The sequence below is a fragment of the Parvibaculum sp. genome (assembly GCF_039973015.1).
In the GTDB taxonomy this organism is placed as follows: domain Bacteria; phylum Pseudomonadota; class Alphaproteobacteria; order Parvibaculales; family Parvibaculaceae; genus Parvibaculum.
Genome location: NZ_JBDWLT010000010.1, coordinates 279,130 through 390,494, shown reverse-complemented (window position 1 = coordinate 390,494; position 111,365 = coordinate 279,130). Strand labels below are relative to the sequence as shown.

Annotated in this window: 109 protein-coding genes (2 of these 109 only partly in view); 52 read left to right on the top strand and 57 right to left on the bottom strand. The window is 61.5% G+C overall.

The features are described from left to right. The 11 genes from ABJO61_RS13140 to cpaB all read right to left on the bottom strand — a co-directional run. On the bottom strand, positions 1 to 915 hold the start of the coding sequence (locus ABJO61_RS13140) for an ATP-binding protein (protein WP_348328759.1). Its footprint begins 1,194 nt before the window's first position; 915 of the gene's 2,109 nt are visible here — the first part of the coding sequence; it begins with the start codon at positions 913 to 915; the stop codon falls past the left edge of the window. Between the two features lie 6 nt (positions 916 to 921). Further along, complete coding sequence (locus tag ABJO61_RS13135) at positions 922 to 1,416, bottom strand: TadE/TadG family type IV pilus assembly protein (RefSeq protein ID WP_348328762.1); 495 nt, start codon at positions 1,414 to 1,416, stop codon at positions 922 to 924. 10 nt (positions 1,417 to 1,426) lie between these two features. Further along, positions 1,427 to 1,588: a Flp family type IVb pilin gene (locus ABJO61_RS13130; protein WP_348328765.1), complete on the bottom strand. Its 162-nt coding sequence runs from the start codon at positions 1,586 to 1,588 to the stop codon at positions 1,427 to 1,429. A 276-nt stretch (positions 1,589 to 1,864) separates the two neighbouring features. Then, a complete protein-coding gene (locus ABJO61_RS13125) occupies positions 1,865 to 2,119 on the bottom strand; it encodes a hypothetical protein (protein WP_348328768.1) in 255 nt (84 codons plus the stop codon). Then, a complete protein-coding gene (locus tag ABJO61_RS13120) occupies positions 2,119 to 2,844 on the bottom strand; it encodes a tetratricopeptide repeat protein (protein ID WP_348328770.1) in 726 nt (241 codons plus the stop codon). Before ABJO61_RS13120 ends, ABJO61_RS13125 begins: the two co-directional genes overlap by 1 nt. Continuing rightward, complete coding sequence (locus ABJO61_RS13115) at positions 2,841 to 3,788, bottom strand: type II secretion system F family protein (protein WP_348328772.1); 948 nt, start codon at positions 3,786 to 3,788, stop codon at positions 2,841 to 2,843. Before ABJO61_RS13115 ends, ABJO61_RS13120 begins: the two co-directional genes overlap by 4 nt. A gap of 11 nt (positions 3,789 to 3,799) precedes the next feature. Further along, positions 3,800 to 4,729 (bottom strand): type II secretion system F family protein, encoded by a 930-nt coding sequence (locus ABJO61_RS13110; protein WP_348328774.1) that lies wholly within the window; start codon positions 4,727 to 4,729, stop codon positions 3,800 to 3,802. 16 nt (positions 4,730 to 4,745) lie between these two features. Continuing rightward, positions 4,746 to 5,972 carry a CpaF family protein gene (locus ABJO61_RS13105; protein WP_348328777.1) on the bottom strand — a complete coding sequence of 409 codons (1,227 nt, stop codon included), beginning with the start codon at positions 5,970 to 5,972 and terminating at the stop codon, positions 4,746 to 4,748. Further along, positions 5,969 to 7,159, bottom strand: a complete 1,191-nt coding sequence (locus ABJO61_RS13100) for a hypothetical protein (protein ID WP_348328780.1) — start codon at positions 7,157 to 7,159, stop codon at positions 5,969 to 5,971. Before ABJO61_RS13100 ends, ABJO61_RS13105 begins: the two co-directional genes overlap by 4 nt. A 6-nt stretch (positions 7,160 to 7,165) precedes the next feature. Further along, a complete protein-coding gene (locus tag ABJO61_RS13095) occupies positions 7,166 to 8,548 on the bottom strand; it encodes a type II and III secretion system protein family protein (protein ID WP_348348369.1) in 1,383 nt (460 codons plus the stop codon). Positions 8,549 to 8,569: 21 nt separating this feature from the next. Next, a complete protein-coding gene (gene cpaB / locus ABJO61_RS13090; protein WP_348328786.1) occupies positions 8,570 to 9,463 on the bottom strand; it encodes a Flp pilus assembly protein CpaB in 894 nt (297 codons plus the stop codon). Between the two features lie 511 nt (positions 9,464 to 9,974). On the opposite strand from cpaB, the gene ABJO61_RS13085 reads away from it, so the two are divergent. Then, complete coding sequence (locus ABJO61_RS13085) at positions 9,975 to 11,651, top strand: ShlB/FhaC/HecB family hemolysin secretion/activation protein (protein ID WP_348328789.1); 1,677 nt, start codon at positions 9,975 to 9,977, stop codon at positions 11,649 to 11,651. A 103-nt stretch (positions 11,652 to 11,754) separates the two neighbouring features. Here ABJO61_RS13085 and ABJO61_RS13080 read toward each other — a convergent pair whose 3' ends face one another. Beyond that, positions 11,755 to 12,804 (bottom strand): hypothetical protein, encoded by a 1,050-nt coding sequence (locus tag ABJO61_RS13080; protein ID WP_348328792.1) that lies wholly within the window; start codon positions 12,802 to 12,804, stop codon positions 11,755 to 11,757. Between the two features lie 269 nt (positions 12,805 to 13,073). Here ABJO61_RS13080 and ABJO61_RS13075 point away from each other — a divergent pair, with 269 nt between their 5' ends. The 10 genes from ABJO61_RS13075 to ABJO61_RS13030 all read left to right on the top strand — a co-directional run bounded on the left by ABJO61_RS13075 (position 13,074) and on the right by ABJO61_RS13030 (position 20,206). After that, on the top strand, positions 13,074 to 14,732 hold the full coding sequence (locus tag ABJO61_RS13075) for a TadG family pilus assembly protein (RefSeq protein WP_348328795.1): 1,659 nt from the start codon (positions 13,074 to 13,076) through the stop codon (positions 14,730 to 14,732). A gap of 93 nt (positions 14,733 to 14,825) precedes the next feature. Continuing rightward, on the top strand, positions 14,826 to 15,206 hold the full coding sequence (locus ABJO61_RS13070) for a response regulator (RefSeq protein WP_348328798.1): 381 nt from the start codon (positions 14,826 to 14,828) through the stop codon (positions 15,204 to 15,206). Between the two features lie 136 nt (positions 15,207 to 15,342). Beyond that, positions 15,343 to 15,717: a response regulator gene (locus tag ABJO61_RS13065; RefSeq protein WP_348328801.1), complete on the top strand. Its 375-nt coding sequence runs from the start codon at positions 15,343 to 15,345 to the stop codon at positions 15,715 to 15,717. An 88-nt stretch (positions 15,718 to 15,805) separates the two neighbouring features. Further along, positions 15,806 to 16,243, top strand: coding sequence for a hypothetical protein (locus ABJO61_RS13060; protein WP_348328804.1), 438 nt, complete (start codon positions 15,806 to 15,808; stop codon positions 16,241 to 16,243). 1,303 nt (positions 16,244 to 17,546) lie between these two features. Next, positions 17,547 to 17,819 carry a hypothetical protein gene (locus tag ABJO61_RS13055; protein ID WP_348328807.1) on the top strand — a complete coding sequence of 91 codons (273 nt, stop codon included), beginning with the start codon at positions 17,547 to 17,549 and terminating at the stop codon, positions 17,817 to 17,819. A gap of 118 nt (positions 17,820 to 17,937) precedes the next feature. Further along, positions 17,938 to 18,432, top strand: coding sequence for an MgtC/SapB family protein (locus ABJO61_RS13050; RefSeq protein WP_348328810.1), 495 nt, complete (start codon positions 17,938 to 17,940; stop codon positions 18,430 to 18,432). A gap of 104 nt (positions 18,433 to 18,536) precedes the next feature. Next, positions 18,537 to 18,674, top strand: coding sequence for an entericidin A/B family lipoprotein (locus tag ABJO61_RS13045; protein WP_348328813.1), 138 nt, complete (start codon positions 18,537 to 18,539; stop codon positions 18,672 to 18,674). Between the two features lie 32 nt (positions 18,675 to 18,706). Then, positions 18,707 to 18,883 carry a DUF1328 domain-containing protein gene (locus ABJO61_RS13040; protein WP_348328816.1) on the top strand — a complete coding sequence of 59 codons (177 nt, stop codon included), beginning with the start codon at positions 18,707 to 18,709 and terminating at the stop codon, positions 18,881 to 18,883. Between the two features lie 45 nt (positions 18,884 to 18,928). Further along, entirely contained in the window at positions 18,929 to 19,126 is a 198-nt protein-coding gene (locus tag ABJO61_RS13035; RefSeq protein ID WP_348328819.1) for a CsbD family protein, read from the top strand. 471 nt (positions 19,127 to 19,597) lie between these two features. After that, positions 19,598 to 20,206 carry a sigma-70 family RNA polymerase sigma factor gene (locus ABJO61_RS13030; RefSeq protein ID WP_348328822.1) on the top strand — a complete coding sequence of 203 codons (609 nt, stop codon included), beginning with the start codon at positions 19,598 to 19,600 and terminating at the stop codon, positions 20,204 to 20,206. A 67-nt stretch (positions 20,207 to 20,273) separates the two neighbouring features. Here the strand turns inward: ABJO61_RS13030 and ABJO61_RS13025 are convergent, their stop codons facing one another. Then, a complete protein-coding gene (locus ABJO61_RS13025; RefSeq protein ID WP_348328825.1) occupies positions 20,274 to 21,071 on the bottom strand; it encodes a response regulator in 798 nt (265 codons plus the stop codon). A gap of 211 nt (positions 21,072 to 21,282) precedes the next feature. Here ABJO61_RS13025 and ABJO61_RS13020 point away from each other — a divergent pair, with 211 nt between their 5' ends. Beyond that, entirely contained in the window at positions 21,283 to 21,495 is a 213-nt protein-coding gene (locus ABJO61_RS13020; protein WP_348328828.1) for a NepR family anti-sigma factor, read from the top strand. 161 nt (positions 21,496 to 21,656) lie between these two features. Next, positions 21,657 to 23,333, top strand: a complete 1,677-nt coding sequence (locus ABJO61_RS13015) for a histidine kinase dimerization/phosphoacceptor domain -containing protein (RefSeq protein WP_348328831.1) — start codon at positions 21,657 to 21,659, stop codon at positions 23,331 to 23,333. Between the two features lie 310 nt (positions 23,334 to 23,643). Here ABJO61_RS13015 and ABJO61_RS13010 read toward each other — a convergent pair whose 3' ends face one another. After that, positions 23,644 to 24,453 carry a PRC-barrel domain-containing protein gene (locus ABJO61_RS13010; RefSeq protein ID WP_348328834.1) on the bottom strand — a complete coding sequence of 270 codons (810 nt, stop codon included), beginning with the start codon at positions 24,451 to 24,453 and terminating at the stop codon, positions 23,644 to 23,646. 201 nt (positions 24,454 to 24,654) lie between these two features. Here ABJO61_RS13010 and ABJO61_RS13005 point away from each other — a divergent pair, with 201 nt between their 5' ends. Together ABJO61_RS13005 and ABJO61_RS13000 are read left to right on the top strand one after the other, a co-directional pair. Beyond that, a complete protein-coding gene (locus ABJO61_RS13005) occupies positions 24,655 to 25,881 on the top strand; it encodes a bifunctional alpha/beta hydrolase/OsmC family protein (protein ID WP_348328837.1) in 1,227 nt (408 codons plus the stop codon). A 319-nt stretch (positions 25,882 to 26,200) separates the two neighbouring features. Beyond that, on the top strand, positions 26,201 to 27,589 hold the full coding sequence (locus tag ABJO61_RS13000; protein WP_348328839.1) for a porin: 1,389 nt from the start codon (positions 26,201 to 26,203) through the stop codon (positions 27,587 to 27,589). 257 nt (positions 27,590 to 27,846) lie between these two features. On the opposite strand, the gene ABJO61_RS12995 is transcribed toward ABJO61_RS13000, so the two are convergent. The 3 genes from ABJO61_RS12995 to ABJO61_RS12985 all read right to left on the bottom strand — a co-directional run bounded on the left by ABJO61_RS12995 (position 27,847) and on the right by ABJO61_RS12985 (position 31,515). Continuing rightward, positions 27,847 to 28,641: a substrate-binding domain-containing protein gene (locus ABJO61_RS12995; RefSeq protein ID WP_333665149.1), complete on the bottom strand. Its 795-nt coding sequence runs from the start codon at positions 28,639 to 28,641 to the stop codon at positions 27,847 to 27,849. Between the two features lie 175 nt (positions 28,642 to 28,816). Then, positions 28,817 to 29,803 carry a zinc-dependent alcohol dehydrogenase family protein gene (locus ABJO61_RS12990; RefSeq protein WP_348328968.1) on the bottom strand — a complete coding sequence of 329 codons (987 nt, stop codon included), beginning with the start codon at positions 29,801 to 29,803 and terminating at the stop codon, positions 28,817 to 28,819. Between the two features lie 377 nt (positions 29,804 to 30,180). Next, positions 30,181 to 31,515 (bottom strand): MFS transporter, encoded by a 1,335-nt coding sequence (locus tag ABJO61_RS12985; protein ID WP_348328843.1) that lies wholly within the window; start codon positions 31,513 to 31,515, stop codon positions 30,181 to 30,183. Between the two features lie 147 nt (positions 31,516 to 31,662). Between ABJO61_RS12985 and ABJO61_RS12980 the strand changes: the two genes are divergently transcribed. From ABJO61_RS12980 to ABJO61_RS12965, 4 genes are all read left to right on the top strand, one after another. After that, positions 31,663 to 33,186, top strand: coding sequence for an AlkA N-terminal domain-containing protein (locus ABJO61_RS12980; RefSeq protein WP_348328846.1), 1,524 nt, complete (start codon positions 31,663 to 31,665; stop codon positions 33,184 to 33,186). Positions 33,187 to 33,197: 11 nt separating this feature from the next. Continuing rightward, positions 33,198 to 33,713 (top strand): methylated-DNA--[protein]-cysteine S-methyltransferase, encoded by a 516-nt coding sequence (locus ABJO61_RS12975; RefSeq protein ID WP_348328849.1) that lies wholly within the window; start codon positions 33,198 to 33,200, stop codon positions 33,711 to 33,713. 149 nt (positions 33,714 to 33,862) lie between these two features. Continuing rightward, the gene (locus ABJO61_RS12970) at positions 33,863 to 34,042 is read left to right on the top strand and encodes a PLDc N-terminal domain-containing protein (protein WP_348328852.1); all 180 of its coding nucleotides are present in this window, start codon (positions 33,863 to 33,865) and stop codon (positions 34,040 to 34,042) included. Positions 34,043 to 34,123: 81 nt separating this feature from the next. Beyond that, positions 34,124 to 34,438 (top strand): DUF4282 domain-containing protein, encoded by a 315-nt coding sequence (locus ABJO61_RS12965; protein ID WP_348328854.1) that lies wholly within the window; start codon positions 34,124 to 34,126, stop codon positions 34,436 to 34,438. Here the strand turns inward: ABJO61_RS12965 and bioD are convergent. From bioD to ABJO61_RS12950, 3 genes are all read right to left on the bottom strand, one after another. Next, positions 34,435 to 35,082, bottom strand: coding sequence for a dethiobiotin synthase (gene bioD, locus ABJO61_RS12960; protein WP_348328857.1), 648 nt, complete (start codon positions 35,080 to 35,082; stop codon positions 34,435 to 34,437). The two genes, ABJO61_RS12965 and bioD, sit on opposite strands and share 4 nt — an antisense overlap. Positions 35,083 to 35,110: 28 nt before the next feature. Further along, positions 35,111 to 36,295 (bottom strand): 8-amino-7-oxononanoate synthase, encoded by a 1,185-nt coding sequence (gene bioF / locus ABJO61_RS12955; RefSeq protein WP_348330576.1) that lies wholly within the window; start codon positions 36,293 to 36,295, stop codon positions 35,111 to 35,113. 130 nt (positions 36,296 to 36,425) lie between these two features. Then, positions 36,426 to 37,238 carry a hypothetical protein gene (locus ABJO61_RS12950; protein WP_348328863.1) on the bottom strand — a complete coding sequence of 271 codons (813 nt, stop codon included), beginning with the start codon at positions 37,236 to 37,238 and terminating at the stop codon, positions 36,426 to 36,428. Here ABJO61_RS12950 and ABJO61_RS12945 point away from each other — a divergent pair. Further along, a complete protein-coding gene (locus ABJO61_RS12945) occupies positions 37,237 to 38,097 on the top strand; it encodes a Fe2+-dependent dioxygenase (RefSeq protein WP_348328866.1) in 861 nt (286 codons plus the stop codon). The genes ABJO61_RS12950 and ABJO61_RS12945 overlap by 2 nt on opposite strands. 165 nt (positions 38,098 to 38,262) lie before the next feature. Here the strand turns inward: ABJO61_RS12945 and ABJO61_RS12940 are convergent, their stop codons facing one another. Next, a complete protein-coding gene (locus ABJO61_RS12940) occupies positions 38,263 to 38,742 on the bottom strand; it encodes an ImmA/IrrE family metallo-endopeptidase (RefSeq protein WP_348328869.1) in 480 nt (159 codons plus the stop codon). Further along, entirely contained in the window at positions 38,739 to 39,173 is a 435-nt protein-coding gene (locus tag ABJO61_RS12935) for a hypothetical protein (RefSeq protein ID WP_348328872.1), read from the bottom strand. Before ABJO61_RS12935 ends, ABJO61_RS12940 begins: the two co-directional genes overlap by 4 nt. A 260-nt stretch (positions 39,174 to 39,433) precedes the next feature. On the opposite strand from ABJO61_RS12935, the gene ABJO61_RS12930 reads away from it, so the two are divergent. After that, positions 39,434 to 39,718 (top strand): DUF3892 domain-containing protein, encoded by a 285-nt coding sequence (locus tag ABJO61_RS12930; protein ID WP_348328875.1) that lies wholly within the window; start codon positions 39,434 to 39,436, stop codon positions 39,716 to 39,718. A gap of 337 nt (positions 39,719 to 40,055) precedes the next feature. Beyond that, positions 40,056 to 41,093, top strand: coding sequence for a biotin synthase BioB (bioB, locus tag ABJO61_RS12925; RefSeq protein WP_348328878.1), 1,038 nt, complete (start codon positions 40,056 to 40,058; stop codon positions 41,091 to 41,093). A gap of 6 nt (positions 41,094 to 41,099) precedes the next feature. On the opposite strand, the gene ABJO61_RS12920 is transcribed toward bioB, so the two are convergent. Both ABJO61_RS12920 and ABJO61_RS12915 read right to left on the bottom strand, forming a co-directional pair. Continuing rightward, positions 41,100 to 41,444 carry a GIY-YIG nuclease family protein gene (locus ABJO61_RS12920; protein WP_348328881.1) on the bottom strand — a complete coding sequence of 115 codons (345 nt, stop codon included), beginning with the start codon at positions 41,442 to 41,444 and terminating at the stop codon, positions 41,100 to 41,102. Then, positions 41,441 to 42,037 (bottom strand): hypothetical protein, encoded by a 597-nt coding sequence (locus ABJO61_RS12915; RefSeq protein ID WP_348328884.1) that lies wholly within the window; start codon positions 42,035 to 42,037, stop codon positions 41,441 to 41,443. The genes ABJO61_RS12920 and ABJO61_RS12915 overlap by 4 nt, the downstream gene beginning before the upstream one ends. A gap of 288 nt (positions 42,038 to 42,325) precedes the next feature. Between ABJO61_RS12915 and ABJO61_RS12910 the strand changes: the two genes are divergently transcribed. The 5 genes from ABJO61_RS12910 to ABJO61_RS12890 all read left to right on the top strand — a co-directional run bounded on the left by ABJO61_RS12910 (position 42,326) and on the right by ABJO61_RS12890 (position 47,698). Continuing rightward, positions 42,326 to 43,627, top strand: a complete 1,302-nt coding sequence (locus tag ABJO61_RS12910) for an adenosylmethionine--8-amino-7-oxononanoate transaminase (protein ID WP_348328887.1) — start codon at positions 42,326 to 42,328, stop codon at positions 43,625 to 43,627. A gap of 271 nt (positions 43,628 to 43,898) precedes the next feature. Beyond that, complete coding sequence (locus ABJO61_RS12905; protein ID WP_348328890.1) at positions 43,899 to 44,606, top strand: ParA family protein; 708 nt, start codon at positions 43,899 to 43,901, stop codon at positions 44,604 to 44,606. Then, positions 44,606 to 45,616 (top strand): SPOR domain-containing protein, encoded by a 1,011-nt coding sequence (locus ABJO61_RS12900; RefSeq protein ID WP_348328893.1) that lies wholly within the window; start codon positions 44,606 to 44,608, stop codon positions 45,614 to 45,616. The genes ABJO61_RS12905 and ABJO61_RS12900 overlap by 1 nt, the downstream gene beginning before the upstream one ends. A gap of 121 nt (positions 45,617 to 45,737) precedes the next feature. Continuing rightward, complete coding sequence (locus ABJO61_RS12895) at positions 45,738 to 46,379, top strand: HAD-IA family hydrolase (protein WP_348328896.1); 642 nt, start codon at positions 45,738 to 45,740, stop codon at positions 46,377 to 46,379. Between the two features lie 68 nt (positions 46,380 to 46,447). Beyond that, positions 46,448 to 47,698, top strand: coding sequence for a cytochrome P450 (locus ABJO61_RS12890; protein ID WP_348328899.1), 1,251 nt, complete (start codon positions 46,448 to 46,450; stop codon positions 47,696 to 47,698). Positions 47,699 to 47,701: 3 nt separating this feature from the next. Here the strand turns inward: ABJO61_RS12890 and ABJO61_RS12885 are convergent, their stop codons facing one another. Together ABJO61_RS12885 and ABJO61_RS12880 are read right to left on the bottom strand one after the other, a co-directional pair. Continuing rightward, the gene (locus ABJO61_RS12885; protein WP_348328901.1) at positions 47,702 to 48,550 is read right to left on the bottom strand and encodes a sterol desaturase family protein; all 849 of its coding nucleotides are present in this window, start codon (positions 48,548 to 48,550) and stop codon (positions 47,702 to 47,704) included. Between the two features lie 132 nt (positions 48,551 to 48,682). Next, positions 48,683 to 51,037 (bottom strand): MMPL family transporter, encoded by a 2,355-nt coding sequence (locus ABJO61_RS12880; protein WP_348328904.1) that lies wholly within the window; start codon positions 51,035 to 51,037, stop codon positions 48,683 to 48,685. Between the two features lie 567 nt (positions 51,038 to 51,604). Between ABJO61_RS12880 and ABJO61_RS12875 the strand changes: the two genes are divergently transcribed. After that, positions 51,605 to 52,738 (top strand): diiron oxygenase, encoded by a 1,134-nt coding sequence (locus ABJO61_RS12875; protein WP_348328907.1) that lies wholly within the window; start codon positions 51,605 to 51,607, stop codon positions 52,736 to 52,738. 162 nt (positions 52,739 to 52,900) lie between these two features. On the opposite strand, the gene ABJO61_RS12870 is transcribed toward ABJO61_RS12875, so the two are convergent. Then, complete coding sequence (locus ABJO61_RS12870; RefSeq protein ID WP_348328910.1) at positions 52,901 to 54,175, bottom strand: cytochrome P450; 1,275 nt, start codon at positions 54,173 to 54,175, stop codon at positions 52,901 to 52,903. A 200-nt stretch (positions 54,176 to 54,375) separates the two neighbouring features. Continuing rightward, the gene (locus ABJO61_RS12865; RefSeq protein WP_348328913.1) at positions 54,376 to 55,689 is read right to left on the bottom strand and encodes an Hsp70 family protein; all 1,314 of its coding nucleotides are present in this window, start codon (positions 55,687 to 55,689) and stop codon (positions 54,376 to 54,378) included. A 309-nt stretch (positions 55,690 to 55,998) separates the two neighbouring features. Between ABJO61_RS12865 and ABJO61_RS12860 the strand changes: the two genes are divergently transcribed. The 4 genes from ABJO61_RS12860 (at position 55,999) to ABJO61_RS12845 (ending at position 59,632) form a co-directional block, all read left to right on the top strand. Continuing rightward, positions 55,999 to 57,123: a ferritin-like domain-containing protein gene (locus ABJO61_RS12860; RefSeq protein WP_348328917.1), complete on the top strand. Its 1,125-nt coding sequence runs from the start codon at positions 55,999 to 56,001 to the stop codon at positions 57,121 to 57,123. Between the two features lie 173 nt (positions 57,124 to 57,296). After that, entirely contained in the window at positions 57,297 to 58,205 is a 909-nt protein-coding gene (locus ABJO61_RS12855) for a phosphotransferase (protein WP_348328920.1), read from the top strand. Next, on the top strand, positions 58,202 to 58,690 hold the full coding sequence (locus ABJO61_RS12850) for an MmcB family DNA repair protein (RefSeq protein WP_348328923.1): 489 nt from the start codon (positions 58,202 to 58,204) through the stop codon (positions 58,688 to 58,690). The genes ABJO61_RS12855 and ABJO61_RS12850 overlap by 4 nt, the downstream gene beginning before the upstream one ends. A gap of 75 nt (positions 58,691 to 58,765) precedes the next feature. Continuing rightward, positions 58,766 to 59,632, top strand: coding sequence for a class I SAM-dependent methyltransferase (locus ABJO61_RS12845; RefSeq protein ID WP_348328926.1), 867 nt, complete (start codon positions 58,766 to 58,768; stop codon positions 59,630 to 59,632). A gap of 83 nt (positions 59,633 to 59,715) precedes the next feature. Here ABJO61_RS12845 and ABJO61_RS12840 read toward each other — a convergent pair whose 3' ends face one another. The 4 genes from ABJO61_RS12840 to ABJO61_RS12825 form a co-directional block, all read right to left on the bottom strand. Further along, on the bottom strand, positions 59,716 to 60,288 hold the full coding sequence (locus ABJO61_RS12840; protein ID WP_348328929.1) for an ActR/PrrA/RegA family redox response regulator transcription factor: 573 nt from the start codon (positions 60,286 to 60,288) through the stop codon (positions 59,716 to 59,718). A gap of 72 nt (positions 60,289 to 60,360) precedes the next feature. Continuing rightward, positions 60,361 to 61,767, bottom strand: a complete 1,407-nt coding sequence (locus ABJO61_RS12835) for an ActS/PrrB/RegB family redox-sensitive histidine kinase (protein ID WP_348328932.1) — start codon at positions 61,765 to 61,767, stop codon at positions 60,361 to 60,363. A gap of 91 nt (positions 61,768 to 61,858) precedes the next feature. Then, positions 61,859 to 62,941, bottom strand: a complete 1,083-nt coding sequence (locus ABJO61_RS12830; RefSeq protein WP_348328935.1) for an MBL fold metallo-hydrolase — start codon at positions 62,939 to 62,941, stop codon at positions 61,859 to 61,861. Positions 62,942 to 63,026: 85 nt separating this feature from the next. After that, positions 63,027 to 63,611 (bottom strand): ankyrin repeat domain-containing protein, encoded by a 585-nt coding sequence (locus ABJO61_RS12825; RefSeq protein WP_348328938.1) that lies wholly within the window; start codon positions 63,609 to 63,611, stop codon positions 63,027 to 63,029. A gap of 223 nt (positions 63,612 to 63,834) precedes the next feature. Between ABJO61_RS12825 and ABJO61_RS12820 the strand changes: the two genes are divergently transcribed. From ABJO61_RS12820 to phaZ, 3 genes are all read left to right on the top strand, one after another. Further along, positions 63,835 to 64,443, top strand: coding sequence for an SCO family protein (locus ABJO61_RS12820; protein ID WP_348328941.1), 609 nt, complete (start codon positions 63,835 to 63,837; stop codon positions 64,441 to 64,443). Positions 64,444 to 64,754: 311 nt separating this feature from the next. Beyond that, on the top strand, positions 64,755 to 66,446 hold the full coding sequence (gene leuA / locus ABJO61_RS12815) for a 2-isopropylmalate synthase (protein ID WP_348328944.1): 1,692 nt from the start codon (positions 64,755 to 64,757) through the stop codon (positions 66,444 to 66,446). A gap of 246 nt (positions 66,447 to 66,692) precedes the next feature. After that, positions 66,693 to 67,931 carry a polyhydroxyalkanoate depolymerase gene (phaZ, locus tag ABJO61_RS12810; RefSeq protein WP_348328947.1) on the top strand — a complete coding sequence of 413 codons (1,239 nt, stop codon included), beginning with the start codon at positions 66,693 to 66,695 and terminating at the stop codon, positions 67,929 to 67,931. 126 nt (positions 67,932 to 68,057) lie between these two features. On the opposite strand, the gene ABJO61_RS12805 is transcribed toward phaZ, so the two are convergent. Then, on the bottom strand, positions 68,058 to 68,510 hold the full coding sequence (locus tag ABJO61_RS12805) for a VOC family protein (RefSeq protein WP_348328950.1): 453 nt from the start codon (positions 68,508 to 68,510) through the stop codon (positions 68,058 to 68,060). Positions 68,511 to 68,614: 104 nt separating this feature from the next. Here ABJO61_RS12805 and ABJO61_RS12800 point away from each other — a divergent pair, with 104 nt between their 5' ends. Together ABJO61_RS12800 and ABJO61_RS12795 are read left to right on the top strand one after the other, a co-directional pair. Continuing rightward, positions 68,615 to 69,427, top strand: a complete 813-nt coding sequence (locus ABJO61_RS12800) for a SprT family zinc-dependent metalloprotease (RefSeq protein WP_348328953.1) — start codon at positions 68,615 to 68,617, stop codon at positions 69,425 to 69,427. Continuing rightward, a complete protein-coding gene (locus ABJO61_RS12795; protein WP_348330574.1) occupies positions 69,424 to 70,605 on the top strand; it encodes a multidrug effflux MFS transporter in 1,182 nt (393 codons plus the stop codon). Before ABJO61_RS12800 ends, ABJO61_RS12795 begins: the two co-directional genes overlap by 4 nt. Positions 70,606 to 70,769: 164 nt before the next feature. On the opposite strand, the gene ABJO61_RS12790 is transcribed toward ABJO61_RS12795, so the two are convergent. The 11 genes from ABJO61_RS12790 to mutM form a co-directional block, all read right to left on the bottom strand. After that, positions 70,770 to 73,196: a PBP1A family penicillin-binding protein gene (locus tag ABJO61_RS12790; RefSeq protein ID WP_348325811.1), complete on the bottom strand. Its 2,427-nt coding sequence runs from the start codon at positions 73,194 to 73,196 to the stop codon at positions 70,770 to 70,772. 117 nt (positions 73,197 to 73,313) lie between these two features. Beyond that, positions 73,314 to 75,758 carry a DNA topoisomerase (ATP-hydrolyzing) subunit B gene (gene gyrB / locus ABJO61_RS12785; RefSeq protein WP_348325809.1) on the bottom strand — a complete coding sequence of 815 codons (2,445 nt, stop codon included), beginning with the start codon at positions 75,756 to 75,758 and terminating at the stop codon, positions 73,314 to 73,316. Between the two features lie 35 nt (positions 75,759 to 75,793). Further along, positions 75,794 to 76,426 carry an ATP-dependent Clp protease proteolytic subunit gene (locus tag ABJO61_RS12780; RefSeq protein WP_348325807.1) on the bottom strand — a complete coding sequence of 211 codons (633 nt, stop codon included), beginning with the start codon at positions 76,424 to 76,426 and terminating at the stop codon, positions 75,794 to 75,796. A gap of 29 nt (positions 76,427 to 76,455) precedes the next feature. Further along, positions 76,456 to 77,622 (bottom strand): DNA replication/repair protein RecF, encoded by a 1,167-nt coding sequence (gene recF / locus ABJO61_RS12775; RefSeq protein WP_348325813.1) that lies wholly within the window; start codon positions 77,620 to 77,622, stop codon positions 76,456 to 76,458. A gap of 80 nt (positions 77,623 to 77,702) precedes the next feature. Then, complete coding sequence (gene dnaN, locus ABJO61_RS12770) at positions 77,703 to 78,821, bottom strand: DNA polymerase III subunit beta (protein ID WP_348330571.1); 1,119 nt, start codon at positions 78,819 to 78,821, stop codon at positions 77,703 to 77,705. A gap of 448 nt (positions 78,822 to 79,269) precedes the next feature. Next, complete coding sequence (dnaA, locus tag ABJO61_RS12765; RefSeq protein WP_348324984.1) at positions 79,270 to 80,724, bottom strand: chromosomal replication initiator protein DnaA; 1,455 nt, start codon at positions 80,722 to 80,724, stop codon at positions 79,270 to 79,272. 291 nt (positions 80,725 to 81,015) lie between these two features. Further along, the gene (locus ABJO61_RS12760; protein ID WP_348324986.1) at positions 81,016 to 81,492 is read right to left on the bottom strand and encodes a rhodanese-like domain-containing protein; all 477 of its coding nucleotides are present in this window, start codon (positions 81,490 to 81,492) and stop codon (positions 81,016 to 81,018) included. Positions 81,493 to 82,034: 542 nt separating this feature from the next. Continuing rightward, entirely contained in the window at positions 82,035 to 82,298 is a 264-nt protein-coding gene (gene rpsT, locus ABJO61_RS12755; protein WP_348324988.1) for a 30S ribosomal protein S20, read from the bottom strand. A gap of 232 nt (positions 82,299 to 82,530) precedes the next feature. Continuing rightward, positions 82,531 to 83,307: an enoyl-CoA hydratase gene (locus ABJO61_RS12750; protein WP_348324990.1), complete on the bottom strand. Its 777-nt coding sequence runs from the start codon at positions 83,305 to 83,307 to the stop codon at positions 82,531 to 82,533. Positions 83,308 to 83,387: 80 nt separating this feature from the next. Next, positions 83,388 to 83,792 (bottom strand): hypothetical protein, encoded by a 405-nt coding sequence (locus ABJO61_RS12745; RefSeq protein WP_348324991.1) that lies wholly within the window; start codon positions 83,790 to 83,792, stop codon positions 83,388 to 83,390. 55 nt (positions 83,793 to 83,847) lie between these two features. Beyond that, positions 83,848 to 84,732, bottom strand: a complete 885-nt coding sequence (gene mutM / locus ABJO61_RS12740) for a bifunctional DNA-formamidopyrimidine glycosylase/DNA-(apurinic or apyrimidinic site) lyase (protein ID WP_348324993.1) — start codon at positions 84,730 to 84,732, stop codon at positions 83,848 to 83,850. 154 nt (positions 84,733 to 84,886) lie between these two features. On the opposite strand from mutM, the gene ubiE reads away from it, so the two are divergent. The 6 genes from ubiE to cysK all read left to right on the top strand — a co-directional run bounded on the left by ubiE (position 84,887) and on the right by cysK (position 90,628). Further along, positions 84,887 to 85,687 (top strand): bifunctional demethylmenaquinone methyltransferase/2-methoxy-6-polyprenyl-1,4-benzoquinol methylase UbiE, encoded by an 801-nt coding sequence (gene ubiE, locus ABJO61_RS12735; RefSeq protein ID WP_348325313.1) that lies wholly within the window; start codon positions 84,887 to 84,889, stop codon positions 85,685 to 85,687. Between the two features lies 1 nt (position 85,688). After that, entirely contained in the window at positions 85,689 to 87,317 is a 1,629-nt protein-coding gene (gene ubiB / locus ABJO61_RS12730) for a 2-polyprenylphenol 6-hydroxylase (protein WP_348330568.1), read from the top strand. Positions 87,318 to 87,453: 136 nt separating this feature from the next. Continuing rightward, on the top strand, positions 87,454 to 88,698 hold the full coding sequence (gene coaBC, locus ABJO61_RS12725; RefSeq protein WP_348324997.1) for a bifunctional phosphopantothenoylcysteine decarboxylase/phosphopantothenate--cysteine ligase CoaBC: 1,245 nt from the start codon (positions 87,454 to 87,456) through the stop codon (positions 88,696 to 88,698). Beyond that, complete coding sequence (gene dut, locus ABJO61_RS12720) at positions 88,695 to 89,159, top strand: dUTP diphosphatase (RefSeq protein WP_348324999.1); 465 nt, start codon at positions 88,695 to 88,697, stop codon at positions 89,157 to 89,159. Before coaBC ends, dut begins: the two co-directional genes overlap by 4 nt. Positions 89,160 to 89,166: 7 nt before the next feature. Then, positions 89,167 to 89,616, top strand: a complete 450-nt coding sequence (locus ABJO61_RS12715; protein ID WP_348325001.1) for an Rrf2 family transcriptional regulator — start codon at positions 89,167 to 89,169, stop codon at positions 89,614 to 89,616. A gap of 55 nt (positions 89,617 to 89,671) precedes the next feature. Continuing rightward, positions 89,672 to 90,628, top strand: coding sequence for a cysteine synthase A (gene cysK, locus ABJO61_RS12710; RefSeq protein WP_348325003.1), 957 nt, complete (start codon positions 89,672 to 89,674; stop codon positions 90,626 to 90,628). 4 nt (positions 90,629 to 90,632) lie between these two features. On the opposite strand, the gene ABJO61_RS12705 is transcribed toward cysK, so the two are convergent. Further along, entirely contained in the window at positions 90,633 to 91,121 is a 489-nt protein-coding gene (locus tag ABJO61_RS12705; protein ID WP_348325005.1) for a helix-turn-helix domain-containing protein, read from the bottom strand. Positions 91,122 to 91,239: 118 nt separating this feature from the next. On the opposite strand from ABJO61_RS12705, the gene ABJO61_RS12700 reads away from it, so the two are divergent. The 4 genes from ABJO61_RS12700 to ABJO61_RS12685 all read left to right on the top strand — a co-directional run bounded on the left by ABJO61_RS12700 (position 91,240) and on the right by ABJO61_RS12685 (position 94,323). Further along, positions 91,240 to 91,968 (top strand): SDR family oxidoreductase, encoded by a 729-nt coding sequence (locus tag ABJO61_RS12700; RefSeq protein ID WP_348325007.1) that lies wholly within the window; start codon positions 91,240 to 91,242, stop codon positions 91,966 to 91,968. A 20-nt stretch (positions 91,969 to 91,988) separates the two neighbouring features. Next, the gene (locus ABJO61_RS12695; RefSeq protein ID WP_348325009.1) at positions 91,989 to 92,591 is read left to right on the top strand and encodes a 2-hydroxychromene-2-carboxylate isomerase; all 603 of its coding nucleotides are present in this window, start codon (positions 91,989 to 91,991) and stop codon (positions 92,589 to 92,591) included. Between the two features lie 22 nt (positions 92,592 to 92,613). After that, the gene (locus tag ABJO61_RS12690; protein ID WP_348325011.1) at positions 92,614 to 93,411 is read left to right on the top strand and encodes a thioesterase family protein; all 798 of its coding nucleotides are present in this window, start codon (positions 92,614 to 92,616) and stop codon (positions 93,409 to 93,411) included. An 81-nt stretch (positions 93,412 to 93,492) separates the two neighbouring features. Then, on the top strand, positions 93,493 to 94,323 hold the full coding sequence (locus tag ABJO61_RS12685) for an acyl-CoA thioesterase domain-containing protein (RefSeq protein WP_348325013.1): 831 nt from the start codon (positions 93,493 to 93,495) through the stop codon (positions 94,321 to 94,323). Between the two features lie 54 nt (positions 94,324 to 94,377). Here ABJO61_RS12685 and ABJO61_RS12680 read toward each other — a convergent pair whose 3' ends face one another. After that, positions 94,378 to 94,677, bottom strand: coding sequence for a phasin family protein (locus ABJO61_RS12680; RefSeq protein WP_348325015.1), 300 nt, complete (start codon positions 94,675 to 94,677; stop codon positions 94,378 to 94,380). A 225-nt stretch (positions 94,678 to 94,902) separates the two neighbouring features. Here ABJO61_RS12680 and ABJO61_RS12675 point away from each other — a divergent pair, with 225 nt between their 5' ends. Then, on the top strand, positions 94,903 to 95,709 hold the full coding sequence (locus ABJO61_RS12675; protein WP_348325017.1) for a HesA/MoeB/ThiF family protein: 807 nt from the start codon (positions 94,903 to 94,905) through the stop codon (positions 95,707 to 95,709). 70 nt (positions 95,710 to 95,779) lie between these two features. On the opposite strand, the gene ABJO61_RS12670 is transcribed toward ABJO61_RS12675, so the two are convergent. Then, positions 95,780 to 96,772, bottom strand: a complete 993-nt coding sequence (locus ABJO61_RS12670; protein WP_348325019.1) for a D-glycerate dehydrogenase — start codon at positions 96,770 to 96,772, stop codon at positions 95,780 to 95,782. A 309-nt stretch (positions 96,773 to 97,081) separates the two neighbouring features. On the opposite strand from ABJO61_RS12670, the gene ABJO61_RS12665 reads away from it, so the two are divergent. Further along, complete coding sequence (locus tag ABJO61_RS12665) at positions 97,082 to 97,603, top strand: SH3 domain-containing protein (protein WP_348325021.1); 522 nt, start codon at positions 97,082 to 97,084, stop codon at positions 97,601 to 97,603. Between the two features lie 4 nt (positions 97,604 to 97,607). Here ABJO61_RS12665 and ABJO61_RS12660 read toward each other — a convergent pair whose 3' ends face one another. From ABJO61_RS12660 to irrA, 4 genes are all read right to left on the bottom strand, one after another. Continuing rightward, positions 97,608 to 98,192 carry a DUF3501 family protein gene (locus ABJO61_RS12660; RefSeq protein WP_348325023.1) on the bottom strand — a complete coding sequence of 195 codons (585 nt, stop codon included), beginning with the start codon at positions 98,190 to 98,192 and terminating at the stop codon, positions 97,608 to 97,610. A 46-nt stretch (positions 98,193 to 98,238) separates the two neighbouring features. Beyond that, positions 98,239 to 99,627, bottom strand: a complete 1,389-nt coding sequence (locus ABJO61_RS12655) for a heterodisulfide reductase-related iron-sulfur binding cluster (RefSeq protein WP_348325025.1) — start codon at positions 99,625 to 99,627, stop codon at positions 98,239 to 98,241. A gap of 80 nt (positions 99,628 to 99,707) precedes the next feature. Further along, the gene (locus ABJO61_RS12650; protein ID WP_348325027.1) at positions 99,708 to 100,130 is read right to left on the bottom strand and encodes a rubrerythrin family protein; all 423 of its coding nucleotides are present in this window, start codon (positions 100,128 to 100,130) and stop codon (positions 99,708 to 99,710) included. A gap of 276 nt (positions 100,131 to 100,406) precedes the next feature. Next, the gene (gene irrA, locus ABJO61_RS12645) at positions 100,407 to 100,832 is read right to left on the bottom strand and encodes an iron response transcriptional regulator IrrA (protein ID WP_348325029.1); all 426 of its coding nucleotides are present in this window, start codon (positions 100,830 to 100,832) and stop codon (positions 100,407 to 100,409) included. A gap of 317 nt (positions 100,833 to 101,149) precedes the next feature. Here irrA and fabA point away from each other — a divergent pair, with 317 nt between their 5' ends. The 3 genes from fabA (at position 101,150) to fabI (ending at position 103,883) form a co-directional block, all read left to right on the top strand. Next, entirely contained in the window at positions 101,150 to 101,671 is a 522-nt protein-coding gene (gene fabA, locus ABJO61_RS12640; protein ID WP_348325031.1) for a 3-hydroxyacyl-[acyl-carrier-protein] dehydratase FabA, read from the top strand. A gap of 50 nt (positions 101,672 to 101,721) precedes the next feature. Next, complete coding sequence (gene fabB, locus ABJO61_RS12635) at positions 101,722 to 102,948, top strand: beta-ketoacyl-ACP synthase I (RefSeq protein WP_348325033.1); 1,227 nt, start codon at positions 101,722 to 101,724, stop codon at positions 102,946 to 102,948. A 65-nt stretch (positions 102,949 to 103,013) separates the two neighbouring features. Continuing rightward, positions 103,014 to 103,883, top strand: a complete 870-nt coding sequence (fabI, locus tag ABJO61_RS12630) for an enoyl-ACP reductase FabI (protein ID WP_348325035.1) — start codon at positions 103,014 to 103,016, stop codon at positions 103,881 to 103,883. A 9-nt stretch (positions 103,884 to 103,892) separates the two neighbouring features. Here the strand turns inward: fabI and ABJO61_RS12625 are convergent, their stop codons facing one another. The 6 genes from ABJO61_RS12625 to infB all read right to left on the bottom strand — a co-directional run. Then, a complete protein-coding gene (locus tag ABJO61_RS12625; RefSeq protein WP_348325037.1) occupies positions 103,893 to 104,504 on the bottom strand; it encodes a DUF4893 domain-containing protein in 612 nt (203 codons plus the stop codon). A gap of 76 nt (positions 104,505 to 104,580) precedes the next feature. Further along, positions 104,581 to 106,770 carry a polyribonucleotide nucleotidyltransferase gene (pnp, locus tag ABJO61_RS12620; RefSeq protein ID WP_348325039.1) on the bottom strand — a complete coding sequence of 730 codons (2,190 nt, stop codon included), beginning with the start codon at positions 106,768 to 106,770 and terminating at the stop codon, positions 104,581 to 104,583. Positions 106,771 to 107,088: 318 nt separating this feature from the next. Next, positions 107,089 to 107,358: a 30S ribosomal protein S15 gene (gene rpsO, locus ABJO61_RS12615; protein ID WP_293337263.1), complete on the bottom strand. Its 270-nt coding sequence runs from the start codon at positions 107,356 to 107,358 to the stop codon at positions 107,089 to 107,091. 11 nt (positions 107,359 to 107,369) lie between these two features. Continuing rightward, entirely contained in the window at positions 107,370 to 108,293 is a 924-nt protein-coding gene (gene truB, locus ABJO61_RS12610) for a tRNA pseudouridine(55) synthase TruB (protein ID WP_348325041.1), read from the bottom strand. 5 nt (positions 108,294 to 108,298) lie between these two features. Then, the gene (gene rbfA / locus ABJO61_RS12605; protein ID WP_348325043.1) at positions 108,299 to 108,733 is read right to left on the bottom strand and encodes a 30S ribosome-binding factor RbfA; all 435 of its coding nucleotides are present in this window, start codon (positions 108,731 to 108,733) and stop codon (positions 108,299 to 108,301) included. 79 nt (positions 108,734 to 108,812) lie between these two features. Continuing rightward, positions 108,813 to 111,365: the 3' portion of a translation initiation factor IF-2 gene (gene infB / locus ABJO61_RS12600; protein WP_348325045.1), read on the bottom strand. The gene runs 93 nt beyond the window's last position; 2,553 of the gene's 2,646 nt are visible here — the last part of the coding sequence; its start codon lies off the right edge, out of view — the gene reads right to left on this strand; it ends in the stop codon at positions 108,813 to 108,815.

The following is a 111,365-nucleotide window of genomic DNA, read 5'->3' as shown; positions in this document are numbered from 1 at the left end:
CTCTTCACGAATGCGCGCGCCACGCATTTGCACCATCATTGCGGCCGCTTCGCGCGTATAGCGTTGTGCGTTCCCCTCGTCGACCGAGACAAAAGCTCCCATACAGCTCTTCCCTTCGCTCATACGCGCCGCGGCAAAGAGAAGCTTGTGGCCGGAGGATCGGTCGTCGATTTCGACTTCCAGATGTCGAACACCTCCCCGTTCCCGGAGAATGTCGAGAAAGGTTTGATCGTCACTCGTTTTCAGGGAGGCAAGCTGCCGACCATCGACGAGAGACCCAAGGTCCCTCCGTCCGTTCATGACCCGTCGGACCTTGATGATGCCATCTTCGCCTGCCTCCCAAAGAAGATCTGCTTCCAGCCCGAGCCAGGATTGCGTTTCTTCCAAGAGACTATCCAGTCGGCGGCGTTCCAACGTCGATGCCATCGCGCCGCGAATGCGAATGGAAGCCGCAGATGCCGCATCCGCCAGGCCGTAGCCTGCCGCCACGGCTTCCATCGCGAGGCTGCCCTTGGGAAAGAAAACTGCGATGCGAAGCCCCGTATCACCTGAAAGCCGGCCTTCGGAAAGAAGCCCTTGCCAGGATGCGTGTGAAGAGCCGCTCAGTTCCCCGCTGCGACGACTTGCAAGCGTGTACCAGTCAACAAGGAGCTCTCCTGCATCCACAACAAGACCTCCGTTCCGGGACTGCCAGAGAAGGCGAGGCTCACCGGATGCAGAAAGACCAAGCTCACCCGCCGCAACGGGGCCTGGGGCATGCTCGGACAGAAATGCTGCCGTTTTCTCCAAGGCAACACGCAGCTCCGCTTCCGTCTGCGCACATGCGAAGAGGAGCGAGATTTCCGCGAATGATGAAAGAAGCTCTGCCGGGTCTGGACCCCCGTCTCCGCTGGCGCGGCGATCGCCGACAGACATAGCGAGCTATGCCGACGGATCGGTGACGACGAAGGTCGTCTCCACCCGGATCGTCTCTTCGGGAGTAGGAATGAACGGCAAGAAGGAGAAACGGGAATCCGTATAGTCGATGCCGATAGAAAGGCGGTTGCCACCCGCGTCTGCCGTTTCCTCGAAGTCGAGTGTCGCCGAAGCCGGATCTACGACGGGCGCATAGGCATTCAGTGCATTGTTGATGGCATTCGTTGCGTAAAGCTCGCGCTGGTTTGCATCAAGGCCTGCCACCGCTGCGCGCCCGCCTTCCGTTACCGCATAGGAAAGGGCGATGCGGGTTGCGAACTGGAAACCATAGGACATGATGGCGAACAGGATCGTCAGAAAGACTGCGGCAACGAAAGCGAACTCGATGGCGACAGAACCTCGCTTGTCGCCGAGAAAATGCGATGGAGCAACCGCCCCCCCTTGCGGAAGGGCGGTGCCCAGACCTTCACACTTTCCTTGCGAACCAGCACATCGACGCATGGCTGTTCGTTTACTCCGCAGCCGTCGCGAGATCGGTCTGCACATCACCAAGGACGGCCTGCAAGCTGGTGCCGATACCCGTGTCGCCACCGACGATCGCCCAGAGACCAACAGCAATACCAGCCGCGAGCAATCCATACTCCACGGCGGAAATTCCACTTTCGTCCTTCATGAATCGGCGCATAAACGCCCTGGTGTTCTCAGACATTGAACCCTCCAACATTAATAACGGCCGTTTCCGGCACCCACTTCACCAGGCCCCCCAAGCCTGGCTCCTCCACTCTTTACTGCCGCATATCCATAATATTCTAGCAGATTTAGAGCATCGATTTCAGGCAAGTTTGCATCAGCAATTGCTAATTATGACTAAAACCACGATCCGATTATGGTCTTGACCTTACCCCGCATAACAAAACAACGCTTTCACTTTAGCGCACACAAGATCTCATCATCTTGATTTTCCGGGATCTGACGCCTTCTCTTTTGATTTCTTGCCAATACCCTCGAGATAGGCATCGTATATCCTATCCGCTTCGGCCGACTGCATTGGCGGTTGACGGCCTTCGGCAGCATATTGTGCGTCGAGAACCGCCTCTGCGCGCGAGCCAGGAGGCTCGATTGATGCATTGTTCTGACTGGTGCAAGCGGCGAGCGAAAGAACCGCTAAAATACTCACCAAGGCCTTGCGAGAGAGCCGCTTCATTACATCTCCTCCTTCGCCGTATCACCGGCATGCATACGTTGCTTCAGCCATGTGGCGGCGAATGCCTGAACCTCTTCCCTCTCGCGACTGGACGTAATTCCAGAGAGAAGGCGCCGGGCCTGATCGTCCTTGCCGACCATCATGAGCGCGATGACGAGATTGTTACGGATTGATGTCGAGCCGGGATCGAGTTCCTGCGCCTGGCGCAAGTTGAACTCCGCAGCAGGCACGGCCTCTCCGCCGACACAGAGCTGCGCGTAACCCAGGTTGTTGAGAAATTCGGCGCTCGACGGGCGCACATTCACCGCCCGCTGAAAATAGTCAACTGCCGCCGCCCAATCACCCTGGGCCGCCTTTACACGTCCAACACCATTAAAACCGTCCGGTTCCAGATCCGTTCTCTCCAGATCGGAAAATGCCGACGTCGCCTTTTCATATTGCTCCGTGCCCAGCAAGGCTTCCCCATGCAGTTGCTGGAAATAAGGTGTCTTGCGCTCCTGTACCGCATATTGATCGAGATAGGCGAGCGCTGCCCGGTATCGCCCCTGTTCGATCAGCCCGTTGACGACGCTCAGATAGAGCCGTGAGGTCGAAGCGTCATCGAGCGGCTTGACTGTGTTCGGCGCGGCAGAAATCGTGGCCACCGGGTCGAAGCCATAATCAGCACACCCCGCAAGGGAAAGAAATGTCGCAAAGAGCATCAACTTTTTATTGCCCGGCTTCATTTCGAGGACCTCGTCTTCGTCATTTGCTCGCCTGCGTTCTGCAGCGCCCCTTTCAGTTCCACCACGGCGGGGCCGGCCAGAACCACGAGCAGGACCGGCATAAAAAAGAGGATCATTACAAGCGTAAGATGCGGTGCTTTCCGGCCCACTTGTTCGCGTGCCGTCGCCATTCTTTTTTCGGACATATCGGCGGAGAAACGCCGAAGTGTAGTGCCGAGTTCGCCTCCCTGAAAGAGGGCCTGCTTGATCGTCGACGCCAAGTCCTGCCCTTCATCAAGACCGAGACGTTGTCCGAGCCTGTCGAGTGCCGCATCATAGGGCATGCCGCCGTCAATATCGGCTACGTGTCGACGAAGTACCTCACTGGTCACGGGCGCCGTGCGTCCGGCGACACTTGCGACATAACGCATGCACTGGTCGATACTCACCCCGGCATCGAGCGCCATCAGCATGATGTCGAGTACGGGGGGCAACTCCCGGCGAATGACATTCGCGCGGCGATCCGCGTAAAGCTTCAGCGCAATCAGCACATAGCGATAGAACAAATAGCCGAAGAACAATCCGAGGATGATGTCGATCAGATGCAGACCCTGCGGACCGATGCGCGCCACGATGACCAGAAACCCGACAGTGAAACCCGCAACATATCTCAGGGCCGCAAAAATGTAGAAGGCGGAGGGCTGAAAAAACCCTGCGCGTAACACGAGCGATTTCAGCTCTTGGTTCACCTTCGCGCCTTCGATGCTGCGGCCCGCCTTTTCAAGTCCCTGTAGAACGATTTCGACAAGAGTGCCGTGGGAGCGGTCCAGCGCAAAAAGCCCGGAGAGGCGCGTCGCTGCTTCATGCCGGCGAAGAAGGACTGGACCAAAAGTGACAATGACAAAAGCTCCCGCCGTCGCAGCGAGCATTGCCACCATCCATGTCAGAGTTTCCAGCACCCGCATCGCGCCTTTCTTCAGTATGACGTTGTCTTGATGACCGCTCGCATTACAAATGCGCCGAGCACTTGCGATACCGCGCAATAAATCAACAATGTCGGCCCGGAGGGATTTTCGATAAACCAGCGGACGTAATCCGGACTTTGCAAAAAGACCACCGAAGCGACGAGCATTGGCAACAGACCCAGCACCCATGCGCTCGCGCGAATTTGTGATGTGCTTACCCGTACTTCGCGCATCACCGACGCCCGGCGGCGAATGTTTTCGATCAAGTTGGCGAGGATCGCTGTCAAAGAGCCGCCAAATCGCAAATTCGTTTCGACAGCTGCCCCGAAGAGGCGGAGTTCATAGAGATCGAGTTCGTCGGCCAGCTGGTTCACGCTATCCGTCACTCCGGCGCCATTCGCGATGCGCCGCATCGTCGGAGAAAAGAACTCCACAACAACAGGCGGCGAAGATTGTGTCGCGCGGGAGAGTGCGACGGAGAGGCTGTTGCCGACTACCAGCAACTGCCTTACGCGATCGAAATAGCCGAGCATTGCGTCCGAAAGGGCGTTCATCCTCTGTCTTGCGCGGTAATCGACAATCGCGACGACAACAAGAATTGCACTCAGCACGACCAGTGTCGAAACAAAGAATCCGAGGATCAATATCCCGGTGATCCAGGTACAAAGGGTGAAGAAGCAAAGAGCCGTCAAACGATCGGCGGTCAGTTCGATGCCTGCCTGATACAGACGTGCTCGCGCGAACTCGGGAAGGTAGAAGGTCGAGTCCGGCCAGGCGACGAAAGACGAACTAACGCGAGACGTGGAGGATGAACGCTCGACAAGCCTGTCGAGGCGTTCCCTCACTTCGCTGTCACGCCGGTTTCGCCACAGCAGGAACAGGGCGCAGGCCCCCAGGCCGAGGCAGAGCAATGCTACAATTGCGGTCGAAAATTCGGTCATACTCGCCCTTGTGCCCCTATACGACCCGTCTCTTCTCCGTCTCCTCGTCGGAGAATATTTCTCTCAGTGAGTAGGTCGGCCCTTCCATGCCCACTATCCTGCAGATCGAAACCACCTTGCGCTTCCCATCGGCACGCCGCGCCGTATGCACAACGGTATGAACGGCACCCGAAATGAACCGCCGAACAGCCTGAAGGTCTGTTGAAAAGCCGTGCAGACCGATGAGCATTTCGAGACGCTCCAACGCATCGCGCGGGGCATTCGCGTGAAGTGTCGCCATCGATCCGTCATGTCCCGTTCCCATGGCCTGAAGCATTTCTATTGCCTCACTGGAACGAACTTCACCGAGAATGATCCGGTCAGGGCGCATGCGCAGGACGTTACGCAAGAGATCGCGCGCCGTGACTTCCGTCGCGCCGTCTGGCGAAGAGGGTCGTGTTTCCAGGCGAACGACGTGGGACTGCTGCAGCTGCAATTCCGCTGCGTCCTCGATTGTCACCAGGCGCTCCTTCGCACCGATATAGGAGCTCAACACGTTGAGCAGCGTCGTCTTTCCCGATCCCGTCCCCCCACAGATCAGGATGTTCTCCTTGTCGCGGACCGCGCTTGAAAGATAGGTGAGCATATCGGGCGTCATGCTGCCGTTTCGGACAAGATCTTCGCCGGTCAGTGGAATGTGTTTGAACTTGCGGATGGAAAGGATGGGGCCGTCGAGCGCGACGGGCGGAATGATGACGTTGACACGCGAACCGTCCGGAAGGCGTCCGTCGACATATGGCGTTCCTTCATCGACACGCCTGCCTATCGGACTCACAATTCGCTGAATGACATTCATCAAATGAGTCGTATCGCGGAAGCGCGTCTGTACCGGCTCAAGCTCCCCGTGACGCTCAACGAATATGTTTCCCGGCCCGTTGACGATAATGTCGTCGACCCCCGGGTCGCGAAGAAGCGGCTCCAGAGGGCCGAAGCCGACAATCTCGTTTTGTACATCCTCGATAAGCTGCGCTCGTTCGCGCATGTTGAGTGCGATGCCACGCGACATCAGGACGACAGCAATTGCGCGCGCAATCTCATCCTGAAGCGCCGCCGCCGGAATGCTATCGCCCTCGAGTCCCTGCTGATCCAGATATTCGAGTGTCAGATCGAACACGCGAAACTTGATTTCCTGATAACGGTCGGAAATGCCGATTTCGCTTGGCGCATCGCCTTCGCCGAGCAGATAGGGCTGCATTGTTTTCATGAGAACACCCCAAACTTGCGTGCCCAGCTTTTCAAAGGCTGCATCCGGTCCTGTTCAACGCCACGGTCGGGAATGAGGTTGAGCGTCCGCAAATGCCGAGTGAGGCATTGAGCGTAGGAGGTCGAGGGGTCAAGGGAGAGCGGTTCACCCCGGTTCACGCTTTCGGCCAGTTCCTGCCAGCGCACAGGAAGTTCGATTGTCCGCGCGGCACCGACCGCGTTGCCAATCCCGGCTGTGTCAGGTGCCATGCCGGAGGCAAATTCATGGACGACAAGCACCGGCTCCTCACCCTGGGGACGGAACTGGCGCATCATGCGCAAGAGTTCCGCGGCGCCCTTGATCGAGGTGAAGCGCTGATTGCAAGGCAGAAGAAACAGCGCGCCTTCTTCCGGCAAGCTCAAAAGTTCTTCCTGGCGAGAGAAAGGTCCGCAGGAGACGATCACCACGTCATAGAGCGCTTGGCAGATTTCGAGCAGCGCACGGAGGTCATGCACGTTGACTGCCCACTCTGCATCGCCATGAATGGCCAAAGGCATGACGTAGAGACCCGAACGCGGGCAGCGGGCGAGGGCGGAATCAAGCAGTGCGCGATCCAGCCGGGACATTTCCTTCACAGCCTCCTTCACACGGAAAGAAAGTTCAACACCGAGAGAAATCGCTGCGTTGCTCGCCGGCAGCGCGAGATCGACGAGAAGAACGCCATCGTCGGGACGCGCCGACGCGACGGCCGCACCGAGGTTCACGGCAAGGTCGCTATCCTCCTCACACGAATAGCCCGTGAGCACCGTAACGATACGGGAGGCCGCTGTGCTGCGCGGCCTTTCGGTCAGCGCATGGCGCGCAACGACGTCACGAATATCATCCTCGGCAGCGTCGCGATCGATGAAATCCTGCGCCCCCGCGCGCATGGCGGTCAAAATAAGCTGGGCACCCGATTCATTGCCGATGACAATCATCGGCAGGCCCGGGAACCAGTCCCTTACAGTCGCCAGACGTTCAAAAGCGGTTCGAGCGCCAAGCCGTATATCGCTGTCGACCAACACACCTTCGGGACGAAACTGCGCGGCTACTTCCTCAACACTGTCGACGGCCGGATCGGCGGACAAAATCGTGGCAACAGATTCCAGTGCCAGCTTGATCCGAGCCGCAAGTTCCTTGTCACCGGAAACCAGAAGAAAACGATGCATGCCGCGTTACCTCATAAGGCCGTGCTTGACGACATGATCGCCCAGGGTATCAACATTCAACAGAATGTCGCCCAGGCCCGGGTCGTAGAGCTGGCCCTCGCCGGGCAACAGTGGCACCTCTCCCGCTTCCATTGGGGAAACGAGGCGAGGCGTCGCCACGATGATCAATTCCTGGCGCTCGCGGGAATTCTGCGTGCGCTTGAAAAAACTGCCAATAATCGGCAGCTCTCCGATGCCTGGCACCCGGTCCTCGACGTTGCCCGAAGAGGAATACATCAACCCGGCAAGCACAAAACTCTGACCATCTCCAAGTTCGATAGTGGTGCGCGTCGAACGTGTACGCAGAGCGGGAACGCGGAAGCCCTCAACGACCACTGCGTTCGCATAGTCGAGTTCACTTACTTCCGGCCTTACCTTGAGGACGATACGGTTGTTTTCGAGAACGGTAGCCGCCACATCGAGTTGTACACCGAACTTTTTGTATTCGATCGTGATCGTATTGCTCGACCCGCCTTGTGGCACAGGAACCGGCACCTCGCCTCCCGCGAGGAACTCGGCATCCTCACCGCTGCGCACCAGAAGCGTGGGCTCAGCCAGAAGCTGGGCAAGATTGGCGTTGCTCAATGCGCTTATGACACCAAGGATATTGGATCCCGGCCACGCCATCAGAAGATTGAACGCTTGGCCAATGGGCAGATCTTCATTCGGTGCGAGGCCGACGCCTGGCGTGTATCCGAAACCCGTGTTCGAGCTCGGTCCCAGTGCCGCGATCTGCAGATTATTGTCGAGACTCTGGAAATTGAGCCCAAGTGCCTTGAGCGTACTCGTCGAAACGGCGGCAAACCGAACCTCAACCGCTACCATACGGCGGTCGGCTACGGTGGTCATATCCCTTACGTCTTCGCCGAGATAGGAACGCGCAAGCGACCTTGCCCTTTGCTGGTCCTCAAGACTGTAGACCTGCCCCTTGAGAATAACGCCGCGGCCCGTACCGACCGCCTTGACGCCGGAGAGCGCGGAATCCCGGCTGAACTCGGACTGCAGGCCCTTCAGATCGGCACCGACGACGATATGATAGGAAAGGGAGGTTTCGGAACCGGCAAACCAGATGGTCAGGTCCGTCGTCCCCTCCTTTTGCCCAAGAACGCGCAGCTCGCGCGACGAGACGACTTTCACGTCGACCGTCCCCGGGTCAGCGATGGCGATGCGATCGATAGTCCGATCAAGCTTCAGCACCCGTTGCCCGCCAACGGCGATATCAAGCGAGCGCGTTGCCGCAAACGATTGATCCGGTGCAAGGAGAAGCGCCAGGAAAACGACAATTCCACACGCTATCGATACTGCGCTCTGCCTTCCCGACAACGCCGCCCCTCCCTCTTTCATGTGCATCATCCCCACCGACGCCTTTCGTTATCTCGGTGCTGTAACCGTCGTCTGGTTCGCACCCGAATAGATCGTAATGCGATGACCCGCCGCCCCTGCGGCGTCCACCTCCCGCGCGGGGTCGACAGAAGAAGATCCCGGCCTCAAATCCTCAAGCGCAACGAGTTCTGCCGGTGCGATTTCGCGATCACCCGGGTTCCTTATCGCCAATGTGATGTGACCGAGCCGTCCGGCGAGCGCAAGCTTTGCAAGCGCTTCGGGCGGCGCAGCGACGGTTACCGTGCGCGCCCCGGCGTTCACGTCCCGATTATCACCTGAAAGAACCGCACCGACGGCAAGAACCTGCATGTCCTGCAGAAGAAGCGTGCTTTTGCTCTGATCCTCCTTCGCCTGTCCAATGCCGGACTGCTGGCCATAGACCGCGCCAGGAAAGGTTGCGAATACGTCGACCCTGTCGCCCGCCTGAAGAAATCCGCCGACAATATCCTCCTCTGCGACCCGTACTGCGAACGCGCGCTGTCCTTCTGGAACCAGGGCAGCAAGCCCGGCAGCCGCAGGGTCCGTGCTGAGACTGCTGCCAAAGACGATCTGGGAGACACGAATATCCGCTGTGGCGACACGGCCGACAATGGACGCGGGGTCACCGAAACTCCCTTCGGGCGCCGGACCTTCCATTTTCCGGCGCGTAAGATCCTCAGTGCTCAACGCTTCGCCGCGCACGACATTGCGGGCAGCAACGATCACGCTGACAGCACCTTCCGCAGCCAGGCCCTCGGCTTCCTGCTGAGTGGCAGGTTTCGTCGTTGTGGCCGTCCGCGATGAAAGATTGAGCCAGATGAGAGCCAGGGCGGCCAAAATCAAAGCCACTCCCAAACCGAGAAGCAGTATCGGGTTTCCCTGAATCCGCTGAGCGAGATTCATGCTGTCGTCCCTCCTCTTGCAACCGCTCCCCAACGGCCACGCGTCTTATGGAATAAAAATCACATATCAACGTTACGCATTGTACGAATCAAACCCGTCAATAGAGTCCTAACTCTAAACATACATTTCAATCCCATGTTCGCGTTTCATTGCTGCAGACATAGCGAAACCAGATAACCGCACACGAGATATGGATATAAGGCCGACGGGTGTTTCACCGCTATTCCGTTCACCGCAATAAAACGGCCCTTTGAAAATTCAAACACACTCACACGCGCATTGGTTCCGTCCGATGTGCGGTATTTTACTGAAACAGGCCATGTGTGACGCGATATATCGCGGGATTTGGTAGGACAAACGCAACACAGAAGTCGAAGGAGAACGACAAATACCGACAAGCCGTGCACGGACGGTTCCGTGTTACTCAAATTAAAGACAGTACTCTTCTTTATTGTCTCCGGCCGCTCAGTACCATTGCAACGAGGGAAGCACGTATCGCGGCGGAGGAAACATGATGCGAAATACAGGAAAACTTCTGGTGGCCGTTTCGGGTTTGGCGCTTATGTGCAATCCCGCTTTTGCCCAGAGCACAACACCGCTCAACGCCCCGTCGCCAGGAACGGTACTAACGCCGCCGCCCCCTGCCCCCGATCTGAGAAAACGCGAGGTGCCCGAACTGCGCGAAGAACTCGGGCTTCCTGACGGCTCCCAGAAAGTTCTGAACTTCCGTATTTCACAGGTCCGGATCGTCGGGGCGACAGTCATAGAAGAAGACAAGATCGCAGCGCAGTTCGCAGGACTTCTCGATCGGGCAATTACTGCGGCGGAACTACGCGCTTCCCTTGACCAGGCCAATCAGCTCTACACGGATGCCGGCTACGCACTGGGCCGTGCCTACATTCCCGTGCAGGTGATACAGAGGGGTACACTGATTGTGCGGGTAGTCGAAGGTTTCGTAGGTGAAATAAATATTACCGCGGAAGACCCCGCCGTTCGCCATATGGTTGAGGAATTCAGCAAGCAGATCGTATCGGAGAAGCCTCTTCGCAGTGCAACGCTCGAGCGCTATCTCCTGCTCATCAACGATATTCCCGGCGTAACGCTGGGCGGCAAATTGACCGGCATGAATGTTTACACCGGCGCCGCGACGCTCGCCCTTACGACAGACAGTGAAAAGGTATCGGTTTCGACGGCAGTCGATAACCGCGCGAATCTCGAAAACTCGCCCTTCGCCGCCTATCTCACGGGGTCGCTAAACAATATTTTCGGAATGGGGGACCAGGTCTCCGTTACCGCCCTCGCGAGCCCGGAGATGGACACGCAGCAATATTTTCGCGGCACTTTCTCCACCTTTATCGGGGCGGATGGACTACGCGCAACGCTTGGCGCGGCTTATGCAAAGTCCGAAACGCCGGACCTTCCGCCCGGTTTTGAACTCGTGAGCACAAGTACCCAGGTCGATTTTCTGCTGAGTTATCCGATCATCCGGGCGACCAAGGAGACCCTGACGAGTTTTTTTGGCGCCTATATGACCAACGCCAGCAACGAGCTCAATGGGTTCAAGTTCAGCGAAGATGCCATTCGCGCCGTTCACGTCGGCGGAACCTATGCTTCGCAAATAAGCGAAGATGTTTCTCTTGGCGGCAATTTTCGCCTGACGCAAGGCTTGTCCATCGGTGGGGCCGGCCCGGACAACACGCTGCATTCGCGGCTGGGCGCAACACCGAACTTCACGAAAGTGCAAACCGGCTTCTCGGTAAACTATGCGGCGACAGACCGGCTCCTTCTCAGCTTTCGAACGGATGGGCAGTACAGCCCCGACTCGCTCTACAGCTCGGAAGAGATCAGTTTTGGCGGCGCGCGCTTTGCCCGCGGCTACAACAACTCCGAGATTAGCGGAGATAGCGGCCTCGGCGCCTCGGTTCAAGCAAGCTACCGTTTCGACGTGGAAACTCTGGGCGGGTGGGCCGTGACGCCCTACACCTTCCTGGACCATTCGAAAGTCTGGAATACCGATGTGGACGGACAAGGCAATCACCGTCTCCTCTCCACCGGCATTGGCGTGACTTTCTCGAACCGCCGCTGGCTTTCGGTAGGTCTGGAGCTGGACAAGCCGATCAACCGGACGCCGAGTTCCCAGGACAACAAGGATCCAAGGCTCTTCGTTTCCTTCGAGGTCCGGTTCTGACGGACTTCTCCCGAACGAACACAACAAGAAAGGCCCGGCTTCCTGCCGGGCCTTTCCGTTTGAGGGCTACATAAATACTGAGCCCCCGGGGGGTTCGCGAATATCAGCGACCGCCGAGCAGTCCGCCTACGAGGCCCGTGACCGGCGCAAGTACACCTGACACAGGGTTCTGTGTTGCTGTTGAGGGAACCGTCTGTTGCTGCTGTGCCGTGGAGGGTTGTCCGCCCGCCAGATCGCCGACAACCGGAACACCGCCCAATGCGCCGGTCACAGGCGCCGCGACCTGCCCGACAACGCTGCCACCGGTACCGAGAATGTTCTCGATCACGGGCACGGCGGGAGCCAGCACACTCGTCGCGGGGGACGGCTCATTGCCAGCCACGACATTCAACAGTCCATTTACGGTGTCGCCAACGAAGCCGAGCGGCGGCTCGCCAGAAGGCACTACGTTTCCAAGCTGGCCCTCACTACCACCACCAAGCGGGGTATTCGCGCCAGCCAGATTCCCCAGGACATCGGTACCCGTGAGGTCCGCAAGCAGGCCATCGCCACCCGTTACACCAAGGGCCGGAATTTGTGCCAGCGCTTCATTCAGAACGCCCGTCGGAATTGCGGCCGCCAGCGGCTCCATAACCGGCGCAAGCGGCGGGCTTGCCACCTTGTCATTCAACAATGCGCCAAGAAGACCATCGTTACCGCCAGCGATGCTTGCGGTGAGGACGCCGCCCGTATCGAGTGAGCCGCCCAGGAGATCGGTGCCGGCGAGATCGGCAATAAGACCGCCTTGACCGAGGAGACCCAGCCCCACGATCTCCGCATCCGAGTCCCCTGCGAGGGCGCCCGCGACCGAAGGTATGAGCCCATCCGATCCTGAACCGAGAATATCGCTCAGTGCATTGCCGTCGCCTACGCCATCGAGCAGACCACCTATGGGATCGATACCGACAACATTGTCCAGAACGCCGCCGCCCCCGGTCACACCGAGACCGGCACTGCCATCTTCTCCGCCGAAACCCGAACTTGAACCCGAGCTCCGGGCGAGAACCGTACTGCTGCTGCCGCCGCCGACTTCGGAGGACAGGGATATCTTGTCGGTCCCGCATCCTGCGAGCCCGATACATACGAGGGAAGCAACAAGAGTTTTTCCAGACACCGCTTTTCCTCCGCGAATGCGAGACGGCCAGGAGCCGATCCGCTTCATTTCCCTGCTCTTTTTCTAGAACGCGGCTTTATGAAAGGGTGTGGCGTTGTGTCTATTTGTGTGCTCTTGCTTGAGTCTTGCCATTTCTTGTCCGCATACACCCTATTGCATTTAATTGTTCGCTAACTTCGAGGCGGGTTAGATAGACTGGTTGGAAGGCCCTCCGGGACTTGCCGCTTTGTCTTGTGCAATCGCGGCGGACGGATGGTGCGGAGGAGATCATGCGGTTTTCGCCGATTGGATTTATGCGGCGCTACATGCGCAACGAAGACGGCGTCATTTCCGTAATGGCCGTCGGTGCACTTGTGCTTGCTTTTGCCGTCGCCATGATTGTCATCGATACCGGCGCTATGTATTCGGCCTATCGCTATCAGCAGTCGGCGACGGACGCGGCGGCCCTCGGCGCTGTGCGTCAGATCGGGGAAGCCCAGAGTGTCGCGGAAACAATCTTCAACCTGAACGAATATTCAACGGAAAACATAACGGCGACACCGCTCTACTATGTTGCAGATCCATCGTTGGCGCCGAATGGCCGGTTTTTTTCGGAGGGGGAGACAGCAAGCGACGGTACGCTTGTCAATGAGGAAAGCTTCAATGCCGTCCGCGTCACGAAACAGGCACAATCACCAACCTATTTTGCGCGGCTGTTCGGTTTCGGGAACAGCATGCAAGTCGAGACGCAGGCGGTTGCCGCCTACACAAAATATGTTTCCTTTTCAGCTGGCACACGTCTCGCTTCGCTCGACGCCGGCATTGCGAACCAGGTGCTGGGCGGGTTGCTGGGTACAACAATCAATCTTTCGCTCATCGACTACAACTCCCTCGTCGATGCGAATATCGATGCCCTCGAATTTCTCGACGCTCTTGCCACAGAGATCGGGCTGGAAGCAGGCACCGACACTTATGGCGATCTTCTGGAGGCGGGGGCGAGCGTGGGCGACATCCTCAACGCCGCCGTCGATGTCCTGACCGGCGACACCTTCGATGGCGACCCATCGGTCGCGACACTCGCTCTTCAAACGGCGCTTTCACCTGTCGGCGGCACGCCGGTCGATCTCGGTGACGTTCTCGACCTGGCCCCGATAGCACAGCGAACAATTGGCTCCGTCGGCTCTTCGTTGAGTGAAGGGGTGCCTTTCAATCTCTTCAATCTCCTATCCGGCACCGCCATGGCGCTCGGCGAGGGACAAGCTGTGGGTTTCGACACGGACGTCAATCTCGGCTCTCTCGCTTCCGTGTCCGGTACGATTACAGTCGGCTCGCCAGTGGCGCATATGGCAATCGGTAAAGTCGGCGACAGCGTAAGAACGTCGCAGGTCGCTGTGCAAATGAACGCTAGCATCGGCGTGCCGCTACTAGGAAGAGTTTTGCAAGTCCCGATCTTCATAGATGCGGGAGACGGCACAGCTGAAGTCAAATCCATCCCCTGTGTTCCGGATGGAACGCAGGTGATTTTGGCTGCAACTACTTCAGGAGGAACCGTTCGTTATGGTACGAGCTCTACTAGCGGTGCGACCATCAGCATCCCTCTGCTTCTCAGTTTTCAACTAAGCGGCTCAGTACCCATAGCGGCGGGTGGACCGAAAGATGTGAGCTTTGAGGAGAATGAGTTTAGTGAAGTGAAGTCCACTTCATCGGACGTGGCTTTGATTTCCGGTCTGAGCGGCTCCACACAGATAACAAACCTGTCAGTTTTGGGAATTCTCAACCTCACTCCTCTCGGGACAATTACATCTTCGTTGCTTTCCTCGATCATCGGCGCACTCGCTGGTCTCGATACCGTGGTGGACTCCTTGCTTGCAGCGCTTGGCATCAAGCTGGGTGCAATGGACATGATCGTTCATGGCACCAAATGTCAGGCACCAACGCTCGTCAGTTAACCGTGCGCAGCGACACTAATCCTCAAAGCAACTCACACAATTACAGCCGAAGCGGCTACAACATAGCGGCGACACCGGTAAAGCAGGCATCTCATGCGGGCATTGATCTACGACGATGACGACGATCTGGCGGTTGAATGCGCCGATGCCTTGCAATCGCGGGGCTTCGAGACGCAGACGCGCAGTGGCCGGACAGACTTCGCGGCGCTCGTTGGCGAGTTCGAGCCGGATCTCATTATGCTCGATGTTCATATGCCGGAATTCAATGGCTTCGAAGCCCTGCTCGCGCTTGCAGAGAACCCGCGTAAAGCCGATATTTCAGTCATCATGATGTCCGGCGCACGTGACAACCTTCTCGATGCAGGCACATCGCTTTGCGGAGCTCATGAGATAAAGCTCCTCGGAACTCTACCCAAACCTTTTGGGCTGCCTGACCTCGACAAGCTTCTCTCGCGCCGTACCGCGGCGCATTGAGGCTCTCTGCAGCTCACAAAAGTCGACAAAAGGCGAGCCGCTTCGAAACGCTCGATTTACCGGCGGTTAAGCCCGACGCGCTTTTATAAGCGTCAACAAGCGGTGCAAGGGGCCCGCGCATGGTTTGGAGTTTTCGATGCGTGCCTGCGTCCTGGTTGCCGATGACGATCCCGTTCAGCTTCAGGAGATGGCTGAGTTTCTCCAGGCGAGTGATCTCGACGTCATTACGGCCAATGACGGTCATGAGGCAATCGAACGCATCGCCAGCGAGCGGCCGCGCATACTCATGCTCGACGTCAACATGCCCGGTTGGGACGGTGTGCGCGTAGCGGAAGCAGCCCGCAATCTCAATCACAAGGTTATTGTAATGCTGATGACCGCCGAGAGCGAAATGTATCATTACGCCAGTCTCGCAGATTGCGGCGCGGTTGCTGTTTTCCAGAAGCCGGTGCAACTGGACAAGATCACCGATTTCCTGCGTTCCGCTTTGGGACAGGCCGACGCAGCCTGAACCGTAAAACTCTTATCCACCAAGCTCGACGCTCTTAACCTGTTGAAAACTGCTAGGTTTAGCCTAACCTCTATTGGCGAGGTCAGGTATGATCAAGTTTGCAGTCAAATCACTGGTAGTGCTGGTTCTGGCAGGCCATGCAATGAAGCTCGCGGAACCTGCGGAGCCGGGTCAGGTCGAGCCACGCTTTATACCAGCCACCTATGCGGAAGGAGCGCCCCTTCCCGAGCGGGATGTTTCGCGCGACCTGTCGGCCCTGACCAATGCGCAGATTGTGGTGTCGCGGACGGCGCGCGATGCAACGGGCTTTTGTGAGCGGGAGCCTTTGGCCTGCCAATCCGGGCGGCAGCTTCTGGTGCAGTTCGCAACGGGCGTCCGCGATATGGCTGCCGGCCTGGCAGGCTGGGCGGAAGAAGGCGAATCCGTGCCTGCTCAGGTAGAGGAAGAATATCGTCCGCTCAAGGAGTACAGCGGAAACTATCCGATACTTCCCGAAGCGCCACCAGCACGCAGCAGCAGCCTCTGAAACTTCTGCAGTTCGGGAAAGTACCGCAGTCCTTGACTAACTGCGGACGCTGCTCGCTGCAAGGTCGCGCAACGATTGCTCGAGCCGATCGGCCATCTCAGGCATTTCACGCCTCAAGGCATCGATCCTGCGCAACATGCTTTTCGCTGTCAGATAGGCAACACTGAAACGGCGGCTTACCTGCGACGCTGTCAGGTTTTGATTGCGAATCTGGGTTGCATAGAAAAGCTTGACCCAAGCCGACACCGGAAGCCGGGACCGGTGCAGCTGTGTACCGGAGGTAACGCTGTACTGGCAGCTCCTGCATGCTTTGCATGTCCACAAACCGGGCCGGGTGGTAAGGCGGCTCGCTGCGCCCTTCGCGCCGCATCGCATGCAAACCGGCCCGTCCGGCCAGCGTGCGTTTTCCAGAAGCCCTCTGCAGAACTCCTCCGATTCCAGCATTTCAGCCACGGAGCGTGAGCGGCCTGCTGCATTCGACGATGCTCCATCCTGACGGGCAGGATATGCGGGCTGTACGTAGTAGGACTCGTGGGACATCGTTCACTCGCTTGCCGTTCCTGAAGAGTATGAATGGAAAGCCCCGGGGCCCGCGTTACATGGGGTTCACTGTTCCGCCGGCCCCGGAAAGGACAACCGGCGTTGGCGGCCGAGAAGATTGGCTTTTTGCATTTCCGATGGACCTTATGTGCAGAGTGGGGGGCTCGTGAGGTCACCGGATATGCAAACGCGCCGCTTTCTTCTCCAATGCCGCCGGGTATTGCCTCCGGCGCCCAATCTGGTTTTCAACAGCCTTCCATTCAACTCAGCTTCCAATTGTCGTGACGCCCTCCGGCAAGTCATGGAGAATTCGGTCGATTTATGTAACCACCGCCCGCGTCGGCTCAGCGCAATGAGCGGAAGCGCGAGATTTCCCTGGGCGCGGATCTCGTGTCGCCTCTGCCATTGGCAGATAGCGCCATGCTTGGGCCACAAGGCTTTGCCTTACAGCGGACCTGATCGGCAGAGGTAAGGGTGTGGCCATCCGCATATGAGCCGCCGGCGCGGCAAGGCTTCCATGCCAGCGCGATCCTTCCAACCCGGCGGGCAGAACCTCAAGCCCTCAAGCCTGTCTGGTTTGCTCGGATAATGAACGTCTGGCTCCATCAGACGTTCCCAGCGTTTCGTGGCATTGGAAGAATGTCCGACATTAAAAAGCCGCCCGTCGGCGTCAAATAATTTCCCGGGCCCTGCAACGGAATCGAGCACACGGCGTTATCGCCATAAGTCTTGCTCTTTCTGTTATTCGATGGGAATTCAAACGATGAGCGCTATCTCCGAGATGACCCAGCACAAATGGGAACGACGTCTTCGCTCTTTCTGGGTCGTCGGCGGCCTTGTCTTCATCGGTAGTATCCTCGTTGCGAGACCATTGACGGAGTCCTTTGAAACGATGCGCTGGTTCATACCGTTCGCAATCGTGTCGCTCTTCTCGGCACTTGCGATGAGCGGATTCATCTGGCTGATGCTGCAGATCGCACTTGCACACCGCGAAAGAGACGAGGCTGTCCGCTCCAGGCCGGTTGGCATCAGGTAGCCGAGAGCCGGCATCCGTTTGCGTTCTTCATGAATTTGTTTGCCGCCCGGGTGCCGAGGATATGTGCGCCGCTCCACCCAGAACCACACGCGAATGCAGGGATTAAATCAAACCTGTGATGGACATCTGGCAAGCCATCGCCTCCAGCAATGCGTTCGACTATGCGTTGCGTCTTGCCGCGGCCGCGCTTATGGGTGGCGTTATTGGTCTCGACCGGGAGGCCCGCGACAGACCGGCGGGTCTTCGCACACATATGATGACTGCCATGGCGGCAGCTATATTCACCGTCCTCACGCTTGATCTCCATGAGACCTTTGCCGCCAGAAATCCAGAAAGCAATGCAGATCCTATCCGTATCATCGAAGCAGTGACGGCAGGTGTCGCCTTTCTGGCCGCCGGCGCCATCATCCAGGCAAGAGGCCGCGTCAAAGGCCTGACAACCGGCGCAGGCATGTGGCTTGCCGGCGCTCTAGGCGTCGCATGCGGCACGGAAAACTATTCCGTGGCCTTTATAGGCCTGGTTCTCGCAACGATCATTCTCGTTGTTCTCCGCCCCATCGAATCGGGCCTTTCCCGAGACGAGGAAAAACCATCCGCGCACGGAGAGGACTAGAACCTGACCGGGAACTTTGTGGAACTTTCCTGCTTCCTAGCGGTTCTATTGACATCAAACAGTGGGCATGCGCTTCGCATGCGCAACCAACAAGGTTCGAAGACATGAGCAAAAATGTTTCTCTCGCGCTCCTCTTCCTGATCGGTATCGGCGTTGCCGCATGCAACACGGTGGCAGGCGCAGGCCAGGACATCGAGAATACCGGCGATGCCATTCAGGACGAAGCCAACGAAGCCCGGTAAGGGCTTACCAACAATAAAAGGGACAATGGATCATGCTTTATTGGGCAGCAGTCTTCTTTGTCATCGCGGTCATCGCAGCCGTCTTCGGCTTCGGCGGTATCGCAGCAGCGTCGGCCGGGGTTGCGAAGATTCTCTTCGTCATCTTCCTCGTACTTTTCCTGGTGAGTCTCGTTTTCGGCTACGCCCGCCGTCCGGGCCCGCCTCGCTAAAAAGAAACTTCGGCACTTCCACAACCACAGTATAGGAGTTCACCCATGAACTGGGATCAGATCGAAGGCAACTGGACGCAAATGAAGGGTCGCGTGAAGGAAGCGTGGGGGGACATCACCGACTCCGACCTTCAGAAGATCGAGGGTAAACGCGACCGCCTTGCCGGCCTTCTTCAGGAGCGTTACGGCAAGGAGAAGGAAGCCGCGGAAGAAGAAATCGACAATTGGCTTTCGCGCCAGTAATTGTCCGCAGCCTGAAAAATACTGGCCCCGGCTTAACAAATGGCCGGGGCCAATTGCGTCTCGAGGGCAGCGATTTCCGCCTACAGAGTATAAAACGCTGCTTCGCAGCACGTCACAATCCCGCCATGAAGGCTTCTATTGTGACGAAGGAGGGATGAAAGACGGCATCCTGCTGGCTTCAGTTACGAGAATTTTTGAACCTTTCGCGGGTTAAGCCGTTGAAATAATGAGCTTACAGTGACGCGATCCCGAGCGCGACCCACAGCAATATGTTTTTTGAGATGATAGATGATAGGGCAAATAACCTGCGAGGAGGCCGAGGCGAGGAATGTCGCCGAGAAACTGCCGCCCGTAGTGCGAGCTTGGGGCGGGAATTACGGTCCCTCTATCGCCATGCCATTCAGGAGCCGGTTCCTCAGGAGTTCACAGAGTTGCTTAACAAGATGAAAGCAGGCGGCGAGAACTGAGCGCATGACACATCAGGTTGAAATAACGGCGGAAGCCGAACCGCTTAGCGATGCCGATTTCAAGAAAGAGCTTGAGGTTCTTATCCCTCACCTGCGTGCTTTCGCGCGGAATCTGTGCGGCAAGCCTGACATGGCGGACGACCTTGCCCAGGATGCTCTTCTCAAGGCCTGGGCAGCGCGCAAGCGCTACAGGGCGGGGACGAATATGCGCGCTTGGGTATTCGTCATTCTCCGCAATCAATTCCTCTCTCAAATGCGCCGGGCGCGCTTCACAGGTGAATGGGATGAGAGCGTCGCCGAGCGAACACTGTCAACGCCGGCGCATCAAGACCATCAGATGCAATTGACCGACTTGCAGCGGGCCCTTATGCGCTTGCCTGCCGCCCAGCGCGAAGCCCTTGTTCTCGTGGGAGCAGGAGGCTTTTCCTATGAAGAAGCTGCCGGTATTTGCGACTGCGCCGTCGGTACGGTGAAAAGCCGGGTCGCACGCGCCAGAGCGGCTCTCGACGAAATGATCGATAGCGGCGTCTTGCCCGCACGCTCCGATAGCGCTCTTGCCGCGGGAGACGCTACGGACGCTATCATGGGCGAAATGGACAAGCTTACCCGTTGAAGGCGGCATTCAATGAAAAGGTGCCACCCGGCCGGGCGGCGCCTTTTCTTTGGTCCGTCAACAGCCTTCAAGCCGCTTCACTTTCCTCACTATCGAAGAACAACGCCTGTCCAATTGCGGCTTTCACCGTGCTTTGCAGGAATGGCTTGGTGATGAGGAAGGTGGGTTCCGGCCTCTCGCCTGTCAGCAATCGTTCGGGATAAGCCGTAATGAAGATGACGGGAACGGAGAAGCGCGCAAAGATATCTTTCACTGCGTCAATGCCGGAGCTTCCATCAGCAAGCTGAATATCGGCCAGAACAAGACCCGGCTTTTTCGCGGCAATTGCATTCACCGCCTCGTCCCGCGTCACCACGGTTGCCATGATGTCGTGACCGAGGTCTCGCACGATTTGCTCCAGGTCCATCGAAATGATGGGCTCATCCTCGATGATGAGGACGCTGGTCGCGATTTGATTGTCAATTTCCTTCAGGGCTGCGTCGATCAGAGCGGAAACCTCGCCTTCTCCCACCTGAAGGACATGAGCTGTTTCACGATTGCTGAAGCCTTCCATGGCCGTCAACAGCAACGCCTGCCGATTGATGGGCGTCATACGGGAGAGCCGCTGGGAAACCACACCCTCTGTTCCCGACACGTCCTCCTCCGGTTGCGCGGCATCGAGATCGGCAGTCGACCAGATCCCGTAAAACGCCTTGTACAGGCCTACGCGGGGATCCAGCGCCCGGTCCACGATGCTGTCATCGGCAATAATCGCTTCAAGCAGGGAACGCACATAGGCGTCCCCGCGTTTCTGATTCCCGGTCAACGCGCGCGCATAGCGACGCAAATGCGGAAGAAGAGGTGCGATTTGATCTGCGAGCGACATTCCTGATTCATCTCCGTATAAGCATAATCATACCCCGCCTTAGCCGGGTTGCGAGTCTCATGTCCACGAACTAAATTCGCAAAAAAGTCCTAGAATTAGGGAACCCTTGGAAAACAAAAGAGTTTCATCCTCTGTATAAATATTTTCTTCGCCTTCAATGTTTGCCGGGCCGTAAACATGTTGAAGTCGACGCCAATGGCGCGGTGAAAAAGTGGCAGACGAGAACGACAAGCAGATTCAACCGTCCAAAGATGGCAAATCTGCGGAAACCCGAGACAAAGTCGAGCAAAGCGCGCGACGAGAGGCGCTGGGAACGGGCTTGAGGCGCGCCTATCAAAAGGTGCTCAATGAACCTGTTCCAGATGATTTTTCATCACTTCTGAGCCGTTTATCGGACGCCGAAACGGACAAGAACGGCGAATAGAATTGCGCGGAGCAGGGTTTCCGAGGAACGGCTGATGGCCGTTACCCGTGGACCATATCAGGGGCTGATGCTTGCCAACGGAGTCAAAACCCAGACGGGCTTGGACGGCGCGCTTCGCGAGCATGCGAGATGCCAGGCCGGGACTAAGATCCCGGATCGCATTGCGCCTGGCCGTTGCGCTCCTTCCTTTATGTCTTGCCGCCGAGATCGCTCAATATGTGAATGCGGTCCATCATCGTGATTTGCGGGAAAGGGCCCTTGTTGCCCGCGGGGAGGCGGTTCTGGGGCGTCAGAGCACAGCCCTACAGGAACTGCACATCCTTCTGGAGACTATCTCCGCCCTGCCGCTCGGTGATCCTGCCAATGGCCAAATCTGCGATGACACGTTCAGGCGCATCGTATTGCAGAATTCGAACATTTCCTCTCTTCATCTGATCGGCGTCGAGGGGAAATCGCTATGCAGCGCCCCGGCTCCCTTGAGTTTGCAGGAAGAAGCGTCCGCACCCCCGCGCTGGCTCGACCAATCGATGGAGTCGCAGCAGTTCTCCATCTGGGCCCAAAAGAACGAGCTGCCCTTTGCCAAAGACAGTGATGCCGCGAAAGCGCGGCTCATCGCCACCCTGCCAATCTACGATGCGGATCGGCAGGCCATTGGCGTACTCGCGGCAACGATTCCCTTTGGATCGCTGACCCTCACCATGCAGGAAGCGGCTCTACCCGATGTCTCCGCGCTGGCTCTACTTGATGCCAACTACCGGATTCTTGCTCAACGGACCAAAGACGAACAGATCGACCAATGGTTGCCGAGCACGTTTGTCGCGGGATCAGGACTGGACCTCATGTCCGGATCCTTTGCACAGGAAGGCCGAGACGGGGTCGTCCGCACCTATGTAGTGGCCGCGTTGCCTGGAAATATCTTCGGGCTATACGCCCAGGATGCGGAGGAGCTTTCCCCGGCGGTGCGCGCGCTCCTTTACTTTGTGATCGCTTTTCCCCTTCTCGTCTGGATCGCAGCAAGTTTTCTCGCAGGCCGTGCCACGGAACAGATTATCATCGAACCTCTCAACAAGGTTCGGCAGGCGATCCGCCGCTACATCGCAGGCGACAATAGTGCCCGAGTCGAATTCGACGCGCGGGCGACAGAGGAGGTTCAGGCTGTCGCGACCAAGTTCAACACCATGGCGGACACCATTCATGCGCGCGACGTTGCCCTCCGGGCGGCGCTCGACCATCAAAAAGCCCTCGTGCGCGAGGTTAACCACCGGGTGCGCAACAATCTCCAGGTCATGAACAGCTTGCTGAACCTGCAGAGTCGTCGCGCCAAAACGCCCGAGCAGGCGGCGATCTTCCTGGATGTGCAACGGCGTCTCAACGCCCTCGGCATCGTCCATTCCGCTCTTTATCAGGGCGACGATTTTCGGGCAGTCGATCTCGGTGTGCTGCTCAAGGATCTCTGCCTTTCCACGGAGCGGCATCTCTCTACAGAGTGGGGGCGCCCGGTTCTTTCAATGCATTGCCCGGAGCCCGTATTCGCCCTGCCGGATGCGGCGCTTACTCTCGCCTTCCTCGTTACCGAACTCGTGGCCGAGGCAACCTCGCATCTTTCCCCAGAGGGACATCCCGCAACGCAGATCGACTTCGACCTGGCAAAACGTCCGGGCGGCGGCTCTACCCTCACCATGAAGGTGGACCAGCCGGTGCTCGCGGGATTGATGCGGAACAGGCCGGATGAGGGCCACATCAACCTTTTCCGGGGGCTGATACGCCAGCTACGTGCCCATATGGATGTAGATGAACCCGGCTGTGTCGTAACGGTCAACCTTCCGATCCTCGTCTGATACCGCCCCCAAAAATCTTCGATCTTTTTCCGGTTTCTTCCGGAACCATCCGCACGCACGACGCGTTCTTCCAGTGCTATTGCGAGGTTACGTCTTCCGAGACACAGGAACCTTTGCAGGCCCCCCGATCCAGTATCATCCCCGCCCCCCAAGCCCCACTGGATCGGGGGCATTTGTGCCTCCCCGTTTTCACACCATCCGTAAAAGTCCTGGCGCACGTCGGCAGGCAGAAGATGGTGTACGCTTATGGCGGACAGCAAAAAGCCCGGCCGGAAAACCGGCCGGGCCATCGCATTCCGCCTTGACGGAATTACATTTCGCCGTCCTTTGGCGTCTCTTCCTCGCTGTAGAAGAAGCTCGGCTGCTCACGCAACTGGTCAAGCGTCATTGCGAGGTTCAGCGGCTCGCCGGCCGGGGCAGGCTTAAAGCTGTTGAGATCGATCGCGACGCGGTTTTCGTTCATTTCGAGCATGCCGCCATACTCGACCACCGCATATTTGGCCGTGCCGTTCCGATCAAGAATGAGGTCGGAGAGCTCACCCGTACCGTCATCCTCTGTGGCGAGAGCGACATCGCGTCCGATATAGGAAGTAGCGAGCTTGCCGCCGGACTCTTCAAGCGGAGCCTTGTCGAACTCGGCAACCTCTTCAAGTGCCTGATCGGTCATGCCTATGCGCACCATGCGTTCGTCGTTCTGATCGCGCGTAATCGAAGCTCCCTCGAAATCGATCGCGACATTCTTGCCGCCGAACCCGAACATCTTGCCGTCGGCAATGATGACCTGATCGATCGACTTGTCCTCGTTGAAGACGAGATCGTCGACCGTACCGATTTCCTTGCCATCCGGTCCGACGACCGCGGCGCCAACAACGTCGGCAGCGCTGATTGCGTTACCGGACATGACGGCGAAGTTGTCCCGCATCGCGAGGACATCATCGTCCGCGGTCGCGGTGGCATCGCTCAGCATCTCGCCAGGCGTTTCAAGCGAGGGCTGCGCATCCTGCTGCTGAGCAGGGGTGACTTCCATCGGGGCGTTCTTTGCATCGTCCTCTGCAGCATAGGCAGCCGTCGCAAAAGCCATAGAGGCCGCAAGCGCAGTGGTGGTGAAGAGCCTTTTCATGGGTTTCTCCTTTTTGCCGTTTCACACCGCGCCGGAGGGCACGGCCATTGCCACCTCAACGGTCTGCACCAGCCGCCGTTCCCAATCTTATTTTCGCTGCATTGATGCCGGATTTGTCTTGTTTGGAGATAACACGGGCGCCCTCTCGAGCCGTTTCTTGTAGGCTCACACGCGGCGCAACGGACGGCGGGAGGTTTATGCATGACGGCGCAAGAAAGGAAAGTTTCCTTCACAGGTTCCACCGGCGATGAATTGTCGGCGCTGCTCGATCTGCCTGCCGGCCCCGTCCGCGCTTATGCGGTTTTTGCGCATTGCTTCACCTGCTCGAAAGACGTATTCGCGGCGGCGCGCATATCCCGTGCACTCGCCGACCTCGGCATCGGCGTTCTGCGCTTCGATTTTACCGGCCTCGGCACGAGCGGCGGCGACTTTGCGAATACCAATTTCTCCTCGAATGTGGCCGATCTTCTGTGCGCTGTGGATTTCATGCGCCAGACCTTCGAGGCTCCGGCCATCCTGATCGGTCACAGTCTCGGTGGCGCGGCAATCCTCGCGGCGGCAAGCAAAGTCTCCGAGGCAAAAGCGGTCGCGACAATCGGTGCTCCCTCGGATGCAGCGCATGTCACCCGGAGCTTCCAGGCGGACCTTTCGCACATCCAGCAGAATGGAGAGGCGGAGGTCACGCTCGCAGGCAGGCAGTTTTCCATCCGCAAACAATTCCTCGACGATCTCGAAGGGCAGAACCTGAAAGAAGGGATCGGCATAATGAGGAAGGCTCTTCTGATTTTTCACGCGCCTCGCGACGAGATTGTCGGCATCGAAAATGCGCAGGAGATTTTCAACGCCGCGAAACATCCGAAAAGCTTTGTTTCACTGGATGATGCCGACCATCTTTTGACGCGCCGAAGCGACGCAAACTATGTCGCCAACGTGCTCTCTGCCTGGGCGGGCCGCTACATCGCTGAGGTCCAACCGGCCGAAGAGCAAAGCGAAACGCAAGCTGTCACCGTGACGGAAACGGGCCAGGGCAGGTTTCAGCAGCGCGTAACCGCCGGTTCGCACCGGCTGCTTGCGGATGAGCCCGTTGAGCATGGCGGTCTCAACACCGGCCCGACGCCCTATGATTTTCTTTCGATCGCACTCGGCACCTGTACGGCAATGACGTTGCGCATGTATGCCGACCGAAAGCGTCTGGAAATCGGTCCCGTCTCGGTGATCGTAGAACATGCGAAGGTTCACGCTCGCGATTGCGCCGCGTGCGCCGAAGGACGCGAGGGCTATATCGACCGCTTCGAAAGGACCATCCGTATCGAGGGCGGCATCGCGCCGGAACTGGCAGAGAAAATTGCCGAAATTGCAGGCAAATGCCCCGTCCACAAGACGCTTGAGGCGGGCTCCGTGGTCGTCACAAAACTAGCCTCCGAATAGCGCCCGCGACACTTCGACCGAAGCCGCCCGCGGTTTCCCAAAGTGCCGTGGCCGGAAAGACGCAGGCGCGCGCACCTTTATTAACCCATTGAAATAAATAAATATTTTAACGATTTTACCGGTACTTGAAAGGGCCTCCTGCGCCCGGTTTCCGGTGCCTTACTGCCACACTCCGGGGGCGTCATTTCACTGTCACAAAAGTGGAGCGGAACCGTCACATAGCTCTGTTACGAGCGGGTTCATGGGGGGTGTTCGCGGTGTTCTGCCGCGGCTGCCGATCCTGCAACAGAAGCTCATCCACAGAACACGGAGACGTCTGATGACGTTGAGAAACATTCTTCTGGCCGGCACGGCAATCGGCGCCGCCGCCTTCCTCGCGGCGCCTGCCTTCGCTGCCAGCAACACCCAGGCCGAACTCGATGCCCTCAAGGCGCAGATCGACGCGCTGCAGCGCAAGATCGACGATGTCGAAATCCAGCACGGCAACGCGATCAAGAGCCTCGAGGAACGCAAGAGCGACGTCGAGGTCTCGCTGAAGAACGGCCGTCCGGTCTTCAAGTCGGCCGACGGCAACTTCACTTTCGGCATCACCGGTCGCGCCCATCTCGACGTCGGCGGCTACGACCAGGACGACGCCAGCAAGGCCAACTTCGGCGGCTTGCGCGGCAACGCCAACTTCCGGCGCCTCCGTGTCGGTCTCAACGGCACGCTCGCCAAGGATTTCGGATACAATATCGAATTCAACTTCGGCGACAGTGGCACGGAATCGAACGCCCGCATCTACGAAGCGGTGTTGGCCTACAAAGGCATCGACGGCCTGCAGATCCTCACCGGTGCGACGAAGCCGCGGATGACGCTCGACGACTCGACGTCTTCGAACGACATTACCTTCATCGAACGCGCCACGGCAGCAAATCTCGCCATCAGCCCGGCGGCGGGCGAAGGGCGCATGCTGCTCGGCGGTATCTACAACACCAGCAATTTCTACAGCAGCGCCTTCTATTCCATGGGCACCGTCGGCAACAACACTTCGGCGGGCAACACGGACTTCGATACGTCGAACGCCGTTGGTCGTCTGGCCTACGCAACCTCACCGAAAGAAGGTGCGAACTTTCACTTTGGCGTTTCGGCTTCGCACTCCTTCAATCTGCCGGGCGACGCGCTTCGCCTCCGCGACCGGCCGGAACTCCGTATTGACCCGACGCGCCTGATCGACGCGAATTTCGGCGCCACGGTCGATACGGTCTCGGTCTATGGTCCGGAACTCGCGTTCAACTACGGCCCGTTCCGCGCTCAGGGCGAATACTACCGTTTCGACGTCAGCGGCCTCAACGCAAACCCCGACGCCGATCTTGACGCCTGGTACCTGCAGGCCTCGTGGATTCTGACGGGCGAATCCTACAACTATGACATCAAGAAGGCTGCCTTCAAGGGTGTGAAGCCTGCCAATCCCTTCGGCTTCGGCAACAAGGGCTCGGGTGCCTGGGAAATCGCGGCGCGCTACAGCCAGGCCGATCTCAACGACGCCAGCGCGGGCATCGCGGGCGGCGAGCAGGACATCATCACGGTGGGCCTCAACTGGTACGTCAACAACAACCTCCGTTTCATGCTCAACTACCTGAACGTGGATGTAGAAGACCGGGGCGGCGTCACCAACTCGAACTTCGGCCACGATGCGGTTGCGCTGCGCACGCAGTTCGCCTTCTGAGCCTACGTCCAGTCCGATCCTCGCAGATCGTCAGACGGCAGACCCCCGGTGGAGAAATCCACCGGGGGTTTTGCCATGGGGATAACCCGGCAAGCGGGGACAAATCGGGGCGACCGTCATCGAACTGTCACCGAACCGTCAAGAACGCGCCTCTTGTCCCCGCTGTGGCGGCACGGCATCGCCGATGCAGAACGGCAACGACAGAAAGGTCACAGCCGGAACGGCAAAAGTCACAGCGGGGATAAAGCCGCGGAACGTCAATCGAGACGAAGCTTCTCCCGCTCTTCCTCCGCGAACACCCAGGGGAGGGAATAAAAGCCCGCGATGACACCGTCACGCTGACCGTCCTGCGAGAGGACGTAGTCGAAGAAGGCAAGACTCACTTCGTTCTTCATGCCTTCGAGATGGACGAAGCGGGCGAGCGGATAGTCGGCACGGTAGGCGCTCGATGCACTGGGAGCGGCGCAGCCGCCGCCATCCGACACTTGCAGCGCCTTGACGCCGTCGCCCCGGTAGCCGGCAGGCGCGTAGCCGATGCCGCCCGGCGTTTCGGCGAGCCTGTCGAGCAGGTCCGAATAGCGCGCGACGCGCACGACGCCGGGGGCGAAGGGCGCACCCGTGAGCGCGGCTTCGGCGAAGAAGTCGCTCTCGCCCGGCTCCGTCTCGCGCGCCATCGCAAGGACCGGCGTGGACGGTCCGCCCGCCATGCTCCACGACGGATTTTCGTCCGTGTAGAGAGTGTGCAGCGCGTCGAGCGGGATGCAGGCGAGCGGGTTCTCCGCGTTGACGAGAACGGCAATCGCCTCGACCGCCGCCCTGATCCTGACACCTCCCTCCGCGCCGCCGGGATGCAGCACGGTTTCCGGCTGCGCCATGCGGAAGCTCTCCGGCCAGAGCAGCAGGAGGCTCGCCGGCGCCGGCGCCCCGGCAACCGACGCCTCGCCCGCGAGGCCGGGACGCGGTTCATAGTCCGGGTAGCGCTCGTCGACCGCATGGGCGGGCGTGAGGGCCGAAAAGGAAAGAAGGGTGGCGAGAAGAAGGTGGCGTTTCATCAATCGGCGAGCCCGGAAAAGAGAACAGCCCAAGCCATGCCCGGCTTTTGCGTCATGCGCGTGACACCGTGGCAGCCCCCGCCCCGAAAAATTCTCTCGAATTTTTCGACCCTCCCCGAGGGGAGGGTGATCTCGAGCGAGAGGCGATCAGATACGGCTATCCTGCGCATGACGCCTATTCCATCACGAGCACGGCGGCGCCGGTGAGGCGGCCGTCGCGGAGACGGGCCAGCGCCTCGTTCGCCTGCTCGAGCGGCAGCGTCTCGACCGTGGTGACGACCGGCACTTTCGGCGCGAGGGCGAGGAACTCCTCGCCATCCGCGCGCGTCAGATTCGCGACCGAATGGAGCGAGCGCTCGCGCCAGAGAATGTCGTAGGGGAAGGAGGGGATGTCCGACATGTGAATGCCGGCGCAGACGACGCGGCCGCCGGGCGCAACGGCGCGGAGCGCGGCAGGGACGAGCGGCCCGGCAGGCGCATAGATGATGGCGGCGTCGAGAAGGTCCGGCGGCGCCTCGTCCGAGTCGCCTGCCCATTCCGCGCCGAGCGAGCGCGCAAACGCCTTCGCGGCTTCGTCGCCGGGTTTCACGAAAGCGAAGAGCCGCCAGCCTTCGTGGCGCGCCACCTGCGCGACGATATGCGCCGCCGCACCGAAGCCGTAGAGCCCGAGCGTCCCGCCCTCGCCCGCCATGCGGAGCGAGCGGTAGCCGATGAGCCCGGCGCAGAGAAGCGGCGCCGCCTCCGCCGCGCCGTAGCCTTCCGCGACGGGAAAACAGTAGCGCGCATCGGCGAGTGTGAACTCGGCATAGCCGCCGTCGCGCGTATAGCCGGTGAAGAGCGCTTTCCCGCAGAGGTTCTCGCGGCCCGCGCGGCAATAGCGGCAGGTGCCGCAGGTCCATCCGAGCCAGGGAATGCCGACACGCGCGCCGGGCGTGAAGCCGGTGACGCCCTCGCCCAGCGCGGCGACGCGGCCGACGATCTCATGGCCCGGCACGAGGGGAAGTTTCGGATCCGGCAATTCGCTATCGACGACATGGAGGTCGGTGCGGCAGACGCCGCAAGCCTCGACCTTGACCACGACCTCGCCGGAACCGGGGCGCGGCACGGGGATCTGCGCGAGGCGGAGCGGGGTGCCGGGTGCATCGAGCAGCATGGCGCGCATGGTGTCTGGAAGGGAGGACATGTCGAGGCTCCTTTGCGGATCATGGTTTCACAAAGGAGCCGCGTGTTCGAGGGGGGAGAGGGAGAAGCGATGTCGCAGGGGGGTGAGCGTTCATGGTTCCCGGTTTTCGCCGGGATGACACCGGGTGTTTGGCGAAGATGGTTTTACACGGAGAGCGCAGAGATGAGGTTCACGCGAAGGCGCGGAGAAGAGCAAGCGCTTGTTTGAGGGCCACCCTCCCCCTGTGGGAGGGTGGTCCCGATGGTGAGCGCGGGGCAAGCGGCCCCTGGATTGCCGCGCCCCGTGCGGGGGCTCGCAATGACGAGGAAAGGAATGGAGCCGGCGGCAGGCACGAAAGCGCGCCGCCGGGAATGCCGTTACTTCAGGCTGTGTGCCTTGGCGCGGGCGAGGTCTTCCTTCAGCGTCTTCGCGCCGAGGACAAAGTGGATACCCGCCCAGGGCCAGACAACCATGACGGTGAGCAGCGCATAGCGCAGCGACTCATCGCCATAGGCCGGGTGATAGAGATCGCTGATGAGGCCGACGGCCTGCGGCCCGAGCCCCATGCCGATCAGGTTCAGGATCAGGAAGAGCACGGCAGAGGCAACGGCGCGCATACGAAGCGTGACGAGGCCCTGCGTCATGGCGAGGCTCGGCCCGATATAGGCCGCGCCCGCGAAAGCCGGGACGAAGAAGAAGGCGAGCGCCCAGTATTTGTCCATCGACAGATACATGCCGACAGCGAAGGGGAAGCAGACCGCCATGACGATGGCGACCACCCAGAGGTTCCAGCGCACATCGCCCTTGCCGTAACGGTCGGCAAGCCAGCTTGTGAGATAGGTGCCCGCACCGCCGACAAAGCCGATGATGAGGGCGAGCCAGGTGCCGATCTCGCCGGGCGACATCTGGAAAGAGCGGATGAGGAAAGCGGGAATCCAGGTGACGCCCGCATAACCGCCAAAGGCCGCGAGGGCGCAACCGAAAGCGATGTGCCGGAAGGATTTCTGCGACCAGAGCAGCTTCCAGACTTCCATGACCTTGGGCGCGGCGGCGCTGGCCTGAGAAGAAATGCCATCGGCATGGCCGCGCTCGGGCTCCTTCAGGGTGAAGCGCACGAGAAGCGCAATGATGAGGCCCGGCGCGCCGACGATGAAGAAAGCCGCGCGCCAGCCATACCACTGGCTGACCCAGCCGCCGACGAGAAAGCCGATCAGGATGCCGATATTGATGCCCAGCGAATAGATGCCCATCGCGGAGGCGCGCTTTTCCGGCGGGAACATGTCGGAGATCATGGAATGGGAAGGCGGGCTCGACCCCGCTTCGCCGATACCGACGCCGATGCGCGCGAGCGCGAGCTGCGCGAAATTCGTGACGAAGCCGCAGACGACCGTCATTGAAGAAAAGATGGTGAGCGCCAGCGCGACGATGTTGCGCCGGTTGGTGCGGTCGGCCCACATGGCAATCGGCACGCCGAGCGTCGCATAGAAGATCGCGAAAGTGATGCCGGAGAGAAAGCCGAGCTGCGTATCGCTGAGCAGCAGGTCTTCCTTGATCGGCTGAAGCAGGATCGCAAGGATCTGCCTGTCCACGTAGTTCGCCGTATAGGCGATCATCAGTATAAAGAGCGCATAGTTGCGATAGGCGGGCGTGAAGCCCTGCGACGGCGCAACGCCGCCAGCGACGCCCGAAGCGGCGTCTGCCCTGTCTGTCATTATTTTCCTCCCCGAATTCCCTCCCGGCCGGTGTCCTCCCCGCCGGAGCGATCTTGTTGTAATTCCAATGCGGGAGAGCGTGAACCAGGGCGCGCGGCAACTCAAGCAGAACCGGGCTCGAAACAATTCATGACGGCGGCGTCATGAATGGACATGTCCGATTTTGGCGAGCGTGACGGCGAGCGCCGCTCTAGACTGCTCCCCATGAACATGACGGCTTCCATATCCGCCCTCGACCCCGAAGCATGCTACCGCGCGATGCAGGCGAAGGATGCGCGCTTCGACGGACGCTTCTTCGTCTGCGTGTCGTCGACAGGCATCTATTGCAGGCCGGTCTGCCCCGCGCGCGTGCCGAAGCGCGAGAACTGCCGCTTCGTGCTTTCCGCAGCGGCGGCGGAGGAAGCGGGCTACCGCTCCTGCCTGCGCTGCCGCCCCGAGACGGCGCCGGGCACACCCGCCTGGAGCGGCACGGCGGCAACCGTTTCACGCGCGCTGCGCCTGATCGAGGAAGGGGCGCTGGATGAAGGCTGCCTTGAAGACCTCGCGGCGCGGCTCGGGCTTGGCGAGCGGCAGCTGAGAAGGCTTTTCCTTGCGCATCTGGGCGCGGGGCCGCAGGCGGTCGCGGCGAACCGGCGGCTCCTGACCGCAAAGCAGCTCATCAGCGATACGGCCATGCCGCTGGCGCAGGTCGCGCATGCGGCGGGCTATCAAAGCCTGCGGCGCTTCAACGATGCGATCCGCACGGCTTACGGCGTTGCGCCGACGGAGATCCGCCGCGCATCGGAAAACCGGGCGGGGAGCACGATCCGCCTGCGGCTCGGCTATCGCCCGCCTTTCGATTTCAGCCGCATTCTCGCCTATCTCAAGGGCCGCGCCATTCCGGGCGTCGAGGCGATCGGCGAGAACAGCTATGCGCGAAGCTTTTCGCTCAGCGGGGCAAGCGGCGTTGTCACCGTGACGCCGGCGGCGGGCGCCAACGCGCTTGAAGCGCGGATCGCCACGCTCGGCAGCACACAAGGCGCGCTGCCCGTTCGCGCCATTTCGGCGCGGCTCCGCCGCCTCTTCGATCTCGACGCGGAACCGGGCGCCATCGCCACGGCGCTCGCGCGCGATCCGCTGATCGGGCCGAGGCTCGAACAGGCGCCGGGGCTTCGCGTGCCGGGCTCCTTTGACGGGTTTGAACTGGCGGTGCGCGCGGTGCTCGGCCAGCAGATTTCGGTGAAGGGCGCGACGACCATTGCGGGCCGCATCGTGTCGAAATTCGGCGAGGCGCTGCCGGGCGGCGGGGCGGAGGGTGTCGACCGGCTTTTTCCCGCGCCGAAGGTGCTGGCGCGGGCGGAGCTTTCCGGGCTCGGGCTGACCGGCGGGCGGATCGCGACGCTGAAGGCGCTTTCGGCTGCGGTGGCGGCGGGCAAGCTCGACTTCACGCCACGCGAAAGCCTTGAAGCGAAGATCGCGGAAATGACCGCGCTGCCCGGCATTGGCGAGTGGACGGCGCATTACGTCGCGCTGCGGGCGCTGGGCGAGCCGGATGCCTTTCCGGCATCCGACCTCGGATTGCGCAAATCGGCGGGCGGCGGCGAACCCGTTTCCACCGCCGAGCTTCAGATGATGTCGCAAGCCTGGCGACCATGGCGCGGCTATGCGGCACTCGCGCTCTGGACGGCATAAAGGAGAAAGCGATGAAACTTCCCGATGACGACAGGCTCGCCACCGCGACGCTCGACACGCCCATCGGCGAACTGAGACTGGCCGCCACGGAGGCGGGACTTGCCGCCGTGCTCTTTCCCAACCAGGAAGACCTCTCATTCCCGAAGCGGGACGGCAGCGCAAAGGCGCGCGCACATCTCGACCGCGCGGCGAAAGCGCTGACGGGCTATTTCCAGGGCAGGCAGACGGATTTTTCCGGGCTCACGCTGGCAGCCGAGGGAACGGCATTCCAGAAAAGCGTGTGGGCGGCGCTGACGCGCATTCCCTATGGCGAGACCAGAAGCTATGCGCAGATTGCGCGCGAGATCGGCAATCCGAAGGGCATGCGCGCGGTGGGGCTTGCGAATGGCCGCAATCCCATTCCCATCATCGTGCCCTGCCACCGCGTCATCGGCGCGAACGGATCGCTGACGGGTTTTGGCGGCGGCTTGCCGACGAAGAAATGGCTGCTCGAATTCGAGGGCATCGCGACGCCCTCTTTCGTTTGAACGGATTGCGCCTTAACCACATGAAACGCACGAAAGCTGCTTTCGTTCGATCACACTAATCCACGAAATATGCCGCATTCGGAACTTACCTCACACCTCAAATCGCGCTACGTTTGAATGTGGGGGAGCGATTGATCTGGAGGCACTGAATGTTTGGCGACGGCTATACCGGAATTCTCGGCATCATCATCCTGATACTGGATATCTATGCGATCATCCGTATCGTGCAGAGCGGCGCGGAACCGCTGTGGAAGGCGATCTGGATTGTCGTCGTTCTCGCCCTGCCGGTTCTCGGCCTCATTCTCTGGTTTCTTTTCGGACCGAAATAAAGGTTCCGTATTTATCCGTATACGCATGAACCGCCCGCGCATATCGCGCGGGCGGACGGCCGTTCCATGTGAGAGGACAGCATGACCTTCAAGGATTTTCTGAATTTCGACAAGCTGATCGCCGCGCAGGCGACAAGGCTTCTCTACTGGCTCGGCATCGCGGCCATCCTGCTTTACATCTTCGGCATGATTACCGGGGCGGTCGGCACGATGAACTACAATGCCGGGCTTGGCGTGCTGCAATTTCTGGTGGCGATTTTCGCGCTGGTTTTCGCCATCGTGTTCTGGCGGGTGATCTGCGAAATGTTCCTCACCCTCCTGTCGATGAATGACAGGCTGAAGGAAATCCGCGACGGGCGGCCGGGCAGCACAACACCGACCCAGGGGCAGATCTAGAAAAGACCGGCGAGGGAGACGGTTTCGCCGCGCGGCAGAGCGCGGACGGGCACATCACCGGCGAAACGCGCAATCGTTTCCGCCGTCTCCTCGACCGGCACGGGGCCGGGCGCGGCCTCGCTCACCACGATGACGCGCGGCACGATGCCTTCGGCCCTCATGACGGCGAGCGTCGTCAATGTGTGGCTGATGGTGCCGAGATAGGCGCCGACGACGAGGACGGGCGCGAGGCCGGTCTTTCCGTTCAACGCCTTCATCCAGTCGAGAACCAGATGCTTGCCGTCGAGCGGGACCATGAGCCCGCCGACGCCCTCGATCAGCAGCGGGTCATGCGCGCGCGCCGCAGCGACGCATTCTTCCACCAGTTCATCGAAGTCGATCACCCGGCCCTCACGCGTCGCGGCCATGTCGGGCGAGAGCGCCGCCTTGAAGCGCCAGCGCGAAACGAGGCCCGCATTCTCATATGTCACCGGCTCGCCCATCGCGGCGAGAAGCTCAGCGGGATCGCTCTCCGGGAATGTTTCCTCATCGAGGCCGCTCACCAGCGGCTTGATCACGCGCGCCTTCAATTCGCGCGTCAGCATGGCGGAGACATAGGTCTTGCCGATCTCGGTGCCGGAGGAGGTGACGAAGATGGGGGGCATGATTACTCTTTTGACTTACTCTTCTGACTTACTCTGCGGCGCGGCGAGGCAGGATACGCTCACGAACAAGGGTCGCGAGGCGCGCAATGTCGGCGTCGTCATGTTCGGCGGTGAAGGTGAAGCGGAGGCGCGCGGTGCCTTGGGGCACGGTCGGCGGGCGGATGCCGGTGACGAGATAGCCTTCCTTCTCCAGCATGGCGGAGGCGGCGAGCGTGACCTCGGCATCGCCAAGGATCAGCGGCACGATGGGGCTTTCGGGATCGGGGAGGCCGAGCGCGCGGGTGAAGCTTCGCGCCTTCTCGACCGGGCGGCGGCAATAATCCGGGTTCGCGCGCATGACATCGAGCGCGGCGATGGCGGCGGCGGCGGTGGCGGGCGGCAGGCCCGTCGAATAGATGAGGGTGCGGGCGCGGGTGCGGACGAGATCGCAGACGGCTTTCGAGGCGCAGAGATAGCCGCCATAAGCGCCGACCGCTTTCGAGAGCGTGCCCATCTGGAGCGGCACGGCGGCTTTCGTTGCGCCCATGAAACTCGACCCGCGGCCTTCATGGCCGACAACGCCGATACCATGCGCATCGTCGGTCATCAGCCAGGCGTCATGGCTTGCGGCGATGTCAGCCATTTCGGCGACGGGCGCGGCGTCGCCATCCATGCTGAAGATGCCATCGGTAACGATGAGGCAATGCTGCGCCGCATTTCTGTGCGCGTCGAGAAGCGCGCGCAAGTGATCCATGTCGTTGTGGCGGAAAATCTCGATCCGCGCGCCCGACAGTTTCGAGCCCGAGAGCAGGCAGGCATGGCTGAGTTCGTCGGCGAGGATCAGGTCGCCCTCGCGCATGAGCGTCGGGATAATGCCCATATTGGCCATGTAGCCGGAGCCGAAGACGACGCAGTCTTCCGCCTGCTTCCAGTCGGCGAGGCGGGTTTCAAGGGTACGAAAGAGCGGGTGGTTGCCGGAGACGAGACGCGAGGCGCCGGAGCCGACGCCATATTTTTCCGTCGCCTCGATGGCGGCGCGCTTGACCGTCTCGTTTTGCGAGAGGTTCAGATAATCGTTGCAGCAGAAGGAGATGAGGCGGCGGCCGTCACGGAAGGCGATCGCGCCCTCTCGGCGGTCGGTCTCGATCAGACGGCGGCGGAGCGCCTGCACCTCAAGGGCGTCGAGCTTCGCCTTCGCGAATTCGTCCAGTGTCTGTGCCGCGGTCTTCACCATCACCCGCTCCTCTCATATGCGAGGAGGTATGGGCCGCGCGGGTCTCCCTACGCAAGCCCTTTCCGGAAAGCTTCTTTTCCGGTCGCGTTTCCGGACGGCGAACCGGCTTCCACTTCGCCTGGAAACGCTCCTAGAAACTGCTTGTTTTCAAGGAGATACGCGAGCTGGCGGCGAGAAGGGAGCCGGTGTCGACAGGGGCTTCTTCGGGCTTTTCGACGCTCGCATAGGCCTTGGCGAAGAGTTCTTCGGCACTGGCGAGTTCTTCGGCGAGGCTCTCATGTTCCCCTTGGAGGGAGGGCTTGAGCGCATCGGCGCGCATTTTCGCGACCTTCCAGAAGCCGTAGCCGTCGATCCAGGCTTCGGTCGAACCATTGGGGCCTACCGCCGTGTCGTATTGCTTCGCGGCGCGGTCAAACATTTCGGCGGCGAGCGCGGCCTCGATGGCGGCTTCGCTCTTGCCGTTTTCGGGGGCCTTTGCAGCGGCCGCATCGAGCGCGGCATAGACCTTCCGGACAGAGGCCTTCACCTCGGCCACCGGCGCATCGGAGAGCGCGAGATCGACGGCTTCCGTCATCTCATCCATGAAGGGGGCCGCGCCTTGCGCCTCGAAGACGGATTCGAGGTCGATATAAACCTCGGAAATCGGATGGGCGAACATGGCGCCGCCCTCGCGGCGGCCGCCTTCGACGTCGAGCATCGCCTCGCCCGCGAGGTAATGGGCGCGGATGATATCGATGGCTGAGAGATAGACGGCCGGGTCTTTCGCGGCGGCAGCCGGGTCGACACCGCCCTCGCCGCCTTCTCCGCCTTCTCCGCCCTCGCCGCCTTCACCTTCACCCTCACCGGCAGACGCCATGAGGAAGCTGCCGGATGCCTGTTTGCCCTGAAGGGCGTCGCCGCGGGAGCCATTGCCCGCGCCTTCACCCGCCGAGGGAGAGGCCATGCCGGCGACCGCGCTCGAAGCCGCGATAAGGGCGGCGGCGCTGATGCTGGTCCAGAGTTTCGTCCGGTATTTCATAAGGGCTCCCAAGAGTTCGGTGGCGGCGACGGCTGCTGGCCGCGATACTGCGGCAAATACTGGCCTCGACCTTTACCGCGAGGCGGACTATTTTGCAAACGCTTTGCATTATCATGGAATTGTCACCTTGTTTATCCAGATCGCCGATGTCCTGACAGGCCCGGAGCTGCGCCTCGCCGACACCGTCTTCAGGCAGACGGACGGGTTCGAGGACGGCGCGCGCACGGCTGGCCGGATCGCGAAGGCCGTGAAGCGGAACGAACAGGCAAAACCCGCCGGGCTCGCGGCTGATTTCACGGCGCTGGTCGAGAAGCGGCTGATGAAAAACGATGTCTTCCGCGCCGCCGCCCGGCCCCGCGAATTCATCCGCATTCTCCTGTCGCGCTACACGAAGGGCATGGAATACGGGCTCCATTCGGACGACGCCTTCATGGACGGCAAGCGCGTGGACCTCTCCTTCACGCTGTTTCTGGCGGAACCGGACACTTATGAAGGCGGCGAGCTCATCATCGAGGAACCGGCAGGGGAACGCTTCGTGAAGCTCAACGCGGGCTCGCTGGTGCTTTACCCCTCGACCACGCTGCACCGGGTGGCGGAGGTGACGAGCGGCGAGCGGCGAGCCGCCGTGGGCTGGGTCCGAAGCCTTGTCAGGGGAGCGGAAGAGCGCGAGACCCTCTTCGATGTCGCGCTGGCGCTGCGTCAGGCGGAGGCAGCGGGAGACCGGGCGCTCACCGACCGGCTGCTCAAGATCCAGGGGTCGCTGCTCAGGCGCTGGGGAGACTAAGGCAATCGGGCAAGCCGATTGCCCTCGTTTTGCACAGCGCTCCTCGTGAGGTACGTAAGGGCGTTCGCACCAACAACATCGAAGTCTTCTAGGTGGTCCTTAAATGCAAGCTTTTCCTCGTCCTTGATCATCTTGGAGAGAAGAAGGTCGAGTTTGTCTATGACGCTACTGCTCGTAAGGAACACCTAGCCGAATAGACATTGAGCTATTTGAAACTTCGAATTTCTTAGCCAGCCCCTCAACGGTACTTAGGCCGTCCTCTGTTGCTTCATTAATCAGGTGCCAAGGCATAAGAATGTCCGCTGCCAACCTATTAGCCTCAAACTCCGTCCGCTGAGGCAGGCCGCTGCGATACATGGCGTCGTCATATACGCCATCTCCAATCTGATCTCTGTGCAGAACGAAATGGGCAATTTCGTGCGCAATAGTGAATCTACGACGGTTTGGGGGATGATTTTTGTTTACAAAAATCGCGTAGCCGCTGTCGCCACCGAGCCTTTCATTGCGCTCAATGCGGCCGGACATATTATCCTGCCAATCCACATAGTAGACCTTGAGACCCAATGCATTAGCGATGGGAATTACCTGAATGGGCGCGGTCATCTGGTGTCGTCGGATCGTAGTTAGTGCTTCTTCGACTCTCATGCCCTGCCTCCATCGCGGTCAAACTCAGTCCCTGCAACGGCCTCATCGGCTCCCTCCACCGGAGGCGTAGCCGCAGGTTGTTTTGTCTCATTGCCGAATCTCTTAATGCCGTCGATTTGCTCTTCAATATTTTTAAGCAGCTCGGTCAGACGACGTTCAGCGATTTCTTCAGCCTCTTTCTTGGCAATCGCAGACGCCAAGCCTCTCAGATAACCGAAGGCAAATATCCCGCCAAAGATTGCAACGACACCGATCATCGCAAGAAGGATCGAAACCATATCCAGGCGACCTAATTCCAGTGCCGCCTGAACGGCGTCCGGATGTCGTAGCGCCTCCGCCATGTGCTCCGGCGGAACCTCTACGGTAAATCCTATATATGGGGCGCAGGCATCCTGGGGACAATAAATGGTCACGCCATCTGGTTCGGCCACACCCACCCCCTAGGTCGAAGCGTTACATTCCATCGTGTAGAGATAGCTAAAAGGCACTACATCTAGACGGCGCGACAGAATCATCCCATTATGGGAATTGAATGCCGTGAGAAAGGCCGGGGCTCCACACCCCGGCCTCATGGCATCCCGCAAAACTTTGGAGCGTCGCGCGGGACCCACAGTCCTCCCGGACACTCTTATAAAGAGGGTGATTTGCCTGTGGTGTCAACGGCACTCCACTTCCACAGATGGAGGTCAAAATGGCTAACAGACAGACTATTCGTTGCATCAACAAAATTGACCGGGACGATCCCTATGACCGGATCAAGAACGTCGGGGGCCTGAATCCCGATGGCCAGCAATGGACGCTGACTCAACCGGAGGCGATTCAACATATCGACGCCGGTTGGGATTTTTTCGTCGGTGAGGGAGCGTTCGAAGTCAAGGTTGTCACAGCGGTTAGCCCTTACGGGAACCGTTACCTCAAGACCGAGGCAGATGGACGGGACGAGAATAACCTTCTGAGTCTCCCGGAATGCCCATGACCGGCTGATACGGCGGCGCGGCTCCAGCGCCTGAGAAAGCTCTCGCTGGCGGCATCGACCTGTCATTAACTTTGGCGGCATTCGGCTCTCTGAGTGTCGCCAAAATCTTGTCCAGCTCTCGCTGACAAAGCTCATTTCTTTAGACCTGCCTGTGCTCATCCCTCAAGTAGTTTAAGGGGAACACTCTTTTTTGCTTAACCCTCAAGCGGCGGGCATTTGCCCTTGTCGTTTTCGGCAAGTGCGATAACCAGCACGCGAATTGTTGCATTGGGGCTCAGGCCGCTTATGCTGCCGGAATTGTAGCCTTTTCGTCGTTATCGCAAGAGAACCGCGGCCCATGAGCATCCAGACCCGTATCGAAGAGTCCGCCAAAACGCAGCCGGGAATCGCGCGGCGCACCAACCCGGACGAGATCCGCCACGACTGGAGCCGCGAGGAATTGCAGGCGCTTTTCGACCTGCCTTTCAACGATCTCCTGTTCGAGGCGCAGCTTGTCCATCGGCGCTGGTTCAAGGCGCATGAAGTGCAGATGTCGACGCTGCTCTCGATCAAGACCGGCGGCTGCCCGGAAGATTGCGGCTATTGCGCCCAGAGCTCCAAATTCGAGACCGGCCTCAAGGCCTCCAAGCTGATGGAAGTCGAGAAGGTGCTGGCGGAAGCGCGCAAGGCGAAGGAAGCGGGCGCGACGCGCTATTGCATGGGTGCGGCCTGGCGCGAGCCGAAGGACCGCGACATGGACATGATCTGCGCCATGATCGAGGGCGTGAAGGAAATGGGCATGGAAACCTGCATGACGCTCGGCATGCTGTCCGGCCAGCAGGTTCACCGCCTCGCGCAGACGGGTCTCGACTATTACAACCACAATGTGGATACGTCGGAAGAATATTATCCGAATGTCATCAGTACACGGACCTATCAGGACCGGCTCGACACGCTGGAGCGTGTGCGCAATGCGGGCATGAATGTATGCTCTGGCGGCATTGTCGGCATGGGCGAAAGCGCGGATGACCGCATCGGCATGCTGATGACGCTCGCCAATCTCGATGAGCATCCGCAAAGCGTGCCGATCAACATGCTGATGCCGATGGAAGGCACACCGCTCGGCCGCAGCGAGAAGGTGGACCCCATCGACTTCGTGCGCATGATCGCGGTGGCGCGCATCGCCATGCCGCAATCGGTGGTGCGCCTCGCGGCGGGCCGCGAGATCATGTCGGAAGAAACGCAGGCGCTCTGCTTTCTTGCGGGCGCGAACTCGATCTTCGTCGGCGAGAAGCTGCTGACCGCGAAGAACCCGGAAGAAGACAAGGACCAGAAGCTTTTCGCGAAGCTCGGCATAGAGCCCATGCCCGCGCATAGCTGTCCTTCAGAGAAGTAATCCAGCTCAGATTCGGATCGCTTCGGCGTTCCATTCCGATTGCCAGTGCTGCAAGCGTTCCTTGAGGAGCGATTGCAGCATGTAAGGCGTCATGTCCTTTGCATCGACCTCTTCCACGACTTCATAGACGAAGCTCTCTTCGCCATGCGTATTCCACGCCGCCTGCAATGTCTTTACGGGATGCGTGCCGAGACGCAGCGTGAACCAGATGCCGTTCTGCATATTGTCGAGGCTGCGCCCGATACCGAGCCAGACTTCCCCGCTCGCATGGCAGCGCACGGCAAAAATGCCGCGCGCCACCTTGCGTTCCCTGTAATCGCTGACGAGCTGTTTTCTGCGTTCCCTGTTCATGACGGCTTCCTCTTCGGCGCAGGGCGCTCGGGCAAGGGCGGCACGATGCGCGCCAGTTTCTGGTTCAGGCGGTAATGCGCCCTGGCATCCCGGGGCTTTGCCCAGTCGCGGCCAATCGCTTCCCAGTCCTCGTCCTTCACATCGACGCCGAGGCTTGCCAGCAGACCGCCCTCGCAGACGACGAACTGATGACGATAGGGAAAGAGGAAACGGTCCTTGCGCGTACCGAGCGCGTCGCGCGCTTCCTCGTAGGTCGCGAACCAGGCATTCAGGTAGAAGCTGGTACTCGGCGGGAAGAGCCGCGTCGTGTCGAAGGCGGGCATTTCGACATGCGCCTCTTCAGTCAGATGCTGCCAGTCGCGGAAGCCCATCTCGCGCGCGATGACGGCAAGCGCATGCTTGCGCTGGATGCGCGAGGGATCGGCGAGCAATGTATTCGCATCCACCTCCGGCCAGAGCGAGGCAAGGCGATGCGCAGCATGAAAGGCGCGGCGCTTGTCGGCGCTCGCGAAGTCCTTGAGGAGCTTGCTCGCGCGGACCTTGTATTCGGCAAGGGCGTCGATGGGTTTCTGAGAAAATGGGTCCGTTCGCACGGATTCCTCCTGTTGTTTGACTGTCGTCGGTCCGAAGCGACGGCAAACAATGAAGGTGATGCGAACGCGAGGCGTCGTCTCAGCACGTCAGCGAAGGTGAGTTCCTCTTTCTCGGACGGCGGCGCCCTTCGCGGCACCGGGCGGCATCCTATGCCAAGGGATATTCGCGTGCAATTGCCGCTTTTGGCCCTTGCCACGGGCTCGTGAAACAGGACAATCCGCGACAACCAGAAGACATCAAGAAGCCCGGCCAGCACAAGCCAACAAGCGCAAGAAGGGGAACACCCCATGTCCATTCCGCCCGCCAATCCGCTCATCAACGACCCGCCGGAATGGCTGACCAAAGGTGCGCCGCATCTCTGGCTGCCCTATACGCAGATGCAGACAACGCCGATGGCGCTGCCCATCGCGAAGACGGACGGTGTGCGGCTGACGCTGGCGGACGGGCGCGAACTCATTGACGGGATTTCGTCGTGGTGGACGGCGGCGCATGGCTACAACCATCCGCATATTCGCGCGGCGGTGACGGCCCAGCTTGAAAAGATGCCGCATGTGATGCTGGGCGGGCTGGCGCATGAGCCGGCCTGCCGCCTCGCGACAAGGCTGTCGGAAAAGCTGCCGGGCGATCTCGGCCATGTGTTCTTTTCGGAGTCGGGCTCGGTCTCGGTCGAGATCGCGATGAAGATCGCCGTGCAATACGGCATCAATAACGGGAAAAGAGGCCGTACGCGCTTCGTCAGTTTCAAGGGCGGCTATCACGGCGACACGCTCGCGACCATGTCGGTCTGCGACCCGGACGAAGGCATGCACACGCTCTTCAAGGGCGCGATTGCCGAACAATTCATCTGCGAACTGCCAAGCGATGCGCAAAAGACCGCAGCACTCGACGCCTTTCTCGGCGAGCACGCCCATGAAGTGGCCGCCGTCGTGACCGAGCCGCTGGTGCAGGGCGCGGGGGGCATGCGCTTTCACACACCGGAGACGCTGAAAACCCTGCGCGCGCTTTGCGACAAGCATGGCGTGCTGCTGATCCTCGACGAGATCTTCACCGGCTTCGGGCGCACCGGCTCCATGTTTGCCTGCGAGCAGGCGGGGATCGTGCCCGATATCGTGACGCTCTCGAAGGCGCTGACGGGCGGCACGATGGCGCTCGCCGCGACGATCGCCACGGCGCGCGTCTTCGAGGCCTTTCTCGGCGAAGAGGCAGGCAAGGCACTGATGCACGGGCCGACCTATACGGGCAATCCGCTCGCCTGCGCGGCGGCCAATGCATCGCTCGACCTTTTCGAGCGCGAACCGCGCCTCGACCAGGTGGCCGCGATCTCGGCGCAGCTCAAACGCGAACTCGAACCGGCGCGGGAACTGCCCGGCGTGAAGGATGTGCGCGTGATGGGCGCCATCGGCGTGATCGAACTCGACGCGATCGGCGACATGAACGCGATCAAGCGCCGCTTCGTGGAGGAAGGGGTCTGGATCCGGCCCTTCGGCAATATCGTCTATACGACCCCGCCGCTCGTCATCGGGCCGCAAGACCTTGCCCGGCTAACAGGCGCAATGGTGAAAATCACGGCAGAGATGGCAGGCAATTGAGGCGCCTCGCCCCCGCCATGTGTCTCCATCAACACATTTTCTGGTAGTGGCGGCATTTTTCGCGCGCATATGTTGAGCCAAAATGGGTCACACATTACTCTCGCAGCGGGGGCTGATTCGGCCTTTTCGATATCGATCACGCACATGCCGGCGGGTCGCGGGGGGCGCGGAAGCTCTTCCCCGGATTGTGACCTGAATTGTGGCCGGCGCGTCCTTTTCTGGAATGCCGCAAGCGAAGGAATCGCGCGCGGCCGGTTATCGGGATTAAGCCATGCACGTCATCGCGTTCGCGTCGCAGAAGGGTGGCTCCGGCAAGACCACGCTTGCGGGTCATATTGCCGTCGAGGCCGAGAGGCAGGGCGCCGGGCCCGTCGCCCTGATCGACACCGACCCGCAGGGGTCTCTCTCACAGTGGTGGAACGCGCGCGAAGCCGAGCGCCCCTTCTTTGTGAGCGCCTCGGAAGACGGGCTTGAGGCGGATCTGGCGCGGCTCAAGGATGGCGGCGTCAACCTCGTCATCATCGACACGCCGCCCGCCATCACGTCCACCATCGGCCATGTCATCGGCCAGGCGGACCTCATCGTCATTCCGACCCGGCCAAGCCCGCATGACCTGCGCGCGGCAGGCGCCACGGTCCGGCTCTGCGAGGAAGTCGGCAAGCCGCTGGTCTTCGCCGTCAATGGCGCGGCACCCCGCGCCCGCATCACCACGGAGGCCGTTATCGCTCTCTCACACCACGGCCCCGTTGCGCCGTCGATCCTCCACCAGCGAATCGATTTCGCCGCGAGCATGATCGACGGGCGAACCGTCATGGAAATCGGCTCATCGACCAAATCGCCGGAGGAAATCGCCGAACTCTGGAGTTTCCTCAACGACCGGCTCAAGGGGCGCGAAACCTCGCCGCTTACCTCGGGTTCCTTCGTTGCCAGCGCCGCCTCCAGCGGCAAGGCCGAGGGTCTTCTCAGGGGCGCCGCCTGATGGCCAAGAAGCCTGCCTCATTGACGAGCGACCTGCTTGCGCGCAAGGGTGAAGCTGGACCTTCTTCGGTCGATCCGGTTTCGCGCGTTACGATTGCGCCCGGAAGGCAGCCGAATTTGAGCGGAATCGGTGTAAATGAAGGTCCTTCCCCGGGGCTCTATGGCAGCCCCGCCACGGAGAGGCCAGAGATGCACGCAGCGGACGAGGACGAACGGCCACAGCCGCCGGAACCGGAAATCATCTACACCCCGGAAGAAGAAGACAGCGGCAGCCGCACAAGGCTGATCGCAGGCGCCTTTGTGGGCCTTGCGCTGCTGGGCGGCGTCGTGATCGCGCTGTCGCTGAACGATGGCGGCTCGGGTGTGGCGCCCGTTTCGCCGGATGTGACGGCGATGCCCGACGAAGCGCCTGCGCAACAGCAGGTGGCGGAAGCCCCGGCGGCACAGACGCCTGTGGCGAGCGAAGATGCAAATCCCGAAGCGGCCGTTCCCGGCGAGGCGCCGGACGCGCCCACGGAAACGCCGGAGCTTCGCGCCAGTGCCGAACCCGCAGCGCCGGAACCGGAAGCGACACCTGCCGAAACGAAGGCTGCCGCAGAAAGCGCTACAGAAAGCTCGGGGGAAAGTGCCGGCGCACCGACATCGATTGCGCCGCCTGCCGCCCAGCCGGAAGCACAGTCGACAGCACAGCCGCCAGCACAGTCGCCAGCACAGTCGAAGGCGGAAGAACCGGCGGCGACGGCTCCTGCGGCTGCCAGCGGCGGCGCTTACGTGGTGCAGATCATGGCGCTGCGCGAGGAAGGGGCGGCGCAAACCGCCTGGGCCTCGCTGCAGAAGAAGCACCCCTCGGTGCTCGGCGGTCATGCGCTCGACATCGAGAAGGCGGATCTTGGCGACAAGGGCACCTTCTACCGCATTCGCGCGGCGGGCTTCGAGACCAAGGCGGCGGCGCAATCGGCCTGTTCGAGCCTCAAGGCTGCCGGTCAGGACTGCCTCGTCAAATCGCGCTGAGGCGCAGGCCGGCGGCGGCAAGACAAGAAACAGCGGGACGCCTTTCAGGCGTCCCGTTTTTGTTGGCCGCCTGTTATCCGCCGTGTAGGTTCGCGCCAAATGAAACCGGTGAGGAAATGACATGGTCGAGGCAGTGATCTGGGATTTCGGCGGCGTGCTGACGTCGAGCCCCTTCGAGGCATTCAATCGCTATGAAGCGGAAAAAGGTCTCGCGAAGGATTTCATTCGCGGCATCAACGCGACCAATCCCGACACGAATGCCTGGGCGCTGTTCGAGCGCAACGAATGTTCGCTCGACGATTTCGACCGTCTCTTCGCGGCAGAGTCCGAGGCGAAGGGCTGCCGCATTCCCGGCCGCGACATCATCGCGCTGCTCTCCGGCGACATCCGCCCGGAAATGGTAACCGCGCTGAAACGCTGCAAGGAACGCGCGAAGGTCGGCTGCATCACCAATAATGTCTCGGCGGGCGAAGGCGCAGGGATGGCGCGCACCAGCGAGAAGGCGGCGGCAGTGGCGGAAGTCATGTCGCTCTTCGATCATGTGATCGAAAGCTCCAAGGCCGGCATCCGCAAACCCGATCCGCGCATCTATCAGATGGCCTGCGAGGCGCTCGGCGTTTCCGCTGCGTCATCCGTCTATCTCGACGATCTCGGCATCAACCTGAAGCCCGCGAAAGCGCTCGGCATGACGACGATCAAGGTCGTCTCGCCGGAACAGGCGCTGAAGGAACTCGAAGCGGCGGTGGGATTTCCCGTTTCCTGAGCTTGAGAAGGCGCGCCGAAGAGGCCTAAGCTTCTCTCCAAAGAAAAAGAACATGGGGAGGATGTTCGATGCTCAGGCCACAGGCACAGGCAATCGATCTTGGCGGCAAGCCCGATCTGAAAGATCCCGATCTCTATATGCGCGAGGAGCATCACGAGGTGTTCCGCCGCTTGCGCGCGGAAGAACCCGTCTACTGGAACCCGGAAGCCGACAGCACGGGCTTCTGGTCGGTCACGCGCTATGACGACATCGAGGCGATCTCGAAAAACCCGAAGCTCTTTTCCTCGGCGAAGAACAATGGCGGCCACCGCATCTTCAACGAGAACGATATCGGCGGGAACGACACCGACGCGAGCATGATCTCGATGGACCCGCCGGAACATGCAGGCTACCGGCGCATGGTGACGCCGGGCTTCGTGCCGCGCCGCATCTCCAACATGGAAGAGCGTATTCGCGCGCGAGTGACGCGGCTTCTCGACAAGCTGCCGAAGACGGGCGAGGCGGAGTTCATTTCCGCCGTTGCCGCCTCACTTCCGATCGAGGTACTGGCGGAACTTTTCGGCGTGCCGGAGAGCGACGGGCCGAAGCTCTTCGAATGGTCGAATGCGACGGTCGGTGAAGACGACCCGGAACTTCGCGTCTCCGACGAATATATGCAGCAATGTATCGCAGAGATGGCGGCCTATGCGGCCGGGCTCTGGCAGCAGCGGCTGGAGGCGCCGGGCGAAGACCTGATCTCGATGCTCGCGCATTCGAAGCCGGGCGGCGAGGCAATGACATTTCCGACCTATGTCGGCACTTTCATCCTGCTCGTCGTGGCGGGAAACGAGACGACACGCAACTCGATTTCCGGCGGGCTGCTGGCGCTGTCTGAAAACCCGGAAGAACGGCAGAAACTCATCGACGATCCTTCGCTCATTCCGAGCGCGGTGCAGGAAATCGTGCGTTGGGTGAGCCCCGTTCTGCATATGCGCCGGACCGCGACAGAGGACACGGAGCTTGGCGGACAGAAGATCAAAAAGGGCGACAAGGTGGTGATGTGGTACGCATCCGCGAACCGCGACGAGGAGAAGTGGGACGACCCTTACCGCTTCGATGTTACGCGCTACACGAAACGCGAGACCCCGACGCAGCTCGGCTTCGGCGCGGGCCAGCATTTCTGCCTCGGCTCGCGGCTTGCCGAACTTCAGCTCAAGGTGCTGTTCGAGGAACTGCTCAAGCGCTTCCCCGACATTCATGCCTCGGGGCCGATCCGGCGGCTGCGCTCGAACTTCATCTACGGCATCAAGGAAATGCCGGTGCGCTACACGCCGGAGTAACGCTTAGAGCGGCGCGCGGGTGAAGGGCAGCTTGAGCTGGCCGACGAAATCTTCCGGCACGGCATGTTCGATGCCGATATCGGCGGGCGGGCGGCGAGGCGGGTTGATATAGGTGCCGAAGATCATGTCGAAGAGCATCAGGTTCTCGCCGTAGTTCCTGTTGCCCTCGGAGAGATCCTTCGAGTGATGCCAGCGGTGAAGTTCCGGTGTGTTGAAGACATAGTTGAGCGGGCCGCAGCGCATCTCGATATTGCAATGGGTGAGCATGCCAAAGACGGCGGTCACCGCACTCACCATGAGAAGGACGGGCTGCGGTGCGCCAAGCAGCAGCAGCACGGGGATGCCGACGAGAAGGCCCGTGACCGTATCGACCACATGGAAGCGGCCCGTGTTGAAAAACCAGAGCCTCGACACCGAGTGATGCACGGCGTGGAAGCGCCATAACCAGGGCCACTCATGCGCGAGGCGGTGCTTCCAGTAGAGTCCGAGTTCCACGATCACGAGACCGAGCGCAACCTGGATGATGAGCGGCCATGTCTCCGGCCAGAGCGGGCCGCCGTTGGGCTTCAGCCATTCGGCAATCCCCATGAAGACGATCACGGTGACAAGGACCTGGGCCACGCCCTTGCTCAGCACCGTATGCGCGAGGTCGGGCCCGATCTGCCCGTCATTTACCAGCCATTGCCGCTCATGAGGCAGCGCGCGCTCCAGCATGGCGAGCGTGGCGGCAAGCGAGAGATAGACGATATTGAAGACGAGAACACCGTGGCCCGCTTCCATGCCGAAATAGATCGCGGCAAGCGAGATACTGGCAAGCGCAGGCCAGAGCAGACGGGAAATAAAAGCACGCATGTGATGTCTTCTCCGATGTCCGGGAGTATCACGCATGCCGCGCGCGAACGAAAGCCCGCTCTGAACGCCCTGAAAATGAAAAGGCCGCCGTGACACCCGGCGGCCTTTCCTGATTTGCGATGCGGTCGCCGGTCAGTGAACGGGTGCGCTCTTCTGACGTGCGACGGGACGCTTGCGCGGGAAGATCATGTCGAGCGTCACCGCGAGTGCTGGCAGGACGCTGACCGCCATCACCATGTTGACCATGAACATGAAGGCGAGAAGCAGACCCATATCCGCCTGGAACTTGAGATCCGAGAAGGCCCAGGTGGACACACCAACGGCGAGTGTCAGCGCGGTGAAGAAGGTTGCCATGCCCGCTTCCTGCAGCGACTGCCGGAAGGCATCCGAGATATTGAGGCCTTCGCCCATGTAATAGGGCACGCGGTTGTAGATGTAGTAGGCGTAGTCGACGCCGATGCCGACCGCCAGCACCATCACCGGCAGCGTCGCCACGGTGAGACCGATCTGCAGCACCTCCATGAACCAGTAACCGAAGAAGGTGCCGAAGGTGAGCGGGAGGCAACAGGCAACGACCGCGCGCCAGTCGCGATAGGTGAGCATGACGAGGGCGACGATCACCGCGTAGACCCACATCATCATCGGCAGTTCGGTCTCGGTGATCTCCTCGTTGACCGCCGCCTGCACACCCATATTGCCGGAGGCGAGACGGATGTTCACGCCCTCCATCGGGTTTGCCTTGCGCCATTCCTTCACGGCATCGACGGCGGCCTTGATCGTCGTCGCCCTGGCATCGCGCAGATAGAAGCTGTGCGGCAGGAGGGTGCAGGTCTGGTTATAAAGCGAACTGGAGTTCGGCACAGTGTTCGCCGCCTGGGCAAGTGCCGGCCGGTTGCGCGGAATATCCTTCCATTTCAGGTTGCCCTCGTTCCAGCCCGCCGCGGAACCCTTGATGGCGAAGGGAAGCGAGGCGACGAGCGTCACGTCCGGCACGTTCTGCATGTGCCAGGAGAACTGGTTCAGATACTTCATATAGGAATAGGTCACGCAACTGTCCGCAGGCGTTTCCACCACCGCGATCAGCACATTGAGACCGAGCGCGTAGTCATGCGCGATGGCCGTCGAGTCGAGATTGTAGCGCGCATCTGGACGAAGTTCCGGCGCACCCGCATGAAGCGCACCGACGTGACGGTTCATTGCTTCGTGGACGGCGATGCCGAAAAGGACCGTCGCGAAAACGAGGACGAAAGGTGCGATCTTCGGATTTGCGACGAAGCCCAGCGACCGCATGATCTTGAGACGGAACTCGCGCGAGCTGTGCACGCGCGCACGGAAGTCTTCGCCAAACCTCAGATAGCTGACAAGCAGCGGCAGCATGATGAGGTTGGTGACGACCTTGAGGATCACGCCGATGGATGCCGTGATCGAAAGTTCGCGGATCATCGGCACAGGAATGAGATAGAGCGTCGCGAAGCTCACCAGTGTGGTGACCAGCGCCATGGAGCCGGGCACGAAGAGCCGCGAGAAGGCGGAGCGCGCCGCCGTTTCGGAATCAGCGCCTTCCGCGATTTCCGCCGTCACGACATTGATCTGCTGCACGCCGTGGCTGACGCCGATCGCGAAGATCAGGAAAGGCACGAGAACGGCAAGCGGGTCGAGCCCGTAACCGAGGAAGGTGAGCAGGCCGAACTGCCAGACCACCGAGGTGAGCGAGGCAAAAAGCGTTGCTGCGGTGAGCACGATGGAGCGGGCATAGAGATAAAGCGCCAGCGCCGTGAGCACGAAAGCGAGAGCGAAGAAGATGACGACCGTTTTCGCGCCGTCGGCGATGTCACCGATCAGCTTGGCAAAGCCGATGATGCGGACGGTGTATTCGTCGGTCTCGTATTTCTCGCGGATCTGCGCTTCGAGCTTTGCGGCAAGATCGAAATAGTCGAGGTTCGTACCGGTCGAGGGGTCGAAATCCTGCAACTCCGCGACAACCATGGCGGAGCCGAAATCGTCTGCGACCAGGCGGCCGACGAAGCCGCCGCGGATCACATTGCTCTGAACTTTCTGAAGGTTTGCCTGCGTCATGGAGTCCGCGGTGACGCGCCCGGAGATCACGTCATCGGCGCTGATGCCGTCTTCCGTGATTTCGATATAGCGCGTGTTCGGCGTCCAGAGCGATGTCACCGTGTGGCGGGACACGCCGGGCAGGAAGAAAATGTCGTCCGTGAGGTTCTTGTAGACTTTGAAGAACTTCTGGGACCAGATGTCCCCTTGCTTCGGCTCCAGCACAATGATGATGCGGTTCGACCCGAAGAGCTGCTCACGATATTCCGTGAAGGTCTGGATGTATTCGTGACCGACGGGGAGCTGCTTGTCGAAGCCGGCCGTCATACGCAACTGAAACGCGTAAAAGCCGGTGATGCAGGTAAAGACGAGAAGCCCTATCAGAATGATCGGGCGAAGGCGGAATACGATATTTTCGAGCAACTTTACCATCGACAGCACCCATCTCCCTCGCCGCTTCCCTCGCGGGGACAAACGGCAGCGTTGCACTTCGCAGGCCTTGCCGGAGACAGGAGGAGCCTCGAAGGGCTCGCCTTCCTGTGCGGCCGGTGCGGCCTCGATATATTCCGGAGGACAGGACCGTCGGGACGACGGGAGCGGACTTGCCGCCTATCCCCGATTCATGCGGGCAAGCCTTTGCGGCTCTTTGCCCAATTTTCAGATCGGGGTTTTTGCCCCCTCCCAAGACGCCAGTCTCTCATTTTTCCGGCAGCGCCGCTTCCCCGCGCTCCCGGCCGAACCGGTCGTCCCATATTCAATAATTACCACACGCGGCGGCAATTTGTAACAGTTGCGTAGTACGAATCCGCGAAGTTCCGCGCATTTCGCCGATTTGGTTAACACATCTTCACAAAGTTGACGCCCCCGTCATTTTCTCCTTGACCCCGCGGCGGCGTTTCCTATTCTGCTTTCAACGAGACAGACCGGCAGGGTGAAAGCCCGAAAAAGCTGGCGCTCCCCCTATTTCCGGCGGCATGCCGCCCCCCTCTGGAGGACCCGATGAACGAAGTTCGGCAGATCACCAAAGACGACGCCTATGATGCCGTCGCCCCGGATGACTTTCCCGCGATGATGGAGCCGGATCGCTACAATGCGCGCTCCACCGCCTTCGACAAGATCATCTCCGCGACCCATGACCATTTCTGGGATCCGCTGGACACGAAGTACATCGACTTCACCGAGCCCTTCGATCTGGAAAACCAGATGCTGATGCCTGAAGAGCTGGTGCCGGAACTCAAGCTTCCCTGCTTCGAGAAGCTCACGGAAAAGCAGCGCATCCGCTTCGCCAATGAAAGCGCGCGCTGGATGCTTTCCTCGATCCTGCATGGCGAAGCCGGCGCGCTGGCGCTTTCCGCCTCGCTCTGCCACATCCTGAAGGATCCGGGCGCGCAGGAATATGCCGCGAACCAGACCCGCGAAGAAGCGCGTCACGTCACCGGCTTCTCGCGCTACATCAAGGCCCGCTGGGGCAAGCCGCTTGCCGTTGGCGGCACGCTTGGCGGCCTTCTCACCGACATCGTGAATGCCAAGGAAGTCTACAAGAAGATCGTCGGCATGCAGATGCTGGTCGAGGGCCTCGCCATGGGCGCCTTCGCCACCTTCTACGCAAAGTCGAACGATCCGCTGATGGTCAAGCTGATGCAGCTCGTGATGACGGACGAGGCATTCCATCACAAGTTCGGCAAGATCTGGGCCGACCGCACGATCCCGAACCTTTCGGAAGAAGAGCAGAACATCATCGAAGACTGGGCGGCCGAGTGCTTCCAGACGCTGCTGTTCAACCTCGTGAACCCGGAACAGAAGCAGGCGCTCTATGGCGAGTTCGGTCTCGACTGGCAGCAGGTCCAGCTTGAGATGCTCGAAGCCTTTGGCGATGACGACCGCCGCGAAAGCATGAAGGAAGGCACGAACATTTTCCGTGTCCTGATCAAGACGCTTCTCAAGGCCGGTATCATCACCGACCGCACCAAGGCCTTCTATGCCACCTATGTGAACATGGACGAGCTGAAGAGCGAAGGCGACCACATGATCGGCGACGACATTGCCGAGGACGGCATTCGCTATCTCCAGAAGATCAATTTCGGCGCCAATGTCGACGCGCTGAAGGAAGTCACCGTCTCGGCTGCCGAGTAAGCAGCAAGACGCAAAGGCCGGGCGTTCTCTCACCCCGCCGGCGAATAATCGGGCGGCTCCTGACGGAGCCGCCTTTTTTGTTTTCTGCAACACAGAAAAAAGGCCGGATGCAATGCACCCGGCCTTGATTTGACAATCTGTGGTCCGCTTAGTGCGAGCGCATCAATGTGAACGCTTGGGCAGCTCGACCATCAGTTCCTCGTAGCCCTTCACGAAGCTCGAATGGACGCGGCGCGGCTCGGCCAGAACCTTGATCTGCTTGTCGGGCCAGCGCTTCATGATCTCTTCCCAGATGATGCGAAGCTGCATCTCGGCGAGACGGTTACCCACGCAGCGGTGGATACCGAAACCGAAGGAAAGATGCTGACGCGCGCGCTCGCGATCGATCACGAGTTCGTTCGGGTTCTCGATCACGGTTTCGTCGCGATTGCCAGAGACGTACCACATGGCAACCTTGTCGCCCTTGGCGATCTTCGTGCCGGAGATTTCCGTATCCTCGAGCGCGGTACGGCGCATGTAAGCGAGCGGCGTCTGCCAGCGGATGATCTCCGCCACCATGTTCGGGATGACCGCGTGGTTTGCCTGAAGCTTCTTGTATTCCCCCGGGAACTGGTTGAGCGCGAGAAGACCGCCCGAGATCGAGTTGCGGGTCGTGTCGTTGCCGCCGACGATCAGGAGGATCAGGTTTCCAAGATACTCCATCTTGTCCATGTTCCGCGTCGACTCGCCATGCGCGAGCATGGAGATGAGATCGTTGCCCGGCTCGCGCGCATTCACACGCTCGTTCCAGAGACCGAGGAAGTAGTCGGCGCATTCGAGAAGTTCAGCGCGGCGCTGTTCTTCCGTTTCGATGATGCCGCCTTCCATGGGTGCGGCCGTCGCCACGTCCGACCAGCGCGTCAGCTTGCGGCGATCCTCGAAGGGGAAATCGAACAGTGTCGCGAGCATCTGCGTCGTCAGTTCGATCGACACCCTGTCGACCCAGTTGAAGGGCTGGCCTTCGGGCAGGCTGTCGAGAATGTTGCCCGCGCGTTCGCGGATCGTGCTTTCGAGCTTGGCAAGGTTCGCAGGCGCCACGATGGGGCTCACGGTCTTGCGCTGGTCGTCATGCTTGGGCGGGTCCATCGCGATGAACATCGGAAGCTGGAAGTCCTCGTCCTGGTCGCGCAGCGTGATGCCGCCTTCCGAGGAGAAGACCTGGTGGTTCGTATCCACCGCCATGATGTCCTTGTAGCGCGTCACCGACCAGTAGGGCCCGACATCTTCATTGGTGGTGCAGTAGTGGACCGGCGCTTCCGCGCGGAGGCGCTCGAAATAGGGCCACATGGAGTTGTTCTTGAAAAGAAGCGGATCGGCGACATCGATCTCCGCAAGCGGGATCGAATAGGCTGTGTCGCGCGCTTCGTCGGTTTCGTATTTTACCGCTGCGTCGCTCATGGGGTTTCCTCCTCCGGGATGTTCCGGCGTTTGATATTCCGCTGCGTCAAGCATAACGGAAAGTGCGGACCTGTCATACGTAAAGTGACGGTCGCGTCATTTTTATGTGATCAAGCTTAGCAGCAGATAAGAGGTTTGAAAATGACGGGTGCGTCATTTTTTTGCGGCAAATTGACCTTGCGTATCCCGGTCAGCGGAGATCAACCGCCGAAACGCTGGCGGGCCGAGAGGGCCAGCCCTGTGGCAACCGAGGTAAGCTCCCCGCCGCCCGCGAGCTTTTCCGCGCCGAAACGGGCCGCAAAGATGTTGCGCACGGCGGGAATAAAGGAAGAGCCGCCGGTGAGAAAAACCCGGTCGACTTTTTCGGGCGACGTACCCGTTTCTTCCAGCAGCTTGTCCACACAGGCGGAAATCTCGGCCAACTCCGGGGCGATCCACTGCTCGAATTCGGCGCGCGTCACTTTTGCGTCGATTTCGACGGGCCCAAGGCCGAAGCGAAGCTGCGTCTCTTCCGCGCCGGAAAGACCGAGTTTCGCCGCCTCCACTGCCCGGTAAAGCGCAAAGCCCCGCTCCTCCTCGATGAGCGTCAGCAAGGCCTCGACTTCATTGGCCGCTTCGGCTGTGCGGGCGATCTCTTCAAGCATGCGCCGGGTCTTGCGCGTATTGATGAGGCTCAACTCGTGCCATCGGCGCATCGTGTCGTAGGGCCAGGAGGGAACGGGAAGCACCTTCGAGCCGCTCTTGTAATTCGTGCCCTTGCCGAGGCGGGGCGCCACACAATGCTCGATCAGGCGCGCATCGAATGCATCGCCCGCCAGGCCAACGCCCGACACGCCGACAATGGTTTCGCCGCGCTCTTTCAGCTTGCGCAGGCCGGGTCCGACATGGAGCAGGCAGAAGTCCGAGGTACCGCCGCCGAAGTCGCCGATCAGCACGAGTTCGTCACGATCGAGCGAGGCCTCATAGGCATGGGCCGCCGCGACGGGCTCGAACTCGAAATGCACATCGGGGATGCGTATCCCGTGCAGCGCTTCGCGCAGACGCGAGACGGCGAGCTCGTCATGCTCGCTGTCGGGTGTTCCCAGACTGTTGCGCACGAAACGCGCGGGGCGGCCGACGACGACGGGACCGGAGGCCATGCGTTCTGTCAGCTCGCCTGCCTGCGCGGTTGCATCGATCAGCCGCGCCACCACGAAGCCGATCAGGTTTTCGAGCGTGAAGCGGCTGTTGAAGATGGTGGTCGAGGTGAAATTCGGATTGGCGAGATAGGACTTCACCGACTGGATCAACCGGCCCTCGGCGCCGCGCTCCAGATAGGCGTCCATCGCCGCCGGTCCGGCAAAGGCGTGCGGACGCCCGTTCGCATCGCGCTCTTCATCATCGAAATAGAGGATTGAGCGGAAGGTCGGGAGCGTTTCGGCCGCATGACGGACCGGCACGAGCCGGGACGGGCCATCCGGCGAGGCGACCGCGAGCGCGCTGTTGGTCGTTCCGAAGTCGAGACCGATGAACATCTGTCACCTCGTATCCGTCTGGCCGGGCACTGCTCCGCAGCACCCGCCACAGCAATACATTTGAGGAAATCCGAGGCGCTTCCCCAGACTTTCGGGGGAGCTTCGGGGGCGGAAGGGCCGCGAGAAATACCGAACGGGGCTCTGTTTGTCGAGTCGAGGCGCCGTACCGGGCGGCGGCGGCGTCTCTGCGCAAAAATGACGCAGGCGTCATTTTTGGATTGCTTGTGCAGCGCACAAATACCCACATTACGAGTACGGGAAATTGGCCGGGCTTTCGCGGGAAAACGCTCGATGACAGTGGAGAAGAAAATGACCGAAACGCGCCAGATCACCAAGGACAACGCCTATGACGCCGTCTCGCCGGACGATTTTCAGGCGATGATGAACACGGAGCGCTACAACCGCCGCTCCTCCGCCTTCGACAAGATCATCTCTGCGACCCATGACCATTTCTGGGATCCGCTCGACAAGCGCTACATCGACTTCACCGAACCCTTCGACAGCGAAAACGAAATGATGATCGACCCGGAGCTCGTGCCGGAACTTCGTCTCGCCTGCTTCGAGAAGCTGCCGGAGAAAGAGAAAATCCGCTTCGTGAACGAGACGGCGCGCTGGATGATGTCGGCGATCCTGCACGGCGAACAAGGTGCGCTGAACCTTTCGGCCTCGCTCTGCCACATCCTGCTCGATCCGGGCGCACAGGAATATGCCGCAAACCAGGCGCGCGAAGAGGCCCGCCATGTGACGGCCTTCGCGAAATATGTGCAGTCGCGCTTCGGCAAGCCGCTGCCTTGCGGCGAGACGCTTGCGAATCTTCTCTCCGAGATGGTCAACGCGAAAGAGGTCTACAAGAAGATCGTCGGCATGCAGCTTCTCGTCGAAGGGCTTGCGATGGGCACCTTTGCGACCTTCTTCAACACGGCGCGCGACCCGCTTCTCGTGAAGCTTTGCCAGCTCGCCATGACGGATGAAGCCTTCCATCACAAGTTCGGCAAGATCTGGGCCGACCGTACGATCCCGAAACTCGCGCCCGAAGAGCGCGACATCATCGAGGACTGGGCCGCCGCCGTTTTCCAGACGCTGCTCTTCAACCTCGTGAACCCTGAACAGAAGAAACTCATCTATGCCGATTTCGGCCTCGACTGGCGCGAGGTCCAGGCCGAGATGCTGGAAGCCGTGACCGACGAAGACCGGCGCGAAGGCATGAAGGATGCGGCCAACGTCTTCCGTGTGCTCGTCAAGACGCTGCTCAAGGCCGGCATCATTACCGATCGCACCCGCGCCTTCTATGCAACCTATGTCGACATGGAAGAGCTCAAGAATGAAGACGACCGCATGGTCGGCGACGACATCGCCGAGCAGGGCATCGAATTCCTGAAGACGGTCAACTTCGCCAACAAGAAGAACCCGATGCATAGCGCGGCGGCGGAGTAATTTCCCGAAGGGTCCTCTCCAGAGGGAATCACTCAGGGTGGCCTTCGGGCCACCCTTTTTTCGTGTCTTTGGGGGTGGCCTGCGGGCCACCGGTTTTCCGTGTCTTTGGGGGTGGCCTGCGGGTCACCCTTTTTTTGGCGGCATGACGCGCCTGCCTGCTAGAGTGCGGACCCATGACGGAAATTCACGAAACGCTTTCGGACGACATACCGGACCTGCCGGCGGGCCCCTGGCCGCTTCTTGGTGAGGGCGTCTGGGGAAGCGTTCACGATCTCGGCGACGGCACGGTGCTGAAGCTCATACGCCGCAATGGCGGGCTCGGCACGGGCGAAAGCAAGCATTACCGCGAAGCCTCCGCCCTCACCCTTCTCGGCTCGCTGAAAAGTACGCGCTTCCGCCTGCCCCGTCTGCTGGGCTCGGGGCGTTTCGAAAATGCCTATGGCTTTTCAGGACCGCCGCTCGCCGGCTGGCTCAGGCTCGAAAAGCTCGCGGGCAAGCCCGCAGATGAAGGCGGACTTTACATCCTCAAGATGGATGAGCGCGAAAGACTCGGCGAAGAGATCGGCGCGGCCATCGCATGGTTTCACGAAGAAGGTGCAAGGCTTGCGGACAACGCAACGAAACTCGGCAATCCGAGCATCCGCAGCATCGACGAGGCGCTGGCGCGCATCAGCGCGCCCGACCAGCGCGAGCGGCTACAGCGGCTGAAGGAAATGTGGGAAACCGAAGAAGGAGCACGCATCGTTCTTCACGGCGACCTGAATTTCTCGAACATGCTCACGGCGCGCGGCGAGAGACCCGCCTTCCTCGATTTCGCGGAAGCAGGCGTCGGTCTGCCGGAGGAAGATTTCCGGCATTTCGACAATCCGGGCCCGCTGCGCGATGCGATCTTCCGCTCCTATGCCGCCGTCTCCGGCCACGCGATCGACATGCAGCGTTTTCGCATGGGCGTTGCCGTCAATGCCGCTTGTTCGCTTGCAATCGGCAGCAATAGCGGCCATCCGCGCGAGGCGATGCGCCGGGTCAGCTTTCTCGACGAAGCGTTGCGGCAGGCGGGCATCGAAAGCCAGGTTCGGCAATGACGAAGGACGAGCTTCCCGCAATGCCCGACATGGAGATGGATGAATTTCGTCTCTTCGACGGACGGCAATCCGCAACCGCGGCAAGCGTGCAGCGAGGTGTCTGCCGCCTTCTCGCGCAGATGGGATATGCGCCGGTGACGGAGCTCACGCTTGCCACCGGGCGGCGCGTCGACATTCTGGCGCTCGGCCCCAAGGGCGAGATCATCGTTATCGAAATCAAGTCGAGCCTCACGGACTACAAGACGGATTCCAAGTGGGAGGAATATCTCGACTTCTGCGACCGCTTCTATTTTGCCGTGCCGCCCGAGTTTCCGCGCGAGGTGATCCCCGAGGAAACCGGACTCGTCATCGCGGACCGCTACGGCGCGGAAATATTACGCGAGGGCCCGGTGACGACGCTTGCGCCAGCGCGGCGCAAGAAGCTCACGCTGCATGCCGCCCGTGTTTCGGCGCGGCGAGTACACCGGTTTCTCGAACCGGAATAATTGCCGGAGCGCGGACGACATGGCGGGGCGTCATGCTAGGGTGAGGCCAGATCTGAAAACGAGGACACCGGGAAAATGCTCGGCAACAAGCAGCGCATCACCGAGAAGTGGAATGCTCAGGCCAAGAAGAGGACCAAGGGCACAAGCTGGTGGGAAATTCCGCAATATTGCGGCTACATGAATCTCGAAATCTGCGGAGAGCCGCTTCCCGCCATCTCCCGGGGAACGCACAAACGTCTCCAGGAGCTCGGGCCGTTCGCGCGAGCGGTGTCCGTGGGCTGCGGGGGAGCCACCAAGGAGCAGGCGCTGCTTAAATCCGGTACGGTCCAGCATTTCGATCTGTTCGATCTTTCGGATCAGCGCCTCAAGCTCGCGGAAGCGCGCTACGCTGAAAAGGGCCTCGACGGACATGCCCGGTTCATTCTCGACGATGCCTTCGCGACCACGCCGCACAATACATACGACCTCGTTTACTGGTCCTCGTCTCTCCATCACATGATGGATACGCGCGCAGCCCTCGAATGGAGCCGCGATGTTCTGAAGCCGGGCGGCCTTCTGATGATTCATGAATATACGGGCCCGACACACTGGCAGTGGAGCGACGAAATGCTCGACTGCCTCCGGCGCTTTCGTTCCGCACTTCCGCCCCACCTGCGTCCGTCAAACCCGAACATCAAACGTCTGACGGTGGAAGAGATGATCGAGCGCGATCCATCCGAAGCAGCCGATAGCGCTGCGATCCTGCCCGCGCTGAAATCGCTTTTCCCGGATGCTGAAATAAAGGCGCTCGGCGGTGCCATCTTTCCGCACGCGCTTCGCGGCATCTATCCGAAGATGACGCCGGAGGACGGCTGGGTTTTCGAGATGGTGCTGACGCTCGATGCCGCGTTCCGCGCGAAAGGCGAAAGCCACAACAGCTTCGCCCTCGCCCGCAAGATGTGACCGCCTGAGCGGACGCTGCTTGAGGGGCGCGCTACTTGAGAGCGCTACTTGAGAGCGCTACTTGAAAGCGCTACTTGGGGGCGCTACTTGGGCGCGCGTTTGGCGAGAATGCGTTGCAAGGTCCGGCGATGCATGTTGAGACGCCGCGCTGTCTCGGAGACGTTGCGATCGCAGAGTTCATAAACGCGCTGGATGTGTTCCCAACGTACACGGTCCGCCGACATCGGATTTTCAGGCGGATTGGCCTTGTCCCCTCCGGTTGCGAGGAGAGCGGCTTCGATGGCGTCGGCATCCGAGGGCTTCGCGAGATAATCGACGGCGCCGAGCTTAACCGCCGTCACCGCGGTCGCGATATTGCCATAGCCTGTCAGCACGACGATGCGGGCGTCGGGCCGCGACTCCTCAAGCGTGGCCACGACATCAAGCCCGTTACCGTCTTCGAGCCGCATATCAACCACCGCGAAGCCCGGCTTCTTCAAGCGCGCAAGCTCCTTGCCGTCCTTTACCGTGTTCGCGGTCATCACCTCGAAACCACGGCCTTCCATGGCGCGGGCGAGCCGCGTGAGAAACGGCACGTCGTCGTCCACCAGCAGCAAGGTGCGGTCTTCGGGTATCACGGGGCTTTCGGCCCCTGCATCTTCATTCGTCTGGGTCACACCTGGTCCAATCTCCGCCGGATTTGCCTGATTTTAGGCTGAAGGCCCGCCTAAAGCCAAGCCGTGTCTCACTTATTCGGGACCGGACGCCGTTAGCGCTTCCGGCGGGAAAGCCGGATCGGCCTCGATGGCACGGCGCGGCCAGCGCATGGCGAGCCTCGCGCCCGCCTTGCCGTCTGCGCGATTGCCGATTTCCACCGTCGCGCCCGTGCGCTCAAGCAGCGTCTTGCCAATGAAGAAGCCGAGGCCCATGCCCTCATGGCCTGCTTCGGGATCCTGCATCGCCTGCTTGCGGCGAGGCCGCGTCGTCACATAGGGCTCGCCGAGTTTTTCCAGCACATCCGGCGTGAAGCCCGGCCCGTCATCCATGATGGTGAGGGTGACGTGCTCCTTGCCGTAATGCGCGGCGACGCGGACTTCCTCGCGGGCGAAGTCCGCAGCGTTCTCGATGAAATTACCGAGACCATAGAGCATTTCAGGACGGCGCCAGATTTCGGGTTCGCTCGCATCCTCATCGTCGGCCAGCACCTCGATATGGAAGCTGACATCCATGTCGCGATGGGGCGCCACCACTTCATCGAGCAAGGCATGGAGCGGCAGGCGCGAATAGATGGCATCCGTGCCGTCCGGCCGCTTCGACAGGCGCGAGAGAATATCCTTGCAGCGCTCTGCCTGGCTGTTCAGGAGCGCGAGGTCTTCCTTCATTTCCTCCTCGCTCATCTGGCCGCGCATCAATTCCTTGGAGACGAGCGAAATCGTGCCGAGCGGCGTACCGAGCTCATGCGCGGCGGCGGCGGCGAGCCCGTCCAGCGCGGACAAGCGCTGCGCGCGCGACAGCACGAGCTGCGTGGCCGAAAGCGCCGCCGACATGCGCCGCGATTCCTGCGAGACGCGCCAGGCATAGGCCGCCATGAAACCGAGGCCGAGAAGCAGCGCCGTCCAGTGACCCGTCACATAAAGCGGCGGCAGTTCCGGTGTTTCGCCCGGCCGCCACGGCAATGGCATGTGAAACCAGGAAAGCAGGGTGACATAGGTGAAGGCCTGCGCAAGAAGAAGACCGGTACTGGCGAGCGACAAGGTCGTCGCCGAGATCGTCACCGGCGCCATGAAAAGGAGGGCAAAGGGGTTCTGCAGACCGCCGGTGAGAAAAAGCAATACGGCAAGCTGCGCGAGATCGATGGCGAGATAAACCGCTGCCTGCCAGTCGGGGAGACGGGTCGCGGAGCGGTAACGAAGCGTCAGGAAGACATTGAGCCAGGCGGAAGCCGCAATGACGGCCAGGCAAAGACCGAGCGGCAGCGGAAAGCCGAGACCGAAATGAACGACAAGCACCGCGCCGAGCTGACCGGCAATCGCGAGCCAGCGCAGGATCACCAGCGTTTGCAGGCGGACCTGCCCGCTCCGGTCGCCGGGCAAGCGGCCTGCAAGGAAATTGCGGCGCAGCCAGCGCATGGCTACCCGGTCGTCGATCATCGTCATGGGATTCCTCTCCGCCACCGTTTGGGCGAAGTCTAGAGCGTCATGCGCGATACGTCATGGACTGGATCGCATCAGATCAGGTACGGGACGATCAGGCGTTGGAGGGCCAGCTGCCCGCAAGATCGCGGGTTTCGCCGATGCGCATGATCCAGGTGTTTTCGGGCTCGTAGCCTTCCGCGTCCGCGGCTTTGACAAAACGCTCCGGCGGCTCGAAAGGCGGCTCCACGGTGAGGAGCACCGTGCCCCAATGCATACCGACGATGCGGCGCGCCTTGAGGTCGCGGCCCATCTGCACGGCTTCTTCGGGCGTGGCGTGAGAGGCTTTCATCATTTCGCGCGGCTCATAGGCGCCGATGCCGAGCAGTGCGGTATCGAAAGGCCCGTAAGCCTCGCCGATGTCGCGGAAGATCGGCCCGTAGCCGCTATCGCCACCGAAAAAGAGGTGGTGATTTTCGCTCTTCATGGCGAAACCCGCCCAGAGCGTGCGGTTGGTGTCGAAACCGGAACGGCGCGACCAATGAACGACGGGCAGCGCTGTCAGGGAGACACCCTTCACTTCGTAGCGTTCATGCCAGTCGAGCTCGATCACATTCGGGAAACCGCGCTCGCGGAAGAAACGCGCCAGACGCAGCGGTACCACCACCGTCATCTTTTCCTTGTTCGGCAGCCTTGCCAGCGCGCGTTCGTCGAGATGGTCGTAATGATTGTGGCTGACGACCAGCACGTCGATCTGCGGCAGCGCCGAAATCGGTACGCCCGACTTCACATAGCGGCGCGGGCCGAGACCGGCAGGGCCGGCAAATGTCGTGAGATAAGGATCGGTGAGCACAGTCAGGCCGCCGATCCGAATGAGGAAAGAGGCATGGCCGAGCCAGGTGATGAAGTCGTCATCCGCCTGCGCATGGCTATTCAGTTCGCGAACGGCCTGCGGCCGCGGCACGACATGGCCTTCAGGCACATCGACCTTGCGGGCGCCCATTTTCAGCATTTCGAGAAAAAAGGGGCCTGCATGTTTCATGCGGCCCTGGCCGCGGCTCGCGCAGCCGGGCGGGTTGCGGAACGTACCGTCCGGCATGTGATGCCAGGGACGGGATGTTTCCGCCACGTCCGCGCCGGGCACCGGCTTGCCGGCGTCCTTGCGGGTTCGCTTGGATGATGCGCGTCTGTTTGTCATCAGGCCTTGGGCACGAATGTCGATGCTATAAAGATAGGGCGAATTTGCATCGCAGCAAGAGAGGCCTTCGGGAACCGCGCTTTTGCTACTGCATTTCCGCGTTGCGCAGAAGTTCAGCAAGCCCGCGCATATGGCTTTCTTCGGCGAGATCGAGCGCGGAACGGCCGGTGACGTCGGTTTCGAAGAGGTCTACATCGTGCTGGATCAGAACCTCGACGACGGCGGCGTTGTTCGCCCTTGTTGCGATCAGCAAGGGCACCTCCCGGTTCGACCCCGGACGGTCGGGGTCGGCACCCCCTTCGAGCAGGGCGGCCGCGATATCGGCACGGCCTGAAAGCGCCGCCATGGAAAGCGCGGTCGTGCCGTCCGGCGCGCGGCGGTCAGGATCGGCGCCATATTCAAGCAGCAGCTTTACCGTCGAGAAATGGCCATTACCGACGGCGAGGATAAGCATCGGAATCTTGTCGCTGCCGCTTTCGTTGGGCGATACGCCTTTCACGAGAGCGGTCTTCAGTGTGCTGTTGTCGCCGGTGCGGGCAGCCTGAACCGTCTCGTTGTCGATCAGATAACTGGAGGGCCCGCCGGGCTGGATCGCCATTACGGGCGCGGCGCCAAGAAGCATAAAGCCGCCAAGCGCTGCCAAAAGCGCGAGGAACGGCTTGCGTGTCATAGTGTCGCCACGCAGGAATCCGCGAAATCGAAACATTTTCTAAAGGCTCGTTTGACGGTAGACAGGCAGGAGAGCCCGGCTTGCAAGCCGGTATTCCCCCCAATGCAGGGGCAGTATAGACCAAGGAAGGTTCCCCGTCCGCCCTTCATGACACCTTCAAGGCGAGGTTTCGCGATGCAAGGCCGAACGGCTGAGAAAACCCCGCGGAAACAGGGAGAAAACCATGACACGCAACGGCATCATCGCTCTCGTCATCGGCGTAGCGATCGCCATCGCCGCGGGACTCTGGATTTCGGAGCTGGCGATCAGCAGAAGCGAGGTGACCGCCGAAACGGCATCCACCGGCAAGGCGCAAGTTGGCGGCCCCTTCACCCTCGTCAATCAAGACGGCGAGACGGTGACGGAGGAAACCTATAGCGGCAAATACATGCTGATCTATTTCGGCTTTACCTTCTGCCCCGATATCTGCCCGACGGAACTGGGCATCATGACGGCTGCGCTCGACCGCCTCGGCGAAAAAGCCAAAAAGGTGCAGCCGATCTTCATTACCGTCGACCCCGAGCGCGACACACCAGACGTGATGGCGCGCTATGTGAAGCTCTTCAGCCCGCGCCTCGTTGGCCTTACCGGTACGCAGGAGCAGATCGACAAGGTCGCGAAGGCCTATCACGTCTTTTACCGGAAGGCGGAAGACGAGAGTTCATCCGACTACACGATGGACCATTCATCCATCGTCTTTCTGATGGGGCCGGACGGCGAATATCTGAAACTCTTCCCGCCGCAGACGCCGCCCGACAAGATGGCCGAGACGATCGAGAGCCATATCGAGTGATCGTGCAAACAAGTGGCGGCGAGGCAGACAAGAAGTCCCGTTCCATTATGGTCTTCTTCGTTTCGCCGCTTCTTTGTCCGTGTCTTGACGGTTCAAGGGGAGGGGCTTATGTTCCCTTGCATGGAACGCATCCGGCATATCGCCTCGGGCCCTGTTCTCGGCCTCGACCTCGCCCTTCTTCGGGGCGCGCTCCTCTGCGCCTGAGCGCAGAAAACATTCCCTTTCCGACATTGCCGAATCCAAACTGCGCCGCGACGGTGCCACAGAGCCCCATGCCGCGCATCGCTCCGCCGAACGTGTGAGACTGACCCATGTTGAAGAATCCTTCCGTCAAATACCGCGCCTTCCCGCAAGTGCCGCTGACCGACAGGCAGTGGCCGGAGAAGACGATCACGAAGCCGCCCATCTGGATGAGCACCGACCTTCGCGACGGCAACCAGGCGCTCTTCGAGCCAATGAATGCGGAACGCAAGCTCCGCATGTTCGAGATGCTCGTGAAGATCGGCTTCAAGGAAATCGAGGCGGGCTTCCCCTCCGCATCCGATACGGATTTCGGGTTCATCCGCAAACTCGTCGAAGGCGGCTATGCGGACGACGATGTGAAGATCGAAGTGCTGACACAGGCGCGGCCCGAACTCATTTCGCGCACGATGGAAAGCCTGCACGGGGCGAAGGATGCAATCGTTCATGTCTATAACGCGACGGCGCCGAACTTCCGCGAAGTCGTGTTCCAGCAAGGCAAGCAGGGCGTGAAGGCGATCGCAACGGAAAGCGCGCACCAGATCAAGGAAATCGCCGCGACCATGCCGGAGACGAACTGGACCTTCCAGTACAGCCCGGAAGTCTTTTCAGGCACCGAGCTCGACTTCGCCAAGGAAGTGGTCGACGCCGTGACCGAAATCTGGGAAGCGGGTGCGAAGAACAAGGTGGTCATCAACCTGCCGGCGACGGTGGAAATGGCGACGCCGAACATCTATGCCGACCAGATCGAATGGATGCACCGGAACCTCGAACGGCGCGACGGCATTATTCTGTCCGTACACCCGCATAATGACCGGGGCACAGCGGTGGCCGCCGCCGAACTCGCCGTGATGGCGGGCGCGGATCGCGTCGAAGGCTGTCTCTTCGGCAATGGCGAGCGCACGGGCAATGTCGATCTCGTCACGCTGGCGCTCAATCTCTACAGCCAGGGCGTCGATCCGGGACTCGATTTTTCGCAGATCAACGAGATCGCACGCACGGCTGAATATTGCACGCAACTGCCGATCCATCCGCGTCACCCTTATGTGGGCGACCTCGTCTTCACCGCGTTTTCCGGTTCGCACCAGGACGCGATCAAGAAAGGTCTCGCCGCCTACAAGGAGGGCGACATCTGGCAGGTGCCCTACCTGCCGCTCGATCCGAAAGATCTGGGCCGCACCTATGAGTCGATCATTCGTGTGAACAGCCAGTCCGGCAAGGGCGGCGTTTCCTATCTGCTCGAAACGGAATATGACCTTCGCCTGCCGCGGCGGTTGCAGGTGGAGTTCAGCCAGGCCGTTCAGCGCGTGACGGATGATAGCGGCAAGGAAGTGCGCGCCGCCGACATCTGGGAGATTTTCGAGAAGGAATACATCTCCCGGAAAGAGCCCATCGAATATGTCTCGCATACACTGTTCGACGAGGATGGAAGGCAGGGCGTGAAAATCCGTATACGGCGCTTCGGCAAGGAAGAGCAGCTCGAAGGTTTCGGCAATGGTCCGATTGACGCAGCCATGAACGCGCTGAAGCTCGGTGCGGAACTGCGCCACTACGAGGAACATTCCATCGGGTCCGGCACGGATGCGAAAGCCGTGGCCTTCATGGAAGTCGCCGACCCCGACCATCCCGGCGACCTCTTCGGCGTCGGTATCGACCCCAATATCATCACCGCCTCCTTCAAGGCGCTGATCTCCGGGGCGAACCGCGCGGCGGCGCGCCGGCCCCGCGAGGAGTGGGTCCGGCTGTGCGGCGGTGAGGGATAAGTCACCCCTTTTCCGGGGTGACTGTCATCGAAACGTCATGAAAACGTCACGGAGCGGACCGCCGCTTCGTGGCGTTTTTCCTTGGCTGCATGACCAGCCCTTAATTCTCCGTAACTCTATTTCCAAAAATTTCTTGGAGAGCCGCGGCGGGAAGCCTACATTCCATGTTGCGCCGCAACATGACGGTGCTGGGGGAGGACCGGGCCCGTTTCATCGCGCCCGGCCCCGAGCGAAACGAGGTAGAGCGTGCTGTATCATCTCTATGAACTGAATCATGCCGCCGTGGCGCCCTTCCGGGCAGCCGCGGAAGTTGGTCTCTGGGCGCTCCGCCATCCGCTCAACCCCCTGGCCGAAAGCGTGACGCACAAGACGCTGGCAGCCGCCTTCGACGTCTTCGAGTCGACCACGCGCCGATACGGCAAACCGGAATTCGGTCTTCATGAAACGGAGATCGACGGCAAGCCCGTTCCTGTCACGGAAAAAATCGTCTGGGAACGTCCCTTCTGCAACCTGATCCATTTCGAGCGCGAGCCCTCCGCGATGAAGGGTACCGGCACGCAGCCGAAGCTTCTCATCGTTGCGCCGCTTTCCGGCCATTACGCGACGCTGTTGCGCGGCACGGTGGAAGCGATGCTGCCTTACAACGAGGTCTACATCACCGACTGGACGGATGCCCGGAAGGTGCCGCTGACGGAAGGCGGTTTCGATCTCGACGATTATATCGATTACATCATCGACATGTGTCACGAGCTCGGGCCGGATGTGCATCTCCTCGCCGTCTGCCAGCCCTCGGTGCCGGTCTTCGCCGCCGTTGCCGTGATGCATGACAATGACGACCCTTATGTACCGCTCAGCATGACGCTGATGGGCGGACCGATCGACACGCGCGAAAGCCCCACGGAAGTGAACCGGCTCGCGACCGAGCGCGGCACCGAATGGTATGAGCGCAATGTCGTGATGACGGTTCCCTGGCCGCATCCGGGCGTGATGCGCCGTGTCTATCCGGGTTTCGTGCAGCTTTCCGGCTTCATGGCGATGAACCTCGACCGGCACATGGACGCGCACTGGAACTATTTCGATCACATGGTCGAAGGCGATGGCGACAGCGCGGAAAAGCACCGCGAGTTCTATGACGAGTACCTCTCCGTCATGGACATGACGGCCGAGTTCTACCTGCAGACGGTGGACGAGGTTTTCGTGAAGCACTCGCTGCCGAAAGGCGAGTTCACGCATCGCGGCAAGGTCGTGCGGCCCGACGCCATCACCAGGACGGCGCTGATGACCGTCGAGGGCGAGAAGGACGACATTTCCGGCGTCGGCCAGACGAAAGCGGCGCACAAGCTCTGCACGAAACTGGCGGATGCGAAGAAAACCCATTGGGAGCAGCCGGGCGTGGGCCATTACGGCGTCTTCAACGGGTCGCGCTGGAAAGCGGAGATCGCACCGAAGGTACGCGAGTTCATGGCGCGGAACGCGAAGCGGTAAGTTCTCGCCTGACGGAGATGCCCTTACCCCTCCCCTGAAAATCCGGTCCGGATTTTCAGACCCTCCAGCAGGGGGAGGGTGGCCCAGACGGATGAGCCCAATCTGAAGGCGCCTCCGGTCCGTGCGTCACTTTGCGAAGATTTGCGTTTCGTCCTGGAAGGCCTTGAATTCGAGGGCGTTGCCGGAGGGGTCGCGGAAGAACATGGTCGCCTGCTCGCCGGGCTTTCCCTGAAAGCGGATATGAGGTTCGACGACGAAGCGAATGCCTTCGGCCTTCAGGCGGACTGCGAGCTCATGCCACTCGTCCCAGCCGAGGATGAGCCCGAAATGGAGAACCGGCACATCGTCACCATCGACTTCGTTCACCGTCCTGTCCTTGACCGCGCTATCCGGTGCGGCATCGGCGCCCTCGCGCCGGGGCGCGAGATGGGCGACAATCTGATGGCCATGAAAATCGAAGTCGACCCAGTGCGTGCCGGAACGGCCTTCGGCACAACCGAGAAGGCGCCCGTAGAAATCTCTCGCGCCGGAGAGATCATCGACCGCGAAAGCAAGATGGAAACGTGGCATTGTTGACATGATTCGACCCTATCGCTTTTGCCTTCGGACAGGAATGACCAGACCGGCATCATCCCCCTGAAAGCCCGCCAACAGGGGCCCAGGGTTTTGGGCTCGACCGCATTATGAACAAACCCGTGAAACCTGCTTCGCTTCATCTCGACTATCTGCAAATCGACGGACGCACCGTGCCCGTAACGGTTCGCCACAACCCGCGCGCCAAGCGCGTGATCGTGCGCGTGGACCTTGCGGCGGGGTCGGTGCTTGTCACCACGCCCTCGAAGCGGAATGTCGGCAAGGCGCTTCTCTTCGCGCGCGAGCAGCGCGAATGGATTGCCGAGCGGCTGCATCAGGTGCCAGCGCCCGTGCCCTTCAAGAACGGTGCGCATGTTCCCTATCGCGGCAAGGAACATGTGGTGCGCTATGTCGGTGTGCGGCGCGAGGATGCCCGCGCCAAAGGACCGGTGTGGCGTCTGCGTGGCGCGGACACGGGCAGCCTTCCCGAAATCCGGGTGACGGGACATCCAGACTTCGTGCAGCGGCGCGTGACGGACTGGCTGAAAACCAAGGCGCGCGAGGAACTGAACGACCGGGCGCTTTTCTATGCCGAGCTTTTCGATGTGCGCCCCTCGCGCATCACGGTGCGCGACACGACGACACGCTGGGGCTCGTGCTCGCCGACGCGCGCGCTTTCCTTTTCATGGCGGCTCATTCTCGCGCCTTCCTATGTGCTCGATTATGTGGCGGCCCATGAGGTCGCGCATATCAGGCACATGAATCACGGGGCTCGCTTCTGGGCACTTGTCGAGGAAGCGATCCCCAACTACGAGCCCGCCAAACGCTGGCTTGAAACAAACGGTCCGGGGCTCCATCGCTTCGGTGCGGACCCTGTCGGACTTTTCGCGGGCGGCGGCCGCGGAAGCCATCCGGCCAGATGAGGCTTTCGCCGGGCACGGCGGCCTTCACCGTGTTCCTTGCGGCGCTGACGGCGGTCGGCCCCCTGTCGACGGATATGTATCTGCCCTCGCTGCCGGATATCGGGCGCGACTTCGGCGCGGATGCAGGCGCGGTGCAGCTTACGCTGAGTGCGCATCTGATCGCCTTTGCAACCTCCCAGCTTTTTTACGGGCCCCTCTCAGACCGCTATGGACGCAGGCCCGTGCTGATGGGCGGGTTCATGCTCTTCATTGCGGGCTGCTTCGCCTCGCTCTTCGTCACCAATATCGAACAGCTCGTTCTCGCGCGCATCCTGCAGGCGGTGGGCGGCGGAGCTTCGGTGGTGCTGGCGCGCGCCATCGTGCGCGACCTTTTCGAAGGCGCGGAAGCCGGACAGATGCTCGCCAAGATGGCGGCGATCATGGGGCTCGTGCCCGCGCTCGCACCGATGCTCGGCGGCGTGGTGCAGGATTTTTACGGCTGGAAGGCGAATTTCATCGCGATGGGCGCTTTCGGCGCGGTGCTGGCGCTGATGACCGCACTCAGTCTCGACGAGACGATGCCGCCCGCGCAGCGGCAAAGTGCAGCGCCGCTTGCTATCCTGCGGTCCTACCGGCGGCTTCTCGCGGACAGGCGGTTCCTCAAATATCTCTCCATCGCCACCGTCGCCTTTTGCGGGCTGTTTGCTTTCGTCTCCGGTTCGTCCTTTGTGCTGCAAGGCATCTACGGGCTTTCGCCCATCGTCTACGGGCTCTGCTTCGGCGCGATGGCGGGCGGCTATGTCGGCGGCTCGCTGGCGGGCGGCCGGCTGGTGCGGCGGCTCGGCATCGACGCGACGCTGCGCTTCGGCGGCTTCTGCGCCGCGCTTGGCGGATTGCTGATGCTGACCGGGGCGATGACGACGCCCTCCGCCCTCGCGATCGTGCTGCCTGTCGTCATTTACGGCTTCTCGATGGGCGTCACCATGCCGCAAGCGATGGCAGGCGCGCTGACGCCCTTTCCCGACATCGCGGGCACGGCATCCTCGCTGCTCGGTTTCCTGCAATCCTTCGCGGGGGCGCTGGCCGGGCTCTATGTCGGACATGGCGTGGAGGCAAGTGCGCTGCCGATGGCGGGGACCATCGCGGCAGGCGGCGTGCTCAGTCTCGTCATTGCGATGAGCGGGAGACGGAAGGTTTAGGGCGCGCGGACACTTTCTGCGGCAGCTAACCCCACAATTGTCATTCCGGCGAAAGCCGGAATCCATGTGCTCAAATTCAGATTCCGGCGTGCGGCGCGAGGCCCATGGGCCCCGGCTTTCGCCGGGGTGACACTGATTTTTTGTCCGGCGAAGGTTGCGTACAGCTAACGGCGGCCGCCGGGCTCCAGCGTGGAGCGCGCGTCGCCGCCAATGCCGAAGAGACGCTCGAAGAAGCCCGGTTCTTCCCATTCATATTCGCGGCCATATTCGCCCCGGGCGGTTTCATGCGCGGCCGGCAGGGCGGGGTTTGCCGCCGACGCCGTTTCGACCGGGGCCGGCGCATCCGGCAGATCGGCAATGGCGACGCCAGCTTGCGTGCGCTCCATGAATGCCTGCCAGATATGAGCCGGGAGCGATCCGCCCGTGACCTTCTGCATCGGCGCGCCATCATCATTGCCGACCCAGACACCGACGACGAGATCCGCCGTGTAGCCGACGAACCAGGCATCACGGAAATCCTGACTGGTGCCGGTCTTGCCGCCGGAGGGACGATTGCCGAGCGCGGCGCTGCGGCCCGTGCCGTAGATCATCACGGCTTTCAGCATGTTGTTCATCTCGGCGACGACGAAGGGATCGGCGACGCGGCCGATGCCGGAACCCTGACGGCGGTAAAGCTCCTCGCCGCGATCCGAACGCACTTCGTCGATGCCATGCGGGATGACGCCATAGCCGCCATTGGCGAAGGTCGCATAAGCGGCGGTGAGTTCGAGCAGGTTGACGCTGCCCGAGCCGAGCGCGAGCGAAAGATTGGAGGGCAGGTCTTCCTGAAGACCGAGACGGCGCGCGGTCGAGACGACATTGCGGATGCCGACTTCCTTCGCGACCTGCACGGCGACCGTGTTCACCGATTTCGCCAGCGCGGTGCGCAGCGTCATCTCACCCTCGAAGCGGCCCGAATAATTCTCGGGCGCCCAGCCGCCGTAATTCACCGGACGGTCGATGCGGACCGTATCGGGCGTGAGGCCGCGTTCCATCGCGGTCAGATAGACGATGGGCTTGAAGGCGGAACCGGGCTGGCGCTTTGCCTGCACGGCGCGGTTGAACTGGCTTTGGGCATAGGAGCGCCCGCCGACCATGGCGCGGACCGCGCCATCCGGCGCCATGGCGACGAGGGCGGCCTGAGAGGCGTTGACCGGCGCGCCTTCATTGCCGAGCACATCGGCAACGATCCGCTCCGCCTCTTGCTGCAAGGCGGGGTCGATGGTGGTCATGACACTGACATCGGTGTCTGGCTTGCCCGCGTAATCGGGCAAGGCCTCGGCCACCCAGTCGACGAAATAATTGATGGAGCCGCGCGCCGCATAGCCTTCGAGCGAGGCGGGCGCGACATTGGCGACATGCGCCTCGTCCTGACCGATATAGCCTGCATTGACCATGTTCTGCAGGACAACGCGCGCACGCGCGCGCGCGAGGTCGATGTCGTTTGTCGGCGAATAGCGGGACGGCGCCTTCAAAAGCCCTGCGAGCATCGCTGCCTCGGGAAGCGTCAGTGCGCGGGCGGGCTTGCGGAAGTAACGCTCGGAGGCGGCTTCGAGACCATAGGCGCCGCCGCCGAAATAGACGCGGTTGAGGTAGAGGGTAAGAATTTCTTCCTTGGTGAAGCGAAGCTCCAGCCAGACGGCGAGGATCATTTCCTCGATCTTGCGCGAGATGGTGCGGTCCGGCTTCAGGAAGACGTTTTTCGCGAGCTGCTGCGTGATCGTCGAACCGCCCTGCACATAGGCGCCGGCCTTGAAGTTGACGACCATCGCGCGGGCAAGGCCGATGGGGTCGACGCCGAAATGCCAATAAAAACGCTGATCCTCGGTGGCGAGTACCGCCGCAGGCACGTAAGGCGGCAGATCGCGGAGCGAGGCATAGCCGCTCATCAGATCGCCGCGATGGCTCAGCACTTCGCCATTGGTGGCGACGATGGAGACGGAGGGCGTGTGCTTGACGTTGTAGAGGCCGGAGGTATCGGGAAGGTTCAGGCCATACCAGAAGAGCAGACCGCCAAAGGCGATCGCGCCCCAGAGCGCGACGACGGCACCGCCATAGACGACATTGCCGAGAAGCGTGCGGCCGGATTTGCGCGCGCGGGCGGAACCGCGCGAGCGGGACGAGGATTTGCCGGCCGTGCTTTTGGTGCGGCGTCCACGCGGCGGCGCGGCGCGCTCGTCGTTTGAGGGCGCGCGAAGTTTCACGCCCGTCCTGTTCTTGCTCGAAGTCGTTTTCTTTACAGGCTGCTTGGCGGCGGGCTTTTTGGGCGCGGGCTTGCGGCCGCCCTTCGCGCCGCCTTTGGAGAAGGTCGGCTCGATGCGGCGGGTATCGTCCCAGCCCCGTTCATCGTCGTCCCAACGTCCCATGCCGCCGTCATTGTCCTCGTATTCGGGCTCTTCGGGTTCGGGCTCTTCAGGTGCATTGGCGCCGACGCGGATGCGCACCGGCCCGAGCCCGGGGCGGCGAACGACCGTCCAGCCCTCCTCATCCGGCGGGTCTCCACGCCTTCCAGAACCCGTTTGTGCCTTCCGGCCGGTCTTCCGGGATGACATCGACCCCGCCGCCTCGCGCTGTATGGGCTCCCCCGTGCCGAAGCTAGACAGGGATGGTTAACGCGCTGTTAACGATTGACGCAAGCCCCCAAGGCCCTTCAGGGTCTTACCCGGCGGCTATACGTCGAGATTGGCGACGGCGAGCGCGTTGTCGCGGATGAAATCGCGGCGCGGCTCCACCACATCGCCCATCAGCTTCACGAAGAGATCGTCCGCCTCGTCGAGCTGGCGGATATTCACCTGAAGGAGCGAGCGGGCATCGCGGTCGAGCGTGGTTTCCCAGAGCTGCCCGGGGTTCATCTCGCCCAGACCCTTGTAGCGCTGGATCGTGTTGCCCTTCGAGCCCACGGCCATCACGGCTTCGAGAAGCTGCGAGGGAGAGCGGATCATATAGGTCTCGTCCTTGCGGCGCAGCGTGGCGGCCTTGACGTAAATTTCCTGCAAGTGAGTGGTGTAGCTGTCGAGACGGCGCGCATCGGCCGAGGCGATGAGCGGGCCGTCGATCAGCACTTCCTCGCGCACGCCGCGCACCTCGCGCGCAAAACGCAGACCGCCATCCTCCGACGTCTCGCCGGTCCAGCCGCGCTCCGTCTCGTCGGAGAGGAGATCGAGGCGGCGCGCGACATAGGCGGCAGCCTCGTTCGCCTTTTCAGGTTCGGCCAGGGCCCCGGGGTTGAGCGCGCCGGCAATGGCCGCCTGCTCGACCACGAAATGCGGATATTTGCCAGGCAATCCTTCCAGCACGGTGCGGACCGCACGCGCCTTCGACACGATGTCGTTCAGGTCGGGTCCGGCGCGCTGCGAGCCGTCATGAAGCGTCAGCACCATGTCTTCGAGGCCGGTGGCGACGAGATAGTCGCCGAGCGCCTTCTCGTTCTTCAGATAGGTTTCGGAGGTACCGCGGCGCACCTTGTAGAGCGGCGGCTGCGCGATATAGAGATGGCCGCGCTCGATCACCTCCGGCATCTGCCGGTAGAAGAAGGTGAGAAGGAGCGTACGGATATGAGCGCCGTCGACGTCGGCGTCGGTCATGATGATGATCTTGTGGTAGCGCAGCTTCTCGATGTTGAAATCGTCGCGGCCGATGCCGGTGCCGAGCGCGGTAATCAGTGTACCGATTTCATTGGACGAGAGCATCTTGTCGAAGCGCGCGCGCTCGACATTGAGGATCTTGCCTCGAAGGGGAAGCACGGCCTGATTGGAACGGTCGCGCGCCTGTTTCGCGGAGCCACCGGCCGAGTCGCCCTCGACGATGAAGAGTTCGGATTTGGCCGGATCGCGCTCCTGACAATCGGCGAGCTTGCCGGGCAGGCTCGATATGTCGAGCGCGCCCTTGCGGCGCGTCAGCTCGCGCGCCTTGCGGGCAGCCTCACGCGCGGCGGCGGCCTCGACCACCTTGGTCACGATCTGACGTGCTTCGGAGGGATGTTCTTCGAGCCATGTGGAAAGCGCATCGTTGACGAGGCTTTCGACCACGGGGCGCACTTCCGACGAGACGAGCTTGTCTTTCGTCTGCGAGGAGAATTTCGGATCGGGCACCTTCACCGAGAGGACGCAGGTGAGACCTTCGCGCGCGTCGTCGCCGGTAAGGCTCACCTTTTCCTTTTTGGCAATGCCGCTTTCATTCGCATAGGAATTGATGACGCGGGTGAGCGCGCCACGGAAGCCCGCGAGATGCGTACCGCCATCGCGCTGGGGAATGTTGTTGGTAAAGCAGAGCACGTTCTCGTGGTAGCTGTCGTTCCACCACATCGCGACTTCGACGGTGATGCCGTCGCGCTCCGCGCTGACCGCAATCGGCTTTTCGATGATGGGCGTCTTGGTGCGGTCGAGGAAGCGGACAAAGGCCTGCAAGCCGCCATCATAGATCAGGTCGACATTCTTCGGTTCGACGCCGCGCAGGTCCGCGAGCTTGATGAGCACACCGGAATTGAGGAAGGCGAGTTCGCGCAGACGATGTTCGAGTGTCGAGAAATCGAACTCGGTCTGGGTGAAGGTTTCCGACGAGGGATGGAACGTGATTTCCGTGCCGGAGACGGGCTTGCCGTCCTTGCCGAGCGGCGCATCGGCGACGACGGCGAGGGGCGCATCGGGCACACCATGCTGGAAGCGCATGAAATTCTCCTTGCCGCCACGCCAGACGCGAAGCTCCAGCCAGTCGGAAAGCGCGTTCACGACGGAAACCCCGACGCCGTGCAGGCCGCCCGAGACCTTGTAGGAGTTCTGGTCGAACTTACCGCCCGCATGGAGCTGGGTCATGATGACCTCGGCGGCGGAGACGCCCTCGCCCTTGTGGATCTCGACCGGGATACCACGGCCATTATCCATGACGGTGACGGAGCCATCGGCGTTGAGGCGGACATTCACCGCGTCGCAATGACCGGCCAGCGCCTCATCGATGGAGTTGTCGACAACTTCATAGACCATGTGATGAAGGCCGGAGCCGTCATCGGTGTCGCCGATATACATGCCCGGCCGCTTGCGCACGGCGTCGAGGCCTTTCAGAACCTTGATCTGATCGGCGCCGTATTCTTCGGGTGCTTCGTCCGCGGGTGTGGACATGATGTCTTCCTCAGCCAGGTTCTCTAAAGCGGTGTTCAGGCGATCTCGCCGGCGGTACGGATGATCTTGCCGACGACGCCGTATTCCTTCGCCTCTTCCGCGCTCATCCAATGGTCGCGGTTCGTGTCCTTGACGATCTTTTCAAGCGGCTGGCCTGTCGCGTCCGCGAAGATCCTGTTCAGGCGCTCGCGCATTCTCAGCACCTCGCGCGCCTGGATGTCGATCTCGGTGGCCGAGCCGCCGACGCCGCCGCGCGGTTCATGCAGCAGGAAACGCGTATTGGGCAGGCAATAGCGATCCTCGCGATCGGCGGCGACATAGATCAGCGCGCCCGCGCTCGCGACCCAGCCGGTGCCGAGCACGCGCACACGCGGTTTGATGAACTTGATCATGTCATGGATCATGTCGCCGGATTCGACGTGGCCGCCCGGCGAGGAGACGATGACGGTGATCGGGTCGTCGCTCTCGCCCGCCATGGCGAGCAGGCGCTCGGAAACAGTGCGCGCGAGGCGGTCGTTTACTTCGCCGGTGACGAGAACCGTGCGGGCCTTGAAGAGCCCGTGTTCCACCATCGGTGTGAACTGGTTCTTGAGCGCATCGACGTCCGGGGTATCGTTGTCGTATCTCATCAAACTCTTCCTTTTCCTTCGGGCATTTCTGGCAGGCATTTCTGGCCGGCTTTTCCTTCGAGCGAACCTCAGGAGCCTTGCTTTATCTCGCCCTTTGCGACGGCGAGGTTCTGTGCCCGCTCGCCCAGTGATTGAAACAGCGACGGGTCCGTGCCCGTCATGAAGGCCTGAAGGTTCAGGCCCACGATCTCATCGAACAAGGCCGCGCGGCGTTCCTCATCGAGATGCGCAGCGATCTCGTCCAGCAGCAACAGGGGCGGACGGCCCCTTGCGGCGAGGAGCCGCGCATTCGCGAGCACCATGCCGATCAGCAGCGCCTTCTGCTCGCCTGTCGAACACAGACGCGCCTCGCGATCCTTCGCGGCGTGGCGCACGAGGAGATCGCTCCTGTGCGGCCCGTCCAGCGCGCGGCCCGCCGCCGCATCACGTCCGCGCATTTCCTTCAGGCGGGCGCAAAACGCGTCCTCGACATCGACGGCGGCCTCCGAGAGGACAGCGGCCTCCAGCGAGCCTTCGATGGCGACAAGCGCGCGGGGAAACGGCCCGTCCTGCGCGGCTTCGAGCGCGCCGCGCAAGCGCGCCAGCATTTCGACGCGCGCCGCGGCAAGCGCCACGCCATGTTCGGCCATCTGCCCTTCGAGCCCGGAGAGCCAGGCGTCATCGAAGACATCGTCGGCGAGCAGCTTGTTGCGCTCGCGCAGCGCCCTGTCATAGGCGCCCGCGCGCGTGCCATGCGCCGGATCGAAACCCATCACCAGCCTGTCGAGAAAACGGCGGCGCTCGCTCGTCCCCTCGACGAAAAGCCTGTCCATCGCAGGCGTCAGCCAGACCACCGACACAAGCTCGGCAAGCGCGGAAGGCCCCGCCTGTTCGCCATCGACGCGGACCTGGCGGCTGCGCGCCGTTTCCACGCCTGGCTCGATGCCGGTGCCGACCCTGACCGCGCCGTCTTCTGTTTCGAGCGTCGCGGCGACAGCCCAGCCGCCCGCGCCACTATCGCGCGCGATCTCGGCATAAGGAACGCCGCGAAGCCCGCGACCGGGCGAGAGCAGCGACACCGCTTCGAGCAGGTTTGTCTTGCCCGCGCCATTGTCGCCCGTGAGGACGACGGGACGCCCGTCCAGCGCGAGTTCGGCACGCGCATAGGAACGGAAATCGGTAACGACGAGACGGCTGAGGCTCGCACACGGAGGAGCGGCAGGCGCCGTCACGACGGCACCGCATTCATCCGGCAAGTCTTCATGCCGGCCAGCCGCGAGCAACTCACTCGTTCGAGGCACTCCCTATCCTCTGTTTCTCTGGCCTTTCAGCGCGCTCAAACGCGCATCGGCATCAGCACGTAGATCGCCATCGCATCCTCGCTGTCGCGAACAAGCGTGGGTGACCCGGAATCGGCGAAAGCGAAGCTCGCCTCCTCGCCGTCGAGCTGGCCGGTGATGTCGAGCAGGTAACGCGCGTTGAAGCCGATTTCGAGCGCGGAGCTCGAATAGGAAACGGAAAGCTCTTCCGTGGCGCTGCCTGAATCCGGGTTGGTAACGGAGAGGGTGAGCTTGCCTTCTTCGAGGTTGAGCTTCACCGCGCGCGACTTTTCGGTCGAGATGGTGGAGACGCGGTCAACGGCTTCGGCGAAGCGCTTGCCGTCCACTTCCATCATCTTGTCATTGCCGCTCGGGATCACGCGCCCGTAATCGGGGAAGGTGCCGTCGATGAGCTTCGAGGTGAGGACGATGCCGCCGAACTCGAAACGGATCTTCGTTTCCGAGACACCGACCGAGAGCGCGCCGCCATCGCCTTCGAGAAGCTTCTGCAACTCAAGCACGGTCTTGCGCGGCACGATGACGCCGGGCATGCCATCCGCACCCTCGGGCAGATCATGATCGACCTGGGCGAGGCGGTGGCCATCGGTCGCAACGGCGCGAAGCACCTTCTGCTTGTCCCCGTCGACGGCGTGGAAGTAGATGCCGTTCAGGTAGTAGCGGGTTTCCTCCGTCGAGATCGCAAAGCGCGTCTTGTCGATGAGGCGGCGCATGGCTTCGGCCGGCAGCTCGAAGCGGTGCGGGAGCGAGCCCGCCGCCATGACCGGGAAATCTTCCTGCGGGAGCGACTGGAGCGCAAAGCGCGAGCGGCCCGCCGTGAGCTGGAGGCGGCCCTCATCGGCGCCCGTCGAGAGCTCGACCTGCGCGCCCTCGGGGAGCTTGCGCACGATGTCGTAGAGCGTATGCGCGGAGGCCGTGGTGGCGCCCGGCTGGGCCACATCCGCGTCGATCGCTTCCACGACCTCGATGTCGAGATCGGTTGCGGTCAGACTCAACTGACCGTCCTCGGCCTTGATGAGGACGTTGGAGAGGATTGGAATGGTGTTGCGGCGTTCGACAACCGACTGCACATGATTGAGAGACTTGAGCAGCGCGCCCCGTTCGATCGTGATCTTCATGGTCTCTCTTCGGTCCCCCCGTTTGGGTTCTCTGATGACTTGGCCCGGAAGGGGCATGGAAACCCCGCGCGGACGCTCTTTCTTGTGACGGATTCCCGTGACGGAAACAGCCCCGGCCCGCCCATGTTGCAGAGTGTCCGGGAGCATTGCGCGGCTTGCTCAGACGCGCCGTTCTCGTGGACCGCTGCGAACAGGAGGGTGGAACAGCGCGACCGAGACGGCCCCCGAAATCCGCTGACCGGGGGGCCTTTCAGACGCGCACCGGCCGAGGCCGGATTTCCGCAGAATTCGCACGGCCAAGTATATCAGATCGCGAGGGGGATGCACGTTTTTCAACGGGATTCGGGGCGAATCCGGGCCCGCTCCAGAGGGTATTAACCCCCTGATTCGCAAGGCTTCTCCAGAGAGCCCTATCCCGCCCCGGAAGGCGGGGGGCTTCCCAAAGCGCTCAGTTGGGGCCGTGGCCGCCTTCGAGCATGCGGCGCAGCAAATCGACATCTTCCTCGATGCCGGAATCGGCCTGGCGAAGCTCGTCGATCTTGCGGACCGCGTGGATCACCGTGGTGTGGTCGCGGCCCCCGAACTTGCGGCCGATTTCGGGCAGCGAGCGGGTGGTGAGCTGCTTGGAAAGATACATGGCGACCTGACGCGGCCTCGCCACGGCACGGGCGCGGCGCGCCGAGAGCATGTCGGCGAGGCGCACGTTGTAATATTCGGCGACGCGGCGCTGGATCTCCTCGATGGTGACCTTGCGGTCATTGGAGCGCAGCAGGTCGCGCAGCACTTCCTGCGTCATCTCCGGCGTGATCGGACGGCCGACAAGCGAGGCATAGGCGACGACGCGCTTCAGGGCGCCTTCGAGCTCGCGCACGTTGGAGACGATGCGGTGGGCCAGAAATTCGAGCACACCGCCGGGGATCGTGACCGGACCGTTACGCTGCATCATCTCGTCGGCCTTGGCCTGGAGAATGCCGAGACGAAGCTCGTAGTCGGTCGGATGAATATCGGCGGCAAGACCCCAGCCGAGACGCGAGCGGATACGCTCCTCGATGCCTTCAAGATCGGAGGGCGAACGGTCCGCGGAGATGATGACCTGACGGTTATGGTCGATCAGCGCGTTGAAGGTGTGGAAGAATTCTTCCTGCGTCGAATCCTTGCCGGATATGAACTGAACGTCGTCGATCATCAGCACATCGACCGAACGGAACTGCTGCTTGAAGGCCATCGTGTCCTTGAAACGCAGTGCACGGACGAATTGGTACATGAATTTTTCGGCCGACAGATAAAGCACTTTCCGTTCGGGATCGCGCTTGCGGATCTCCCACGCAATGGCATGCATGAGATGTGTCTTGCCGAGGCCGACACCGCCATAGAGGAAGAGCGGATTGAAGGTGACATCGGTTGCTTCTGCCACGCGGCGCGCGGCGGCATGTGCAAGCTCGTTCGACTTGCCGACAATGAAGGCGTCGAAGGTGAAGCGCGGATCGAGCGGCGCGCCGACGCCCGCATCCTCAAAGCCCTGGGGCATGGGTTGGGGCATGGGCTGTGCCGCAGGCCGGGCCGTCGCGGCGCCACGCGCCTCATCGGCGCGCAGGGGCGCGGCCTCGGCACATTCCGGCGCCGCATCGGGGCGGCGCTGCGGCGCGACCTCGGCGCTCACTGCGATATCGACACGGGTATAACCCGCATCCTCATCCGCCCAGAGTTCGCCAAGGCGATCCGCATAATGCGAAGCAATCCAGTTGCGGATGAAACGCGTCGGCACGGTGAGCGCAACGCGGCCATCATCCGCACCCACAAGCTCGACCTGCTTGAACCAGCTATTGAAGGTGGCCTCGCCCAACTCCGCCTGAAGGCGCGAACGCACACGGCGCCACTGATCGGCAAGCGCTAAGGACGGCATCGGCCCCTCCCCTTCACGGTTTGTGCGGAGTCCGCCATGCGATCCGTTTGCCGTTCCGTTCTGCGTTCCCCGTTCAGGAGCAACGCCGGAAAATGAGCGGATTTCAGGAACCTCCCGTGCACGCCTCTCTGCAGGGGATGGCACCATGTTTTCCTCGTCCAAAACGTCATGCCTCTTTTCACTCCGGCCCCGAACGGGCACCGGGATTAGCCCATAACCGACGGGAACCGTGCCCTTCCCGTCTATTCCGCCGCCAGGCGCGCACCCCGCGCCGTCTTCATGTCTGGCTTGTCAGCCCTGAACCCAGGGAAGGTTCGCCGCCTTCCACCCGTTGCGGCCGCCGCGATGGCGCGCCGCATCGAGATCCCCCTCGAAACCGCCGTCTATGTTGAAACAGCTGGCAAAGCCCGACTGCGACATGGCAATCGCTGCCGCCTTGCTGCGCGCGCCGGAGCGGCACAGGAAGAAGACCGGCGCTTCCCGCCGCGCCGCGCCGAGCAATGCGACGAGGTCCGCCGCGAAGCCCGCATTCTGCGCCATGGTCGGAAATTGCTGCCACTCCACGAGGACCGGCTCCTTGCCGGCGCCGGACAGGTCCGGCACACCGACAAAGGACCATTCGGCCCGCGTACGCACATCGACAAGGACGGCATCGGACCGGGCGGAAAGGACGCGCCAAGCCTCTTCAGGCGTCACGTCTCCCGCATAGTTGTCCGGGCGATCGCCGATGATCGCAGGGCCCTGGTCGTTTTCCGATTTCCCCGACATTGATGTCCCGCTGCTCGAATGTCTGACCCCAACTCGCCGCCAGGCTCCCCAGCCCGGCTCCAGACACATCTGTCCGACGGGGGTAATAACCGAATTACCCCGGCTCGTCACTCAAGTTCTGTCTGGATACTTTATTTTCACTCCGGGCGAAGAAACCAATACTGTATTCAGTAAAGTTTTACTCTAAAAACACAGTATTCAGTGCCTCCGCTGAGGTTGTTAAACATACCGGCAGGGGCTGTCGTAAGCAAGCGGAAGAATCACCTTCATGACAATTTTTTATCCCGTGTGACGCGTCTCGCGCACCCAATATGCAGTGGTGACCGCAGCGCAAACATACACGCCGACGCGCAAGTCCATCGCGCAAAACAACTTTCCATTTTTGCGTTGTCGCGCTGCGTGGCGTGTGCGTTTGCGCCGCAAATAGAATTGCGCGGGAATGCAGACAACAAAAAACCCGCACTCGAAAAGCGCGGGCTTTCTATTTTTCACATCTCGCGAACGACCGATGTTCAATTATCGGCAGTCACGAGAAATGCCTGTCAGGCAAGGGCTTTCACGCGCTGCGCGAAACGCGACACCTTGCGCGAGGCGGTGTTCTTGTGGATCACGCCCTTCTGCGCGGCGCGCATGATCTCGGGCTGTGCAGCGCGAAGCGCTTCTTCGGCTGCGTTCTTGTCGCCGCTCGCGAGTGCTTCCTCGACCTTGCGGACGAAGCTGCGCATGCGGCTGCGGCGGTCACGGTTGACTGCCGACTTTTTTGCAATCACGCGGATTGCCTTCTTTGCGGACTTCGTGTTCGCCATCGATCTTCGGACCTTTGTCAGCGCGATGTCCCGGGCATATCCCGAAGCGGCGCGCGAAAATCTGTTTGAAGAAAAGGCGGCCCGCGCAAAAACGCGAGCCGACCCCTCGAAAGCGGGCGTTATACGCGCCCCCCCGGCATTCGTCAACCGGCGATCAGATCCCCGCAACCGCGGCAAAAGGGCCCGGTTTACGGGGCTTTTTAACGATTGCGGAACTTAACGATTGCGGAACTCAACGATTGCGGAACTGGGGCTTCCGCTTCTCGACAAAGGCAGCCATGCCTTCGGTCTGGTCCTCGGTCGCGAACATGGAATGGAACAGCCGCCGCTCGAAGCGCACGCCCTCCGACAGGGTTGTCTCGTAGGAGCGGTTGACACTCTCCTTGGTCATCATGGCGATGGGGAGCGACATTTCCGCAACCGCCTGGGCCGCTTTCATAACCTCGGTCATAAGATCGTCCACGGGCACGACGCGGCTGACGAGACCGGAACGCTCGGCCTCCTCTGCATCCATCATGCGACCGGTGAGACACATTTCCATCGCTTTCGACTTGCCGACGAAGCGCGTCAGGCGCTGCGTACCGCCCGCCCCGGGCATGACGCCGAGCTTGATCTCGGGCTGGCCGAACTTCGCATTGTCGGCGGCGATGATGAAGTCGCACATCATGGCAAGCTCGCAGCCGCCGCCAAGCGCGTAGCCCGCGACAGCGGCGATGACCGGCTTGCGGCAGCGCGTGGGGCGCTCCCAGTTCGCCGTGATGAAGTCTTCCTTGTAGACGTCCATGTAGGATTTCGGCTGCATCTCCTTGATATCAGCGCCGGCGGCGAAAGCCTTCGACGAGCCGGTGATGACGATGCAGTGCACCTCGTCGTCGGCTTCATAATCGTCGAGCGCGGCCGTCATCTCGTCCATCAGCGCCTTGTTGAGCGCATTCAGCGCATCCGGGCGATCGAGCGTGACGATGCCGACGGCACCTTTCTTCTCGACCAGAATGTTCTGGTAGGCCATGCGTTTCTCCTCTTGCATGTCTTGTGTGCTGGCAGACGCTTCAACCACGCGGCAGCCGTCGCCGCCGCCCGGCCAAAGCCCTATAGGGGTTCGATGGAAAAGCGGACTTCGGTGTGCGACGGCGAGACGGGCACAATCTGGATTTCCAGCTGTTCGTTCTCGCGGCGGAAAATCAGCAGCTCGCCGATGAGTTCATATTGTTCCGCGCGCGTCCAGCCGAGCTGAGGCAAGGTGTTCACATAAAAAGCGCGTACCGCGGTGGGCGCGACATCGCCCTCGGCAACGCTGCGCACGATGCGGCCGGAGGGCTTGTCGAAGATGATACCGCCATCGCCGGTTTCGGCGAGGCCCTGCATCAGCGGCATGTCTTCCACAGCATCGAGATAGCTGTCACCGGCGCTGGCCATCCGGGGCATGAAAAGGAGCGCGGCGAGAAACGCGAGCGCGAGACCTCTCCTGCCGATCTGGGTCTTGCTGGCGGTCATCGGCTTCCTCTTTTTCGCGGGCTCATTTTCGCGCTCTTCATTATCGCTGGCATCGCTATCTCTGGCAGCCGGGGCAATAGAAGGTCGAACGCCCGGACTGCACGATGCGTTTCACGGTACCGCCACAGCCGGGCTTTGAACAGGCTTGGCCTTCGCGGTCATAGACGGAGAAGGCGTGCTGAAAATAGCCGAGTTCGCCATCGGTATGGGCATAGTCGCGCAGCGTCGAGCCGCCCGCGGCGATTGCATCGGTCAGAACGGAACGGATGGCGGCGGCAAGGCGCTCGCTTCTGACCGGTCCCGCGACGGAAGCCGCGCTGCGATTGGGCGAAATCCCGGCGCGCCAGAGCGCCTCACAGACATAGATATTGCCGAGCCCGGCAACCGTGCGCTGATCGAGAAGCGCCGCCTTTATGGGAGTGCGCCGCCCTTTCAGGCGCTCGGCGAGAATGACAGCGGAGAAGCCGTTGCCCAGCGGCTCGGGCCCGAGGGCGGCGAGATGCGCGCTGGCTTCAAGCGCCGCGCCCGCAACGAGATCCATGAAGCCGAAGCGGCGATGATCGGCATAGACGATGCGGGTTCCATCCTCCATGTCGAAGACGATGTGGTCGTGGCGTTCGGCGCCCGGCATACCGTGATGGAAGAGGCCCGGTGTGCGCGCGCCTTCCGGCCCGTGGATGGTGAAGCGGCCCGACATGCCGAGATGCATGATGAGGACTTCCTCGCCGATGGACGGAGATGCAGGCTCCATATGGACGAGGATATATTTCGCGCGGCGGTCGAGACGGGAGATCCGGCGCCCGGTGAGCCGCTCGGCGAAACGGTCCGGCAGGGGGAAACGCAGATCCGGCCTGCGCTGCGTCACATGCGCGATCCGCCTGCCCTCAAGCGCGGGCGCGAGGCCTCGGCGGACGGTTTCAACTTCTGGCAGTTCGGGCATGAGGTCTCGCTTCTTCGGGAGAGCATGAACCTAGCGTCCCTCGCGGCGGCGCGCCATGACCCAATCGAAACAGCCTGAACCACTTCCCTTTCCAAGCGTTTCCCGAACCGGCAGGCAGTTCCGCCTGCCCGGAAAACGGTCTATGGTCCGCCGCATGAGCGCAGATGCAAAACAGAAGACGTCCAACCCGGACAAGGGCAGCGAGGGGGGCGAGACGCATTTCGGCTTCCAGACGGTCCGGGAGAGCGAAAAGGCCGGGCTCGTCCACGATGTGTTCGAGCAGGTGGCGGACCGCTACGACCTCATGAACGACCTCATGTCGGGCGGGCTGCACCGGGCGTGGAAGCAGGCCATGATCGACTGGCTGAACCCGCCGCGAAGCGCGCGGCCCTTTCACCTGATCGACGTGGCGGGCGGAACCGGCGATATCGCCTTCCGGTTTCTGGAACGCGCGGGCGAGGGCGCGCAGGTGACGGTCTGCGACATCAACCGGCACATGCTGGGCGTCGGCAAGACACGCGCGGAAGCCAAGGCTTTCGAGGGGCGCGTGGAATTTGCCTGCGGCGATGCGGAGACGCTGCCCTTCCCCGACCGCTCCTTCGATGCCTATACGATCGCTTTCGGCATCAGGAACGTGACGCATATCGACAGGGCTCTGAAAGATGCCTACCGCGTACTGAAGCCGGGCGGCCGCTTTCTCTGCCTCGAATTCAGCCATGTCGCGGTACCGGTCATCGATCAGGTTTATGACGCCTACAGCTTCTCCGCCATTCCGGCGATGGGGAAATGGGTGACGGGCGACGGCGCGCCTTACCAGTATCTCGTCGAGAGCATTCGCCGTTTTCCCGATCAGGAAAAATTCAAGCGCATGATCGAGGATGCGGGTTTCGGCAATGCGAGCTACCGAAACCTCGTTGGTGGCGTTGCGGCGCTGCATTCCGGCTGGCGGCTCTGACATGTTGCGCAGTATTCGTTCATTCGCGCGGCTGATGCGCGCGGCCCGTGTGCTTGGACGGCACGATGCGCTTTTCCCGCTCGAACTGCGCGAGGAAATGCCGCCGCTGCTGCTGGCGCTGATGCCGCTTGCGAAAGTGAAACTTCCCTGGGAGCGTGCGCCTGACGAAGCGGCGGGACAGGCGAATGCCGATGCGGGCGAGCGGCTTGCGACGGCACTGGCCGCACTGGGCCCGGCCTATATCAAGCTTGGGCAATTTCTTGCGACGCGGCCCGACATTATCGGGCCGGACCTCGCGAAAGACCTCACCTTTCTGCAAGACAAGCTGCCGCCCTTCCCGATGGAGGAAGCGCGCGCGCTGATCGAGGAAGGCTTGAGCAAACCCGTCGACGAATTGTTCAGCTTCCTCAGCGAACCGATTGCAGCGGCTTCCATCGCGCAGGTGCATCGCGCGAAAACGCAGTCAGACGAGGAAAATTCCGAAGGCCAGCTTGAAGGCCGGGATGTTGCCGTGAAGGTGCTGCGGCCCGGCATCGAGAAGCGCTTCAACGACGATCTCGACAGTTTCTTCTGGGCGGCCGAATTCATCGACCGCCACTACGCGCCCGCGCGACGGCTGCGCCCCGTCGAGATCGTGGAGACGCTTGCCGACAGCGTGAAGCTCGAAATGGATCTTCGTCTGGAAGCGGCGGCGATGTCGGAGATGGCGGAGAATATCGCGAAGGATGCGGGTTTCCGCGTACCGCAGATCGACTGGGAACGAACCTCGAAGCGCGTGATGACGATGGAGTGGATCGAGGGCATTCCCGCTTCCGACCGTGCCGCGCTCGTTGCCGCCGGGCACGACATGAAGCGGCTCGGCACACAGGTGATCCAGTCCTTCCTGCTGCATGCGATGCGTGACGGCTTCTTCCATGCCGACATGCATCAGGGAAACCTCTTCGTCGATGCTGCCGGCAATCTCGTCGCGGTCGATTTCGGCATCATGGGGCGGATAGGACCGAACGAGCGGCGCTTCATGGCCGAAATCCTCTACGGGCTCGTCACCCGCGATTATGTGCGTGTCGCCGAAATCCATTTCGAAGCCGGATATGTGCCGGGCACGAAGAGCAAATATGCCTTCGCGCAGGCACTGCGTTCGGTCGCCGAGCCGATCTTCGGGCGGCCGGCACGCGACGTCTCCATGGGCAAGCTGCTCGCGCAGCTTTTCCAGGTGACGGAACAATTCGACATGCGTACGCGGCCCGAACTCATTTTGCTGCAGAAGACGATGGTTGTGGTGGAAGGCGTCGCGCGGGACTTCGACCCCGATCACAACATTTGGGAAAGCGCCGAACCGGTGCTGAGGGCCTGGATGGTGGAGCGCATGGCGCCGGAAGCGCGCATCGAGGAGGCGGCGGCGGGTGCGATGCAGCTTGGCCGCATGATGAGCCATCTGCCCGATGTGCTCGACCGGGCGGAGCGCACGGCAAGGCTTCTCGCCGAAAGCGTGGACGAGGAAGGGGTGCGGATTCACCCCTCATCCGCCGAGCGGATTGCCGAGGCCCAGGAGCGGCGGGAACGCAGATCGCCCCTGCTCTGGCTCGCCATCGGGGCTCTTGGCGCGCTCCTTCTCGTTAACCTGTTGTAGAAAAACAGGTTTTCAAGCCAATTCCTTTATTTGCGCAGCTCACGATTTGATCTACAAATCGTCGGCGTGAATATTTATATTTTCACATGAATGGCGGCAAAACTTCCTGGCGCCACGTCCAGTGCGGGAGATCAGATTGGCTGAGAGCATCCTCAATGGCCGGCGCGTGCTGCTGATCATCGGCGGCGGCATTGCGGCCTACAAGTGCCTCGAACTGATCCGGCGCCTGAAGGAGCGCGGCGCGAGCGTACGCGCGATCCTGACGGACGCCGCGCAGCAATTCGTGACGCCACTTTCCGTTTCGAGCCTCACCGGCGACAAGGCCTATACCGATCTCTTCAGCCTGACGGATGAAGCGGAGATGGGGCATATCGAGCTGTCGCGCGATGCCGATCTTCTCGTCGTTGCGCCCGCGACCGCCGACCTGATGGCGAAGATGGCGAACGGGCTCGCGAACGATCTCGCAAGCACGGCACTTCTGGCAACCGACAAGAAGGTGCTGGTCGCGCCCGCGATGAATGTGCGCATGTGGACGCATCGCGCAACGCAGCGCAATGTCGAGACGCTGATGGCGGATGGCGTCGATTTCGTGGGGCCGAACGAAGGCGACATGGCCTGCGGCGAATACGGGCCGGGACGCATGGCCGAACCCGCCGAAATTCTCGCGGCCATCGAAAATCATTTTACCGAACTCGCCTATCCCGGCGGCGGACCGCTCAAGGGCAAACGCGTTCTCATCACATCCGGCCCGACGCATGAGCCGATCGACCCGGTGCGCTATCTCGCGAACCGCTCCTCCGGCAAGCAGGGCTATGCCATTGCGCAGGCCGTGGCGCGGCTCGGGGCGGAGACAATTCTCGTGTCCGGGCCGACCAATCTTCCCGACCCGCCCGGCGTGACGGTGAAGCGCGTGGAGACGGCGCGTGAAATGCTGACAGCCTGCGAAACGGCGCTGCCCGCCGATATCGCGATCTGCGCGGCGGCCGTCGCCGACTGGCGGGTGGCAAGCGATGCCGAGCAGAAGCTGAAGAAGCAGCCCGGCGAACAGGCACCGGCGCTGATGCTGGTCGAGAACCCCGACATTCTCGCAACGCTGTCGCAGAAGAAAGAGCACCGGCCCCCGCTTGTCGTCGGTTTTGCGGCGGAGACCGAGAAAGTTGTCGAGCACGCAACCTCCAAGCGCCAGCGCAAGGGCTGCGACTGGATCGTCGCGAACGATGTTTCGCCCGCGACCGGCGTGATGGGCGGCGATCTCAACACGGTGCATCTCATCACGCGCGAAGGACAGGAGGACTGGCCGCTGCTCCCCAAACAGGCGGTTGCCGAACGTCTCGCGCGGCGCATTGCCGAACATTTTTCCACTGCAAAGGCTGCCGAATGAACCCGTTTGTCGATGTGAGTGTGCAGCGATTGCCGCATGCGCAAGGACTTCCCCTGCCCCGCTACGAAACCGACGGCGCCGCGGGCATGGACCTTACCGCCGCCCTGCCGGAAGGCGAACCGATGGTGCTTCAGCCCGGCGCCCGCGCCCTGGTGCCGACGGGGCTTGCCATTGCACTGCCGCAAGGCTTCGAGGCGCAGGTGCGCCCGCGCTCCGGGCTCGCCGCCAAGAACGGCGTCACCGTGCTGAACTCGCCGGGGACAATCGATTGCGACTATCGCGGCGAAGTGAAGGTGATCCTCGTCAATCTGGGGCAGGAGGCCTTCACCGTCGAACGGGGAACACGCGTCGCGCAGATGGTGATCGCGCCGGTGACGCAGGCGCAGCTGCGCGAAGTCGCGGCGCTGGATGAAACGGCAAGAGGCGCGGGCGGTTTCGGCTCGACGGGAACGAAGGGGTGAGGGAGACATGCTGAGACTTTCCAAGAAAACCTGGCTCGCGCTCGAAGCGGTGGTCGATGTCGCGATCAATGCGCGGCCGGACCCCGTGCAGTCCAAGGAAATCACCAAGCGCCAGGGCATTCCGCAACGCTATCTCGAACAGGTGATGCAGCAGCTCGTTCATGCGGGCATTCTCAAAGGGGTGCGGGGCCCGCGTGGAGGGTATACGCTGGCGCGCGAGCGGCGGCGCATCGCGGTGGGCGAGGTCGTGCGTGTGGTCGGCGCGATGGAGGCATCGGACGAACCGGCGACCGCGCAACCCTCCGAACTCGGCGAGCGCGTGGTCGCGCCGCTCTGGCAGGAGGTGCAGCGCGAACTGATGACGAAGCTCGACGACATCACCATCGAGGATCTCTGCCGCAAGGCGGAAGAGGCGGGCGTCGGGAACTCGAAACCGACCGCCGATTTCACTATCTGAATCCGAACGGTCCGCGCATCGGGCGCGGGCGTCACAAGTGGTCCGGGAGGCCGATATGACAGACAAGAAGCCAGGTCGCGGGCGCGTCTATAACAGCATCACCGAGACCATCGGAGACACCCCGCTGGTCCGCCTCAATCGCATGGCCGAGGAAGCAGGCGCCGTCGCGGATATCTATCTGAAGCTCGAATTCTTCAACCCGCTGGCAAGCGTGAAGGACCGTATCGGCGTCGCCATGATCGAGGCGCTGGAGAAACAGGGCAAGATTACCGGCAACACGGTGATCATCGAGCCGACATCGGGCAATACGGGCATTGCGCTTGCCTTCGTCTGCGCGGCGAAAGGCTATCGCCTGATCCTGTGCATGCCGGAGAGCATGTCGATCGAACGGCGCAAGATGCTGGCGCTGCTCGGCGCGGAACTGGAACTCACGCCGAAGGAAAAGGGCATGAAGGGCGCAATCGCGCGCGCGGAGGAACTGCTCGCGCAGCATCCCAACTCCGTCATGCCGCAGCAGTTCGACAATCCGGCGAACCCGGAAATTCACCGCACCACGACGGCGGAGGAAATCTGGAACGACACGCATGGCAAGGTGGACGCGGTGATTTCCGGCATCGGTACGGCAGGCACCTTTACCGGCGTCGGCTCCGCCTTGAAGAAGTACAAGCCCGAACTCAAGATGATTGCCGTCGAGCCGGAAGACAGCCCCGTGCTTTCGGGCGGACAGCCGGGCCCGCATATGATCCAGGGCATCGGCGCGGGCTTCGCGCCGGGCAATCTCGACAAGTCGCTGATCGACGAGGTCGTCACCATCGGCAATGAGACGGCGTTCGAACATGCGCGGAAAGCCGCCCGCATGGAGGGCATTCCCTGCGGGATCTCTTCGGGAGCGGCCATTGCCGTTGCACTGGAAATCGGCTGCCGGCCGGAAATGAAGGGCAAAACGATCGTCGCGATCATCCCGTCTTTCGCGGAACGCTACCTTTCGACGGCGCTGTTCGACGGGCTTTGAAGCGCTACTTCGTATCGCCGCCTGCCGCCTTCAAGACGGCGGGCGGCGCACCGGGCCCAGGCTCCACCGTCATCGAACGCGCATCAAGCGGCTCGCCGCATTCCGAACAGACATGGACGGCGTGCACGACATGGCCGCAGGCCTTGTGGCGGCGGAGCAGCGGCGGGCCTTCCGGCCCCGCCATCCATTTATCGCCCCAGTCCAGCAGCGAAAGCATGACGGGATAAAGGTCGAGGCCCTTTTCGGTCAGCCTGTATTCCTCGCGGCGGGGGCGCTCCTGATAGGGCTCCTTGCGCAAGACACCCGCCTCCGTCAGTTTTTTCAGACGGTCCGCCAGCACATGACGGGCAATGCCGAGGCGCTGTTCGAATTCCTCGAAGCGGCGCACACGCAGGAAGCATTCGCGCAACACGAGCAATGTCCACCTGTCGCCGACGATGGAGAGCGAGCGGGCAAGCGAGCAAGGCTCGCGATCCAGTTCTTCCCAGCGCATGAAAACTCCCTTTCCCGGCTATCATAACTTGACAGGTTCTTTTTTGGAACCCATTGTGTAATTACAAGTTCAAAAAGGGAACTGATATCTCGGGACAGCCGGAGCGGAGGAAAGCGCCATGAGCGAAAAGAAGGCCGCGATCATCATCGGCGCGGGCGACGCGACCGGCGGCGCCATCGCCAAACGCTTCGCGAAAGAAGGCTATGTCGCCTGCGTGACGAGGCGGAACGCGGACAAGCTGACACCGCTCGTCGAGGAAATCCGCGCTGCGGGCGGCGACGCGCGCGGCTTCGGCTCGGATGCGCGAAAGGAAGAGGAGGCCGTCGCGCTTTTCGAAACGGTGGAGCGCGAGATCGGGCCTGTCGAAGTCTTCGTCTTCAATATCGGCGCGAATGTGAACTTCCCGATCACCGAGATGAGCGAACGCGTCTACCGGAAGGTCTGGGAGATGGCAGCCTATGCCGGATTTCTCACCGGCCGAGAAGCGGCGCGCGTGATGACCCCGCGAGGCCGGGGTACGATGATCTTCACGGGCGCGACTGCCAGCCTTCGCGGCGGTTCCGGATTTGCCGCCTTTGCGGGCGCAAAATTCGCGCTTCGGGCGCTGGCCCAGAGCCTGGCGCGCGAGCTTGGGCCCAAGGGCATCCATGTCGCGCATCCGATCATAGATGGCGCCATCGACACGGCCTTCATCCGCGACAATTTCCCGACGCGCTACGCCTTGAAGGATCGGGATGGAATCCTGAACCCCGATCACATCGCGGAAGCCTATTGGCAGCTTCATGCCCAGCCGCGCGACGCCTGGACGCATGAACTCGACCTGCGCCCGTGGATGGAAACATTCTGAACGGAAAAAAGGATGCTCACATGAGCAAACAGGTGGAATTTCTTTTCGATTTCGGCAGCCCGAACGCCTATCTCGCCAGCAAGGCGATACCGGCAATCGAGCAACGCACTGGCGCGACATTCAAATATGTGCCGGTGCTGCTCGGCGGCATCTTCAAAGCCACAGGCAATGTCTCGCCAGCTATCTCGGAAGCAGGGATCAGGAACAAGCCCGAATATGGCGCGCTTGAAATCCAGCGCTTCATCAAGAAGCACAATCTGACGAAGTTCAAATTCAACACGCATTTCCCCGTGAACACACTGCAGATCATGCGAGGCGCAATTGCCGCCGAGATGGACGGGATGCTGCCAAAATATTTCGAGGTGGTCGCTTCCGCCATGTGGGAACAATCTCTGAAGATGGACGACGCGGACATCATCAAAGCGGCGCTCGACGCGGGCGGTATCAACGGCGCGCATATCCTCGCACGTATTCAGGACGGCGATGTGAAGGCGAAACTCATCGCGAACACGGAAGACGCCGTGGCGCGCGGCGCCTTCGGCATTCCGACCTTCTTCGTCGATGGCGAGATCTATTTCGGCAAGGACCGGCTGCGTGACGTGGAAGAAGCGATCGCGGGCTGACGGCAATATGGTGAGTGAGAAAATGAAGGCCTCGACAAACGCGACACCCGTTTTCCGCCGCGACGGTGAGACATGGGCGGCGCAGCCGGAATCGCAAGGGCCCTTTGGCGGCATGCATGGCGGGGCGGTGGCCGCGCTTTCGGTCGGCGAGATGGAAGCGATGGCGGCCGCGCGCGGGCTCGGCGCACTTGTGTCGGCCAATCTCTATCTGCTGCGCCCGCTGCCCCGTGAAGGCATATCGAGCAAGGTAAGCGCAGTGCGCGAAGGCGGACGCGTTGCAGTGTTCGAGAACGAATTATGGGCTGGCGGCAAGTTGCAGGCGAAGGCGAGTGCGTGTTTCCAGCAGCCTCTCTCCGTCGAAGGACTGCCCGGCGCACCGGAGAAGACCGTCTTCGAGCCCGAGACCTTCGTGAAATGGGAACGGCCCGAGTTCTTCAAGGCCGCAAATACGAACCAGGGTTTTCTGGACCTCGTGGATATTCGCGACACGCATCACGAGGATGGAACACGCGCCAAGTGGTTTCGGCTGAAGCATCCGTTTCATGATGTGCCGACACCTTTTTCGAATGCGATGGCGGTGGCGGATGTCTCGACGCTTTTCACGGTGACGGATGCGGGCGAGCGGCCCAATGCAGGCGGCTGGCCCAATGCCGACCTTGCGCTGCATCTTTCGCGTGCGCCGAAGGGAGACTGGATCGGCGTTGCGCAGCGCGGCTCATGGCATGACGACGGGCGCGGCATGACGGAATCGGAAATCTTCGACGTTCATGGACGGATCGGACGGTCGTGCCAGAGCGTCGTGCTGCTGCCTCCCCTTTAGGGCAATGCAGGATTGCCGCGCGGCCCGGTCCGTGGCACATGACAGCGCATCACGCTTTCTCCCAGCTTTATGAGTACCTCCATGAACAGTTCCGCGCCCGCAACCCATGCCGCCGCCGAAACCGGCGCGCCGATCTTCACGCGCGAGGGCGGCCCGTGGCTGCCGGATGATTATGCGGCGGGACCGTTTCGCGGGCTCTATGGCGGCGCCGTGGCGGGGCTCGTTGCAGGCGCGATGGAAGAACATGCGGTGAGCGAGGGCTGGGGTACCCCGCTCTCGGCCACCGTGCTGATGCTGCGTCCTGCCCCTGTCGCGCCGCTCGTCACGGAAATCACGACGCTGCAAGCAGGGCGGCGCAACGCCGTGGCCGAATGCCTGCTGAAGGACGAAGCGGGCAAGATCATCTCGAAAGGCCATGCCATTTTCGTGAAGCCCGATGCGATGCCCGGGACCAGGCCGCTGACGGCGATCCCCACAGCAACGAACTGGGCGGGCGATCCTGCCACGCTGCCGCTCTGGGCGAACGGGAAGCGGCCCGAGCATGTGAACTTCCTGCATATTCTGGAGATGCGCGAGGAGCGCGATGCGACGGGCAAACCCGGCATGCGCTGGTCGCGGATGACACGGCCGCTGCTGCCCTTCGCTTCCCTGCTCGCGACGCTCTTCACGGCAGCGGATAATGCATCCGCCTTCTGGCTTTCGTCGAGCGGCGCATGGCCGGCGAATTTCGGTTTTCCGAATGTGGACGTATCGGTCCATGTCTCGCGCGCGCCGCAGGGCGAGTGGATCGGCGTCACGCCGGATGCACAACTGCACGAAACAGGCATGGGGATGAGCGAAGGCGCGCTCTATGACAGGACCGGTCTTGTCGGCCGGACCTGCCAGACGAATATCCTCGTACCGCGCGGCTGAGGCCGCGCGTTTTCCGCATCTTCGAGGCGAAGACCAGGCTAGAGCGAGACGGGCCTAGAGCGAGACGGGCTTGGGCAGATGGCCCATCACCTCGTTGGTGACCTCCATCGTCAGTTCGCGAAGCTTGGTCGCTTCCTGCGTGTAGGCTTCCATCGTCGAGACCATGAAATCGCGCTGAAGCGCCATCATGTCCTTCATGGATTTGGCAGCGAAGATCGCTTCGGCGGCGGAGGTATCGGTCTCGAAGCGTGTCTTGCCGAAATCCATGAGCTCCGTATTGATCTTCTTCATGCCGCTGGCGGCGGCGTTGGCGGAAGCCGTGAAAGCGTCGATCATCTCGCGGGGGTCGTTCATCGGGAGCACCTCATCCTCAAAGGATATTCTATCGGCCTCTGGCCGGGCGGGTGAGTGGTGGCAGGGCATAGCCTCTGCTGCATCGCACAAATAGACTATCGCAAGAAAACCAGACATTTCCATGACATTCTTCGCAGGTGCAGCAAAAAATTGAGCGGGAGGGTTTCCCTTCATTGACATTCGCGGCGCGGAATGGCGGATAAGGGCGCTTGGAGCGCAAAACCCATGGCACTGAACGACGAACAACTGGAACGCTACGCACGGCATATCGTGCTGAAGGAGATCGGCGGGCCCGGTCAGCAAAAGCTCCTGAAGGCGCGCGTGCTCATCATCGGGGCGGGCGGACTTGGAAGCCCCTGCCTGATCTATCTGGCGGCGGCGGGCGCCGGCACCATCGGCATTATCGACGACGACACGGTGTCGCTTTCCAATCTCCAGCGGCAGATTGCGCATGGAACGCCCGATCTCGGTCGGGAAAAGACGGAGAGCGCGGCGGACGCCGCCACCCGCATCAACCCGGATGTCAAAATCATCCAGCACAAGGAACGCCTGACGGCGGAAAACGCGCTCGATATTATTTCGCAATACGACCTGGTGGCGGATGGTTGCGATAATTTCGCAACCCGGTTTCTCGTCAACGATGCCTGCTACTTTGCGAAAGTGCCGCTCGTCTCCGCCGCCGTCGGCCAGTTCGAGGGGCAGGTTGCCGTGTTCCGCCCCTTCGAGCGCGATGCGGAGGGAAAGCCGAAGCCGAACTACCGCGACTTCGTGGGCGAAACGCCGCCGCCCGGCGCCGTGCCGACCTGCGAGGAAGCCGGCGTGATGGGAGCGCTGACCGGGGTCGTCGGTTCGCTGCAGGCGCTGGAAGTCATCAAGGAAATCACGGGCGCGGGGGAAAGCCTCGCGGGGAAGCTTCTCATCTATGACGCGCTCGAAACGCGCTTCCGGACGGTGAAGCTCAAATGGGATCCGAAGAACCCGCTGACGGGAGAAAACCCGTCGATAAAGGATCTTTCGATCCACTCAGTCTGAGGCAGCCATTACATGATTGCCGGGATGACCCGGGCTCTCTTGTGTTGTGACCGGTTCACCCGATCAATCATTACATGATTGCCGGGATGACCCGGTCGGGCGGGCGGTGGCCGTCCATGAAGGTCTTGATGTTGACGATGACCTTGCCGCCCATCTCGACGCGGCCTTCGATGGTGGCAGAGCCCATATGGGGCAATGACACCACATTCGGAAGCGCGACGAGGCGCGGGTTCACCGAGGGCTCACGCTCGAAGACGTCGAGGCCGGCGCCGGCAAGTTCGCCCGCTTCAAGGGCGCGCAGCAGCGCATTCTCGTCGATGATTTCGCCGCGCGCTGTGTTGACGATGTAGGTTTCCGGTTTCAGCAGCTTCAGGCGGCGCGTGTCCAGCAGATGAAATGTCTGTGGCGTCAGCGGACAATTGACCGAGACGATATCCACCTTTGGCAACATGTCGTCAAGGTTTTCCCAGAAGCGCGCTTCGAGCTCCTGCTCCATGACGGCGTTGGCGGGCTTTCTGTTGTGATAGTGGATTTCGAGGCCGAAGGGGCGTGCACGGCGCGCCACAGCCTGGCCGATGCGGCCCATGCCGATAATGCCGAGGCGCTTGCCCGTGAGGCGGCGGCCGAGCATCCATGTGGGCGACCAGCCGGGCCACTGGCCATCATGTTCGCGGAGATAGCGCGCGCCCTCGCTCAAGCGGCGCGGAACGGCGAGGATGAGGCCCATTGTCATGTCGGCGGTATCTTCGGTCAGCACGCCGGGGGTGTTCGTTACCGTAATGCCGCGGCGGCGGGCCGTTTCCACATCGATATTGTCGACGCCGGTGCCGAACTGGGCGATGAGGCGGAGATTTTCGCCCGCCTGCGAGAGAAGGCGCGCGTCGATCCTGTCTGTCACCGTGGGAACCAGCACATCGGCCTCGCGCAAGGCATTGGCAAGTTCGGCTTGCGTGAAAGGGTGATCGTCGGCATTCAACCGGACATCGAACAACTCGCCCATGCGCGCCTCTATGGGCTCGGGCAGTTTGCGGGTGACGATGACAAGCGGCTTTCTGGCGGTCATGAGATACTCCGGCGGCGCTCCGCGAAATGGAGGCTGGGGGTGTGCCCCTTCTTATCAGGTTTTATCCGGTTGTTTGCGCCATTTTCTGGCAAAATCCGGTGAGTCGGGTAGAGCATATCCATCCGGCGGGACATTACGTTGGGGACCGGGCCCGAGATCAGTCGAGGGAACCGGAGGGGCGCCAACGGGCAGAAGATAAAGATGCGGGAGCGGTCAGCGAAAGCAAGGCAAAGAGAACGGCGCGCGGGGGCCTGCGCTGTCGTGGTTTTTGGCGTGGTTTTTGGCGTGTCTTTTGGCGCGGGGGGAAGCATGAACCCCGCGGCTGCCGAAGACATGCCGATTGCCACAGCGGCGCTGAACAGCCCGCAGGCCGCGATGCCCGAGCGTACGCCAGGGGCGGCGACCGGCCTTCCCGTACCGCGCTTTGTGAGCCTCAAATCAGGGCGCGCAAATGTGCGGCGCGGACCCGGCACCGATTTTCCGATCGACTGGGTTTACCGCAAAAGCGGTGTGCCGCTGGAAGTGATCGCGGAGTCGAACAACTGGCGGCGCATTCGCGACCATGAAGGCGATGGCGGCTGGATCTGGCATTCGATGCTCGACGGTGAACGCACGGCGATTATCGACGGAACGGGCGAGGACGGCGCACCTGCCGTGCTCCATGCCGAGCCTGACGACGCCTCCGGGGTCATCGCCTATGCCGAGAACGGCCTCCTCGTGCGCGTGACGAGCTGCAAGGCACGCTGGTGCCGCCTCGAAGCGAAAGGCTATGAAGGCTGGACACCCCAGGGCAGGCTCTGGGGTGTCTATCCGGGCGAGAATTTCGACTAGAACGTCAGGCGAAGTCTTTGGCGAGGGCTTCTTTCACCTGCGGCTGCAACACCGCCATGTGGTGATAATTCTCATGCGCGATGACGACCATGACCTGCGTTGCGGGATCGCGGAACCTTGCTATCTGCTCAGGCGTGAAACGGAAATGCACGAAGTGAACGGATGAGGTCTTGCCGTCCGCCTTGGTGCGCTCGACATCCATCTCCGCCTCGCCGGTTACCTTCTCGCCGCCGACGTCGATGTGAAGATGCTTCTCGACCCAGGTGATGGAACGCAGGAAGCTGTCGCGGCGAACGGGATCGTTGATCTCGAACATGATCGTGGCTACGAGTTCGTTGCCTTGCGGGATCAGCGGGTTATAGGCGTGGAGCTCGTCGGCGAGCTGTTCGGCGCCGCCCTTCTCGATGTGCAGCATCTCCTGAACCTGCTGGAACATCGTGTCGTAGTTCTCGAAATAGAAAGTCGCATAGGGACCGACCTCGACGCGGCGGTTTTTCTTCATCGCCGTGATTGCCGTGCGGCGCTCCTTACGCTCCTTCGCATAGGTCTCGTAGGGCAGGATATCGGCAGGTGTGATTTCTTTTTTCATCGCAACCATCTCTGGGAACCTTCTCGGGAAGAGCAACCCCCCACTTTTACTGAATGAGACCCCAGGCGCGCGCCATGATCTCGATGGGATGATAGGGCGAGGGCGGCACGGGCTCTTCCATCGTCTCGATCTCGTGGACGAGATGCTTGGCGGCCAGCGGACAATCCGACGTCACATATTTGTTGCCGGTTTTGGCGACATTGCGCGAGGCCGTCTTGCCGACTTTCATCGCGACATCGAAGGTTTCTTTCATGACGCCGAATGTTCCTCCGTGCCCGGAGCAACGCTCGACCACATCGAGCTTGAGCTCGGGGATGAGGCGCATCATTTCCGCCGACTTCGCCCCCATGTTCTGAGCGCGCGCATGACAGGCCAGATGGGCCGTCACGCCACCCTCAACGGGCTTGAGGCCCGGCGCGAGCCCCTCGTTCTTCGCGATGCCGACGACATATTCGTCGATGTCGCGCGTGGCGGCGGCAAGCCTCATGACATCTTCATTGCCGGGGAGGATGAGCGGCCATTCGAACTTGAACATGAGACCGCAAGAGGCGGTGAGCGTAATGACATCGTAGCCCTTGTCGATCCAGGCAACCATGTCCTTCGCGACCCTCTCGGCTTGCGCGGCAACCTTCGCGATATTGCCCTGCTCAAGGAACGGCATGCCACAGCAACCGGGATAGGCGACTTCCGTCTCGACGCCGTTATGCGCGAGTACGAGACGCGCGGCCTCACCAACTTTCGGGTTGTTGTAGTTCACGAAACAGGTTGCAAAAAGAACTGCCTTGCGGCCCTTCGCGGGCGCCTCTTTCGGCTTCGCCACGCCTTGCGCATCCTGCTTCTTCGCACGGCGCAGGAATGTCTGGCCGTGGAATTTGGGAAGCTCGGCACGGCGGTCGATACCGGCGACGGCTTCGATGGCGGGGCGCGTGAGCTTGTTGCCACGCGCCGAACCCCAGTTCGCAAGCGGCGCGACGGGGGCGGCCAACGTGCCGTTCCTGTCCATCTGGGCAAGCTGGTTCTGCACGAAGGGGAAGCCCTCGGCCTCCTTACCCTTCGCCGCACGGTAACGCAGCATCAGATGCGGGAAATCGAGATCGAATTCATGCGGCGGCACATAAGGACATTTCGTCATGAAGCACATGTCGCAAAGCGTGCAGGCCTCGACGACGGGCCCGAAATCCTGCGACTTCACTTCATCGAGTTCACCGGTCGGGCTTTCGTCGATCAGATCAAAGAGGCGGGGGAAACTGTCGCAGAGATTGAAACAGCGACGGCACCCGTGACAGATGTCGAAGACGCGGCGCAATTCCGCGTCGAGCTTTTCGAGATCGTAGAAATCGGGATTGCGCCAGTCGATCGGATGGCGGGTAGGCGCTTCGGTGCTGCCTTCCTTCGATACCGTCGCTTGGGGGGTGCCTTCTTGCGGGCTGCTCATCGGCTTTGGTCTCCAGCGCGAGTGAAGAGAGTCGAGAGGCATGGAGCCGGAGGGGCCGAAACCCCTCCGCTCCGAAGTCGTCAGGCGTCCAGGCTGTCGAGCGCCTTCTGGAAACGGCCGGCATGGCTTTTTTCGGCCTTGGCGAGCGTTTCGAACCAGTCGGCGATTTCGTCGAAGCCTTCCTCGCGCGCGGTACGAGCCATACCCGGATACATATCGGTGTATTCGTGCGTCTCGCCGGCAATCGCTGCCTTGAGGTTCTTGTCGGTGCCGCCTATGGGCTCGCCCGTCGCCGGGTCGCCTACTTCCTCGAGGAATTCAAGATGGCCATGGGCATGGCCCGTCTCGCCTTCCGCAGTCGAGCGGAATACGGCAGCGACGTCGTTGAAGCCTTCAACGTCGGCCTTCTGGGCGAAATAGAGATAGCGGCGGTTGGCCTGGCTTTCGCCCGCGAAAGCTTCCTTCAGGTTCTCCCAGGTCTTGGTACCGGAAAGCGCTGTCATGGATATTGCTCCTCACCATTTGTGTTTGACGGTTCGTACATGAGGCCGCTGGAGCCCTGGGAGGGCGCTGGCTTGAGGCTTGCGCATTGTTCTCGCCGGGGTTCTCGCCGGGCTCCGCACCGGGGCTCACGAAAAACCTTCCGATGCCCGCCCTGCCGAATCCCGAACGGTTTCCGGCAGGAGGTTGAGCAAAATCCTATGCCCGCCCCAAAGAGAGGTCAATAGTTTGGAATATCTCCAAACAGTCTTTTTAGTGATTGTTTTTGCGACAAATTCTCAGTCGCGATTGCGGTCCTGAAGACGGACGATCACGTCCACACGCGCAACATCCATGCCCTCCGGCGCGTCGGGCAAGCTGCCGATCATCACCTCGTGGCCGGCGATATCCATGAGCGCACCATCCTTCTCGATGAAGAAGTGATGATGGTCATCCGTGTTGGTATCGAAATAGGTGCGGGCAGAATCCACCACAACCTCCCGCAGGAGGCCGACGCCGGTGAACTGGTGCAACGTGTTGTAGACGGTGGCCAGGGAAACGCTCACACCGGCCTTCTGGGCCTCGTCGTGAAGAGCTTCAGCCGTCACGTGGCGGTCACCGCCGTCGAACAGAAGACGGCCCAGCGCCAGCCGCTGCCGGGTGGGACGAAGCCCTGCTTCCCGCAGTCTGGTCAGTGTCTGTGCGTAGGGGCGTTCCTGCGTCACGGGCCTATCCTCTGGTACCGGGCGGGCTTCCAGTCCATTCTCTAATGTAGGACATGGGAAGCCTGCAGTTTGTAATCGTTACAAACAATAGATAGTGTGCCTGTCATATGCTTGTCAAGGGCAGGCCAAGGGCTCCAGTGGAGCTAACTGCCCGTATGCCAAGGGTTTGCGACGGCTCTGCTGTGTGTTACGAAGCGGCTAGACAAGCCATAAGGCGAAAAACCGGGGCGGCTCCACCGTCCCAAACTGGGGACGGCCCCGAGCGATTCCGGGTTACGGAGACCGCGACTCGAGAGGCCCTTTTTGAGCGGACGGTAATGGCGGATCAGAAATCGGCATATTCACACGAAGACCTGCTCGAATGCAGCCATGGCCGCATGTTCGGCCCCGGCAATCCGCAATTGCCGCTGCCTCCGATGCTGATGATCGACCGCATCACGCATATCAGCGAGACGGGCGGCGAATATGGCAAGGGGCAGATCGTTGCCGAATTCGACATCAAACCGGACCTCTGGTTCTTTGGTTGCCACTTCGAAGGCGACCCGGTGATGCCGGGTTGCCTCGGTCTTGACGGCATGTGGCAGCTTCTCGGCTTTTTCCTCGGCTGGATCGGCGCGCAAGGCAAAGGCCGCGCGCTCGGCGTCGGTGAAGTGAAATTCTCCGCAATGGTGACGCCCGCCGTGAAAAAGCTCGAATATGTCATCAACCTGAAGCGCGTCATCAACCGCAAGCTGGTGCTCGGCATGGCCGATGGCATCATCAAGGCCGATGGCGAGATCGCGTTCACGGTGAGCGACATGAAGGTTGGCCTGTTCGGTTCGACCGAACAGACTGCCTGAAACGGCACCGAGACACAGGACAAACCGACTGAAGTGAAAGAGAGGCTGCCATGAGGCGAGTGGTCGTCACAGGCATGGGTATCGTCTCCAGCATCGGCAACAATGCGCAGGAGGTCACGGCAAGCCTGCGCGAGGGCAAGTCCGGCATCGTGAAAGCGGACACCTATGCCGAGATGGGCTTCCGCAGCCAGGTGCACGGGAGCCTCAAGATCGATCTCGACGAAGCGGTGGATCGCCGTGCGCGACGCTTCATGGGCGACGGCGCGGCCTATGCCTGGATCGCGATGAACCAGGCGATCGCCGATGCGGGCCTCGAACCGGGCGATGTCAGCAATCCGCGCACCGGTCTTATCGTCGGCTCGGGCGGCCCCTCGACAAAGGCGATCGTTGCCGCCGCCGACACGGCGCGGACCGAGCCTGTGAAAGGCCCGAAGAAAGTCGGCCCCTTCGCCGTGCCGAAGGCCATGTCCTCCACCTGCTCGGCGAACCTTTCGACCTGGTTCAAGACCAAGGGCGTCAACTACTCGATCAGCTCCGCCTGCTCGACCTCGGCGAACTGCATCGGCAATGCGGCCGAGATGATCCAGTGGGGCAAGCAGGACATCATGTTTGCCGGCGGCGGCGAGGAACTCGACTGGACGCTTTCGGTCCTGTTCGACGCGATGGGCGCCATGTCCTCCAAGCGCAACGACACGCCGGAAAAGGCAAGCCGCGCCTATGACAAGGATCGCGACGGCTTCGTCATCACGGGCGGCGGCGGCATCGTCATTCTGGAAGAACTCGAACACGCCAAGGCACGCGGTGCGAAGATCTATGCCGAGATCGTGGGCTATGGCGCAACGGCGGACGGCGCGGACATGGTCGCGCCATCCGGCGAGGGCGCGGTGCGCTGCATGAAGATGGCGCTCGAAAACGTGAAGGCACCGGTCGACTACATCAATCCGCATGCGACCTCGACGCCCGTGGGCGACATTCCAGAGATCAAGGCGATCCACGATGTCTTCGGCGCCAAGACGCCGCCGATCAGTGCGACGAAATCCCTTACCGGCCATGCGCAAGGCGCGGCGGGCGTTCACGAGACAATCTACACGCTGCTCATGATGCAATCCGGCTTCATCGCCGCAAGCGCGAATATCGACGAGATCGACCCGGAAGTCGCGGATGCCAATATCGTCCGCAAGCGGATCGACAATGCGGAGATCAATCTGGCGATCTCCAACAGTTTCGGCTTTGGCGGCACGAACGCGACGCTGGCGCTGCAACGATATAACGGGTGATCGAGGCCCGAGGACGCAACCGGAAGCCCGGGAGCGCGGCCAGACAAATTGGGAACGACTGACGCATGCACGGTTCTGATGACGAGAAGGCGGGCGAGGACGCGCTGGTTCTGACGGGTCCGCTGATGAAGGGCAAACGCGGCCTCATCATGGGCGTGGCGAACGACCATTCGATTGCCTGGGGCATTGCGCGCGCGCTCGCCGCGCATGGCGCGGAACTCGCCTTCACCTATCAAGGCGAAAGCTTCGGACGGCGCGTGAAACCGCTGGCGGAATCCGCCGGCTCGAGCATCCTGCTGCCCTGCGACGTGATGGACGAAGCCAGCCTCGATGCAGCCTTTGCCACACTCGAAAAGGAATGGGGTGTGCTCGACTTCGTGGTCCATGCCATTGCGCATTCCGACAAGAACGAGCTGAAGGGCCGCTATGTCGACACGACGCGCGGCAACTTCCTGCGCACGATGGATATCTCCTGCTACTCCTTCACCGATGTCGCGCGGCGCGCAGCAAAGCTGATGACGCGGGGCGGCTCCATGGTAACGCTGACCTATGGCGGCTCGACGCGCGTCATGCCGAACTACAATGTGATGGGCGTGGCGAAAGCGGCACTTGAGGCAAGTGTGCGCTATCTTGCCGTCGATCTTGGCCGCCACAATATTCGCGTCAATGCGATCTCGGCCGGCCCGATGCGTACGCTGGCAGGGTCGGCGGTGGGCGATGCGCGCTTCGTGTTCAAGTGGAACAAGACGCATGCACCGATCAAGGAATCGATCGAGCTCGATCATGTCGGCGGTGCAGGACTCTATCTTCTCTCCGACCTCTCGGCGCGCGTATCCGGCGAAATCCACCATGTGGATGGTGGCTACAACATCATCGGCCTGCCGCGCCAGAGCGAGCTGACAAGCGGCCAGCCCGACAATGGCGGCGGCGAGTGAAGAGGCGGATCAGCGCCGCGTCATTTCCAGCACGTTGAAAGTCGATTCAAGCTCCGGCCAGGGGAAGACCGCGCGCGCCCTTCCGTCCTTCAAGAGAGAGACAACCGCGGGCTCGTCGATCAATTGCGGGTCGGTGACGCCGCCCTCCGGGCCCGAGTACTCGCGGACCGGCCCCGAATGGCCTTCATTCGGAGCGGCAAGCAACACCCAGCTTTTTTCATCGCGCAGATAAAGATAGCCGGACTGGCGCTGCGAACCGGTGAGCTTCTCGAAGAAAAGGCGGCCGTCTTTTTCCACGACCTCGCAGCGAAACCAGCCATAGACGACGAAACCCGCGAAAGGGCCACCCGCCTTGATGGTGCGGCAGTTCCACTGACCTTTCAGCTTTTCGGGGTCGGCTTCGGCAGTTTCCTCTTCCATGACGGAAACGAGTTCGTTGTAGGAACCGTTTTCCTCGCCCGCAACGCGCGACTCCATCATGCCCTTGGTCACCGCGTCTTCATAACGCTCCAGCCGGTCGAGGTCGTGGCTCGTTGCCTCGGAACGCCAGCTGAGCGGCGCCCCGGCAAGAACCGGGAAGGCGACGATCGAGGCAAAGGCAGCGAGGACGGCGAAGCGCATGGTCATCTCCAAAGAAAACGGGGCCGGATGGCTGATCCATCCGACCCCGGAATTCTAGCGACTTTGTGTCGAAAGGTCAGTCGCGGTCGCGACGACGGCCGCGGCCACCACCGCCACCTTCACGCTTCTCGCGCGGCTGTTCGGCGGGCTCGTTCTCATAGACGATCTCTTCGCCGGTTTCCTGGTTCACATGCTTCATCGAGAGGCGAACCTTGCCGCGATCGTCGAAGCCGAGAAGCTTCACCTTGACCTTGTCGCCCTCGTTGCAGATGTCGGAGACCTTCTCGACGCGGTTCGGCGCCATCTGCGAGATGTGCACCAGACCGTCACGGGGACCGAAGAAGTTCACGAAAGCGCCGAAGTCGACGACCTTCACGACCGTGCCTTCGTAGATCGCGCCCACTTCCGGCTCCGCAACAATGCCCGTGATCCAGTCGATGGCGGCCTTGATCGAGGCGGCGTCGGATGACGCCACCTTGATCGTGCCATCATCGGAGATGTCGACCTTGGCGCCCGTCTTTTCCACGATCTCGCGGACGACCTTGCCGCCAGTGCCGATGACTTCACGGATCTTGTCGGTCGGAACGGTGATCACTTCGATACGCGGCGCGTATTCGCCCATTTCGGGGCGGGCCGTGTCGAGAGCTTTCGCCATCTCGTTGAGGATATGAATGCGGCCGCCCTTCGCCTGAGCGAGGGCCTGCTTCATGATCGCTTCGTTGATGCCGGTGATCTTGATGTCCATCTGGAGCGAGGTCACGCCTTCTTCCGTGCCTGCCACCTTGAAGTCCATGTCGCCAAGATGATCCTCGTCACCGAGAATATCCGAGAGGACAGCGAAACGGTCGCCTTCAAGGATGAGACCCATGGCGATGCCCGCCACGGCGCGCTTCAGCGGCACGCCCGCATCCATCATCGCAAGCGAGGAGCCGCAAACGGTCGCCATCGAGGACGAACCGTTCGACTCGGTGATTTCCGAGACGAGGCGCAGCGTGTAGGGGAAGTCCGTCTTGGCGGGAAGCACAGCACGCAGCGCGCGCCATGCAAGCTTGCCGTGGCCGACTTCGCGGCGGCCCGTAAAGCCGACGCGGCCGGTCTCACCGACCGAGAAAGGCGGGAAGTTGTAGTGCAGCAGGAAGTTTTCCTTGTAGGTGCCTTCCAGCGCGTCGATGAACTGCTCGTCATCGCCGGTGCCAAGCGTCGCAACCACAAGAGCCTGCGTTTCGCCGCGGGTGAAAAGCGCCGAACCGTGGGTACGCGGAAGCACGCCCACTTCGGAGACGATCGGGCGGACCGTTTCGAGATCGCGGCCGTCGATGCGGCTCTTCGTGTCGAGGATCGAGTTGCGGACGATATCGCTCTCGATCGACTTGAAGACGCCGCCAACATCCGTTTCCGGCACGGCGTTTTCGTCTTCAGGATTGCAGAGCGCGGCCTTGGCCTTGTCCTTCGCCTTGGCGATGGCTTCGTGACGCTCGCCCTTGTCCTTCAGGCCGTAAGCAGCGCGAACATCTTCACCGACGAGTTCACGCACCTTGGCGACGAGATCGGAATTGTCCTTCACGTCGATGGCGCGCGGCTCTTTCGCGCATTTCTCGGCCATGCGGATGATCATGTCGATCACCGGCTGGAATTCCTTGTGGCCAAACATGACGGCGCCGAGCATGACGTCTTCGGAAAGTTCCTTGGCTTCCGATTCCACCATCATCACGGCATCGGACGTGCCGGCGACCACGAGATCGAGAGCGCTTTCGGACATCTCGTCGATCATCGGGTTGAGCTTGTACTCACCATCGATGTAGCCAACGCGCGCGGCGGCGATGGGGCCGAGGAAAGGCAGGCCGGAAATCGTGAGCGCGGCCGACACGGCGACCATGGCGACGATGTCGGGATCGTTTTCCATGTCATGGCTGACGACGGTCGCGATCACCTGGGTTTCGTTCTTGAATCCCTTGATGAAGAGCGGACGGATCGGACGGTCGATCAGACGTGAGACGAGCGTTTCCTTTTCGCTCGGACGGCCTTCGCGCTTGAAGAAGCCGCCCGGGATCTTGCCGGCGGCATAGGTCTTTTCCTGGTAGTTCACCGTGAGGGGAAAGAAATCGAGACCGGGCTTCGGCTTGCGTTCGCCGACCACCGTGGCAAGCACCGTGGTGTCGCCATAGGTCGCGAGCACTGCGCCATCGGCCTGACGGGCGATCTTGCCCGTTTCGAGGGTGAGCGTGCGGCCACCCCATTCAATTTCTTCGCGAGTGATTTCAAACATATCGGTTTCCTGTTCCGCGGCCCCGCTATCCATGCGTTCTTCCACCATCATGCGGCGGCCGCTTTTCTGCCGCTTCTGACGCGGCCGGACTGAAGGACGGATTTCCCGCAACTGCGCCGAATGCGCCTGGACCTTCAGGTCCGGAACCCGGCGCCGCGAGACGGGAGGCGGCGGGTCCAGCTGCGGCAACCGTCCGTAGACGGACGAATGCCTCTGTTTACGCGATCCCGAAAGACGCGCGCCCGCCCGCGAGATTCACGAAGAACCTCTGGGCAGGCGCCGTGCAAAGCAGAACCGTTGGGGCAATAAGCACCCCTGTTACCGCCGAATCCCCAGACGGGAGATCAGCTTTTCGTAACGCGCCTGATCCTTCCTCTTCACATAGTCGAGAAGGCTGCGGCGCTGGCTCACCATCTTCAGAAGACCGCGACGCGAATGGTTGTCCTTCGCGTGGCCCTTGAAGTGTTCGGTAAGGTTGACGATGCGCTCGGTAAGGATCGCGACCTGCACTTCGGCAGAACCTGTGTCGCCGTCCTTGCCGGCAAATTCCTTGATCAGCTGAGCTTTGCGCTCCGGCGTAATCGACATCGGGTGTCTCCTCAATTCACGAGGTTGAAAACACGCACGGGGCGAAGCTCGCCTTGCCGGTATTCGGTCAGGGCCACCGGGTCTCCCCGATGGGTCGCCAGAACCGATCCGGAAAGGATGGGTGCGTCGCGCCCGCGCAACAAAACGCCCTGACCCTTTCTTAATCGGGCCGCATCTTCCCCGCTTACGGCCTGCGCCGGGATGTCGTCCAGCGCGGTCTCAAGCGGCAGCAGATGGACCCTGGGTCCGGGAGCGGGCGCAATATGGCCCAAGGCGCAGAGTTTATCCAGAGGAATTGCGGCCTCCTCGCGGAAAGGACCGTGACGGGTGCGCCGGAGCGCCGAAACATGGGCGGCACTGCCCAGCTCGCGGGCGAGATCGCGGGCAAGTGAACGGACGTAAGTCCCTTTGCTGCAAGAGATTTCCAGCTCCGCATGGTCCGCGTCAGGCCTCGAAACCAGCGCAATTTTATGGATTTCGACGGACCGGGCGGCGAGTTCGACCTCTTCGCCTGCCCTCGCCCTGGTATAAGCCCGCTCGCCATCGACCTTCACGGCCGAGAAAGCCGGCGGCACCTGCTCGATCATGCCCCGAAAACGGGGGAAAACCGCCTCAATCTCACTATCCGAAGGGCGATGGGCGCTTTCGGCCGTCACCTCACCCTCGGCGTCGTCCGTCGACGTTTCGGCGCCGAAGCGCATGGTGAAACGGTAGGATTTGGACGCATCCAGAATAAAGGGAACGGTTTTGGTCGCCTCGCCCAGCGCCACAGGCAGGATGCCCGTCGCAAGCGGGTCGAGCGTGCCGGCATGGCCCGCCTTCTGGGCATTGAAGGCGCGGCGGACCCGGTTCACGACATCGGACGAGGTCGGTCCCAGAGGCTTGTCGACGATGACCCAGCCCGAAATCGCCTCACCCTTCTTGCGCCGCGCCACGAGGCTCAGTCCTCTTCTCCGGCCTCGTCGCCGGTCGAGAGATCACGGGCCACTTCCGGGCGGTGAAGAAGGCGGTCAATCGCCTCTGCATTATCGAAGGAGGTGTCGGGCTCGAAAGTCAGGTCAGGCATGAACTTGAAGGTAACTTCCTTCGAGAGCTGGCCGCGAAGGAACGCGCGGACACGGGTGAGCGCGGCGGCCAGCGCCTCGGCATCGCCATGGCCAAGCGGCGCAACGAAACAGGTGGCATGGCGCAGGTCCGGGCTCATGCGAACCTCGGTGACCGAGAAACTACGGTCATTGAGTTCAGGATCGCGGATATTGCCGCGCGAAACCACATCGGCCAGCGCGCGGCGCACGAGTTCGCCTGCGCGCAGCTGACGCTGGCTCGGTGCATTGGAGCCCTGACGGCCCTTGTTCGATCCGGATCTTCTCTGCATGACTTGTGCGCTCAGCTTCGGCCCCGCCCGAACGGCTTTCGCCGTCCGGTTTCCCGGCAAGGGGAGACGGGGGTTCACATCAGTCGAGGGTGCGCTTCACCACCTCGACGTCGAAGCACTCGATAACGTCGCCCTTGCGCATGTCCTGATAATTCTCGAAGGCCATGCCACATTCCTGACCGGACTGCACTTCCTTCACTTCATCCTTGAAGCGCTTCAGGGTCGAGAGTTTGCCTTCGTGGATCACCACATCGTCGCGGATAAGGCGGACGTGAGAACCGCGGCGCACCACACCTTCGGTGACACGACAGCCCGCGACCTTGCCGGTCTTGGAGATGTTGAAGATTTCCAGAATCTCGGCATTGCCGAGGAAGGTTTCACGCAGTTCCGGCGAAAGCATGCCGGACAGCGCCGCCTTGATGTCGTCCACGAGATCGTAGATCACCGAGTAATAGCGAATTTCAATGCCGCCCTGACGCGCCGCATCGCGAGCCTGCACATTGGCGCGGACATTGAAACCGATGATCGGCGCGTTGGAGGCGGTCGCGAGCGTCACGTCGGATTCTGTGACGCCGCCGGCGCCGACATGAATGACGCGTGCCGTGACTTCGTCGGTACCGAGCTTTTCGAGCGCCTGCACGATCGCTTCGGCCGAGCCCTGCACGTCAGCCTTGACGATGATGGGCAGTTCCTTGCGATCCTGCTCTTTCAGCTGGGACAGCATCTGGTCAAGCGAAGCGCGGCCGCCGGTGCCTACACGCTTGTCACGCTGGACGCGCTGTCGATAGTCGGTGATTTCACGGGCACGGCCTTCGCTTTCGACCACGCTCATCACGTCGCCCGCTTCCGGCGCGCCGCCAAGGCCGAGAACCTCGACCGGCTGAGACGGACCGGCAGACGGCACATTCTCGCCGCGGTCGTTGATGAGCGCACGGACGCGGCCCCATTCGGTGCCGGCCACGATGATATCGCCCACACTGAGCGTACCGCGCTGAACGAGAACGGTACCCACGGGGCCACGGCCGCGATCGAGCTTCGCTTCGACGATGATGCCTTCGGCGGCACGGTCGGGGTTGGCCTTCACCTCAAGCACTTCGGCCTGAAGCAGGATCGCTTCTTCCAGTTTGTCGAGGCCCAGGCCGCTCTTCGCGGAGATTTCGACCGACATGACGTCGCCGCCGAAATCCTCGACCACGACTTCGTGCTGCAACAGTTCGTTCTTCACGCGAGACGGATCGGATTCCGGCTTGTCCATCTTGTTGATGGCAACAATCATCGGAACGCCCGCCGCCTTCGCATGGCTGATCGCCTCGATGGTCTGCGGCATGACGCCGTCATCCGCAGCAACGACGAGGACGACGATATCCGTCACCTTCGCACCGCGCGCACGCATCGAGGTAAAGGCGGCATGGCCCGGCGTATCGAGGAAGGTGATCCGGTCGCCGGATCCCAGCTCAACCTGGTAGGCGCCGATATGCTGCGTAATACCGCCCGCTTCGCCTGCCGCCACGTCCGTCTTGCGGAGCGCATCGAGGAGCGAGGTCTTGCCGTGGTCAACGTGACCCATGACGGTCACGACCGGCGCACGCGGCTTCTTCAACTCCGCGACATCGTCCTCACCGACGAGGCCTTCTTCAACGTCGGATTCCGCCACGCGCTTCACCGTGTGGCCGAGTTCCTCGGCAACGAGCTGGGCTGTATCGCTGTCGATCACATCCGTGATCTTCAGCATGATGCCCTGTTTCATCAGGATTTTCATCACATCGACGGCGCGCTCCGCCATACGGTTCGCGAGTTCCTGGATTGTGATGACTTCGGGGATAACAACTTCACGGATGATCTTCTGCGGCGCTTCCTGCACACCCATGTGCTTCTTGCGCTCACGTTCGACGCGGCGGCGCATGGACGCAAGCGAGCGCTGGCGGCCACTATCGTCGTCGAATGCCTTGGTGATTGTCAGCTTGCCGCGCCTGCGCTCTTCATTGCGGCGCACAGCCGGCTGCTTGGGCGCGGCATGACCGGCACTGCGCTTCGGCTTGTTGTCTTCGTCCGCGTCTTCCGCCGTCAGTTCCTTGCCGCTCGGACGCGCCGGGGCAACCACAGGTTCATCGGGGCCGCTGCGGCGCTTAGCATCTTCCGCGGAGCGGCTACGGGCTTCCTGTTCCGCGGCCAGACGCGCAGCTTCTTCCGCGGCACGCGCGGCTGCGGCGGCACGTTCACGTTCACGGCGCGCATCTTCCTCGGCAAAGCGCCTGGCTTCTTCCTCGGCCCGGCGGCGATCCTCGCCCTCGCGCTCGCGCGCGCTATCAAGCGCCTGTGCGCGGGCGTTCTTTTCTTCCTCGGTGAGCGTCCGCAAAACAACGCCAGAGCGCGCACGCGCAGGTTTCTTTTCCGCAGCAGCAGGCGCCGGGGCGGGAGCGGGCGCCGGAGTGGGGGCAGGGGCGGGCTTCACCGCTTCGGGAGCCGCAGGCTTCTTTGCCTCGACAGGAGCGGGCTCCGCCGGGGCTGGCGCCGGAGCGGTTTTTGCCTTCTCCTCGACGGGCGCCGGAGCGGCCTCGGAGCCCGACTTCAGCGTACGCTTCTTCTTCTTTTCGACGACCACCGATTTCGAGCGCCCATGCGAAAAGTTCTG

Excerpts from the sequence above, each read along its gene's own strand:
- ABJO61_RS13110 (WP_348328774.1), bottom strand. The coding sequence starts at position 4,729 with ATGACCGAATTTTCGACCGCAATTGTAGCATTGCTCTGCCTCGGCCTG.
- ABJO61_RS12750 (WP_348324990.1), bottom strand. The coding sequence starts at position 83,307 with ATGGCCTACCAGAACATTCTGGTCGAGAAGAAAGGTGCCGTCGGCATC.
- ABJO61_RS12870 (WP_348328910.1), bottom strand. The coding sequence starts at position 54,175 with ATGAGCGACGCAGCGGTAAAATACGAAACCGACGAAGCGCGCGACACA.
- ABJO61_RS12940 (WP_348328869.1), bottom strand. The coding sequence starts at position 38,742 with ATGAGAGTCGAAGAAGCACTAACTACGATCCGACGACACCAGATGACC.
- ABJO61_RS12830 (WP_348328935.1), bottom strand. The coding sequence starts at position 62,941 with ATGACAAACAGACGCGCATCATCCAAGCGAACCCGCAAGGACGCCGGC.
- ABJO61_RS13130 (WP_348328765.1), bottom strand. The coding sequence starts at position 1,588 with ATGAAGGACGAAAGTGGAATTTCCGCCGTGGAGTATGGATTGCTCGCG.
- ABJO61_RS13000 (WP_348328839.1), top strand. The coding sequence starts at position 26,201 with ATGACGTTGAGAAACATTCTTCTGGCCGGCACGGCAATCGGCGCCGCC.
- ABJO61_RS12650 (WP_348325027.1), bottom strand. The coding sequence starts at position 100,130 with ATGACAGCGCTTTCCGGTACCAAGACCTGGGAGAACCTGAAGGAAGCT.
- ABJO61_RS13040 (WP_348328816.1), top strand. The coding sequence starts at position 18,707 with ATGCTTTATTGGGCAGCAGTCTTCTTTGTCATCGCGGTCATCGCAGCC.
- ABJO61_RS13055 (WP_348328807.1), top strand. The coding sequence starts at position 17,547 with ATGAGCGCTATCTCCGAGATGACCCAGCACAAATGGGAACGACGTCTT.
- ABJO61_RS12990 (WP_348328968.1), bottom strand. The coding sequence starts at position 29,803 with ATGCGCGCCATGCTGCTCGATGCACCCGGCACCCCGCTCCGCCTCGCG.
- ABJO61_RS12655 (WP_348325025.1), bottom strand. The coding sequence starts at position 99,627 with ATGAGCAGCCCGCAAGAAGGCACCCCCCAAGCGACGGTATCGAAGGAA.
- ABJO61_RS12665 (WP_348325021.1), top strand. The coding sequence starts at position 97,082 with ATGAACCCCGCGGCTGCCGAAGACATGCCGATTGCCACAGCGGCGCTG.
- ABJO61_RS13035 (WP_348328819.1), top strand. The coding sequence starts at position 18,929 with ATGAACTGGGATCAGATCGAAGGCAACTGGACGCAAATGAAGGGTCGC.
- ABJO61_RS12985 (WP_348328843.1), bottom strand. The coding sequence starts at position 31,515 with ATGACAGACAGGGCAGACGCCGCTTCGGGCGTCGCTGGCGGCGTTGCG.
- dut (WP_348324999.1), top strand. The coding sequence starts at position 88,695 with ATGAACCCGTTTGTCGATGTGAGTGTGCAGCGATTGCCGCATGCGCAA.
- ABJO61_RS12875 (WP_348328907.1), top strand. The coding sequence starts at position 51,605 with ATGAACGAAGTTCGGCAGATCACCAAAGACGACGCCTATGATGCCGTC.
- ABJO61_RS12660 (WP_348325023.1), bottom strand. The coding sequence starts at position 98,192 with ATGAAAAAAGAAATCACACCTGCCGATATCCTGCCCTACGAGACCTAT.
- ABJO61_RS12795 (WP_348330574.1), top strand. The coding sequence starts at position 69,424 with ATGAGGCTTTCGCCGGGCACGGCGGCCTTCACCGTGTTCCTTGCGGCG.
- ABJO61_RS12920 (WP_348328881.1), bottom strand. The coding sequence starts at position 41,444 with ATGAACAGGGAACGCAGAAAACAGCTCGTCAGCGATTACAGGGAACGC.
- ABJO61_RS13030 (WP_348328822.1), top strand. The coding sequence starts at position 19,598 with ATGACACATCAGGTTGAAATAACGGCGGAAGCCGAACCGCTTAGCGAT.
- ABJO61_RS12905 (WP_348328890.1), top strand. The coding sequence starts at position 43,899 with ATGCACGTCATCGCGTTCGCGTCGCAGAAGGGTGGCTCCGGCAAGACC.
- ABJO61_RS13115 (WP_348328772.1), bottom strand. The coding sequence starts at position 3,788 with ATGCGGGTGCTGGAAACTCTGACATGGATGGTGGCAATGCTCGCTGCG.
- ABJO61_RS12860 (WP_348328917.1), top strand. The coding sequence starts at position 55,999 with ATGACCGAAACGCGCCAGATCACCAAGGACAACGCCTATGACGCCGTC.
- ABJO61_RS12895 (WP_348328896.1), top strand. The coding sequence starts at position 45,738 with ATGGTCGAGGCAGTGATCTGGGATTTCGGCGGCGTGCTGACGTCGAGC.
- ABJO61_RS13045 (WP_348328813.1), top strand. The coding sequence starts at position 18,537 with ATGAGCAAAAATGTTTCTCTCGCGCTCCTCTTCCTGATCGGTATCGGC.
- ABJO61_RS13120 (WP_348328770.1), bottom strand. The coding sequence starts at position 2,844 with ATGAAGCCGGGCAATAAAAAGTTGATGCTCTTTGCGACATTTCTTTCC.
- ABJO61_RS12760 (WP_348324986.1), bottom strand. The coding sequence starts at position 81,492 with ATGTCGGGGAAATCGGAAAACGACCAGGGCCCTGCGATCATCGGCGAT.
- ABJO61_RS12965 (WP_348328854.1), top strand. The coding sequence starts at position 34,124 with ATGACCTTCAAGGATTTTCTGAATTTCGACAAGCTGATCGCCGCGCAG.
- ABJO61_RS12835 (WP_348328932.1), bottom strand. The coding sequence starts at position 61,767 with ATGACGATGATCGACGACCGGGTAGCCATGCGCTGGCTGCGCCGCAAT.
- ABJO61_RS12945 (WP_348328866.1), top strand. The coding sequence starts at position 37,237 with ATGCCGGCGACCGCGCTCGAAGCCGCGATAAGGGCGGCGGCGCTGATG.
- bioD (WP_348328857.1), bottom strand. The coding sequence starts at position 35,082 with ATGCCCCCCATCTTCGTCACCTCCTCCGGCACCGAGATCGGCAAGACC.
- ABJO61_RS12780 (WP_348325807.1), bottom strand. The coding sequence starts at position 76,426 with ATGCCTGCCAGAAATGCCCGAAGGAAAAGGAAGAGTTTGATGAGATAC.
- ABJO61_RS13025 (WP_348328825.1), bottom strand. The coding sequence starts at position 21,071 with ATGTCGCTCGCAGATCAAATCGCACCTCTTCTTCCGCATTTGCGTCGC.
- ABJO61_RS12745 (WP_348324991.1), bottom strand. The coding sequence starts at position 83,792 with ATGACCGCCAGCAAGACCCAGATCGGCAGGAGAGGTCTCGCGCTCGCG.
- ABJO61_RS12995 (WP_333665149.1), bottom strand. The coding sequence starts at position 28,641 with ATGAAACGCCACCTTCTTCTCGCCACCCTTCTTTCCTTTTCGGCCCTC.
- ABJO61_RS12705 (WP_348325005.1), bottom strand. The coding sequence starts at position 91,121 with ATGCGCTGGGAAGAACTGGATCGCGAGCCTTGCTCGCTTGCCCGCTCG.
- ABJO61_RS12700 (WP_348325007.1), top strand. The coding sequence starts at position 91,240 with ATGAGCGAAAAGAAGGCCGCGATCATCATCGGCGCGGGCGACGCGACC.
- leuA (WP_348328944.1), top strand. The coding sequence starts at position 64,755 with ATGTTGAAGAATCCTTCCGTCAAATACCGCGCCTTCCCGCAAGTGCCG.
- bioF (WP_348330576.1), bottom strand. The coding sequence starts at position 36,295 with ATGGTGAAGACCGCGGCACAGACACTGGACGAATTCGCGAAGGCGAAG.
- ABJO61_RS12800 (WP_348328953.1), top strand. The coding sequence starts at position 68,615 with ATGAACAAACCCGTGAAACCTGCTTCGCTTCATCTCGACTATCTGCAA.
- ABJO61_RS12950 (WP_348328863.1), bottom strand. The coding sequence starts at position 37,238 with ATGGCCTCTCCCTCGGCGGGTGAAGGCGCGGGCAATGGCTCCCGCGGC.
- cysK (WP_348325003.1), top strand. The coding sequence starts at position 89,672 with ATGACAGACAAGAAGCCAGGTCGCGGGCGCGTCTATAACAGCATCACC.
- ABJO61_RS12980 (WP_348328846.1), top strand. The coding sequence starts at position 31,663 with ATGGACATGTCCGATTTTGGCGAGCGTGACGGCGAGCGCCGCTCTAGA.
- ABJO61_RS12625 (WP_348325037.1), bottom strand. The coding sequence starts at position 104,504 with ATGCGCTTCGCCGTCCTCGCTGCCTTTGCCTCGATCGTCGCCTTCCCG.
- ABJO61_RS13135 (WP_348328762.1), bottom strand. The coding sequence starts at position 1,416 with ATGCGTCGATGTGCTGGTTCGCAAGGAAAGTGTGAAGGTCTGGGCACC.
- ABJO61_RS13010 (WP_348328834.1), bottom strand. The coding sequence starts at position 24,453 with ATGAAAAGGCTCTTCACCACCACTGCGCTTGCGGCCTCTATGGCTTTT.
- ABJO61_RS12975 (WP_348328849.1), top strand. The coding sequence starts at position 33,198 with ATGAAACTTCCCGATGACGACAGGCTCGCCACCGCGACGCTCGACACG.
- ABJO61_RS13085 (WP_348328789.1), top strand. The coding sequence starts at position 9,975 with ATGATGCGAAATACAGGAAAACTTCTGGTGGCCGTTTCGGGTTTGGCG.
- ubiB (WP_348330568.1), top strand. The coding sequence starts at position 85,689 with ATGTTGCGCAGTATTCGTTCATTCGCGCGGCTGATGCGCGCGGCCCGT.
- ABJO61_RS12680 (WP_348325015.1), bottom strand. The coding sequence starts at position 94,677 with ATGAACGACCCCCGCGAGATGATCGACGCTTTCACGGCTTCCGCCAAC.
- ABJO61_RS12970 (WP_348328852.1), top strand. The coding sequence starts at position 33,863 with ATGTTTGGCGACGGCTATACCGGAATTCTCGGCATCATCATCCTGATA.
- ABJO61_RS12825 (WP_348328938.1), bottom strand. The coding sequence starts at position 63,611 with ATGACACGCAAGCCGTTCCTCGCGCTTTTGGCAGCGCTTGGCGGCTTT.
- ABJO61_RS12865 (WP_348328913.1), bottom strand. The coding sequence starts at position 55,689 with ATGTTCATCGGTCTCGACTTCGGAACGACCAACAGCGCGCTCGCGGTC.
- ABJO61_RS12715 (WP_348325001.1), top strand. The coding sequence starts at position 89,167 with ATGCTGAGACTTTCCAAGAAAACCTGGCTCGCGCTCGAAGCGGTGGTC.
- ABJO61_RS13050 (WP_348328810.1), top strand. The coding sequence starts at position 17,938 with ATGGACATCTGGCAAGCCATCGCCTCCAGCAATGCGTTCGACTATGCG.
- ABJO61_RS12675 (WP_348325017.1), top strand. The coding sequence starts at position 94,903 with ATGGCACTGAACGACGAACAACTGGAACGCTACGCACGGCATATCGTG.
- ABJO61_RS12890 (WP_348328899.1), top strand. The coding sequence starts at position 46,448 with ATGCTCAGGCCACAGGCACAGGCAATCGATCTTGGCGGCAAGCCCGAT.
- rpsO (WP_293337263.1), bottom strand. The coding sequence starts at position 107,358 with ATGTCGATTACGCCGGAGCGCAAAGCTCAGCTGATCAAGGAATTTGCC.
- ABJO61_RS12690 (WP_348325011.1), top strand. The coding sequence starts at position 92,614 with ATGAAGGCCTCGACAAACGCGACACCCGTTTTCCGCCGCGACGGTGAG.
- ABJO61_RS13105 (WP_348328777.1), bottom strand. The coding sequence starts at position 5,972 with ATGAAAACAATGCAGCCCTATCTGCTCGGCGAAGGCGATGCGCCAAGC.
- mutM (WP_348324993.1), bottom strand. The coding sequence starts at position 84,732 with ATGCCCGAACTGCCAGAAGTTGAAACCGTCCGCCGAGGCCTCGCGCCC.
- ABJO61_RS13060 (WP_348328804.1), top strand. The coding sequence starts at position 15,806 with ATGATCAAGTTTGCAGTCAAATCACTGGTAGTGCTGGTTCTGGCAGGC.
- ABJO61_RS12910 (WP_348328887.1), top strand. The coding sequence starts at position 42,326 with ATGTCCATTCCGCCCGCCAATCCGCTCATCAACGACCCGCCGGAATGG.
- dnaA (WP_348324984.1), bottom strand. The coding sequence starts at position 80,724 with ATGCCGTCCTTAGCGCTTGCCGATCAGTGGCGCCGTGTGCGTTCGCGC.
- ABJO61_RS12790 (WP_348325811.1), bottom strand. The coding sequence starts at position 73,196 with ATGTCATCCCGGAAGACCGGCCGGAAGGCACAAACGGGTTCTGGAAGG.
- ABJO61_RS12930 (WP_348328875.1), top strand. The coding sequence starts at position 39,434 with ATGGCTAACAGACAGACTATTCGTTGCATCAACAAAATTGACCGGGAC.
- ABJO61_RS13075 (WP_348328795.1), top strand. The coding sequence starts at position 13,074 with ATGCGGTTTTCGCCGATTGGATTTATGCGGCGCTACATGCGCAACGAA.
- fabB (WP_348325033.1), top strand. The coding sequence starts at position 101,722 with ATGAGGCGAGTGGTCGTCACAGGCATGGGTATCGTCTCCAGCATCGGC.
- ABJO61_RS13070 (WP_348328798.1), top strand. The coding sequence starts at position 14,826 with ATGCGGGCATTGATCTACGACGATGACGACGATCTGGCGGTTGAATGC.
- ABJO61_RS12880 (WP_348328904.1), bottom strand. The coding sequence starts at position 51,037 with ATGGTAAAGTTGCTCGAAAATATCGTATTCCGCCTTCGCCCGATCATT.
- ABJO61_RS13100 (WP_348328780.1), bottom strand. The coding sequence starts at position 7,159 with ATGCATCGTTTTCTTCTGGTTTCCGGTGACAAGGAACTTGCGGCTCGG.
- ABJO61_RS12885 (WP_348328901.1), bottom strand. The coding sequence starts at position 48,550 with ATGCGTGCTTTTATTTCCCGTCTGCTCTGGCCTGCGCTTGCCAGTATC.
- ABJO61_RS12670 (WP_348325019.1), bottom strand. The coding sequence starts at position 96,772 with ATGACCGCCAGAAAGCCGCTTGTCATCGTCACCCGCAAACTGCCCGAG.
- ABJO61_RS12820 (WP_348328941.1), top strand. The coding sequence starts at position 63,835 with ATGACACGCAACGGCATCATCGCTCTCGTCATCGGCGTAGCGATCGCC.
- ABJO61_RS12900 (WP_348328893.1), top strand. The coding sequence starts at position 44,606 with ATGGCCAAGAAGCCTGCCTCATTGACGAGCGACCTGCTTGCGCGCAAG.
- dnaN (WP_348330571.1), bottom strand. The coding sequence starts at position 78,821 with ATGAAGATCACGATCGAACGGGGCGCGCTGCTCAAGTCTCTCAATCAT.
- fabA (WP_348325031.1), top strand. The coding sequence starts at position 101,150 with ATGGCGGATCAGAAATCGGCATATTCACACGAAGACCTGCTCGAATGC.
- rbfA (WP_348325043.1), bottom strand. The coding sequence starts at position 108,733 with ATGCAGAGAAGATCCGGATCGAACAAGGGCCGTCAGGGCTCCAATGCA.
- ABJO61_RS12805 (WP_348328950.1), bottom strand. The coding sequence starts at position 68,510 with ATGTCAACAATGCCACGTTTCCATCTTGCTTTCGCGGTCGATGATCTC.
- ABJO61_RS13005 (WP_348328837.1), top strand. The coding sequence starts at position 24,655 with ATGACGGCGCAAGAAAGGAAAGTTTCCTTCACAGGTTCCACCGGCGAT.
- pnp (WP_348325039.1), bottom strand. The coding sequence starts at position 106,770 with ATGTTTGAAATCACTCGCGAAGAAATTGAATGGGGTGGCCGCACGCTC.
- ABJO61_RS12850 (WP_348328923.1), top strand. The coding sequence starts at position 58,202 with ATGACGAAGGACGAGCTTCCCGCAATGCCCGACATGGAGATGGATGAA.
- ABJO61_RS12855 (WP_348328920.1), top strand. The coding sequence starts at position 57,297 with ATGACGGAAATTCACGAAACGCTTTCGGACGACATACCGGACCTGCCG.
- rpsT (WP_348324988.1), bottom strand. The coding sequence starts at position 82,298 with ATGGCGAACACGAAGTCCGCAAAGAAGGCAATCCGCGTGATTGCAAAA.
- ABJO61_RS12695 (WP_348325009.1), top strand. The coding sequence starts at position 91,989 with ATGAGCAAACAGGTGGAATTTCTTTTCGATTTCGGCAGCCCGAACGCC.
- ubiE (WP_348325313.1), top strand. The coding sequence starts at position 84,887 with ATGAGCGCAGATGCAAAACAGAAGACGTCCAACCCGGACAAGGGCAGC.
- ABJO61_RS13065 (WP_348328801.1), top strand. The coding sequence starts at position 15,343 with ATGCGTGCCTGCGTCCTGGTTGCCGATGACGATCCCGTTCAGCTTCAG.
- fabI (WP_348325035.1), top strand. The coding sequence starts at position 103,014 with ATGCACGGTTCTGATGACGAGAAGGCGGGCGAGGACGCGCTGGTTCTG.
- ABJO61_RS13125 (WP_348328768.1), bottom strand. The coding sequence starts at position 2,119 with ATGAAGCGGCTCTCTCGCAAGGCCTTGGTGAGTATTTTAGCGGTTCTT.
- bioB (WP_348328878.1), top strand. The coding sequence starts at position 40,056 with ATGAGCATCCAGACCCGTATCGAAGAGTCCGCCAAAACGCAGCCGGGA.
- cpaB (WP_348328786.1), bottom strand. The coding sequence starts at position 9,463 with ATGAATCTCGCTCAGCGGATTCAGGGAAACCCGATACTGCTTCTCGGT.
- gyrB (WP_348325809.1), bottom strand. The coding sequence starts at position 75,758 with ATGTCCACACCCGCGGACGAAGCACCCGAAGAATACGGCGCCGATCAG.
- ABJO61_RS12685 (WP_348325013.1), top strand. The coding sequence starts at position 93,493 with ATGAACAGTTCCGCGCCCGCAACCCATGCCGCCGCCGAAACCGGCGCG.
- ABJO61_RS12845 (WP_348328926.1), top strand. The coding sequence starts at position 58,766 with ATGCTCGGCAACAAGCAGCGCATCACCGAGAAGTGGAATGCTCAGGCC.
- ABJO61_RS13095 (WP_348348369.1), bottom strand. The coding sequence starts at position 8,548 with ATGCACATGAAAGAGGGAGGGGCGGCGTTGTCGGGAAGGCAGAGCGCA.